The organism is Flavobacterium sp. HJSW_4 (assembly GCF_042436695.1).
In the GTDB taxonomy this organism is placed as follows: domain Bacteria; phylum Bacteroidota; class Bacteroidia; order Flavobacteriales; family Flavobacteriaceae; genus Flavobacterium.
In genome coordinates this window covers 1-115,343 of the sequence record NZ_JBHNPP010000004.1, presented here as the reverse complement: position 1 = coordinate 115,343, position 115,343 = coordinate 1, and the positions used below count along the sequence as shown (strand labels likewise).

The 115,343-nt window shown below is 34.7% G+C and carries 82 protein-coding genes, 1 pseudogene and 1 riboswitch (1 of these 84 running past the window's edge); of the genes and pseudogenes, 41 read left to right on the top strand and 42 right to left on the bottom strand.

The features are described 5' to 3' along the window. Positions 1 to 746 carry the 5' portion of a hypothetical protein gene (locus ACE01P_RS05170; protein ID WP_379694997.1) on the bottom strand. Its footprint begins 373 nt before the window's first position, so 746 of the gene's 1,119 nt are visible here — the first part of the coding sequence; it begins with the start codon at positions 744 to 746; the stop codon falls past the left edge of the window. Positions 747 to 1,050: 304 nt separating this feature from the next. Between ACE01P_RS05170 and ACE01P_RS05165 the strand changes: the two genes are divergently transcribed. From ACE01P_RS05165 to ACE01P_RS05145, 5 genes are all read left to right on the top strand, one after another. Then, positions 1,051 to 1,374, top strand: coding sequence for a DUF6660 family protein (locus tag ACE01P_RS05165; protein WP_379694995.1), 324 nt, complete (start codon positions 1,051 to 1,053; stop codon positions 1,372 to 1,374). A 108-nt stretch (positions 1,375 to 1,482) separates the two neighbouring features. Further along, complete coding sequence (locus ACE01P_RS05160; protein ID WP_379694993.1) at positions 1,483 to 4,608, top strand: efflux RND transporter permease subunit; 3,126 nt, start codon at positions 1,483 to 1,485, stop codon at positions 4,606 to 4,608. Positions 4,609 to 4,847: 239 nt separating this feature from the next. Continuing rightward, complete coding sequence (locus ACE01P_RS05155) at positions 4,848 to 6,008, top strand: TolC family protein (RefSeq protein ID WP_379694991.1); 1,161 nt, start codon at positions 4,848 to 4,850, stop codon at positions 6,006 to 6,008. 2 nt (positions 6,009 to 6,010) lie between these two features. After that, positions 6,011 to 7,282, top strand: a complete 1,272-nt coding sequence (locus ACE01P_RS05150; RefSeq protein WP_379694989.1) for an efflux RND transporter periplasmic adaptor subunit — start codon at positions 6,011 to 6,013, stop codon at positions 7,280 to 7,282. 324 nt (positions 7,283 to 7,606) lie between these two features. Then, entirely contained in the window at positions 7,607 to 9,607 is a 2,001-nt protein-coding gene (locus ACE01P_RS05145; protein WP_379694987.1) for a heavy metal translocating P-type ATPase, read from the top strand. A gap of 62 nt (positions 9,608 to 9,669) precedes the next feature. Here ACE01P_RS05145 and ACE01P_RS05140 read toward each other — a convergent pair whose 3' ends face one another. The 16 genes from ACE01P_RS05140 to ACE01P_RS05065 all read right to left on the bottom strand — a co-directional run bounded on the left by ACE01P_RS05140 (position 9,670) and on the right by ACE01P_RS05065 (position 29,893). Continuing rightward, positions 9,670 to 10,074, bottom strand: a complete 405-nt coding sequence (locus ACE01P_RS05140; RefSeq protein ID WP_379694985.1) for a tautomerase family protein — start codon at positions 10,072 to 10,074, stop codon at positions 9,670 to 9,672. A gap of 37 nt (positions 10,075 to 10,111) precedes the next feature. After that, positions 10,112 to 11,398: a DUF6624 domain-containing protein gene (locus tag ACE01P_RS05135; protein ID WP_379694983.1), complete on the bottom strand. Its 1,287-nt coding sequence runs from the start codon at positions 11,396 to 11,398 to the stop codon at positions 10,112 to 10,114. A 65-nt stretch (positions 11,399 to 11,463) separates the two neighbouring features. After that, a complete protein-coding gene (locus ACE01P_RS05130) occupies positions 11,464 to 12,114 on the bottom strand; it encodes a VOC family protein (RefSeq protein ID WP_379694981.1) in 651 nt (216 codons plus the stop codon). 195 nt (positions 12,115 to 12,309) lie between these two features. Next, positions 12,310 to 12,726 carry a hypothetical protein gene (locus ACE01P_RS05125; protein ID WP_379694979.1) on the bottom strand — a complete coding sequence of 139 codons (417 nt, stop codon included), beginning with the start codon at positions 12,724 to 12,726 and terminating at the stop codon, positions 12,310 to 12,312. A gap of 237 nt (positions 12,727 to 12,963) precedes the next feature. Next, positions 12,964 to 14,106, bottom strand: coding sequence for a cytochrome-c peroxidase (locus tag ACE01P_RS05120; RefSeq protein ID WP_379694977.1), 1,143 nt, complete (start codon positions 14,104 to 14,106; stop codon positions 12,964 to 12,966). 179 nt (positions 14,107 to 14,285) lie between these two features. Next, positions 14,286 to 15,764 carry a hypothetical protein gene (locus tag ACE01P_RS05115; protein ID WP_379694975.1) on the bottom strand — a complete coding sequence of 493 codons (1,479 nt, stop codon included), beginning with the start codon at positions 15,762 to 15,764 and terminating at the stop codon, positions 14,286 to 14,288. Continuing rightward, complete coding sequence (locus ACE01P_RS05110) at positions 15,751 to 17,211, bottom strand: RagB/SusD family nutrient uptake outer membrane protein (RefSeq protein ID WP_379694973.1); 1,461 nt, start codon at positions 17,209 to 17,211, stop codon at positions 15,751 to 15,753. Before ACE01P_RS05110 ends, ACE01P_RS05115 begins: the two co-directional genes overlap by 14 nt. 4 nt (positions 17,212 to 17,215) lie before the next feature. After that, positions 17,216 to 20,575, bottom strand: coding sequence for a SusC/RagA family TonB-linked outer membrane protein (locus ACE01P_RS05105; protein ID WP_379694971.1), 3,360 nt, complete (start codon positions 20,573 to 20,575; stop codon positions 17,216 to 17,218). Between the two features lie 10 nt (positions 20,576 to 20,585). Next, a complete protein-coding gene (locus ACE01P_RS05100; protein WP_379694969.1) occupies positions 20,586 to 21,689 on the bottom strand; it encodes a FecR family protein in 1,104 nt (367 codons plus the stop codon). A gap of 67 nt (positions 21,690 to 21,756) precedes the next feature. Further along, on the bottom strand, positions 21,757 to 22,356 hold the full coding sequence (locus tag ACE01P_RS05095) for an RNA polymerase sigma-70 factor (protein ID WP_379694967.1): 600 nt from the start codon (positions 22,354 to 22,356) through the stop codon (positions 21,757 to 21,759). Between the two features lie 415 nt (positions 22,357 to 22,771). Then, the gene (locus ACE01P_RS05090) at positions 22,772 to 24,121 is read right to left on the bottom strand and encodes a DUF3526 domain-containing protein (RefSeq protein ID WP_379694965.1); all 1,350 of its coding nucleotides are present in this window, start codon (positions 24,119 to 24,121) and stop codon (positions 22,772 to 22,774) included. 1 nt (position 24,122) lies between these two features. Beyond that, positions 24,123 to 25,574 carry an ABC transporter permease gene (locus ACE01P_RS05085; RefSeq protein ID WP_379694963.1) on the bottom strand — a complete coding sequence of 484 codons (1,452 nt, stop codon included), beginning with the start codon at positions 25,572 to 25,574 and terminating at the stop codon, positions 24,123 to 24,125. A gap of 5 nt (positions 25,575 to 25,579) precedes the next feature. Continuing rightward, a complete protein-coding gene (locus ACE01P_RS05080; RefSeq protein WP_379694961.1) occupies positions 25,580 to 28,033 on the bottom strand; it encodes a TonB-dependent siderophore receptor in 2,454 nt (817 codons plus the stop codon). Position 28,034: 1 nt separating this feature from the next. Continuing rightward, positions 28,035 to 28,730 (bottom strand): ABC transporter ATP-binding protein, encoded by a 696-nt coding sequence (locus ACE01P_RS05075; RefSeq protein ID WP_379694959.1) that lies wholly within the window; start codon positions 28,728 to 28,730, stop codon positions 28,035 to 28,037. Positions 28,731 to 28,960: 230 nt separating this feature from the next. Further along, positions 28,961 to 29,311, bottom strand: coding sequence for a hypothetical protein (locus ACE01P_RS05070; protein ID WP_379694957.1), 351 nt, complete (start codon positions 29,309 to 29,311; stop codon positions 28,961 to 28,963). 150 nt (positions 29,312 to 29,461) lie between these two features. Further along, on the bottom strand, positions 29,462 to 29,893 hold the full coding sequence (locus ACE01P_RS05065; RefSeq protein WP_379694955.1) for a DUF1810 domain-containing protein: 432 nt from the start codon (positions 29,891 to 29,893) through the stop codon (positions 29,462 to 29,464). Positions 29,894 to 30,255: 362 nt separating this feature from the next. On the opposite strand from ACE01P_RS05065, the gene ACE01P_RS05060 reads away from it, so the two are divergent. Continuing rightward, positions 30,256 to 31,005 carry a 4-hydroxy-tetrahydrodipicolinate reductase gene (locus ACE01P_RS05060; protein ID WP_379694953.1) on the top strand — a complete coding sequence of 250 codons (750 nt, stop codon included), beginning with the start codon at positions 30,256 to 30,258 and terminating at the stop codon, positions 31,003 to 31,005. Between the two features lie 188 nt (positions 31,006 to 31,193). Here ACE01P_RS05060 and ACE01P_RS05055 read toward each other — a convergent pair whose 3' ends face one another. The 3 genes from ACE01P_RS05055 to ACE01P_RS05045 all read right to left on the bottom strand — a co-directional run bounded on the left by ACE01P_RS05055 (position 31,194) and on the right by ACE01P_RS05045 (position 34,491). Next, on the bottom strand, positions 31,194 to 31,940 hold the full coding sequence (locus tag ACE01P_RS05055) for a succinate dehydrogenase/fumarate reductase iron-sulfur subunit (protein ID WP_379694951.1): 747 nt from the start codon (positions 31,938 to 31,940) through the stop codon (positions 31,194 to 31,196). Positions 31,941 to 32,052: 112 nt separating this feature from the next. Continuing rightward, positions 32,053 to 33,960: a fumarate reductase/succinate dehydrogenase flavoprotein subunit gene (locus tag ACE01P_RS05050; protein ID WP_379694949.1), complete on the bottom strand. Its 1,908-nt coding sequence runs from the start codon at positions 33,958 to 33,960 to the stop codon at positions 32,053 to 32,055. 141 nt (positions 33,961 to 34,101) lie between these two features. After that, complete coding sequence (locus tag ACE01P_RS05045; protein ID WP_379694947.1) at positions 34,102 to 34,491, bottom strand: winged helix-turn-helix transcriptional regulator; 390 nt, start codon at positions 34,489 to 34,491, stop codon at positions 34,102 to 34,104. A 108-nt stretch (positions 34,492 to 34,599) separates the two neighbouring features. Here ACE01P_RS05045 and ACE01P_RS05040 point away from each other — a divergent pair, with 108 nt between their 5' ends. Continuing rightward, positions 34,600 to 35,211, top strand: a complete 612-nt coding sequence (locus ACE01P_RS05040) for an FMN-dependent NADH-azoreductase (RefSeq protein ID WP_379694945.1) — start codon at positions 34,600 to 34,602, stop codon at positions 35,209 to 35,211. A gap of 58 nt (positions 35,212 to 35,269) precedes the next feature. On the opposite strand, the gene ACE01P_RS05035 is transcribed toward ACE01P_RS05040, so the two are convergent. Further along, positions 35,270 to 36,547: an acetyl-CoA C-acetyltransferase gene (locus tag ACE01P_RS05035; protein ID WP_379694943.1), complete on the bottom strand. Its 1,278-nt coding sequence runs from the start codon at positions 36,545 to 36,547 to the stop codon at positions 35,270 to 35,272. Between the two features lie 236 nt (positions 36,548 to 36,783). Here ACE01P_RS05035 and ACE01P_RS05030 point away from each other — a divergent pair, with 236 nt between their 5' ends. Beyond that, positions 36,784 to 39,231, top strand: coding sequence for a TonB-dependent siderophore receptor (locus ACE01P_RS05030; protein WP_379694941.1), 2,448 nt, complete (start codon positions 36,784 to 36,786; stop codon positions 39,229 to 39,231). Positions 39,232 to 39,488: 257 nt separating this feature from the next. Here the strand turns inward: ACE01P_RS05030 and ACE01P_RS05025 are convergent, their stop codons facing one another. From ACE01P_RS05025 to ACE01P_RS05010, 4 genes are all read right to left on the bottom strand, one after another. After that, positions 39,489 to 40,511, bottom strand: a complete 1,023-nt coding sequence (locus tag ACE01P_RS05025) for an LLM class flavin-dependent oxidoreductase (protein ID WP_379694939.1) — start codon at positions 40,509 to 40,511, stop codon at positions 39,489 to 39,491. Positions 40,512 to 40,541: 30 nt separating this feature from the next. Continuing rightward, a complete protein-coding gene (locus ACE01P_RS05020; RefSeq protein WP_379694937.1) occupies positions 40,542 to 40,934 on the bottom strand; it encodes a DUF1634 domain-containing protein in 393 nt (130 codons plus the stop codon). A 1-nt stretch (position 40,935) separates the two neighbouring features. After that, on the bottom strand, positions 40,936 to 41,772 hold the full coding sequence (locus ACE01P_RS05015) for a sulfite exporter TauE/SafE family protein (RefSeq protein WP_306160104.1): 837 nt from the start codon (positions 41,770 to 41,772) through the stop codon (positions 40,936 to 40,938). Between the two features lie 219 nt (positions 41,773 to 41,991). Further along, positions 41,992 to 42,984, bottom strand: coding sequence for a helix-turn-helix domain-containing protein (locus ACE01P_RS05010; protein ID WP_379694935.1), 993 nt, complete (start codon positions 42,982 to 42,984; stop codon positions 41,992 to 41,994). Between the two features lie 136 nt (positions 42,985 to 43,120). Between ACE01P_RS05010 and ACE01P_RS05005 the strand changes: the two genes are divergently transcribed. From ACE01P_RS05005 to ACE01P_RS04990, 4 genes are all read left to right on the top strand, one after another. After that, positions 43,121 to 45,481 carry a TonB-dependent receptor plug domain-containing protein gene (locus ACE01P_RS05005; protein ID WP_379694933.1) on the top strand — a complete coding sequence of 787 codons (2,361 nt, stop codon included), beginning with the start codon at positions 43,121 to 43,123 and terminating at the stop codon, positions 45,479 to 45,481. 25 nt (positions 45,482 to 45,506) lie between these two features. After that, the gene (locus ACE01P_RS05000) at positions 45,507 to 46,772 is read left to right on the top strand and encodes a hypothetical protein (protein WP_379694931.1); all 1,266 of its coding nucleotides are present in this window, start codon (positions 45,507 to 45,509) and stop codon (positions 46,770 to 46,772) included. 133 nt (positions 46,773 to 46,905) lie between these two features. Beyond that, positions 46,906 to 47,772 carry a helix-turn-helix domain-containing protein gene (locus ACE01P_RS04995; protein ID WP_379694929.1) on the top strand — a complete coding sequence of 289 codons (867 nt, stop codon included), beginning with the start codon at positions 46,906 to 46,908 and terminating at the stop codon, positions 47,770 to 47,772. A gap of 99 nt (positions 47,773 to 47,871) precedes the next feature. Then, positions 47,872 to 48,378 carry a hypothetical protein gene (locus tag ACE01P_RS04990; protein ID WP_379694927.1) on the top strand — a complete coding sequence of 169 codons (507 nt, stop codon included), beginning with the start codon at positions 47,872 to 47,874 and terminating at the stop codon, positions 48,376 to 48,378. 133 nt (positions 48,379 to 48,511) lie between these two features. On the opposite strand, the gene ACE01P_RS04985 is transcribed toward ACE01P_RS04990, so the two are convergent. Together ACE01P_RS04985 and ACE01P_RS04980 are read right to left on the bottom strand one after the other, a co-directional pair. Then, entirely contained in the window at positions 48,512 to 48,946 is a 435-nt protein-coding gene (locus tag ACE01P_RS04985) for a DoxX family membrane protein (RefSeq protein WP_379694925.1), read from the bottom strand. A gap of 7 nt (positions 48,947 to 48,953) precedes the next feature. Continuing rightward, entirely contained in the window at positions 48,954 to 49,511 is a 558-nt protein-coding gene (locus ACE01P_RS04980; RefSeq protein ID WP_379694923.1) for a GNAT family N-acetyltransferase, read from the bottom strand. Positions 49,512 to 50,078: 567 nt separating this feature from the next. Between ACE01P_RS04980 and ACE01P_RS04975 the strand changes: the two genes are divergently transcribed. The 6 genes from ACE01P_RS04975 to ACE01P_RS04950 all read left to right on the top strand — a co-directional run bounded on the left by ACE01P_RS04975 (position 50,079) and on the right by ACE01P_RS04950 (position 55,469). Continuing rightward, positions 50,079 to 51,092, top strand: a complete 1,014-nt coding sequence (locus tag ACE01P_RS04975; protein WP_379694921.1) for a zinc-binding alcohol dehydrogenase family protein — start codon at positions 50,079 to 50,081, stop codon at positions 51,090 to 51,092. A gap of 144 nt (positions 51,093 to 51,236) precedes the next feature. After that, positions 51,237 to 51,623, top strand: coding sequence for a DoxX family protein (locus tag ACE01P_RS04970; RefSeq protein WP_379694919.1), 387 nt, complete (start codon positions 51,237 to 51,239; stop codon positions 51,621 to 51,623). 405 nt (positions 51,624 to 52,028) lie between these two features. After that, on the top strand, positions 52,029 to 52,634 hold the full coding sequence (locus ACE01P_RS04965; RefSeq protein ID WP_379694917.1) for a GNAT family N-acetyltransferase: 606 nt from the start codon (positions 52,029 to 52,031) through the stop codon (positions 52,632 to 52,634). Between the two features lie 189 nt (positions 52,635 to 52,823). Beyond that, positions 52,824 to 53,552 (top strand): CPBP family intramembrane glutamic endopeptidase, encoded by a 729-nt coding sequence (locus tag ACE01P_RS04960; protein ID WP_379694915.1) that lies wholly within the window; start codon positions 52,824 to 52,826, stop codon positions 53,550 to 53,552. A 49-nt stretch (positions 53,553 to 53,601) separates the two neighbouring features. Beyond that, positions 53,602 to 54,762 (top strand): sensor histidine kinase, encoded by a 1,161-nt coding sequence (locus ACE01P_RS04955; protein ID WP_379694913.1) that lies wholly within the window; start codon positions 53,602 to 53,604, stop codon positions 54,760 to 54,762. After that, entirely contained in the window at positions 54,762 to 55,469 is a 708-nt protein-coding gene (locus tag ACE01P_RS04950; RefSeq protein WP_379694911.1) for a LytR/AlgR family response regulator transcription factor, read from the top strand. The genes ACE01P_RS04955 and ACE01P_RS04950 overlap by 1 nt, the downstream gene beginning before the upstream one ends. Positions 55,470 to 55,539: 70 nt before the next feature. Here the strand turns inward: ACE01P_RS04950 and ACE01P_RS04945 are convergent, their stop codons facing one another. Next, positions 55,540 to 59,472: a two-component regulator propeller domain-containing protein gene (locus tag ACE01P_RS04945; protein WP_379694909.1), complete on the bottom strand. Its 3,933-nt coding sequence runs from the start codon at positions 59,470 to 59,472 to the stop codon at positions 55,540 to 55,542. Positions 59,473 to 59,866: 394 nt separating this feature from the next. Between ACE01P_RS04945 and ACE01P_RS04940 the strand changes: the two genes are divergently transcribed. From ACE01P_RS04940 to ACE01P_RS04900, 9 genes are all read left to right on the top strand, one after another. Further along, on the top strand, positions 59,867 to 62,881 hold the full coding sequence (locus ACE01P_RS04940) for a SusC/RagA family TonB-linked outer membrane protein (RefSeq protein WP_379694907.1): 3,015 nt from the start codon (positions 59,867 to 59,869) through the stop codon (positions 62,879 to 62,881). 16 nt (positions 62,882 to 62,897) lie between these two features. Next, positions 62,898 to 64,421, top strand: a complete 1,524-nt coding sequence (locus ACE01P_RS04935) for a RagB/SusD family nutrient uptake outer membrane protein (RefSeq protein WP_379694905.1) — start codon at positions 62,898 to 62,900, stop codon at positions 64,419 to 64,421. An 81-nt stretch (positions 64,422 to 64,502) separates the two neighbouring features. Further along, on the top strand, positions 64,503 to 65,675 hold the full coding sequence (locus ACE01P_RS04930; protein ID WP_379694903.1) for a cellulase family glycosylhydrolase: 1,173 nt from the start codon (positions 64,503 to 64,505) through the stop codon (positions 65,673 to 65,675). Between the two features lie 271 nt (positions 65,676 to 65,946). After that, positions 65,947 to 66,987 carry a glycoside hydrolase family 43 protein gene (locus tag ACE01P_RS04925; RefSeq protein ID WP_379694901.1) on the top strand — a complete coding sequence of 347 codons (1,041 nt, stop codon included), beginning with the start codon at positions 65,947 to 65,949 and terminating at the stop codon, positions 66,985 to 66,987. A 373-nt stretch (positions 66,988 to 67,360) separates the two neighbouring features. Beyond that, complete coding sequence (locus ACE01P_RS04920; protein WP_379694899.1) at positions 67,361 to 69,175, top strand: glycoside hydrolase family 2 protein; 1,815 nt, start codon at positions 67,361 to 67,363, stop codon at positions 69,173 to 69,175. Between the two features lie 102 nt (positions 69,176 to 69,277). After that, positions 69,278 to 70,300: a family 43 glycosylhydrolase gene (locus ACE01P_RS04915; protein ID WP_379694897.1), complete on the top strand. Its 1,023-nt coding sequence runs from the start codon at positions 69,278 to 69,280 to the stop codon at positions 70,298 to 70,300. 215 nt (positions 70,301 to 70,515) lie between these two features. Further along, positions 70,516 to 71,694 carry an aldose epimerase family protein gene (locus ACE01P_RS04910; protein WP_379694895.1) on the top strand — a complete coding sequence of 393 codons (1,179 nt, stop codon included), beginning with the start codon at positions 70,516 to 70,518 and terminating at the stop codon, positions 71,692 to 71,694. Positions 71,695 to 71,888: 194 nt separating this feature from the next. After that, the gene (locus tag ACE01P_RS04905; protein ID WP_379694893.1) at positions 71,889 to 72,872 is read left to right on the top strand and encodes a glycoside hydrolase family 43 protein; all 984 of its coding nucleotides are present in this window, start codon (positions 71,889 to 71,891) and stop codon (positions 72,870 to 72,872) included. 160 nt (positions 72,873 to 73,032) lie between these two features. Then, positions 73,033 to 73,446: a 3-hydroxyacyl-ACP dehydratase FabZ family protein gene (locus ACE01P_RS04900; protein ID WP_379694891.1), complete on the top strand. Its 414-nt coding sequence runs from the start codon at positions 73,033 to 73,035 to the stop codon at positions 73,444 to 73,446. Positions 73,447 to 73,541: 95 nt separating this feature from the next. Here the strand turns inward: ACE01P_RS04900 and ACE01P_RS04895 are convergent, their stop codons facing one another. The 6 genes from ACE01P_RS04895 to ACE01P_RS04870 all read right to left on the bottom strand — a co-directional run bounded on the left by ACE01P_RS04895 (position 73,542) and on the right by ACE01P_RS04870 (position 89,516). Continuing rightward, a complete protein-coding gene (locus ACE01P_RS04895) occupies positions 73,542 to 75,470 on the bottom strand; it encodes an OmpA family protein (RefSeq protein ID WP_379694888.1) in 1,929 nt (642 codons plus the stop codon). Between the two features lie 11 nt (positions 75,471 to 75,481). Further along, entirely contained in the window at positions 75,482 to 76,405 is a 924-nt protein-coding gene (locus ACE01P_RS04890; RefSeq protein ID WP_379694886.1) for a type IX secretion system membrane protein PorP/SprF, read from the bottom strand. A gap of 50 nt (positions 76,406 to 76,455) precedes the next feature. After that, entirely contained in the window at positions 76,456 to 86,100 is a 9,645-nt protein-coding gene (locus ACE01P_RS04885) for a gliding motility-associated C-terminal domain-containing protein (RefSeq protein ID WP_379694884.1), read from the bottom strand. A 246-nt stretch (positions 86,101 to 86,346) separates the two neighbouring features. Beyond that, entirely contained in the window at positions 86,347 to 87,414 is a 1,068-nt protein-coding gene (locus ACE01P_RS04880; RefSeq protein WP_379694881.1) for a BamA/TamA family outer membrane protein, read from the bottom strand. A 116-nt stretch (positions 87,415 to 87,530) separates the two neighbouring features. Further along, positions 87,531 to 88,727 carry an FAD-dependent oxidoreductase gene (locus ACE01P_RS04875; protein ID WP_379694879.1) on the bottom strand — a complete coding sequence of 399 codons (1,197 nt, stop codon included), beginning with the start codon at positions 88,725 to 88,727 and terminating at the stop codon, positions 87,531 to 87,533. A gap of 30 nt (positions 88,728 to 88,757) precedes the next feature. Continuing rightward, positions 88,758 to 89,516, bottom strand: a complete 759-nt coding sequence (locus tag ACE01P_RS04870) for an AraC family transcriptional regulator (RefSeq protein WP_379694877.1) — start codon at positions 89,514 to 89,516, stop codon at positions 88,758 to 88,760. 310 nt (positions 89,517 to 89,826) lie between these two features. Between ACE01P_RS04870 and ACE01P_RS04865 the strand changes: the two genes are divergently transcribed. Continuing rightward, on the top strand, positions 89,827 to 90,342 hold the full coding sequence (locus tag ACE01P_RS04865; protein WP_379694874.1) for a hypothetical protein: 516 nt from the start codon (positions 89,827 to 89,829) through the stop codon (positions 90,340 to 90,342). A 266-nt stretch (positions 90,343 to 90,608) separates the two neighbouring features. Here ACE01P_RS04865 and ACE01P_RS04860 read toward each other — a convergent pair. From ACE01P_RS04860 to ACE01P_RS04850, 3 genes and pseudogenes are all read right to left on the bottom strand, one after another. Further along, a pseudogene (locus tag ACE01P_RS04860) lies at positions 90,609 to 91,064 on the bottom strand (transposase); the annotation flags it as partial. A 129-nt stretch (positions 91,065 to 91,193) separates the two neighbouring features. Next, on the bottom strand, positions 91,194 to 91,571 hold the full coding sequence (locus ACE01P_RS04855) for a hypothetical protein (protein WP_379694872.1): 378 nt from the start codon (positions 91,569 to 91,571) through the stop codon (positions 91,194 to 91,196). A gap of 257 nt (positions 91,572 to 91,828) precedes the next feature. Next, positions 91,829 to 92,461, bottom strand: a complete 633-nt coding sequence (locus tag ACE01P_RS04850) for a nitroreductase family protein (protein ID WP_379694869.1) — start codon at positions 92,459 to 92,461, stop codon at positions 91,829 to 91,831. 110 nt (positions 92,462 to 92,571) lie between these two features. Between ACE01P_RS04850 and ACE01P_RS04845 the strand changes: the two genes are divergently transcribed. Then, a complete protein-coding gene (locus tag ACE01P_RS04845; RefSeq protein WP_379694867.1) occupies positions 92,572 to 92,928 on the top strand; it encodes a winged helix-turn-helix transcriptional regulator in 357 nt (118 codons plus the stop codon). Between the two features lie 3 nt (positions 92,929 to 92,931). Here ACE01P_RS04845 and ACE01P_RS04840 read toward each other — a convergent pair whose 3' ends face one another. The 3 genes from ACE01P_RS04840 to ACE01P_RS04830 form a co-directional block, all read right to left on the bottom strand. Continuing rightward, the gene (locus ACE01P_RS04840; RefSeq protein ID WP_379694865.1) at positions 92,932 to 93,423 is read right to left on the bottom strand and encodes a MarR family winged helix-turn-helix transcriptional regulator; all 492 of its coding nucleotides are present in this window, start codon (positions 93,421 to 93,423) and stop codon (positions 92,932 to 92,934) included. Positions 93,424 to 93,426: 3 nt separating this feature from the next. After that, on the bottom strand, positions 93,427 to 93,912 hold the full coding sequence (locus ACE01P_RS04835) for a GNAT family N-acetyltransferase (protein ID WP_379694862.1): 486 nt from the start codon (positions 93,910 to 93,912) through the stop codon (positions 93,427 to 93,429). Between the two features lie 125 nt (positions 93,913 to 94,037). Continuing rightward, entirely contained in the window at positions 94,038 to 94,631 is a 594-nt protein-coding gene (locus ACE01P_RS04830; RefSeq protein ID WP_379694860.1) for a hypothetical protein, read from the bottom strand. Between the two features lie 249 nt (positions 94,632 to 94,880). Between ACE01P_RS04830 and ACE01P_RS04825 the strand changes: the two genes are divergently transcribed. The 6 genes from ACE01P_RS04825 (at position 94,881) to ACE01P_RS04800 (ending at position 103,890) form a co-directional block, all read left to right on the top strand. Then, positions 94,881 to 95,786: a YybH family protein gene (locus ACE01P_RS04825; protein ID WP_379694857.1), complete on the top strand. Its 906-nt coding sequence runs from the start codon at positions 94,881 to 94,883 to the stop codon at positions 95,784 to 95,786. Positions 95,787 to 95,833: 47 nt separating this feature from the next. After that, positions 95,834 to 96,037, top strand: a riboswitch (cobalamin riboswitch). Positions 96,038 to 96,149: 112 nt separating this feature from the next. Further along, positions 96,150 to 98,198 carry a TonB-dependent receptor gene (locus ACE01P_RS04820; RefSeq protein ID WP_379694854.1) on the top strand — a complete coding sequence of 683 codons (2,049 nt, stop codon included), beginning with the start codon at positions 96,150 to 96,152 and terminating at the stop codon, positions 98,196 to 98,198. Beyond that, positions 98,195 to 99,340 (top strand): YncE family protein, encoded by a 1,146-nt coding sequence (locus tag ACE01P_RS04815; protein ID WP_379694852.1) that lies wholly within the window; start codon positions 98,195 to 98,197, stop codon positions 99,338 to 99,340. Before ACE01P_RS04820 ends, ACE01P_RS04815 begins: the two co-directional genes overlap by 4 nt. A 12-nt stretch (positions 99,341 to 99,352) precedes the next feature. Continuing rightward, the gene (locus ACE01P_RS04810) at positions 99,353 to 100,552 is read left to right on the top strand and encodes a cell surface protein (protein WP_379695323.1); all 1,200 of its coding nucleotides are present in this window, start codon (positions 99,353 to 99,355) and stop codon (positions 100,550 to 100,552) included. Between the two features lie 150 nt (positions 100,553 to 100,702). Further along, the gene (locus tag ACE01P_RS04805) at positions 100,703 to 102,982 is read left to right on the top strand and encodes a DUF5074 domain-containing protein (protein WP_379694849.1); all 2,280 of its coding nucleotides are present in this window, start codon (positions 100,703 to 100,705) and stop codon (positions 102,980 to 102,982) included. Positions 102,983 to 103,251: 269 nt separating this feature from the next. Beyond that, entirely contained in the window at positions 103,252 to 103,890 is a 639-nt protein-coding gene (locus ACE01P_RS04800; RefSeq protein ID WP_379694846.1) for an NAD(P)H-binding protein, read from the top strand. A 150-nt stretch (positions 103,891 to 104,040) separates the two neighbouring features. Here the strand turns inward: ACE01P_RS04800 and ACE01P_RS04795 are convergent, their stop codons facing one another. Further along, positions 104,041 to 106,323 (bottom strand): cation:proton antiporter, encoded by a 2,283-nt coding sequence (locus ACE01P_RS04795; RefSeq protein ID WP_379694843.1) that lies wholly within the window; start codon positions 106,321 to 106,323, stop codon positions 104,041 to 104,043. Positions 106,324 to 106,622: 299 nt separating this feature from the next. Here ACE01P_RS04795 and ACE01P_RS04790 point away from each other — a divergent pair, with 299 nt between their 5' ends. From ACE01P_RS04790 to ACE01P_RS04765, 6 genes are all read left to right on the top strand, one after another. Further along, positions 106,623 to 108,608, top strand: coding sequence for an ATP-binding protein (locus ACE01P_RS04790; RefSeq protein WP_379694841.1), 1,986 nt, complete (start codon positions 106,623 to 106,625; stop codon positions 108,606 to 108,608). A 78-nt stretch (positions 108,609 to 108,686) separates the two neighbouring features. Beyond that, positions 108,687 to 109,052 (top strand): response regulator transcription factor, encoded by a 366-nt coding sequence (locus tag ACE01P_RS04785; protein ID WP_379694838.1) that lies wholly within the window; start codon positions 108,687 to 108,689, stop codon positions 109,050 to 109,052. Beyond that, positions 109,052 to 110,266, top strand: coding sequence for a tetratricopeptide repeat protein (locus ACE01P_RS04780; protein WP_379694835.1), 1,215 nt, complete (start codon positions 109,052 to 109,054; stop codon positions 110,264 to 110,266). The genes ACE01P_RS04785 and ACE01P_RS04780 overlap by 1 nt, the downstream gene beginning before the upstream one ends. Before the next feature lies 1 nt (position 110,267). After that, entirely contained in the window at positions 110,268 to 111,089 is an 822-nt protein-coding gene (locus tag ACE01P_RS04775; protein WP_379694833.1) for a hypothetical protein, read from the top strand. A 10-nt stretch (positions 111,090 to 111,099) separates the two neighbouring features. After that, positions 111,100 to 112,530, top strand: a complete 1,431-nt coding sequence (locus ACE01P_RS04770) for a glycosyltransferase (RefSeq protein WP_379694830.1) — start codon at positions 111,100 to 111,102, stop codon at positions 112,528 to 112,530. A 6-nt stretch (positions 112,531 to 112,536) separates the two neighbouring features. Continuing rightward, positions 112,537 to 113,166: a response regulator gene (locus ACE01P_RS04765; RefSeq protein ID WP_379694827.1), complete on the top strand. Its 630-nt coding sequence runs from the start codon at positions 112,537 to 112,539 to the stop codon at positions 113,164 to 113,166. Here ACE01P_RS04765 and ACE01P_RS04760 read toward each other — a convergent pair. Next, positions 113,163 to 115,343 (bottom strand): ATP-binding protein (locus tag ACE01P_RS04760; protein WP_379694823.1); only part of this gene is annotated, 2,181 nt, incomplete at its 5' end. The genes ACE01P_RS04765 and ACE01P_RS04760 overlap by 4 nt on opposite strands.

Below are 115,343 nucleotides of genomic sequence, written 5' to 3'. Positions count from 1 at the left end.
TTGATGAAATCAGCAAGAGGTAAATTTCCATTTGTGTCACCATTAATATGAACTCTAAAGGCACCGACCCATCCTGTAATTGTTCTTTCTTTTTGAAGTTTAAAAGTCTTACCTAATCTTGGTCCAAAGACATAAGAAAATGCAGGTTTGTCAAGTGAGCTAATATCAGTCCATGCCATATTCATGTCAAGTGCCAACCAGCCTCCGCCAATACCAATTGTAGGAGTCATACCAATACCAAAAGTCGTAGCGTCAAAATTGGCTTGAGTATTGAATTTTGCAACTTCCGACCAATTATTGTCGGCATCAGGAATCCAGATTCCAGCATTGATTTTGGTAGCGGTATTTGCTTTTCCAAAGATTCCGTAAATATTTAAGAAAGGAAGAAGCCAAATGTCAGGTCGAATAGTTAATGCACCAGCTTCTACATGCGATTTATCAAATCGTACAATTTCATCCAGATTGTACATAGGGCCGTTATTGAAACCAACTTGAAGATTGTTGATCACAATTTCTGAATCCTGCCAAAAATAATTGACAGATATTCCGGCTGAATAAGGAAGTTTATAACCTTTTTTGGCTACTTTTTCTCCCCAGATAGGAAGAGCGTATGGGTATTCTTCTGTTTTAAGACTGTCTTTTAACTGTTGATTTTTTTCTCCTACAATTTTATCGGTATAAACCTGTCCGAAAATCTGTATGCTGAAAAATAATAAAGAGGCTGATATTAGTGTCTTACATTTCATTGATTAGAGTATTTAAAATTAATTAATAAACTGCGAAAAATAAATTGTACTAATGTGCTTAAAGAAATCTCTGCTTATTTTTTTGGCGTATAGAAAAAAGTGTTTTTTAGGGTTAAAATTATGGACTTAAAGAATTGTTAATTATTGTTAAAGTTAACGAAATTTTCTTACGTCCGACAAAATTTTTAAAGAAAATAAAAAAACTATTAAAATAATATTCAGATAGTTACGGCATCTTTTATTTTTAAGATTATCAATATCAGTTGAGGTAGAAAAATTAAAAATAAATTGTACTTTTACAGCTGTGAAATGGATAACAATCATATTGTCGATTTACCTGATGGCGCTTTCCAATATGCCGTGTGCAGATATGGAAGTAAACAGCGCTATGCACAAAACAGCTCAGTTTGCATCAGAAGACAATCATTCGCACGATAAAGACAATGATTTATGTTCTCCATTCTGTGCCTGCAATTGCTGCGGTGCACAAGTTTTAAGTTACCATTCTGCTGTAAGTTTCGAATTTCCTAAAGCTTACACTCAAATCTCAATTTCTTTACCCAATTATAATTCCGTTTTTATTTCCGATTTCTTTGGAAGTATTTGGCAACCTCCTCAGATAGCATAATGATTAAGCCTGTTCGATAAAAGTCGAAAACGGGCGAGAGAGTTGTGGACTTTCCACATGTTTACAGGCAATTTAATTGTCTAATTTCTCACGTCATTATAAATTCAAATGTTAGATAAAATCATACAGTTTAGTATACGAAACAAATTCGTTATACTATTATTTACCCTTGTGCTTATTGCTTTGGGGAGTTATTCGCTTAAGAAATTACCTCTTGATGCACTGCCTGATATTACCAATAATCAGGTTCAAATTATAACGACTGCGCCAACTTTGGCAAGTCAGGAAGTGGAGCAATTAATTACTTATCCGCTAGAAAGAGCTGTAAAAACAGTTCCTAATATTATCGAGTTACGCAGTATTTCCCGTTTCGGATTATCAGTTGTAACCGTTGTTTTTGAAGACGAAGTAGATATTTACTGGGCTCGCGAACAGATATTTCAACGCTTAAAAGAAGCCGAAGAAAACATTCCAGATTATGTAAATTCTCCCGAATTAGCGCCAATTTCTACAGGATTGGGAGAAATTTACCAATATGATGTTTACGCCAAAAAAGGTTACGAAAACAAATACAGCGCAGTGGAACTGCGAACCATTCAAGATTGGATTATAATTCCGCAATTGCAAGGTATTAAAGGTGTTGCGGAAGTAAGCACTTGGGGTGGAAAATTGAAGCAATTCGAAATCGCGGTAAATCCAAATATGCTTAATAGTTTGGGCGTTACGATTACCGAAATTTTTGATGCTTTAGAAAAAAACAATCAAAATACGGGTGGCGCTTATATAGAAAAAGATCAATACACCTATTTCATTCGCGGTGTCGGAATGGCAAAAGGTGTAAAAGACCTTGAAAATGTCGTTGTAAAAAACAGAAATGGTTCGCCAGTTTTGGTTCGAAATGTAGCGCAAGTTCGTGAAGGCATTGCGTTGCGTTACGGAGCATCTACAAAAGATGGAAAAGGGGAAATCGTTTCAGGAATGGTTTTGATGCTGAAAGGAGAAAACTCAAGCGCTGTTGTAAATCGTGTTCACGAAAAAATGGCTCAAATCAATAAAAGCCTTCCAGAAGGAGTTGTTGCCGAAGCCTTTATTGATAGAGGGAAATTGGTAGAAAATTCTATTAAAACTGTTGCTAAGAACTTATTAGAAGGCGCTTTAATTGTGATTTTCGTTTTGATTTTGTTCTTAGGGAATCTTCGTGCGGGATTAATCGTTGCTTCAGTTATTCCGCTGGCGATGTTATTTGCTGTTATTCTGATGAATGCCTTTGGCGTAAGCGGAAACTTGATGAGCCTAGGCGCCATAGATTTCGGAATTATAGTCGACGGAGCCGTCATTATTGTTGAAGCCACAATGCATCATCTGCAGAAATTCAAAAACAAAAAAGAATTGACGCAGGAAGAAATGGATGAGGAAGTCTATAATTCGGCTTCAAAAATCAGAAATAGTGCTGCTTTTGGTGAAATTATCATCTTAATCGTTTATTTGCCAATTCTAGCTTTAATTGGAACAGAAGGAAAAATGTTCAAACCAATGGCCATGACAGTTGGTTTTGCCATTATCGGAGCCTTTATTCTTTCGCTGACTTATATTCCGATGATGAGCGCTTTGTTTCTTTCGAAGAAAACAGAACACAAAGAAAACTTCAGCGACCGTATGATCGCGTGGCTGGAAAAGCGTTATACGCCTTTATTGAAAAAAGCTTTAGAGTTTAAAAAAGTAGTGCTTTCTATCGCCGTTGGATTATTTGCTTTAGCGTTTATTATTTTCCAAAATATGGGAGGTGAATTTATCCCAACAATTGAAGAAGGCGATTTGGCAATCAACGCGACAATTATGACTGGAAGTTCGCTTACGCAGATGGTTGAAACCACGACTAAATACGAACAGATTTTGAAGGCCAAATTCCCAGAAATTAAAACTATCGTTACCAAAATAGGAAGCGGTGAAATTCCGACCGATCCAATGCCCATTGAAAGCGGGGATTTGATTATTGTTCTAAAAGACAAAAAAGAATGGAAAGGCAAATACCATAATTGGGAAGAGTTGGCGAATGCCATGAAAGAAGAAATGGAAATTATTCCAGGAGCGAATATCGAAATCTCTCAGCCAATCCAGATGCGTTTTAACGAATTAATGACAGGAAGCCGATCTGATATTGCAATCAAGATTTTCGGTGATGATTTGGAAATTTTAGATGCAAAAGCAACAGAATTGATTTCGAAAATAAAAGGAATCGAAGGAATCGGAGATTTAAAAGCCGATAAAGTAACGGGATTACCGCAAATCACAATCAAATACGATTACGATAAAATCGCCCTTTACGGATTGAATATTTCAGATATCAATCAAATCATTCGTTCGTCTTTTGCGGGAGAAGTTGCGGGTAAAATTTACGACGAAAGCAAACGATTTGATGTTGTCGTTAGAATGGACGAAAACAATCGTGGCGATATTACGGATGTCAGCAATTTGTTTATTCCGCTTCCGAGTGGTCAGCAAGTGCCACTTTCGCAAGTCGCTTCTGTTGAATACGAACAAGGTCCTGTACAAGTCATCCGCGAAGACGGAAAACGAAGAATTACAGTTGGATTAAACGTTCGCGGAAGAGATATTAAAAGTGTTGTTGAAGAAATTCAGGCAAAACTGGATAAAAGTTTCAAACTTCCTGCGGGTTATTATGTAACGTACGGCGGACAATTCGAAAACTTGATAGAAGCTTCAAAAAGGCTTTCAGTTGCTTTGCCAATTGCTTTGGGACTGATTTTAGTTTTGCTGTATTTCACTTTCAAAAGTGTCAAACAGGCGTTATTAATTTTTACAGCAATTCCCTTATCAGCAATCGGAGGTGTTTTTGCGCTTTCGCTGAGAGGAATGCCGTTTAGTATTTCGGCTGGAATTGGTTTTATAGCCTTATTCGGAATCGCGGTTTTAAACGGAATTGTTCTGATTTCGTATTTCAACCAATTAAAATCAGAAGGAATTTCAGATGCGTTTCAACGAATTATTATCGGAACTAAAACACGTTTACGTCCTGTTTTAATGACGGCTGCCGTAGCTTCATTAGGATTTATGCCAATGGCGTTGTCAACAAGCGGCGGAGCAGAAGTACAAAAACCTTTAGCAACCGTAGTAATCGGCGGATTAATCTCAGCAACGTTATTGACCTTAATCGTTTTACCGATTTTGTATTTACTGTTGGAGAAGTTTAAACGTGGTAGAATTAGTCAATGAGAAAATTTGATAATTAGATAATTTATTAAGTGATGTAAAAAATATTTTTCACGCAGATCTAAACAGATTAAAGCAGATTTAATATTGATTTTATAAATAATAATCTGCGTTTATCAGCTTAAATCTTTTTAAAATCTGCGTGAAATAAAATTATAAAAATGAAAAATTCAATATATATAAATCAATTGAAAAAGCTTTGCTCCCGATGGCTATCGGGATTGCGGTTAAGTACGTTTCTATTGTTCACAATCTTATCGCAATCGCAAACTAAGATTTCTTTAGAAAAAGCAATAGAACTTGCCAAATCAAACAACATCGACTTAAAAATTGCAGATAAAGAAATTGAAAAACAAACCGTTCTTAAAAAAGCAGCTTTTCAGCCAGATCCGCTTCAGGTACAATATCAAGGAGGTCAGTTCAATAGTATCGATTACGATCATAATGTTTCAGTGCAGCAGTTTTTTCCACTAGGAAACATTACAAAAGCCAACCGACAATTGCAGGAAGAATTGGCAAAACTAGCCGAAAAACGAAAAGCATTGTCTTCGTATGAAATCGAAAAAGCGGTGACATTGGTGTATTATCAATATTTGTATGGCGTTTCAATTCAGAAACTCAATTCAGAACTGAATGATATTTATACGAAATTTCTAAAGAATGCCGAACTGCGTTTTAAAACTGGAGAAAGTGGCAACATTGAAGTTATCAGTGCTAAAGCGAAAGTAAAAGAAATCGAAACGCAGAAAGCGCAATTAGAATACGATTTGGCAATTTATCAAAAGCAATTGCAATTTTTCATTCAGACTGATGAAAATATTGTTCCTGATGCGAATACTTCTTTGCAATACACTTTTATAGAAAATCAGCAAAACACAAAAGTTGAGACTTTAATAACCGATTTATATCAACAGCAGATTTCGGTTTATCAAAAAGAAGCCGGAACTTTTAAAGCTTTGCGTACGACAAAAGTTGGTTTAGGATATTTTGCTCAGACAATAAATACAGAATCTTTGTTTCAAGGATTTACGGCTGGATTACAAATTCCTTTATTTGGAGGAGTAAATACAACAAAAGCAAAAGCAGCAGAAATCAGTATTTCGCAATCGCAATTGGCTTTAGATAAAAATAAAATGATACTGAATTTGCAAAGAGAAGAATTGCAGAATAATTTCGAAAAACAGCAGCAAAATTTGGCTTATTTCCAAAATGAAGGATTGCTATATGCCAATCAGATTATTGAAACTGCCCAGAAAAGTTATGCCAATGGCGATATGAGTTATTGGTCCTATATCAGTTTTTTAAATCAAGCAATTGACATTAAAAAGCAATTTGCAGAGGCAACGCACAGCTACAATCAAAGTGCGATCGAACTTCAATTTCCAACTATCAAAAACAATTAAAAATGAAAAATATATCTTATTTAACCGTAGATTTAACCGCAAAATTCGCAAAGGAAAAGCGAAAAGAACGCAAGGAAATTAAACTTGGCGTGCTTTGCGTAATCTTAGCGCTCTTTGCGGTTAGCTTTCAAAGCTGTAACGAAAAGAAAACCGAGGAACCACAGGAAGAAGAAAAATCATTGACAGAAGTTGCTTTAAAGACTTCTCAATACAAAACAGTCGGAATTGAAACGGGAATTGTTGAAGACCGAAATCTCAATAAAATCATCAAAGCAAACGGTTACACTACAGTTCCTCCACAAAATTCAGCTGAGGTTTCGACTTTGATTGGCGGAACGGTAAAAGACATTTTTGTTTTGGAAGGAACATTCGTAAACAAAGGAAAAGTTTTGGCAACCATTCAAAATCTGGAAGTTATCGGAATGCAGGAAGATTATCAGTCGGCTGTGGCGAATGTGGAATATCTGCAATTGGAATACAACCGCCAGAAAACGTTGAGTGATGAAAATGTGAATCCGAGAAAGACGTTTCAGGAAGTTAAAGCCAAATTAGCAGCAGAAAGAGCCCGTGCGCAAGCAGCAAAAAACAAATTAGATGCTTTGCATGTCAATACAAAAGGAACGACATCGGTGGTGCCAATTGTTTCACCAATAAATGGTTATGTTGGAAAAATTAATATTGCGAAAGGCGCTTTTGCCAATACAGGAGTTTCTCTTTTTGAAGTGGTTGACAACAGTCAGATGCATTTGGATTTGAATGTGTACGAGAAAGATTTAGGATCGATTTCGATTGGTCAGATAATTGATTTCGTATTAACGAATCAATCCAATAAATCAATTAAAGGAAAAATTTTCGGAATCAATAAATCTTTTTCTAACGAAAGTAAAACCGTTGCCGTTCACGCCAAAATTGATCCCGCAGATGCAAAAGGATTGATTCCAGGAATGTACGTTTCGGCAAATATCAATATTGTAAATGCAACAGTTCCAGCTTTGCCAAAAGATGCCGTAGTTCGAAATGCAGATAAATATTTTGTTTTCATTCAGGAAGAAGGACACAATGAAGAAAAACACGATCACGCAGCAGGAGAAAAAGAAGAAGCTCACGAAGAAGAAATTCATTTTAAAGCTGTAGAAGTAATTCCAGGAACAACCGATTTAGGTTTTACAGAAGTGAAATTTGTAAATGATGTTTCTGCTAATGCTAAAATTGTAACGAAAGGTGCGTTTTATCTGCTTTCAGCAATGAAGGGGGGAGGAGAGCATACGCATTGATTTTTTTAAGACGCTAAGATTCTAAGGTGCTAAGATGCTGAGTTTTTTTCTCATTTTATGTCATTTCGACGAAGGAGAAATCTCCACAAGTAGCTCCTTACAGAATATCACTAATCTTTGTCGAGTTTCTAGCGGAGATTTCTCCTTAGTCGAAATGACAAATATTTCGGTTAATAATAATTAACAAAAAAAACTTAGTGTCTTCGCGTCTTTGTGGCAAAAAAACGATACAAATTGCTTAAATTTAGGACATATTTTAAACAAAGTTTTAGAAGACTTTAAACCTGTCCCGATAGCTATCGGGATTAAACTTGAAACTCTACAATGATACATCAAGATAAAGAAGTAAAAAGTACAAAAAATAAAGCCAAACCTTCCTGCTGTTGCTCACATGACGAGCCTGCACATTCTGATAATGACGGGCATGATCACGGAGGGCACGACCACGAACACAATGTAGAAGGAGGGCTTTTTAAACTATTTCTACCATCAATAATATCGTTTGTTTTACTGCTTATCGGAATTGGTTTTGATAACTATTTTCTGCAAGAATGGTTTACAGGATATATTAGAATTATTTGGTACGCAATTGCATATCTTCCCGTTGGAATTCCGGTTTTGCGAGAAGCTTACGAAAGTATTGTAAAAGGAGATGTTTTTTCAGAGTTTTTCCTAATGTGCATAGCGACAATTGGTGCGTTTGCTATTGGTGAATATCCTGAAGGTGTTGCTGTTATGCTATTTTATACAATTGGAGAAACTTTCCAAGGAATGGCAGTTAACAGAGCCAAAACGAGTATTAAAAAACTTTTGGATCAACGTCCCGATGAGGTTCATATTTTAGAAAACAATGTTGCCGTAAAAGTCAAAGCTAAAGACGTTCAAATTGGAGCCATAATTCAGCTAAAAGCAGGAGAGAAATTAGGTTTGGATGGAGAATTATTATCAGATTCTGCATTTGTAAATACCGCTGCTTTAACAGGCGAAAGTAAACCAGCGACTAAAAAGAAAGGCGACCCTGTTTTAGCCGGAATGATAAACGGAAATGCTATTATTGAAGTAAAAGTTACAACAGCTTACAGCGACAGTAAATTGTCTAAAATTCTGGAATTGGTTCAAAATGCCACTGCCAAAAAAGCGCCTGCTGAATTGTTTATCAGAAAGTTTGCTAAAATCTATACGCCAATTGTGGTGTATTTGGCAATTGCAATCTGTTTGATTCCGATGCTTTTTGTAGACAATTATGTTTTTACTGATTGGCTTTATCGAGCTTTAGTTTTTCTAGTTATTTCTTGTCCTTGTGCGTTGGTTATCAGTATTCCGTTGGGTTATTTTGGCGGAATTGGCGCAGCGAGTAAAAACGGAATCCTGTTTAAAGGAAGTAATTTCTTAGACAGTATTTCGACGATTCAAAATGTTGTAGTTGATAAAACAGGAACGATGACAGAAGGTGTTTTTAAAGTTCAGGAAGTCATTATAAAACCTGAATTTGATAAAGACGAAATTTTAAAACTGGTCAATGTTTTAGAAAACAAAAGTTCGCATCCTGTGGCAACGGCAATCCATAATCATGTTGGAACAATTGATTCTTCGGTAGAATTGAAAGACATTGAAGAAATTTCGGGACATGGATTAAAAGCTACTCACAATGAAAAAGAACTGTATGTAGGTAATTTTAAATTGTTGGATAAATTCAATATTTCGTATGATATAGATCCGTCTACAATAGTTTACACCACAATTGCAATCGCTTACGGAGGTAAGTTTGCAGGTTATTTGACAATTGCTGATGAAATTAAGGAAGATGCGAAAGAAACCGTTTCTAAACTAAAATCTTTAGGTGTAAAACTGACTATGCTAAGCGGTGATAAATCGAATGTTGTTCAGTTTGTTGCTGATAAACTCGGAATCACAAAATCTTTTGGCGATTTGCTTCCAGAAGATAAGGTCAATAAAGTCAACGAAATAAAAGCCAAAAACGAAACGATTGCCTTTGTTGGCGATGGTGTAAATGATGCGCCTGTAATTGCTTTAAGTACAGTCGGAATTGCAATGGGAGGTTTAGGCAGTGATGCTACAATTGAAACAGCCGATATTGTAATTCAGGACGATAAACCAAGTAAAATTGCAATGGCAATTAACATCGGAAAACAAACTAAAAAGATTGTTTGGCAGAATATTATATTGGCTTTCGTTGTAAAAGCTTTTGTTTTAATTCTTGGCGCAGGCGGACTCGCGACAATGTGGGAAGCCGTTTTTGCTGATGTTGGCGTGGCACTTTTGGCAATTTTGAACGCTGTGAGGATTCAGAGAATGAAGTTTTAAATTAGTATTTTAAAATATATAAAAAAGCCCAATTCATTTATTGTGAATTGGGCTTTTCTTATTTAGAGTAATTTCTTCAAATGTTCTGGTTCCTGAATTTCGCCGTTGCCAAAAGACCAGTTTTCCAGACCATTATTTTCAAGTAAAACGATGATGACGTTATTGATTGTAATTTCTGTTGAGGTGCTAATTTTTGATGCTATTTGCTGATACAATTTTTTCTTTTGCTCTAATTTTCTTCCTTGTCCTGCAGTTATTTGCACATAAATTATTTCTTCAGAATGCGAAATTCCCAAATAACTTTTAGGATATTTTATCTGATGCGATTCTAATTCTTCAATAACATGAAAATAGTCATCTGAAGGAATATGAAATTCTTCAATTAAAGATTGATGGACAGCTTCTGAAATATTATTTTTAGTTTCTAGCGAAAGTTTTTTAGGCAAACTGATTCTTACGAAAGGCATTTTTATTCAATTTTAAATCTCAGCTAAAAGTACAATTTTATTGAACTTCACTCACCATATCTTTCCATCTATTTTCAGAATAGAAGTTTTGAAATTCTGTATTGGATAAAAGTTTTTTAAAGTTTAAATCGCCTCTAAGATGGTTTAAACTTAAAAAATCTAAAGAAATGCTTCGATATTGCTCTTCATTTGTTTGATTATAAATTTTAGCGAAAAGTTCTGCCGCTTCAAAGTTTTGTGCGCTTGTCATTCCTCCCAAAATCATAGAAGCATTATTATAATTTTCGTAGACATTCTGAAATTCTTTTGTTTTATAATATTTCTTAGCGTTAGCGATAAGATTTAAGGTGTCTTCTGTGTCTTTTTTATCCTTTTTTGAAGCATCTGTCGCAGTTGGAAGCGTATATTTAAAACCATAATTTAGCGCATAAATATTTAAAGGAAGAAGTCCTAAAGCGGTTCGTCTTTTATCGGTTTCATTCTCTTTTATAATTCCTCTAAAACCTGAAGCTTCACCATTTTGTGTCCAATTTACTTGCGTTCCGTAAAGTTGTTTGTAATTCAAATTGCATTGAACTCGATCATACAAAAATGCATAATTTTCCAGATCAAGTTCTTTTGTGCCTTTTAATTTTTCCATTTCATGCAAAGCTTTTTTCTGAAACAGAATATCTTGATCAGAATGCTGTACAATGAGCCAGAAATTATGTGCGCCATCTTTTCCTACTTGAGAAATTTTCGGCCAGCCGTGATTTTTCAAAATTACTTTTGCTGTCGAAAGATTTTTAAAATCCAATTCGTTAATCTTCTGCTGTAATTCGTTTAATTGAGCTGGAGCTGAAGTCTGAATTTTAGAATATCTAATTTTCTGATCTTCAATTCCCATTACAATAATTTGCTTTCTAAGTTCAGGAAGTTGCAATGTCTTTTCGTATTCTTTTTCCTTTAAACTTGCTTTTTGTGCTACTAATTTCCATTCTTCGGAATAATTATTTCGAACAAAATCAAAATAAGGATCTATGAATAATTGGTCTGCTTCAGTCCATCCTTTCTCTAGCGACAAATTTAAATACAGAAATGCTTTTGTTTTATTTTCGTCAAGCGAATACATTCCGGCCATTTTATAAGCATTTAAAGCATCAGGTTGTTGTATTGAAAACGCCTTTTCTAATTTTGGAATCGCATTTTTGAACTCTTTTTGAAGATGTAATAACGAAGCTTCAGCAATTAAAGCTTCGTAAGCAAGATTGTTTTGTCCTTTAGAAGTATAAAAAACAAATAAAAAGAAGACAAACGCATATCGTTTTAAGCATTTTAAAATCATTTTCAGAACTTTTTTGACAGAATGAAAATACAAATTATATTTTTATCTGTCTGATATAAAATGATTTAAAAATCCAGTTCAATCAGATTTTCATTGTTTTCCAACGATATTTTTACCGGATTACTTTCAGAAGGAATCTGAGTTGGATACCAATTTCTAGTCGGCTGAACCAGAATTAATAAGCCTTCATGATCGCCAATGGCAGAGAATTTATCTGTATTTGTGTTTTGAGAAAAGAAATGAAGTCCGTGTTCTTCAATTAATTGATTTCCTAATTGTAACGGATTTTCAGTAACAATTCCGATTTCGCTTATGCTTAAAATAGAAGCAGAGTTGAATTCGCCAACTTGCTCATTATTAAGATCATGTCGGGCAATGAATTCGAGTAAATTTCCGTTGTGATCAAAGAAATAAATAGAATGCGCATTCCAATTTTCGAAATTAGTAACGACGCTTTTGTCTTCTAAAACAATTAATTCCACTTTGCCTTTGCACCATTCAATAGCTTCTTCAAGCTGATTTTCAGGAATATTAAAAGCAAAATGATATATAGAATTAAAGTTAGAGTCTTCGACAAATTTTAAAATGGAAGTTCCTGCCTGAAATGTTATCGATTTCGAATCATTTTCCAGAATGAAAAGTCCGAAAATGTTCTGATAAAATGCTTTTGTTTTTTGAATATCGTTTGTTTTGATTTCTATTTGATCTATTCTCATAACTGTAGTTTTTTATAAAAGAAAAGCTTCTTTTGAGTGATAAACAAATTTAAAAAATGCTAGTGTTATTGGGAACATAGCGTTATTTTATGCATCGATGGAATTATAGTAATTTACGATTTTAATTTTACATAGGAATAAAAAAAATCCGTATCAAATACATGATACGGATTTTATATTGCTAATAAACAGACATTAAGCCATGTCTATTAATCCTCTTTTTACAACATAATGATCATCATTTTTTACCAGATAAAATTGTGCAGCAAATCCAGAAGGTTCTTCCATATAAGTTACGCTCACATCAAAATATCTTGAATTGCCTTTTTCTTCGTACCAAATAAAATCATCTAGAATGCCTAAATTCTGTGTCCATTCTAAATTGTTGATCCATTCTCTTCCTTCAAAAGATTCATCTTCGGCAATTTCATGAATCAAGTAATGATCGCGCCAAATGACATGGATAGATTCTTCCCAATCATCATAAACGTGATCTACTATATTTTTTGCATTATCCAATTCGCCTTTCTTTAAATAAGCGAAAAATTCTTCTACTAAATTCTGAACTTCTTGTTCTGTCGGTTTTTCTTTCCAAGTTTTAAGAGAGGCCATAACGTTGTTTTGATTAAGTTTTTAAATGGGGCTATTTTAAAATTTTTCTCGTTAAATATAAGGAAATTTAGGATGCTAAGGTTCTGGGATTCTAAGTTTTTCCGTACAGATGGATGTATTGCATAAAAAAGCTTTGAATCTAGCCTTAGTTTCTTTTAACAAAAAAGCCCATTTCAAAAAAAGAAATGGGCTTAACAAATTTGCAGATTTTGGGGCAAAAGCAAATAATTAACTAATTTATTTCGGCATTTCCGGTGTCATAATTCTTCTTGTTGGCGTGCTTAAAGTTTCGATAAAAGCTAGCAAATCAGCAATTTCTTCTTTGCTTAAATCTAATTTTCTAAGCATTGGGTCAACTTTTGGAATCAAAGAATCTCTTGCTGTTCCCAGATATTTCTTTTGAACTGGAGACGGATTTCCTAAATTATACAATTCTACAACATCCAATAAAGTTGGGAAATGTCCGTGATGCATCCACGGTTTTGTGTTTACGACTTCGCGAAGTGTTGGCGTTCTAAATTTACCGATATCTTTTACATCTTTCGTCACATTATAACGTCCGAAATCTTCATTTTTTGTTCCGAATAAAGTTTGTCCGTCATTATGAAATTGATTGTCGCTGAAGTAAGGAGTATTATGGCAATTGATGCATTGCGCTTTCGTTCTAAACAAATGCATTCCTTTAACTTGCTGATCGGTATAAATATCTGATTTTCCGCTTACAAACTGATCAAATTTACTTTTCGGACTATTAATTGATCTTTCGAAAGTGGCAATCGCGTACTGAATTCGCTCTAAAGTCACTTTTTTATCTCCAAAAGCTTCTGTAAATAACGAATTGTATCCTTTGATTTTCGCAATTTTATCAACGGCAATCGTCAGTTTTTCATTCATTTCTAAAGGATCTTGAACAGGAAATTGCGCCTGATCTTCTAAGCTTGAAGCACGGCCATCCCAAAATAGGGAAGTGGCATACGCCGAATTTAGAATTGTCATTGAATTTCGTTTTCCCGTCTGGCGATCGTGGCCAAAAGAACGCGTTAGATTATCTGTCCATCCCAATTCAGGATTGTGGCAAGAAGCGCAGGCAATTTGTCCGCTGCGAGATAATCTCGGATCAAAAAACAAAACCTTTCCCAAACTTTCTTTTTCTTTCGAATACGGATTATAAGCAGGATAAGGAACCGCAGGAAGCACACCAATATCTTGAAATTTAGTTTTATCGACGTTTTCGTTTAATTCCGCAGCAGGCCATTTTGAGGTATCTCCGCTGGAATAGAGTTTTCTTAATTCCTGAATATCGATGTAGTCAGGACCTTCCATACTTTTGTAAGCCGTTAAGCTCAGCAGGAATAAGATTGGGATGATTAGTTTTTTCAATTCTTTTTGTTTTTGTTTTTTTTCTTGATTTTGTTTTGAAGTTTCAGGTTTCAGGTTTCAAGTTATCCGAGAACGTGAAACCTGAAACTTGAAACCTTTTTAGCCTCCAAAAGCTTTGTCAAAGTTTTAAACTTTGACAAAGCTAGTTGTGACTGTCAACCGCGACTGCGACTGAATACTTAAAGCGTAACCTCCTTCGGACACGGAATACTTAAAGCCGCCGGTTTTGGATACGTTCTGTTGTTGTACATTCTATATTGTGTCGAAACTGTTCCTCCAAACAGTGCGTCATTTGTTAGTTTTAATTCAAATGAAATTTCATATAAACCATTGCTGATTTCTTTGTAGGTTCCTTCACCTGAAATAGCAATAACATGTGATCTTGATGGTACAGCTGCAGTTCCGGTAGTTCCAATAGTTATGTCCTGCGGAATTACTAAAACGGTTCCTTCAGTTTTGCTGTTTCCGTTTGCAGGGAAAAATTCTAAAGCAGACGTAATATTAAATCCAGGTGATATTGAAGCAGAATTATTTTCGTTAGAAAACCATCTTTTTAAACCAAAAGAGTTTACCGTATTGGTACCGCTTGCTACGTTAAATCCAATTTTGAAAGCATCGTGATAAATATCGTCGTTAGGATTTGTAGTTCCTCTATCGCTGTATAATATGGCATTAGGATCATCTTTAGTAACGATAACTGGGAAAGTTAAAGCGTTGAAAGTCTGCCAAGAACACGTGCCATTATTATTAAACCAATGTTCTCCGTATGTCAGATAAAATGCATTTGTCGGATCAGAGAATTTTGAAGCTGGATATGCCTGAACATCTCTTGGCGTTTTTATTGGTTTTGTGATAGTTAAGTTAATATTTCCTGTGGCAGTATAATTTGGAATGTTGATTAACGTTAATTTAGATTCGAATTGAGCATCGTCATTTTGTAGATCTTCCAAAAGAGTTAAATGATAATTTACAGAAGTTCTGTTATCACCATAATCATCATGAGTTAAGGAATATTCGAATCCGTTTTGGAATTTAAAAATAGTAGCATTTTCGATTTCTTCAGGGAAAAATCCATTTGGGTAATATACCTTAAAATCAATTGTTTCGCCTATTTCACCTTTTACATTGTATTTTGTTACGGGAAAGGTATAATTGGTTGCAATTGTTCCTAAATCAATCTTGAATGTATCATTAGGGTATGCCGAATTTAGGTTTCCAATATGAATGTCAGGATTAGAAACGGTTTCTAATTTTAGTGTAATATTTTGGCTTGCAGTCCATCTTTTGTCGAATGACACAAAAATAGTATCCGTCAATTTACTGCCTTGGAATGAAAGCTGATTAATAGGTTTTACACTAAAACTATCGCTTGCACCATTTGTTTCAGCACTAAAATTGGCCGTAACCGTTCCTTTTAAATTGCGTGTTGTTAAAGCTACAGGAACTTTTAATGTTCTTACTGCTTTGTTTTCATAAGTAGATTGTGGAACTAAATTTCCATTTATAGCTGGATATTCTAAAGGTGCATTGTCGGCTTTTACTAAAAAATTAAATCGCAAATGCGGCTCTATTTCAGAACCTAATTTATAATCATCTTTTGAACAAGAAATATATAATAATGCTATAAATAATATGCTGAATATCTTAATACGAGTCATTTTGCTGCAATTTTGGGTTAAGATTAATGTTGTCTTTTGGTATTGGCAGTACGTATTTTAACGAAGGATAAGTAAGACTGCAAACTGTAGCGATACAGCCATCATTTCTAGAAACATCTTTATGGTTTCTGGCAATATCAAAGAATAAAAAGCCTTCGAAGCATAATTCTTTTCTTCTTTCTAAAAAGATATTTTCTTTAAGATTGGTTGTGTTGGTTAATAAAGAAGCGTTGGCACGAGCACGAATGGTATTAATATCTGCCATTGCTAAATCTGCTCTGTTGGTTTCTAAGGCTGCTTCCGCACGAATTAAGTACATTTCGCTAAGTCTAAAAGCTACATAACCTGCATTGTCTTGAAATTTTTTGGTAAAGTTGTAATCAAGATTCATCTGTACGCCACCCACTAAGGTGTAAAGTGATTTTGTTAAGAACAATTGTTTTCTTAAATCGGCGCTTTCATATAGATTTATTAAATCATTTGAAGCCACATATTTTTGAAAGTTGGTTTCGTTAGTATAACCAAAAGTCTGTGCCATAGATGACGAAACATTTCCTTCTGTGTCTTTTGGATTAGCAAATTCAAGCAAAATTTCTGAAACAGGAAGATCTGCTTTTTCCCATTCTGAAACTAAAGTTTCTTTGCTAGTTAGCGTAACTCCAGAAGTGGTAATCACATCATTTGCTGTTTCGTAAGCATTTGCCCAATCTCCTTTTTGAAGATAAACTCTTGCCAGTAGCGCTTGGGCACTTTTTCTGCTAAAATAAGTATAAGCCGCTCCAGGTAGCAATGAGGTATCTGAATAACTATCTATAGCGTTTTTTAAGTCTGCAATAATTAAAGAATACGTTTCTGCAGCAGTTTTTCTTATCGGATATTTTACGCCAGATTTTATAGATTCTGTGCTGTACACAATTCCTAAATGCGATGCATCTGGAGTGTAACTATAATTCTGACTGTAAACAAGAGACAAGAGAAAATGTGTATATGCTCTTATAGATAATGCTTCTGCTTTTATTTGGTTTTTCTCTGCATCTGTAGCATCGGTTAGGGCAGGAGTATATTCTAGAATTAGATTTGCCTGATTTATGATATCATAACTGCTGTCATAAAACATATCGAAATCACTATCTGCAGCCGAATCATCAAAAGAATAAACCATTGTAAGATTTGATGATGGCGAAATTTGCCCTTTATTACCTCCTGTTGCAGTAGGACCATATTTTAAATTGCCACCCTGTAAATCAGCATAAACGGCATAGTATTCTGGTCTTACATTAGCGTCAACTTCTGTGTAAAGTCCCGTAAGTGCTTGCAAGACGCCTTTTTTGTTTTGCAAAAGCTCATCGATAGAAGTCTTTGTTCCTGGTTCTTGTTCTAAAAAGTCACTACAGCTCTGTAATGAAAATAGTAGAAAAAATATAAATAGGTATTTTGAATATTTCATGTTCTTAAAATTTAGCATTAACTCCTAACGAAATTGTTCTTGCCTGTGGATAGATATAACTATACTCTCGTATTCCGTTCATTCCTTTCGGACTTTTCTCTTTGTACCAATACGCCACATTTGTAGCATCTGCAAATACAGAAAGTGAGTCTAAGAAAGTATTCTTCAGTGGTACGTTGTAACTCAAATTAATATTACTGATTCTGATATAAGTCGCATCATAAACATATTTGCTTAAGTTAGGTAAAATTGGAGAAAGTGTTACAGCAGATTGTGTAACGTTATCTCCTGGATTTCTCCAATAATCGTATGCATTTACAGATAAATTTCGATTTGAGGTATTGTTATATTGGTCAATAAGAAGATTTGATGCTAAGAATTCACCTCCAATTTGATAATCTCCTCTAATAGATAAAGTAAGATTATTGTAAAAAGTAAAGGTGTTATAAAAACCTCCATAAGCATCTGCTTGTTTATCTCCAATTGGTTCCCAGTCTGCAATGGTGAATAGATCGTTGTACGTTTTAGCATCATAAACCTGACCATTTTTTTGAATCAGATCTCTTCCTGTTGCAGGATCTACACCAACCCATTTTACTCCCCATAAAGTTGAAGTACTGTAGCCAATTTTTTGTGCCAATGCAAGATTTGCCTGAGAATAATCGCTTCCTAAACCTTTTAATTCAGTCACTTTATTGTCTACTGTAGCGATATTAAATGCAGTAGTCCATTTAAAAGCATTGCTTTTTACCCATTTAATTCTTGTAGTAAGTTCAAAACCTTTATTGTACATACTTGCAGCATTTAATTGTACAGAATTATACCCATTTTCTGTAGGAATATCTCTGGTAGCAATTAAATTGCTTTTATCATCATAATAATATTCTAATGTTAGTTCGATTCTTTTGAAAACATTAAAATCGAATCCAGCATTGAATTTTGTATTTTTTTCCCAGCTTAATCGACCATTAGGTGTTTCACCAGTTGTTGCGCCAATAGAGCCATTGTAACCGTTTTGGCTGATATTGTAAATACCTTTCGATCTGTATGAACCAATTTTAGAGTTTCCTGTAGAACCGTAACTTGCTTTTAACTTTAAGAAGTCGATCCAAGAATTAGAACTTAAAAAGTTTTCATTACTAATAATCCATCCAGCACCTAAACCACCATTGTGAGCCACATCAGTATCATCTCCAAAAACAGAACTTTGATCACGACGGTAATTTGCCAATAAAAAGTAACGTTTTTTGTAGTTGTAATTTATTTGCGAGAATAAAGAAACTCTCGAATTGTAGCTGATTTCACTTCTGTAACTCTGTCCGTTTTTAGATTCGTCTACAACCGTATCAGGATTATCGTCTCTTATCGCATCAGTAACATTATTAATATGTTCAGGCTCTAAGAAACCTACACCAGATTTAAAATTAAAATCTGTTTTATCCTCAGCCAATTCAAAACCAACGATACCGTCAATTTCATTGCTTTCATTAAGTTTTTTGTTAAATAAAGCTTGACCTTGCCAATTCCATTTAGTAGAATTTCGCTGATTTATAACACGACGCCCCCAAGCCGGATAGGTAATATTATCCAACACAAAAGTTCCGCCATATTGACCACTTTCATTTGCCGCAGAAAAATAGCGATCTTGCTCTTTATCGGTATAATCCATACCAAAAAGAGTAGAGAATTTAATATTATCATTTAGTTTATAAGATAAATTTAAACTTCCCAAAAGACCAAAAGTCTGTGTTTCGTTTTTGTTCTGTTCAATCGCTGCCAAAGGATTTCCTCTGGTTGTACCCGTTACACCCAAATCGGCATACGAACCATCTGCATTATAAACTGCTAGTGTCGGAACATAAGCGAAGCCATAAAAAATATTAGGGGCATCTTTTTGTACAAAACTTGGGTTAAGCATTAAGTTAATGTCCAATTTTCCAGAGCTGTAGCCTAAATTAATTCCAGCGTTCAATTGCTTAGTTTCATTACCAACCTGAGGCTCATCAATTTTAGTATAACTAACATTGGTGCGGTAAGAGAATTTAGAAGTAGAACCCGAAACATTAAAATTGTATTTATTATAAATTCCCGCTCTGTTCAATATATCAAACCAGTCTGTGTTTATTCCGTTATAAGAAATAGGGACATAAGTTGCGGTAGTGTTTTTCATGTATTCATTTCTCAATTCGGTATATTGCTCTCCATTCAAATATTTAATTTGATTAATGGCAGAAGAAACCCCTAATTGATTAGAAAAACCAAATTGTGTCTTTCCTTTTTTTCCTTTTTTAGTAGTAATCAAAATTACTCCATTTGCTCCGTCAGCACCATAAATACCTACGGCTGCTGCATCTTTTAAAACAGAAATAGTTTCGATATTTTCAGGCGCAATTTTCATTAACGGATTGGCTAAATTTTCAGCATAAACTCCAGCTCCGTCAAAATCACCACCATCTATAGCAAATTCTTCACTCATTACAACACCATCAACAATAATAAGCGGTTGAGACGAAGTTCCTGTAATAGCACCACTCAAAGAAGATAAAGTACCCTGACCACGAATATTGATTTTTACTGGACCTCCAACGCCAGAAGTATTTTCAACCATAACTCCAGCAATTTGTCCTGTAATCATTTTATCAAAACTTTCAGAAGCCTGTTCTACAGCAATATCTTTAGCTTGTAAAGTCGAAATACTTCCAACAATTTCTTCTTTTAGTTTTGTAGTTCCATATGAAGATGTAATTACAACCTGATCCAATTCGTCTGTAACTTCTTGAAGATAAAAGACAAAATCTTTTTTGTAGCCAGCGGTTTGCGATTGCGATTCCATTCCTAAATAGGCAACTTCAAGAATTTGGTCTTTAATATTATCGCCTTTTAGTTCATAAGCAAATTTTCCGTTTGCATCCGTTATCGCGCCCATTCCAGTTCCGTTTACACGAATAGTTGCACCAGGTAGTGGCTGTCTATCTTTTGCGCTGTAAACCGTTCCTTTAATAACGCGTTCCGTTTCGGGAACAGCAGATTTAGATCTGTCAACAGGAGCAGCATTGGTCAATAAAACTTGCTTTTTCTGAATGTAGTAGGAGATCTCTGTGCCTTTTAATAGCTTCTTCAAAGCAACTTCTAAAGTGGCATCATTAACATCTAAATCGGCCAACTGATCCGTATCTATTTTTTTTGCATTATAAATGATTCTAAAATCACTTTGCTCTTCAATAGATTTGATAATTAGGCTTATAGGTTTGTTTTTTACGTGAATTGTAATAAGTTTATTCTGAGAAAATCCTTTAAATCCAGATATGAGTAGGGCTAAGAAAAACAGAATTTTTCTTAAAACGGGTTGTATCGTAAATGTCATGTTTATTTATTTATCGCGGATTGGTGATTGTAATGGTTTTTTGTTGAATAGAATAATTAAAAGGCGTGTCACGTTTTAGCAGGTCTAAAATGTTCTCGACACTAGATTCGCTGATTTTAATTGTACCTGTAAAATTCTGTCTGGCCAAATCAGAATTTTCGTTGATAATTTCAACATCATAAGTACGCTGAATAATTTTAGCGATTGTAGAAAATGGGGTGTCTTTAAAAGCAAGTTCGCCTTTTGTCCAGGCAGCATAAAAGGTTGGATCGACTTCTTTTAAGACCAGTTTTTTTGAATTATTCTGCCATGTCGCCATTTGGTTTGGCTCAAGCAAAATGGAGTTAGTAGGATTAACAGCTTCAGACATTTTAATACTTCCTTCAATTAATGTACTATTAACTGTAGGGTTTTCGGGATAAGCGCTCACATTAAATGTTGTCCCGAGAACTTCAATATCTGCCTGATTAGCATGAACTATAAACGGATGCGATTTGTCTTTGGCAACTTCAAAAAATGCTTCACCAGTTAAGTAAACATTTCTGTTTCCGTTTAAGCCAAATTGCTCCGGATAGCGCAAAGTTGTTCCAGAATTTAAACTCACAACAGTACCATCTGAAAGTTTAAGTTTGAAACGTTTTCCGTAGGGAATAGAAAGCGTATTATAAATCACTTTGTGATCCTGAACTTTGCCGAAGTAAATAATTTCAGTCGGAAATTTTTTGGCAACCAAATCGCCTTTGTCATTTAACAACGTGGTCTGAGTTTTTCCTGAGAAATATTCCAGACGGCCGTCGCCTAATTCTAGAACAATTTCTTTTGGAGTTTCAGATTTACTGTTAAATAAGTAAATAGTAGTTCCTAAACCCAAAAACAATAAAAAAACAGCAGCATATTGTAAATACTGTCTGATTTTGTTTTTTGATTTCATTTGGATTACCGGAACAGTTTCAATAGATAAATCACAAGAAAGAGTGGTTAATGCCCAAATCTTCTTAGTTTTTATAAATTGTTTTTTATTTTCTTCCGATGCTTCGATCCAATCAAAAAGTGCCTGAACTTCTTGTTCTGAAGCTTCGTTAGAAAGGTATTTATTTATTATTTCCGATGTCATATATGCTTTTTAAAACTTCTCGCCATTATAAGTACACCTCAGAATTAAAATACCCTACCCTTTATTCTTAATTATTATAAATAAGGATAAAAATTAAGAACAAATAATCAGATAATTTAGTCTTTAAAATCTTCAAAGCCTTTGTCATATGGGCTTCTACAGCTTTTAAAGTAACTCCCATCTCTTCTGCGATTTCTGCATTTTTTTTATTTTCAAAGCGTTTTTTTATAAAAACTTCTCTGGTTTTTGGTGGCAGATCGCTGATAGATTCCTGAATTATACGTTCTAATTCGGTTAATTCTAAAGTGTCAAACTGAATCGAATTTAAAACTTCGATATCCAATTCTCTTTCTTTGTGGTTTAATAGGTCATTTTTGAATTTATCCTTCACTTTATTATGACGGATTAAATTCAAGCATTTTGATTTGGAGTAAGTAAACAAGAAAGCTTGAATTCCGTTGATAGATTCTATTTCTTCTCTACTTTGCCATAGGTGTAGTAAGGCTTCCTGAGCAAGATTTTCAGCTTCGTCCTGATCGTAAATAAATTGGACGCTGAAAGACTGGATTCTCCTAAAGTATTTATCGTAAAAAAACTTGAATGCAGTTTCGTCTCCTTCCTTAAAGGAATGGAAAAGATCTAATTCGAAACTGGCATTGTTATTCATTAAAACAAATTTACTTTGAAGAAAGCAATATTAAAGTAAATTTTAAAAACTACTCAATTTTGCTCAGAAAGCGGCAAATATAAAAGTTTATTTATATTAATTCTAAATAAAATAAAATTATTGAGTGTTTCCGTAAAATTTATTCAGAAAAGGTTTCGTTTGGTTGTATTTTAACCGCAATTTTTTTACCGCAAAGGGGCAAAGGACACGCAAAGCACGCTAAGTTTTTTAAACGTAAATTGCGAAATTTATATAAAATCTCAAAATAACTCTTAGCGTTCTCTGCGTATCCCATTGCGCCCTTTGCGTAACTCTTAGCAGTGTAAAAACAAAAAACGCAAAGTCCGCAAAGCTTTGTCTAAAAAACTTTGCGAACTTTGCGTAATTCTTTGTGCCTTTGCGGTTAAAAAAAAACTTAAATAATAACTTTTCTATTAAAATTTCGCCATCCAAAACCAATCAATAAAAGACTAAAAAGCAGTAATGGTAAAAAGGCTTTCATAAAACTCGTTTCAGAGTTGTCTTTGAAAGTTTCAACTTTAAAATCTTCCCATTTTTGTTGATCTACAGGCGCATTGTCGAATATTTTCGGGTAAAAATGAAGACGCAGTTTTTCGTGAAATTTTGTCGTTTCCTTTAAAAATAAAAGCTGATTTCGTAAATCAGATTTTGCAATTTCGTTTAACTGAATTTGGGTATGAAGCGTTGGAATAAACTGCGCGATTAATTCACCTGCACGGTTTCGCTGTTCTAATTTCGATTCTAATTCTTTTGACTGAACCGCCGATTCGTCGTCGCCCATTTGCTGCATCGCGTAGTACCAAAGCCAACTGAATTCTTCATCAGGAAGCACATAATTTTTAAACTGCGGATAGTGTTTGTAGAATTTATCTACCGTTTCTTGTTTATCCATATCCCATTTTTCATGGTAGGCATTTCGCTGCGTAAGTGTCAATTCTAACGCCTCAGGAACTTTATATTTATTAATGATATACGTATTGATTCCGGCAGGAAGAATGATAATAAGAAACAACCAGATTGTCAATAAAATAACAGCATTGAAGTTTGAGTTTTTCTGAAGTGAAACAATGAAAAAACAAACCGTAAACCAAAACAAAATGTACAAAACAGATAATCCGTAAAATACGAAAAACGATTTATCAAGCGGAATTTGTAAAAACAAAACAGCAACCAAAAGAATTAAAGTCAAAAGTGCGATCAAACTTAAAATTCTAACATAGAATAGTTTTAAGATGTATAAAAAAGTATTCGGACTTTGTACTGCGACGATTTTCCAAGTTCCAGATTCCTTTTCTTCAGAAATAATATTATACGAAAAAGCAATAATCAAAAGCGGAAACAAATACAAAAGCACAAAACTAAAATCGATATTTCCTGATAAAAGATTACTCGGATTATTGAGTTCAGAATCGTATTTCTGACCTTCTAAACCACGGATCGTAACGTTTTGAATAGAAGGATTTACATCGCGCTGTCCGATTGCTAAACTATTAATAGGCAACGTATTGTTGACCAATGAAAACTTAATGTAGTAGAGTAGGAGCCCAATTTCATCTTTATGAAAAGCGGCATTTCTGGCAATATGTTCTTTTTGATAAACAGTTGCTTCGGTAATATTATTTTGTTGTTTTTCCTGAAATTGATGACCAATTAAAAGGCTTATAAAACCAATAATCAATAAAAAAAGTAATCCAATTTTGGTACCTTTTGAGCGTATAAAATTTTTAAATAAGAGTACTAACATATTAGATGGCTTTTAGGTTTTTAGCGGCAATTCTGATCAAAACAAACAACAGAATTACCCATAAAAGAATAGATATAATGGAAATGATTTCAGTTTTTAAAACTTCGCTGATGTTTTTTGGTTCATAATGAAATTCTTCAAGATCTGCCCAATGTTCTTTTCCAATTTTTAAAGGTTTTTCGTTTGGTCCAGGCTTTTTATTACTAATGTATTTGACCTGCAAAGCATTCATTTTCTGCGCCATATCGTAACGGTAAACTTCAGCTTGTTTTTGAAAATCGATGTACGAATCATAATCCGTATTAGATAATCCCATCGATAAGTTTTTCATTGCGATATAAGGATTCAGAAGCGAAACAGCTTTAGAAAAACTATTTTGTTTGGCATAAATTTTCAGCAAATCTTCCAAATGTCTATTATAAATATTCGAGCTAATTCTTTCACCTTCAGTCATAATAAATCCAGAATAATTAAAAGGAAGTTTTTGTACAGAATCGACTTTGTAAACTCTTAATAAAGAGTCTTTTATTGCTTTATAATGTAAGTCATTTGGATTGTGGCTGTCACCTTGCTTTAAAATGTCATTTTCAATATTGCTGGTAAACTGAATTTTAGACGGTGCTTCGTACAAATAAGCTCCAATTGCCTGCGTTGTTCTTGGCAGAATAATTGTCAAAATCAACCAGATTCCAATTAAAGAAACCAAAGCTTTTTTTGAAGTTTTGCTTGACGCCGAAACTAAAACGGAAACCACGCAAAAGAACATTAAATAAACAAAGTGAAATGTTATAAATAAAAGCATTTTGATTATTTCATCTGTCGAAATTGAAAAGTTCTGAAGCGTTAACCAGATTAAAACCAACACAATAATAGTCGGAATAAAAAGAAGCATAACCACGCTAGCAACGCCCAGAATTTTGCCCCATAAAAGCTGTTTCCAATTAATTCCTTGACTTAAAAGAATTTTTAAAGTTCCGTTTTCTCTTTCGTAAGCAACAGAATTAAATCCAACAAAAAAGATTAATAAAGGCAGTAAAATCTGCAAAACCATTGCAATGCTGATTTCTCCAAAACGTAGCATGCTGTTTGAAAAACCAGCTTCAGAAAAATTGGCTGTGTTTTGTTTGTGCGCTTCTAGGAAAATTGCATTTCCAAAAAATGGTTCCATTCCAAATTCAAAAACGCTTAAAGAGGTACTTTTTCTAAAAGCAAAATTGCCGTAATGCGCCATTCTATGCGGATTCTTATCTGGATTTTTCAACCAGTCTTCACGAGATTCATGTTGGTATTTTTCGCTAGTTTCGTTTTGGCTTTTGTAATTGTCCCAGCCCGAAAAAGCAGCAAATAAAAGCAATACGCCAATAAAAAAGGTAATAATATAAAGTGCCGGATTTTTAAAAACAGAGTTTCTAAAATGTTTGGCTATAAGGAGTTCTATATGTAATAATTTCATATAAATTAAAATTTATAAGTTACTGTAAGGTTTGCATTTCTAGGACTTCCAGGAAATAAACGCAGATAATTCTGTGCGCCAAGCCAATAGGTTTTGTTTAATAAATTGCCTGCATTTAGAGCAATTTGCACATTGCTTTTGTTGGGTTTGTAAAACAAAGCCGCATCAAAAATGGTAAAATCAGGTAGTGTAAAATCTCTTGTGAACCAAGGCACTTTACTGCTTTGGTACTGAACTCCAAATCCAATTCCAAGATCTTTTAAAGCAGAATCAGCAGCAAAGTTGTAGCGTGTCCATAAATTGGCGCTATTTTTCGGCGTATTTTGTTTTCTTGCACCAATTAAAGCAGGATTACTGTCTTTTGTAATTTCAGCATCGATATAACTGTATGAAGCGTTAATTTGCCAATCTGGTGTTATATAACCAGCTAAATCGCATTCAAAACCACGGCTTCTTTCAGCACCTCGCGTCACCAATAAATCTGGATTTGCCGGATCATTTGCATTCATCAAAATATTACGCTGATTGATTTCGTAAATGGCAGCATTAAAAGTCATGGTGTTGTTTAAAAAAGTGGTTTTTACCCCGACTTCTTTCAAATCGCTTTCTAAAGGATCAAACAAACTTCCGCCTGGCAAAGAACCCGTTTGAGGCATTAGAGTCACAGTATTAGATTGAGGCTGATAGCCTTCTAGATAAGTTGTATAAACATTTATCGCACTATTTACAGCATAAGTGATCCCGATTCTTGGCAATAAAGCCGATTTTTTAACGGTCAGTTCGTTGCTAGTTTGATAGTTTGTAATGTCCTCAAACCATTCGTTTCGTAAACCCAATAAAAAAGTAAACTTTTCCCATTGAATCTGATCTTGAATGTAAATAGCATTTGTAGTCGTTAATGCTGATGGCAGTGCCGTTCTTACATTCAAAGTATAATCTTCTGGACTTGTAATTTTATAGACAGGATTATTCAAATTAAAATAATCAACATTCGGTTTTGGCAAAACAACGCCATCAATCGTAACTGTTTGATAGTTTGAGGCATTCGCCAAAACAAAAGTGCTGGCAACCGTTCCGTCATTCAATAAATAACCTCTTCCTGCATTTTGTCCGCCGCCTTTATTTTTATTCCAACTGCTTAAATCGTAACCTGTCAATAATTTGTGGTTAAGTTTTCCTGTTTTTAAATCAAAATTCAAATAAGCGCTTAAGTTGTCAATATCCCAATTTTGCTGACGTTGTACAAACTGCATCATGGCAAGACTTGTAACAGGCTGATTGTTCATATCTACCGCAAAACCATTTGTGGTTCTGTGTTCCTGAAGATCTTCTGTCCAAGTTTGCTTCATATACGATGCATTAAAACCAATTTTAGAATTGAATTTATGTGCAAAATTGGTCATCAAAATCATTTCTTTCGACTTGAAAAAATCACCAGGCGCGCCAAGATTTAAACTTATTGGAGTTTTATTCAGACTTGTTTTTCCTGCAACGGCTCCAAAAATAGGCTGTCCGCGATCTAAAACTCCTGTCATGTCGCTTAGAATCAATTCCGTATTGATAGCCGTTTTTTCATTTGGAATATAACTGAAAGAAGGCGAGATCAAAAACGATTTATTATTGACTAAGTCGCGAAATGATTTTGCCTGCTGATACGCACCGTTTACACGATACAAAAGCGTTTTAGATTCATTTAAAGGACCTGTAAAATCAAGAGTTCCGCGCAAAGTACTGAAACTGCCTACACTCATGCTGACTTCCTTTCTGTCAATTGCCAAAGGTTTTTTGGTAACCATATTAATGCTTCCGCCTGGATCAACAGAAGAAAATGTAGCGCTTGACGGACCTTTTATAACTTCAATGCGTTCAATATTACTCGTTAGAGGCTGAAGAAAATAATACTGGCGTGTTCGCATTCCGTTAATAATCTGTCCTTCTTCATTTTGGCTGATACCTCGAATTGTATATTGATTGTAATAACTTGCCGGAATTACACCGCTAGACATTTTAACAGCATCTGCAAGATAAAAAGCGCCTTTGTCTGCAATTAATTCTTTGGTTATCGTTGAAATGGATTGCGGAATATCTTTGTTCAAAGCCGCAGTTTTTGTTGCAGCAAATGAATAATCGCTGTTGTATTTTTTGGTTGAACGTCCCACGATTTCAACAGTTTGCAATTCATTTCGGTCAATTTCAAGCCGAATGGTCATAAAATCAGAACTTGATTTCAACTGCATGGTTTTGTACCCGACAGCCGAAATTTCAATTGTTCCCTGACCTTCAAGATTAAAATTTCCGTTTGTATCTGTACTGGTTTCTTTATCAGAATTTAATAATTGTACAGATGCCCCAATAATAGTTTCTTTTGAATTATTATCGATAACTTTTCCTTTTATTTCCTGTGATTGCACTTGATTGGCTAGTCCGATAAAAAATAGTATTGAAAATATATTTTTCATCTTAAACAGTCTGTAAATACAAATCTTCTAGTTCGTTAGCCGAAATTTTATCAGCTTCGATAACGGTTACTAAATTTCCCTGTTTCATTATCCCAATGTGCGAAGCCACTTCTCTGGCTCTGAAAATATCGTGAGTTGCCATTAAAATTGCAGTTCCGTCTGCAGAAAGCTCTTTTAAAATCTGAGAAAATTCATTAGAAGCTTTTGGATCTAAACCGCTAGTAGGCTCATCCAGAAGAAGCACTTTTGCTTTTTTAGCAATCGCAATCGCAATTCCCACTTTTTGGCGCATTCCTTTAGAATATCCTCCTAAATTTTGATTATGTGCTGCGGCTTGCAATCCCGCTTTGTTTAAGAAATAAGTCAATTCTCCATCAGAATATTTGAATCCTGCTAACGACGAAAAGAATTTAAGATTCTCTAAACCAGTAAGATTTGGGTATAACATTACCGTTTCAGGAATATAGGCAATATGTTTTTTGGTTTCCTGATTGTTTTCGATTACGGAAATATTATTGATTTCTAATTCGCCTGAGGTTGGTTCAATAAAGCCTAAGAAAAGGTTAATTGTTGTAGTTTTTCCGGCGCCATTTTGCCCTAATAGAGCAAAGATTTCGCCTTCTTTTACTGTTAAGTTTAAGCCATTTAGGGCAGTATGATCGCCATATTTTTTAGTAAGATTTGTTGCTGTAAGCATAAAATTATTTGTTGAAAATTTGATTTTTATAAAATAGATATAGAAAATTTCAGGCTTTTAATGAGTTTTAAAAGCTTGATTATTAGTTTTTTGTTGAAATTACTGCAATGAATAAACATGTTTTTGATTTAGAATTTAAGAATCCGAATCAAAAAGCTGTAATGTGAATTTTCTTTTATTCGATTAGAATAAATGAGTAAAGACTTTTAATTTTAAATAAAGTGCAGCAATTAAAAGAATGCAGGAGGTGCGCGCAGTGCAAAAAGACTGCCTTTGAAAAATGTTGAAATTCCCTCAAAATATAAGAATGTATAAGAGGTTTCAGCAATTGTTTGGTAAAATGTAAAAGTTTGGAATGCGTTTGGAATAAACGTACTAAAAGCAAAGTGACAAATATGGCAATTTGCATCGACCGAGTGGCTGTGCGTTATTTCTTTTTGACCAGGAGTATATTTATGTTCGCAGTGTTTTTCTGCTGATTGCTTTAAAATATGCTCATAGGAGTGAACCGTCTGAAACAGCATGGCAAACAATACTGCAAAAGACATCAGGAAATTTACTGCTGTAATCTTCTTTTTCATTCCGTGGTATTTCTGCTGGATATTTAAAGCTTTAATTATCAAATAAATAAACGCAACAGCGTTGCAAATATAAATATCTTATTTAGAAATGCAGTTATATCTCCCTAATTTTTAGAATAAACTGCAAGTTTGCAAAACGATTCTTACCTCTTATAAATTGCTGTACAATAATTGCAACGTATGAAAATCAGAAGAGCCATCAAAATATTTATGAAGAACTTCCTGAAAAACTGGTTCAGAATTTTGAACACTGGCGAACAATGTCATACACGATTGAAGTTTCTCTACGTCAAGACCTTCAAAAATATCAGAAACATTTTCTTCTTTTTTAACTAGTTCCGAAGTTATTTCTAAAAGATGTTTTCCTAAAATGGGATGTTCAAGAAAAGCAATTGCTTCATCGGCATTTTTAATTTCGTAAAATTTGGAATTATCACTAGAACCCATTCCTTTTATTTGAGGAAATATAAACCACATCCAAGGAGATTCTTTTTTGCCATTTTTAATTTCGTCTAGAGCTGTTAAATACAATTTGTTTTGCGCATCTAGAAAACGAAGTAATCCATTGTTATTGTAAGCCATTATTTACGATATTTATTTGGGGGATATCAGGCCATAAAACTAGTCAAAATAAGTTTACTTGTATGTCATCAAATCTTTTTTTTAAAGTCAATTTTTAACATTTAAAATGGAATAATTTAAATAAGCACTTAGTTGTCAAATCGAACCTATAAATTTCATATTAATAGATAAAATCGTACTAATTGACTCTTTTATTGTTATAAAATGAAGTTTTTGTTAGTAATTCTGTTATGATTTTTCTATTTTTATGAAAAGACGGTTTTACGGCAGTCTAAAAAAATAAAATTAGGATTGATATTGAGTACTTTGCAATATCAATATTTTCAACCGGGCACGCTTCGCCCACAAAAAAATAAATGCTTATGAAAATAGGATTAATCGGATTCGGAAAAACTGGAAAATCAGTAGCTTCAATACTATTAGAAAATAAAAAATTCAGCCTTGAATGGGTTTTAAGACAAAGTAATGTTTTGGAACACAGATCAGTTCCTGAGTTTTTTGGAATCCAGTCAGATGAACCCGGCTTAATCTATTCTAGTTCTCATACCTCTGTTGAAGAATTATTAGAAAAACATCCGGTAGATGTCATAATCGATTTTTCTTCAAGTGAAGGAATTTACACGTATGGAGAAACAGCAGCAAAATATAAAGTGAAAATCATTTCAGCAATTTCACATTACAAAGAAAAAGAATTAAAATTACTGAAGAAATTGGCAGATAAAACCACCGTATTTTGGTCGCCAAATATTACATTAGGAGTTAACTATTTATTGTTTGCCGCCAAATTTTTAAAGAAAATCGCTCCTTGGGTTGATATTGAAGTAAACGAAGAACACTTTAAAGCCAAAGAAGGAACATCTGGAACAGCAGTAAAAATTGCCGAAGCGCTAGATGTTGACAAAGAAAATATTAATGTTGTGAGGGCAGGAGGAATCGTTGGAAAACATGAAGTTATTTTTGGTTTTCCTTTTCAAACTGTACGTTTAATACACGAATCTATTTCGAGAGAAGCTTTCGGAAACGGAGTTGTTTTTGTTGCCGAAAATATAAAAGAGAAAGAAAAAGGACTTTATAATTTTGAAGATATACTTACTCCGTATTTTACGGTTTAATTCTAAGGTTCTAGTTCCTTTTCCGCCACGAATTCACGGATTTTTACCAAAAAATTAGTGTAATTCAGCGCACATTATTAAGCACAGATTATAAAAATAATTCGTGAATTCGTGGCGAAAAAAAAGTTTGAAATATTTTCAGAAAATTACAGTATTCAGATTAAATTAAATCTGCGATAAACAAAATTTTATTTTCTAAGCAAAACGGCCTTACTATATTCATAATTCATTTTGGCAATCGAAAGCACAGAAATACCTTGCGGACATTCTATTTCGCATGCACGAGTGTCAGAACAATTTCCAAACCCTTCTTCATCCATTTGTTTTACCATTGAAATGGCGCGTTTAGAAGCTTCCACTTTTCCTTGAGGCAATAAAGCGAGATGCGTTATTTTGGCACCGACAAACAAAGCTGCACTAGCATTTTTACATGAAGCCACACAAGCCCCGCATCCAATGCAAGCTGCGGCATCAAAAGCAGCTTCGGCAGTTTCATACGAAATGGGAATACTATTTGCTTCTGGCGCTTGACCAGTTGAAGCTCCTATAAATCCACCAGATGCGATAATAGAATCAAAAGCTTTACGATCAATTTTTAAATCTCTTAAAACAGGAAAAGCTTTCGCGCGAAAAGGTTCAATATAAATGGTATCTCCATCTTTAAAACTTCTCATATGAAGCTGACAAGTTGTAGTATTTTTGAGAGGACCATGCGCTCGTCCGTTTATCATCACGCCACATTGCCCACAGATTCCCTCACGACAATCATGATCGAACTCAATAACTCTTTCTCCTTGCTGAATAAGCGATTCATTCAAAAGATCCAACATCTCTAGAAACGACATATGCTCTGAAACACCATCAATTTCATAATCTGTCATTTCTCCTTTGGTTGAAGAATTAAATTGCCGCCAAATTTTAAGATAAAGTTTCATGGTTTTATTTTTTTTGGGTTTCAGGTTTCAAGTTCAGATGTTACTTGTCAGGCTGAGCGAAGTCGAAGCCATCTTTTAAAAACTCACAATTCATAACTTATAATTCATAATTCTATTTGTAGCTTCTCACAGCAAGTTCAACCGCATCAAAAGTCAAAGGTTCTTTATGAAGTTCGGGTTCGTTATTTAGACCTTTCCATTCCCAAGCTGAGACATAACAAAACTCTTTGTCATTTCGAACAGCTTCGCCATCAGCAGTTTGATATTCTTCTCTAAAATGAGCACCGCAAGATTCTTCGCGTTGAAGCGCATCATAACACATTAATTCGGCTAATTCGATATAATCGGCAATTCGACCTGCTTTTTCGAGTTCACTGTTTAGAGTATTATCACCAGTAATTCTGAGATCTTTTTCAAAAGAAGCTTTTAGCTCTCGAATTTCGACCAAGGCTTCTTCCAGCTTTTCTTTGCTTCGCGAAAGACCACATTTTTCGTAGAGAAGGCGTCCGATTTTTTTATGGAAATAATCTGCTGAAAGTGTTCCATTAGTATGGAGAAAACGATCCAACTGTCTTCTCACAGTTTTTTCGGCTTCTTCGAAAGCAGGATGTGAAATATCAGGTTTTGGCAAATTTAATTCGCCCGCCAAATAGTTTGGAATAGTATAAGGAGCAATAAAATAGCCATCTACGCAAGCCTGAAGTAGCGAATTTGCTCCGAGTCGGTTTGCGCCATGATCGGCAAAATTAGCTTCGCCTAAAGCAAATAAACCAGGAATCGTAGTCATCAATTCATAATCAACCCAAAGTCCGCCCATAGTGAAATGCGCTGAAGGAGAAATTAACATTGGTTCTTTATATGCATTTATGCCTGTAATCTTTTCATACATCGCAAAAAGATTACTGTATTTGGCTTCGATTTTATCTTTTCCTTGTGCTTTAATAGCATCCGAGAAATCGAGATAAATAGCATTTTTCATTGGTCCAACTCCATGACCAGCGTCAATTCTTTCTTTTGCAGCCCGTGACGAAATATCTCTTGGAGCCAAATTTCCAAAAGATGGATATCGACGTTCTAAATAATAATCACGTTCTTCTTCGGGAATCGCATTTGCATTTCGATCATCTGTCGCTTTTTTAGGAACCCAAATTCGGCCGTCATTTCGCAGCGATTCCGACATTAAAGTAAGTTTCGATTGATTTTCTCCATGTTGCGGAAGAGAAGTCGGGTGAAACTGAATCCAGCTCACGCCAGCCATAAAAGCACCTTTTTTATGCGCGCGCCAAATTGCCGAACTATTGCAACCCATTGCCAAAGTAGACAAATAATATACTTTTCCGTAACCGCCAGAAGCCAAAACAACAGCATCAGCAGCGTGGCGTTCTAAAATTCCTGTTTCAAGATTTCGTGCAATTATTCCTTTGGCTTTGCCATCAATCACGACAAGTTCGAGCATTTCGTGACGCGTATATAAAGCAACTTTTCCTAAAGATGCTTGACGTTCTAAGGCCTGATATGCGCCCAATAAAAGCTGTTGTCCCGTTTGACCTCTAGCATAAAAAGTTCTAGAAACTTGAACGCCACCAAAAGATCTATTGTTTAAATAACCCGCATATTCTCTAGCAAAAGGAACACCTTGTGCCACAGCATGATCGATAAGATGAGCAGAGCATTCAGCTAAACGATAAACATTAGCTTCCCGAGATCTAAAATCACCACCTTTTATGGTGTCATAAAACATTCTGAAAGTGCTGTCGCCATCATTTTTGTAGTTTTTAGCAGCGTTTACTCCGCCTTGAGCGGCAACAGAATGCGCACGTCTTGGAGAATCTTGAAAGCAGAAAGATTTGATATTATAACCTTGTTCAGCAAGAGAAGCCGCACACGAAGCGCCCGCAAGACCTGTTCCGACTACTATAATATTGAGCTTTTTTCGGTTTGCAGGATTGACCAACTTGGCTTTGGACTTGTAAAGACTCCATTTATCGGCGAGAGGACCTTCGGGTATTTTTGACTCCATAATTTTAGTGTTTAAAATAAAGCGTAACAAAATTTTAAAAAGAAACTAAATGGTAAGGAAGCCCTAATTTACTATAAATTATTGATTTACAGTTTTAAAAAGTAAGTATTTTATATTGTTTTTTATGATTTGAAATTTCGATTATTCATTTCGATTTCCAATAATTTCATTTCGATGTAATGTTCCCCAATCTTTCAAGGCTATAATCACATTGGTAAGTGATTTGCTGTGTTCTGTTCTCGAATATTCTACCGTTGGCGGAAAAGTATCGTAAACCGTTCTTGTTACCAATTTATTGATTTCAAGATCTTTCAGTTCTTTAGAAAGCATTTTGTCTGTAATTCCATCAATGATTTTAGAAATTTCTTTGAATCTTTTAGGACTTCCGTCTAATGCAATTAAAATAGGAAGTTTCCATCTGCCGCTTAAGATTTCTAAGGCATCTCTAACAGGCAAAAGCGCTGCCATGCATTCTTGAGGTTTACAATCTTTTTCTGCTATTTCACTTATGATATCTGCTGTTGTTTCCATGTTTTTCTTGTTACTATCTTAGAGGATAGCGCTATCCTCAAGGATAGTACTATAAAAGAGATAGTAAATGTAAATAAGTTTGTATTGTAAAACAAATGATATATAATTATGAGCCAAAAGATTCTACAAATACTAACAAGTACTAATGGAGAAAATTCATTTAGTAACCAATTATCTAATGCTGTTATCGAGAAACTGAAAGCATTAAATCCAAGCAGTACTGTGCAAACTCTTGATCTTTCTAAAACACCTTTGCCATATTTAACGGGTTCACATATTAGTGCCGTTTATGCGCCTGCAGAAACACATTCTGAAGAACAAAAATCAGCGCTTAAATATTCAGATGAAGCGATTCAGAATTTACTAGATTCTGATATTATTGTGATTGGAGTTCCTTTGTACAACTTCGGAATTCCAGCAGTTTTAAAAGGTTGGATCGATCAGATTGCAAGAGCAGGGAAGACTTTCAGTTATGCTGACGGATCGCCAAAAGGACTGGTAAACGATAAAAAAGTATACTTGTCAATTGCTTCGGGTGCAATATTTTCCGAAGGTCCGTATAAAAGCTACGATTTTTCAGAATCGTATTTGCGTACTGTTTTAGGTTTTATGGGAATGACGGATGTAACGACATTTAGAGTAGAAGGAACAGCAATTCCTGATTTTGGTGCAAATGCGTTGCCAAAAGCGTTGTCTTCAGTTGAAGAGTTTGCTTTTTAATTTAAAAAATATCGTTGTCAAAGCTTTAAACTTTGACAACGATATATAAGTTTATTATTTATTTTTCGATTATCATGGTTACACCCTGACCGCCAGCAGCACAAATCGAAATTAATCCTTTTCCAGAACCTTTTTCGTTCAATAATTTAGCCATTACGCCAATAAGTCTTCCGCCAGTTGCCGCAAATGGATGCGCGGCGGCTAAACTGCTTCCTTTTACATTCAGTTTATTTCGATCAATTGCTCCTAGAGGTTTCTTTAAGCCAATTTCTTTACTCAATTCAGGACTTTCCCAGATTTTTAAAGTGGCTAAAGTTTGAGCTGCAAAAGCTTCGTGAATTTCGTAATAATCAAAATCTTGCAGGTTTAATTCTGCTTTTTCCAACATTCTTGAAGCAGCAAATAAAGGAGCCAATAAAAGATTTTGTTGATTTTTAACGTATTCAATCGCAGCAATTTCAGCAAAAGTGATGTAAGCCAAAATAGGAAGCCCTTGCTCTTTTGCCCATTCTTCGCTAGCCAAAAGAACACAAGATGCGCCGTCAGTTAATGGAGTTGAATTTCCTGCCGTTAATGTTCCGTTTACTTTATCGAAAGCTGGTTTTAATTTCGCTAATTTCTCAATTGTACTGTCTCTTCTCAGATTATTGTCTGTTTTTAATCCGTTGAAAGGTGTAATCATATCATCAAAAAAGCCTTCATCATACGCTTTTGCCATATTCAAATGACTTCTTAAAGCAAATTCATCTTGTTCTTCACGACCTATTTTGTAATATTTTGCAGTGATTTCAGTATGTCCGCCCATAGAAAGTCCCGTTTGAGATTCTTCATTTCTAGGAACTAAAGGCGATAAATCTTTCGGACGAAGCTTTAAAAATGTTTTAATTTTTCCGCCTAATGATTTTGCTTGTCTCGCTTCTAAAAGAATTTTTCGAAGTTTTTCGCTAACTGCAATCGGCATATCGCTGATAGAATCTACACCGCCAGCAATTCCAGAATCGATTTGTCCGAGAGCGATTTTATTTGCAATGTAAATAGCGCTTTCAATTCCAGTATCGCAAGCCTGTTGTAAATCGCATGCAGGAGTTGCAGGATCTAGGCTGGTTTGCATGACACATTCGCGAATTAAATTATTGTCGTAAGTGTGTTTAATTACAGCACCTCCAGCAACTTCTCCTAATAATTTTCCTTTCAAATCGTATTTATCAATAAGACCATCAAGTGCTGCGATCATCATTTCTTTGTTTCCCACATTAGAATAGGCCGTATTGGCTCTCGCGAAAGGAATTCTGTTATAGCCTACAATGGCAACTTTTCTTATTGTATTTGATTTCATGTCAGGAAGTTATTTGTTTTTGGTTTTTGAATTTTCGAAGTATAAAGATAGAAATAGATTTCGGTTTCAAACTTAATGCAGATTAATATTATCACGAAATAACTTAGAATAGTGGTTTTGAAATTATTTCTACTGATTGACTATAAATTTGTTGTATTTATTTAGAATGGATAAAAATAATTTGGAAAAGTTGAGATTACCACATACTTTTGTCGCTCAATTTAAAATCAAAACCAATGAAAATAATTATTAATGCCAAAGTTTATTTTTTTGTGCTGTTTTTGAGCTCATTAAATATGATGGCGCAACAGCTTGGAACTGTAAACGGAAAAGTTTCTCTGAGTGGCAATAAACCAGCAGAAAATATTGCTGTAGCTTTAAAAGGAACAAAATATTCAGACATTACAACTGTTTCCGGACATTACGAAATTAAAAATGTAAAACCAGGAACGTATACGATCGTATTAAATGGAGTTGGAATTCAGGCTGTTGAAGATAAAATTGTTGTGAATTCAAAACAAGTAACAACTAAGAATTTTTCTCTTTCTGAAAGTCAGGAAGATCTTGATGAAGTGGTTATTACAAAAAATAAATACAAGCAAGATAAGCCTTCATTATCATTGCGTCTTCAAACTCCTGTTTTAGAAATTCCACAAAACATACAAATCGTAAGCGGACAAACTTTAAAAGATCAGCAAATTACGAGTATGAGCGACGGAGTAATTCGTAACGTGAGTGGGGCTGTTCGTTTAGAGCACTGGGGAGATTTATATACTAATATTACAATGAGAGGTTCTCAAATTCAGGCTTTTAGAAATGGTTTCAACGTTGTTTCTTCTTTCTGGGGACCATTAACAGAAGATATGAGTTTTGTAGATCATATTGAATTTGTAAAAGGACCAGCAGGATTCATGCTTTCAAGCGGAGATCCAAGCGGATTGTACAATGTGGTGACTAAAAAGCCAACTGGAGTTACAAAAGGTGAGGTGAGTGTTCTTGGCGGAAGCTATGATTTTTACAGAGTAAGCGTTGATCTTGACGGAAAATTAGATAAAAAAGGAAAATTACTTTATAGATTTAACGGAGCTGCACAAAACAAAGGATCGCACCGTCCGTTTGAGCACAATAACCGTTATGTAATTGCTCCTGTACTTTCGTATCAAATTGATGATAAAACAAAAATCACGGCTGAATATAATTTCCAATATGCAAATATGACTGAAGTAGGTTCGTACTATGTTTTTGGACCAGCGGCGGGAGGTTACGCAACTTTGCCTGTAGGTTTTACGATGACGCAACCAGGATTGCCTGATACTAATATTCAGGATCATAGCGGATATCTTCAGTTCGAACACAAGTTTGATGAAAACTGGAAACTTACTGCACAGACTTCTTATTTTAAATATATTCAGCAAGGATATAGTTCATGGCCTGGTGTTGTAGGGCCTGGGCCAGCTGATAGAGATTTTGACGGTGTTCCCGAAGGTAATCTTGCTTATGGAGAAATCATCAGAAATGTTGGTATTTGGGATGCTGAAAGCAATATGTATTTAGGACAAGTATTTGTGAACGGAAAATTCAATACAGGAAATGTTTCGCACAAAATATTAGGAGGAGTAGATTTAGGAAGTAAAGATTATATGGCAGATTGGGGACAATCACATGATTTAGATACAGTTGATAATCCGTTTAATGTTTACAATCCAAATTATGGAGCGCCTTCAAATGGTTTCCCGCAATTTGATCACAAAACACCTCTTAGCCAAAGAGCTGCTGCTGCTGGCGGATTGATGAGTTCAGAATATGCTGCCGGTTATGCTCAAGATGAGTTAGGTTTTATGGAAAACAGATTGAGACTTACTCTTGCTGCGAGATATACTTGGATTAGTCAGGCAAGTTGGGGAGGAGATCCAATTTCTGATAGCCATATTACGCCTCGTGCTGGTTTAAGTTATTCTATTACGGATAGTTTTGCAGTTTATGGATTGTACGATCAGGCTTTTACGCCACAATCTGGTATTATTAAAAACGGTGATAAAGTAAAACCGCTTACAGGTAATAATATGGAAATTGGTATTAAAAAAGATTGGTTTGACGGATCTTGGAGTACTACTTTGGCAGCTTATAGCATTTTAAAGAAAAACGAATTGACATCTGATCCTGCGAATACTCCTGGACAGCAGTTTAGTGTAGTTTTAGGAGAAAAAAGAGCGCAAGGTTTTGAATTTGATTTGAGAGGAAAAATCTTTGACGGACTGAACCTGATTGCAAATTATGCTTTCACAGAATCTATTGTAAACAAAGTTGATCCTGCCGTTTCTGCGGCAACAGGAATTAAGGTAGGAGATATTGTTCCAGGTTATGCAAAACACACAGCAAATGCTTGGTTAAATTATACGCTTCAACATGGAAAATTAAAAGGTTTTGGAGCTTCAATCGGTGGAACTTTCCTTGACGGACGCCAAACGGATACTTGGAGTGCTGGTTTAGAAAGATTGCCTTCATACTTTAAATTAGACGGAGGTTTATCTTATGAAACAGGTAAATTTAAAGTTACTGCAAACGTATTCAATATCTTAGATAAATATCTATATAGCGGTTCATACTACAGCTGGTTAAATGCTTACTACTGGCAAACTGAAGCGCCAAGAAACTTTAGAGTTGGTTTTACCTATAAATTCTAAACTGGTTTGTTTTCGTTGAAAAATTGCAAATCAACAAAAGGCATCGTCTATGACGATGCTTTTCTTTTGAGGTTCAAAGGTGTAGAGGTACATAGGTTCAAAGGTTTTATGAATTGTCTTCAGTTTTAAATGGAGGAACTGATTGAGATTAAAAAAGGCTTTAGCCAAACTTTGCGAGTTTGGGCTAAAGCCTTTTTTATTTAGACTATAATCATCCAGCTAAAGCTGGACGCAATTCAATTATTTTAAATTAAAAATTATCCTTTCTTAATCAACGGAATCAGTTTTGTTCCAATTAATTCTATGGCGTTCATTAATTGTTTGTGCGTCAAACCAGCATTATCCATTTGGAAAGTAAATCGGTCAACTCCACCAAGTGCTTCGCTGTGACGAAGGATTTTCTCAGCAGCTCTTTCCGGACTACCCACAATTAAAACGCCTAAATCATCAATTAAACCGTCAAATTTGCCTTTGGTTACAGGAGGCCAACCTCTTTCGTATCCTAATTTGGTCCATAATTCGGCATAACCTGGATAGTAATCTGCAATTGCACTTTCTGTTGTAGTGCCAACATAACCAGGTGAATGCAAACCAACTTTGAGCTCTTCTGGTTTGTAACCCGCTGCTGCTCCAGCTTCACGATATAAATCGACTAAAGGTTTAAAGCGATGCGTTTGTCCGCCAATAACAGCAACCATTAACGGAAGCCCCAATGAACCTGCTCTAATAAAAGATTCAGGTGTTCCGCCAACGCCAAGCCAAATCGGTAGTTTTTCTTGTAAAGCTCTCGGATAAACAGGAAGATTGTTTAGTGCAGGACGAAATTTTCCTTCCCAAGTCACAAATTCGTTGTCACGAATCTGTAAAAGCAAATTTAGTTTTTCGCTGAAAAGCTTATCATAATCATTCAAATTATATCCGAAAAGGGGATAAGCTTCAATAGCAGAACCGCGACCAGCGACGATTTCTGCTCTTCCTTTCGAAATTAAATCTAAAGTCGCAAAACTCTGATACACTCGTACAGGATCAGCCGCACTCAAAACCGAAACGGCACTTGCTAAACGTATATTTTTGGTTCTTGCCGCAGCCGCACTTAAAATAACAGCTGTAGCAGAATCTAAAAATTCTTTTTTATGATGTTCTCCAATTCCGAAAACATCAAGACCAACTTGATCTGCAAATTCAATTCTCTGCAAAAGTTGCTCCATAGCATCAACACTGCTCAAAGTGTTGTTATCGCCATACATTGCCGAAGCAAAACTGTCTATTCCTATTTCCATAAAATTTCAAAATCTAAAATCTACAATTGCCTAGTGTGAAAATCCAAACGAAATACTGATAATGATAATCATTATTACAATTAAAGTAATGCCGACATATAAATAATCTTTCTCTAATAAAAACGAGAATAACGAAAGCAAAACACGCAAAACAGGTGTTAAAAACAGCAGCACAATACCTGTAAAGATTAATGATTCTCCGTTTCCTTGAATTGCTCCGTTGTAGACAGCGGCGATAACTTCAAATATATTTCGGTCGTTTTCTTTAAAAACAGAATAATCTTCGATCTGATTTCCGTTGTGAATTAGATATACGATTCCGCCAATAAAAGCGACTGATAACGAGATCCAAACTCCGTAACGAAGCAAGTTTCCTATAATAGTTTGAAAATCTTTTTCTCCAAATTTTTCTTCTTGTATCATATTAGATTTTTCCATTTAGTCCGTTATAAATCATATTGATTGCCAAAACAAAGATCAAGCAGGCAAAAAATATTCTCAATTTCTTCGGATTTGTTCTTACTAAGATTTTTGCTCCAGCCATTGCTCCAAACAAAACTCCAATTACAACCGGCATACAAATTCCAGGTTCGATATATCCTTTTTGAATATAAATTACAGAACTTGCCATTGCGGTAACTCCCATCATGAAATTACTGGTTGTAGTAGAAACTTTAAACGGAACACGCATAATATTATCCATAGCAATAACTTTAAAAGCACCAGAACCAATTCCGAGAAGACCAGACATCATTCCGGCAACTCCCATCATACTGAAACCGCCAATAACATTTTTGGTTCCGTATTTTACGACTTCGCCATCGTGTGTTGGATAAGTTCCCTCTAATTTTAGTTTTTTAGCCAACGGACTAGATTCTAAAACGATATGTTCTTCTTTCTTTCGAAGCGAATTAATAGCCGAAAAAATCAAAGTTAAACCGAATAAAACCGCAATAAAAGAAGTAGGAGCGATAGTAGAAAGTAAAGCACCACAAACTGCTCCGATAGTGGTAGCAATTTCAAGGAAAATTCCCATTCTCATATTCGTAATTCCTTCTTTTACATAAGCAGCGGCAGAGCCTGAAGAGGTGGCGATCACGGAAACTAAAGCAGCTCCAATAGCATAATGAATATCGACACCGAGAAGAATAGTAAGAAGCGGAATAATAATGATACCGCCTCCTAAGCCTGATAATGAACCAATAAAGCCTGCTAAAAAGGCACCGAGAATCATGATCAGCGTAAAGGTAAGTATTGTCATTTAAGATATGTTTTTGTAATTGCTAATTTACGAATACAAATTTGTTCACGGAAAAATTAGGGGCTTAATAATACCTTAAAAATTTTTTGGAGTTAGTTTTTAGTCGAGGTTTTCAGTCTCAGTCTCAGTCTCAGTTTGCTTTAGAAGTCTAGAAGCTTTGTCAAAGTTTTAAACTTTGACAAAGCTTACTCGCCACAGACTGAATACTGCGACTGAAAACTAAATTTTAACCCTCAGTTTAGTAGGCGGGTAGCCAAATATTCGTTTAAAAGCGATACTGAAATTAGAAACATTTTGATAGCCAGAAAGTAGGCTGATTTCTTGTATAGAAAGGGAAGTGTCGGTTAAATAATGTCTTGCATTGTTCATTCTGATTTCTTGGAGATATCCAAAAACCGTTTCACCAAAAACCGTTTTAAAACCTTCTTTTAACTTGGTTTGATTTACGCCAATTTTACGGGCAAGTTCTACAATAGTATAAGGATTGTCAATGTTTTCACGAATTAATTGTGCTGCAAATTTTATCTTTTCTATATCGCTTCCATTTAAATTTGTAGCTTCTTTTTCCTGATCTAAATCATGATGACTTAAAGCAATAAGCTCATAAATTTTAGATTCCATATAGATTTTTCGAGTAAGACCTTTATAAAAACAGTTTTTAATATCCTGAATTACACCATAAATCTTGGCGCCAATTTTAATCTCATTTTTAGATAGAGCATTACTATTATTTTTTTGGATATTATTTAAAAAGCTATCCATTACCCTAGATTCTCCCTCATATTTACTCAACACATTTACAGGAAGATGAATATCGAAAGTATTGTAAATAATATCTTTTTTGAAATCAATTTTCGCATGATTATCTTCTGCAGAAAGAAAAGTAATATTGCCTGACATTGGAGCAGTAAACTCTTTTACAGAACCTGGATTAATATAACCGATTTTCTGATTTGAAAGATTGAAATGCATTTCTAAAAGAGATGAATCTCCTCTGCCTGACATCGATACATCGTCGTTGAGCTGATAATTTCCTTGAACAATAGATAATTCTTCGGTAATAGAATGTTCATGAAATAAAATATCGCCTTTTGGAGTGATAAACTTGATATCTTTTTCTCCTTCCAATTCTATTTCAGAAAGGCCGGTGTTTGGTTTTGGAACACTTTCCAAAAAATCAACAAAATCATTCGTGTCAATTTTAAATGCCATCTCTTATACTTCTAATTTCATAATTAAAACTTCCACTTTCATAAATGCATCCGTCTGTTATAAAATACTTTTGCACGTGCAAATATAATTTATAATAAGTTTAAATAAAAACAGCTTGATACTCAAATTAAACCTTATGTTTTTATTCCTGATGGGACTTTTCTCTGCAAATGCTTGTCCGGTTTACATTCATATTGAAGATAACCTCGGAAATCCTTTATCCAAAATTACTGTTCTGGTCGATAATAGACCAATGGGAAGCACGAATAACTCTGGTATTTTAGAACTTTCACTTTCTACAGGAACTTACCAGATCGAAGTGGTAAAAAACAACGGATTAAAAGTAAAACAAACTATTTCTGTAAACTGTGAGCAAGATAATCATTTCAAATTTACATTGAATGCTGATGATGCTGATTTGGCAAAGTTAAGTGAAGTTGTAGTACAGAATAAAAGTGTAAAAAAACAGATTGAAGAATCTCCGTTTTCTGTTCAAGTTATCGATTTTAAAAAACAATACGATAAAGCTGGTGATGTGGGCGATTTTTTAAATCGTGCTTCGGGAGTAAAATTAAGAACTAATGGAAATATAGGTTCGCAAGTTCAGATTAATTTGGGCGGACTTCAAGGAAAAGCTGTTCGTATTTTTAAAGATGGAGTTCCAATTGAACTATTCGGTCACGGTTTTAGTTTAGGGACAATTCCTGTAAACATGCTGGACAGAGTTGAAATTTATAAAGGTGTAATGCCTGTTTATTTGGCTTCTGATGCTTTAGGTGGCGGGGTAAATCTTGTAAGTCGAACTTCAAATAAAAATTTTGCTGAAGTGTCTTATGAAGCTGCTTCTTTCAATACGCATAGAGCTACGGCGAATCTTTATCTTCAAAATAAAAACAATTTCTACGGCGGATTTAATGGTTCTTTTAATTATTCTGATAATAATTATAAAGTAAATGTTCCAATTCAAAATGCTACTAACGAGGAATTTAAGAATGTGAAACGTTTTCATGATATGACAAGATCCAACTACGGAGAAGCTTTCGTAGGATTAAAAGAAAAATCTTGGGCAGATGATGTTCGTTTGACTTTAATTTATTCTGATTTCTATAAACAGATTCAGAATGATGCTGGAATGGTTAGTGTTTATGGCCAGGCTTTTTCTAAAGAACAGAATTACACGGGAATGATCAATTATCGTAAAAAGTTTTTTGATGATAAATTGAAAGTGAGTTTCTTGACCAATTATAGCCATTTCAATACCAAATTTATTGATACAGCAACCGTTCGTTACAATTGGAACGGTGAGATTATTGCCGAAAACATGCAGCCTGGTGAAATTAGATCAGGAAACAATCAGCGAATGAAATACAATTTTGTTTCGTCAAGATTAAATATGGAATATCAATTGTCTGATCGTAACTTTTTAGAATTTAGTGAATTGTATTATTCTCAACGAAGAAAAGGAAGCGATCCATTAGGAGCTATTTCGGTAATTGAAGGCGTTGATGTTTTAACAGTTCCAGCAACTTATAGAAAAGACAATATGGCTTTGGCTTGGCGTTCTTTATTTTTTGAAAATAAATTAGAAAGTATTGTTGCGGCAAAATACTATCATTATAATACAGAAGGTTATACGACAGATAATTATGGTTTTGCTTGGAAAGCTTCAAAAGATGACAGTCAATTTGGTTATTTGGGAGGTCTAAAATGGGAAAAAGATAACTATTTAGTCAAAGCTTCTTATGAATATGCAACGCGTCTTCCTGATGAATTTGAGATTTTTGGAGACGCAAGACTTGTAAAAGAAAATCTAGATCTTGATCCAGAAAAAAGCCATAATTTAAACTTAAACGGACAATATACAATTGCTAAAGAAAACAGCAGTTTAACTTTCTCAGCCAATTTATTTTATAGAAAAGTAAAAGATATTATTTTCCTTCAGCTTGATATACCTTTTAATCGTTACATCAATTATGAGAATTCAGAAATAAAAGGTTTTGAATTTGAAACTAATTATTCTCCTTCAAAATGGCTTAATACAGGTTTCAATGTAACGTATCAAGATATTAGGAGAGTTGGCATTAAAGAATCTGCTTTTAAATATTTAAATGATTCGCGAGTGCCAAATATTCCGTTTTTGTTCGGAAACTTTTGGGCAAATACTTTTTTCGGGAATTTATTTGAAAAAGGCGACAGCTTAAATTTCACTTGGAATGCAAATTACACACACCGATTTTTTTTGGTTGACATTCCAAAAAATCAAGAACCACCATTGTTTGGACCGGTAAAAGATTTTCAAACCTCATTAATTATTCCAAGAGACGGTAGATTAGGACAGTTTTCTAATGATGTAGGTGTTTATTATCATTTTTCAGATAAAAAAACAACAGTTTCAGCCGAATGTAGAAATATTGGAGACGTACGCTTGTACGACAATTTTAATGTTCAGCGACCAGGAAGATCTTTCCACCTAAAAGTAGTTTATAATTTTTTTTAAATAAAACCGATAAATCAGATCAACTATGAAAAGAAGCAACTCACTTCGTTCAGTACTGGCAGGAATCGCTGCTTGTATGCTTTTATTTTCTTGCAGCAGCAATGACGATAATTCAACTCCAGACACCGGAAACACAGACGATACTTTACCAAAAAATGAAACTTGGATTATTTATAATGGTGCAGCTAACTGGAGCGGTGGTATTTATGCTCTAAAAGATAATAAATCTAGAGAAATCAATCTTTCAACATTACCATTTCTTCAAGTAACATCTTCTTTAGGAGGAAGTGTATTAGACAAAACACTTTTTAAAGTGAATGATGTTTCAAATGCAAAACAAGGAATCAATAAAATGGGACTTGATGCAACTGGAAAAGTTGTAGATCAAGGATTTTTACCATCTCAATCTAATGCTTACGAAACCAATTATTTAGTAGCAAGCGCAACAGAAGGTTACTACTGGGATAAAGTAAGAGGCGGATTAAAACTTCAAAAATTCAATCCAACTACAATGGAAAGAACAGGAGAAATTGATTTTTCTTCACTTTCAGAAGGACAGCCTTTAGAATCAATCGGACAATTGATTATTGCAAAAAGAGAGAACAAATTATATCTTGACTTATTATTAGGAGACAAAGCAGCAGGAAACTGGCAAGTATCTCCAGTAGTAAAAGAAGTTGCTATTGCAGTTTATGATTTAACTACAAACAAAATCGAAAACGTAACTAAAATGGGTGGTACAACTAATTTAGGTGTATTTATCGATCACGTTTTATGGAGTTTAGATGCAGTAACTGGAGATTTATATTTTGCTTCAGTAGGTGATATGAAAACACAGCCATCTGATTATTCTTCTAAAATTCTTAGAATTAAAAAAGGAGAAGTTAATTTTGATACAACATTCGCATTGGATATGAAATCATACCAATTCCCAGCAGAATTCAACAGACTTTTTGCTCACAACGGAAAAATTTATACTACAATTCCATCAAGAGCGGTTTCTTACTACAATGGAGGTCAGCACGGAGTTAGATACAGAGACGATGTTTGGTATTGGAATGAAATTGACGCAGTTACTAAAAAAGCAACTCGTTTAAACATGCCGCCAGATAACTTCTATACTACACAAAATCCATTTTTCCATAATGGAGAAATCTATTTCTTATCAAACAGTACATCAGATGGTTTCTCTGGAGTTAATCAATACAATCCAGCAACAGGAGTTGTAAAAGAAACTTTCCGTCTAAAAGAAAGCGGTAGAATCCAAGGATTTAATATCATCAAAGACTAATTTTAGTTGGTTTAATATCTTAAAAATGGCGCTTTTTGCGCCATTTTTTATTTACGATATTCAAGAATTTTAAAAATTTGGACTTTTTTTTGACATTTTTTATATTTGAAAGACAATAGTTTATTAAAGAAAAGTGTCGAAAAATAATATACAAACATATTCCTTAACGCATCACAAGAGTTTGTTTTCTCATGCAGATCAGAAAGAGTATTTTTATATTCAGACTAGCGAGCATCCTTATATTAATGAGCCCTATCGTGCAGAAAGTTATGCAATTGAGTTTCTAAGAAAAGGAAGTATCATAATGCATACGGGACTCGAAACAAAAGTAGTTCATGCTCCAGCGATTATTACTTTAGGCCCTTCTGTAATTAGAAGTTTTTCTAAAAATGAAGACGAAATCTTAATCGATATTATATTTTTTAAACCACAGTTTTTCTTAGAAAATCAGGCAAATGTATTTTTCTTAACGCAATATGATTTTTTTGAAAAAAGCGAAAGCAATAATTCTCCGCTCACAAAAACAGATGAAAGTAAGTTTGAGCGTATTTTCAGTTTAATAAAAGAAGTTTCTGAGGATCAATCTAAGTATCAAGCTTCTATTTTGAGAAGTTATCTCTATATTTTAATTTATGAAATTGATGCTCTTCAGAAAGAAAAAATTGTTGCGGAAGTACAAAATCCTTTATTTGAAAAGTTTAAAGAATTGCTTTTTAAAGAATTCTTGAATTTCAGAACTGTACAGCATTATGCGGATGAACTAAATGTAAGCAGAAAATATTTATCTGAAGTCATTAAAAAGAACAGCGGAAAAACGGCAAGCGAATGGATTAACGAAATAATCATTTTGGAAGCTAAAGTCTTATTGCAGAATAAAAAAATGTCAATCAATCAGATAAGCGATTTACTTCATTTTTCTGATCAATCTGTTTTTGGAAGATTTTTTAAAAACTCTGAAGGAATTTCGCCTTTAGAATATCGAAAAAAACAAATCGATTAAAATCATTCCGCCGACTTTTTGCACAAAACAGAAGCCGTATTGCTCTTTTTTTAGACAAGCTTTCGGTGCAATTTTGTTTTTTATTTTTAAAGAAAAGAAATGAGTAAAGTTGCAAAATTTGTTGTCATCATTAACGATAATGTCTTTTGGATGGAAGACAAAGCCGTTCAGTTTTATACCAATTTATTTAAGGAAAAAGAAATAGGAGAGAAATACGCCGAAGAGCATCTTTCGCAAAAAGAGTTGTTCCGAATTCAGAATGATTTTTCAATTGAAATCTTGATGGCTTATCTTGATGAAACTCCGCAATCGTATTTAAAATTAGATTCATCTAGAATACTAAACGAAAACTTAGGTGCATCAAAAGCAATTAACCTGAGTGAGATTATTTATTTTGACGAAGAAGATTTAAAAGCACTTATCAAACGTGCCGAAGAAATTGCTTCTCAGCGCAAACACGATCTAATTTGGGTGAAAGCTTTTGCCGTAGATACTGCTTTGATCGCTATTTTACGATCATTAAATTATGAAGAATTTGATCTGGAAGAAACGGTTGAAGATCAATTTCCAAAACGAATTTATTTCCGAAAAAAAATGGGAGCTTAGTTTTTTTTATTTTTCAGTCGCAGTCTCAGTTTGCTTAAGACTCTAGAAGCTTTGTCAAAGTTTCAAACTTTGACAAAGCTGTTAATTCTCAAAGAAAAGACTGAAAACCGTGACTGAGACTGAAAACTAAAAATTATATTCTATTATCCACAGCATAAGATGTTTTTCCAATATTAGCAAGCAGTAAAGCCGCTGCACAACTTGTCCAAACCGAATAATCTAGTGGTGCTTTTACAGAAATAGAAACCGACATTGCAAAAGCAAAAAAGAACATTAAAAAAGCGGTTCCTAACGCGGCAAGTCTGGTTTTAAAACCGAATAATAATAGTAGGCTTAGTAAAACTTCAAAGAAAGTGGCAATTCCAGCAAGAACTTCTGCTGTGGCTTGGTTGGCAAATGAATTTAAAGATTGGGTGTAGATTACAAAATTTTCCCAATTTCCCCAGGCAACCGCGTTAGATCCCGGTGCGCCCCAAACTCCGAATCGGTCTGCTACGGCCGAAAGCATTGTGATTCCTAAAACTATTCTTAAAATTAAACCTGCTTCTAGTATTGTGATGTTTTTCATTCTATAATTAATTTTTTATTTGGAGGTGTTCTAAGTTCTTTTTGACCAAAGTTTTGTTTCCAACTACTTTAAAACCAAGCTTTAAATACAGTTTTTTAGCACTCGGATTGTCTTCTTCAACCAGCAGACCTAAAACTTCTTTATTTTTATGAACGTATTTATCTATCAAAAATTGCAATAATTTAGAACCAATTCCTTTTCCTTGATATTTCGGATTCACACCCAACGAATCGATATAATATTCGCCCTCACGAGTTTCAAACTCAGGATCAAATTCAGGATTATGATGTTTTCGAACATATTCCACAATCGGATTTCGTAATTCCTCGATGTCTGCTCCATTGTAAATGTTTACTGCTCCAATGATTTCGTTATTTTCTTCAGCCACAAAACAGTTTTGATACGAATACTGATTATTTTCTCTTTCAATGAAGTACAGCAGAAAGTCTTTCGCGGAAGCGTAATCTTCTTTAGCAATAAATTTATAGATGATATCTTCCATTGCTAATAATAATATAGGAGCGATTTTTTCTGCGTCTGTTTTTTCTGCTTTTCTGATATTCATTTTGAAGTGTTTTTAAGCAAATTTAGTTTTTCTAACACATAGTAACATAGTTTTTCTTTGTGTTGAAAGGCGTTTCACTTGTTTCAATGCACATAGCGTGTTTTAATAGCTAATCTTTGTTCTCAAAGTTGAAACTTTGAGCTATGTTTTAAAACGCAAAGTTTCACCACAATCTTGTCATTCCGACGAAGGAGGAATCTTCGTGAGTAGCTCCATATAGAGAATCGCCAATCTTTGTAGAGTTTCTTGCGAAGATTCCTCCTTCGTCGGAATGACAAAGTTGGCGAGAAAATAACTTTGATAAAGTTGCTAATGCCGCACCAACTATGTGTAGAAACTAGTTTCTTTTGTATTCTTTTCGAGGTAAAAAAACCTATGTTTCTATGTGTTTAAAATTTTAAGCCACTAAAAAAAATCTGCTAGATCTGCTTAGATCTTTTTAAATCTGCGTGAAACAAAAAAATAACCTGCTGAATATCTACCAATATACGCTCAATATATACCAATCAAGAGATTTCAACTAACCTTATATTTGTAATATAGTTTTAATTTAAACATTAAAAAGAAATGAAAGCAATAGGATTTAAAACATCACTACCCATAGAAAATCCAGAAAGTTTTATCGAATTTGAAACGGTAAAACCAATTCCTGGACCACACGATTTATTAGTTAAAATTGATGCGATTTCGGTAAATCCAGTCGATTTTAAAATTCGTCAGAACAGTGCACAAGATACTGTTTTAGAAACGCCAAAAATCATCGGTTGGGATGCCGTTGGTATTGTACAGGCTGTCGGACAAGACGTTACTTTGTTTGAAGTTGGAGATCCCGTTTATTACGCAGGAGATATTACCAAACAGGGAAGCAATGCTGAATATCAGATTATTGACGAAAGAATTGTTGGCAAAAAACCAAAATCATTGAGCATTGAAGAATCAGCTGTAATTCCGTTAACCGCTTTAACCGCTTGGGAAATTCTGTTTGACAGAATCAGAATTAGTGCTGACAAAGACAAAGGAAAATCCATTTTAATCATTGGTGGAGCAGGAGGAGTGGGTTCGATTGCGATTCAATTGGCTAAGAAAATTGCTGGTTTGACGGTTATTGCAACGGCATCGCGTCCAGAAACAATCGATTGGTGCAAACAGCAAGGAGCCGATTTTGTAGTAGATCATAAAGATTTGATTTCTTCAGTTCGAGAGGCTGGTTTTGAATATGTTGATTTTATTTTAGATTTTGTAGATACCAATGCTTATTGGGATATTATGGTTGAATTGATTAAACCTCAAGGACATATTGCCTCAATTACAGGAAGTAACGATCCTGTTGCATTAACCAAACTGAAAAGCAAAAGTGTTTCTTTTTCTTGGGAATTAATGTACACGCGTTCTATGTATCAGACAGAAGACATGATCGAACAACATAATATTCTAAACATTGTAGCCGATTTATTGGACGATGGTATTTTGAAAACAACTTTAAACACAACCCTAAACGGATTGACAGCCGAAAATCTGAAAAAAGCACACGAACTTTTGGAATCAGGTAAAACAATTGGAAAAATTGCAATAAAATTTTAAAGTAAAATCACGTTTGTGATAGTCTAAAAAAGTTTATTTAGAATTATTTTAAATAATATTGTTTCGGAATAATAAAATTTATGTATTTTAGTCGCCTTACAAGCCCAATTTGTATTTTAAATTTTAACCTAAACAAAATTATTTATGATTTCAAAAAACACAGACCTTGGATTATTGCTTTTGCGTATCAGTACTGGTGGTTTAATGCTTTTTCATGGCGTTTCTAAACTGATTCACGGAATTTCATTCTTAGTAGAAAACATGGGCGCATTTGGATATGCGGTTTACATCGGTGAAGTTTTAGCTCCAATCGCTATTTTAATAGGATTCAGAACTAGAATTGCAGCAGTTCTTTTGGCGATTACTTGCGTAGTTGCGATTGCAACGGCTCATGCTCAAGATATTTTCTCTATCAGCGATCATGGAGGTTATGCTTTAGAATTATTAATGCTTTACCTTTTTGGTGCAATTGCTTTGTTTTTTACTGGAGCTGGTAAATTTGCCGTTTCTAAAAACAATCAATGGGACTAATTTACAGGTCTCCTATAAATATGAAAAGCTCTAAATTTCGATTTAGGGCTTTTTTGTTTTTTATCCCTTTCATTTTGAAAATCATCATATCATTTTGATAAGCTTTTATAAATGCAATAAAGTAGGTTTTTTATTATTTGTTTTATAATGAGGTGTTTATGTGTATGTAGGCTTGCTATGGCACGCCTTTTGTTTTTTGTTTGTTGATGATGCAGATTATTTTAATCGAAACCAACTCTTAATATTTAAAAACATGAAAACAAATCAAAGCAGAAGCAAGCAAATCACAAAGAACTATTCTTCAAGTAAATCTAGACGAAATAAAGATCGATTCGTCAACTTAATGGTATTTACAGTAGTGCTTTTTATTACTGTTATGATGATTGCTAAAATAGTTTAGGTTTTATGAAAACCATTCATTATGAAAGAAATAAAGCTGTTTTTCCTTTGAATGAAAAAGCTGTTGAATCTTTTGATTTCATTATAGAAAAAACAAGTGTTGAACATATTTTTTATTTAAATGAAATCTGCGAAGAAACCCTATTATCCGCCAAAGCCCGCGGAACTGGAATTTCAGGAAGACCACCAGAATTGCTTGCAAAAAAGATAAAAGATGGTGAAGCCATTATCGCATTTACACCAGACGGAAAATGGGCAGGTTTTGCTTTTATTTCTTCATGGGAAAGCGGAAAATATGTTTCTAACTCAGGATTAATTGTCGCGCCTGAGTTTAGACACACAGGACTGGCCAAAAAGATTAAAAAGAAGATCTTTGAACTCAGCCGTAAAAAATATCCAAAAGCCATTATTTTCAGTCTAACAACTGGTCTTGCCGTTATGAAAATGAATCACGAACTCGGTTTTGAACCCGTTACTTATTCTGAATTGCCAAAGGATGGCGAGTTTTGGGAAAATTGCAAAAGTTGTATCAATTGCCCAATCTTATTAAGCAAAGAAAAGAAAAACTGCTTATGCACTGCAATGCTGTACGATCCGAAGAAAATTAGTTAATTAGATAATGTGCCAATTAGATAATGAGAGGAATTGACTAATTATCTAATTGGCACATTATCTAATTAAACTCTAATCGGATAAAAACACATTTTCACGGAGAGAACACTGTATTCTGCCGAATCGAATTGAAAAATTGAAGTGACGCCAATACTTTTGATTAAAATTAAAACCTTAAAAATCAAAATTATGTCACTGTTTACGCCACTTCTTTGGATCTTATTAATTTCTCCGTTTATTGTTATCGCTCATTTCAAAACTGATAAATCTAACTTGAAATACTTAGGATTTTTCATTTTGTACTTTCTTACCGATGTGTTTTTACAAGCCTCAGGAAAACAATTGATCGATTTAGATTTAAAATTCAATTGGGCGGGGAAAATCTTGAGTTTAATTTTAGCTTTAATTATCATTTTCTCTGTTTCAAAAGAAGAAAGAATCAAAATCGGATTTACTTCTAAAACCAATTCCAAAAGCAATCTAAAATTCGGATTATTGATTTTCTTCGGATTTACTTTTTGCGATATTATCTTCAAACTGATTTTATTTCCAAAAGGAGGAAACTTCGATTTAGAAACCTTCCTTTTTCAAGCCACAATGCCCGGATTAACTGAAGAAATTCTTTTTAGAGGAATCTCTTTATGGCTTTTAGAAAAAGCTTTTGCACCAACATGGAATTATCGCGGAGTGAAATTTGGTTGGGCGTTTGTAATTGTAACTGTTTTATTTGGAGTTTCTCACGGCGCTGTTTTAGATCAAGATTTGCATCTGAAATTTGATATCGCTACAATGGTTTACCTAACCGTAATATCTTCATTTAGTGTTGGCCTTTTGAGAAGTTTTTCTGGAAATCTAATTTATTCTATTCTCGGTCACAACACGATTAATTTGATCAATGCGGTTATTAGAATTTTATAAAACCTGCCAAATTAAAGTTATATTTGAAACTGCTTTACAACTCTATTACATGCCAAATACTACGTCAACTTCAGGATATTTTTTAGATAAAATCGCTTCGCTAAATTTTAATCAATTCTTTACCAAGAGAAATCGAATTTTAATGCACATTTTTATGTGGCTAAGTTTTTCTATTTTACTGTTTTTGAGTTATGTAATTGGCTATAAATTAGTCTATTTTGATGCCGTTTTGCTAACCATAAGAATGGCATTAGTCAACATCATGGTGTTTTATATGTTGTTTTATCTTTTGTTGCCAAAGATATTTTCAGGAAGCAAAACCAGAATCATAATCTTGTTGTTACTGCTTTTTCCCATTTCTATTTTCGTTTGGATGGCCGTAACGTATTTTATTTCATTGATTTATTACGCTTTAGGACTCGAAGTTACTTACGGAGAGTTAAAAGGTGTAATTAAAATGAGTGCACAGCAGACGTTTTTAGAAGCCGTTTCTCCAAAAAGAATGCTTTCGCAGACTATAATAATTATTTCGTTGCTTTCGCCTTTTTGTTTTGCTAAAATCTTGGTTGAAATCACGAAATTGTACAACAATAAATTTCAGATTGAAAGAGAAAAAACAGCTTTAGAAATTCAAAATATTCAAATAGAAAAAGACTTTTTGAAAGCACAGTTGAATCCGCATTTTTTGTTTAATACATTGAATAATCTCTACGGATTAACGGTTCGAAAAGACAATCTCGCTCCAGAATTAATTCTCAATCTTTCGGATATTATGAGTTATACGTTGTATGAATCGAATACTGAAATTGTTCGTTTGGAGAAAGAATTGGATTTCATTAAAAATTATATCGCTTTAGAAAAAATGCGTTACGCAGATGAAACCAATATTCAAGTTACGATTGAAGGACAAACCGCAGGACTTTTTGTTGCGCCACTTTTGACTTTTACTTTCATAGAAAATGCTTTTAAATACGGTTTAAAAAGTAAAAACGCCTTTATAAAATTAGACATTAAGATGGAAAACAATACTTTTTGGTTTAGTTTAGAAAACGATTCGGAAGAAACAGAAAACGATTCTAATTTTAGCGGAATAGGAGTAGAGAACGCCCGTAAACGCTTACAATTGCTGTATCCTGATCAATATGAATTAGAAATTAAAAGATTAGAAAATTCGTTTAAAGTCGATTTAAAAATAGTTTTAAGAAAATAATGGAAAAGCTAAAATGCATTATCGTTGACGACGAACCAATTGCAAGAGATATAATCGAATCTTTTATTGCTGAAATTCCGTTTTTGGAGTTGCAATCTTCGTTTGGAGAAGCGTCTAAAGCATTATTATTTCTGCAAGAAAATGAAGTTGATATTGTTTTCAGCGACATCGAAATGCCTAAATTTAATGGTTTAGAATTGGCGCAATCGCTTACGAATGCTCCAGTTATTATTTTCATCACCGCGCATCGTAATTTTGCTTTGGAAGGATTTGATACCGGCGCAGCAGATTATCTTTTAAAACCCGTTCGTTTTGATCGTTTCTTAAAAGCGGTAAATCGCGCCAAAGAATATCTTTCGTTAAAGAAAACAACCTCAGTTCATCAAATCAATTCCGATCGTATTTTTATAAAATCAGAAGGAAAATTGATTAAAATTCTGCTGAATGAAATTCTATATGTAGAAGCGCAAGGCGATTATCTGAAATTTGTAATTAATGGTGCTTCCTATACAACTCTCGGAACTTTAAAATCGATGGAAGAAGTGCTAAAACTCCCAATGTTCTTCCGCGTTCAGCGTTCTTTTATTTTAAATTTAGAAGCAGTCAGAAGTTTGAACGGAAATGTAGTTGAATTGATTGATGGAAAAACTATTTCTGCAGCTTTGAATAAAAAAGAAGAACTCTATCAATTGCTTGGAATTAAATAATTAGAAAATGTGCCAATTAGATAATTAGTCAATTACTCGCATTATCTAATTATCTAATTGGCACATTCTCTCATTTTCTATTTACGTTGATATAATCAGTAGGAGACATGTTAAAATGTTTTTGGAAATTTCGCCCGAAACTCGTTTGCGATTTGTAACCGACCATTTCAGCGATTTCGTACATTTTATAATTTTCATTTAATAATAATTCGGCAGCTCTTTTGAGACGCACGATATTGATTAACTCGTTCGGACTTAAATTGGTAATGTCTTTAATTTTTCTGTATAAAGTCGAACGGCTCATGTTCATGATTTCTGCAAGAGATTCTACACTTAAATCTTGATCGGTAATATTTTTAAGGATTTCGTCGTCGAGTTTTTTTAGGAATTTCTCGTCTGTTTTATTGTGCGCAATACTTTTAATGTGTGAAAGCGGAGAACTTGCATAATAATTCATGATTTGTCTACGGTTTTCGATCAAATTATTGGCTTGAACTTTTAAATAATCCATTGAGAAAGGTTTTGCTACATAAGCATCTGCACCAACTTCAAGTCCGTCGATTTGTGATTTTAGAGAGTTTTTTGCTGTTAATAAAATTACCGGAATATGACTTGTTTCAAGATTCGTTTTAATCTTTTTGCACATCGTAATTCCGTCCATAATTGGCATTGTGACATCAGAAATTACCAATTGAATGTTTTCGTTATGAATAATTTTCAGCGCTTCTTCGCCATTTTCTGCTTTTAAAATAGCATAAGTTGAAGCTAATTCCGTTGTAATAAAACTCAACAAATCTTCATTGTCTTCGACGACTAAAATCTGCGCTTTTTCGTTTTTAATTTCAACTGGTTCTTTCGGCGTTTCGTTTTCTGTCTGTTCTTTTTCAGAATCGGCGTAAAGCATAAATTCTTCTTCTTGATGCAATGGAACAATCAATTCGAAAATATTATAATTCGGATCAGCAACTAAATCTAAACTTCCGTTATGCAATTGCGCTAACGAATGTGCCAGCGAAAGTCCAATTCCAGTTCCTGAAGCTGTACTGCTATCATCAACTCTAAAAAATGGTTCAAAAATTTTGTCTTTTAAATGAATCGGAATCACATTTCCGTCATTTTTTACAATTAAAGTTAGTTTCTTTTCATCTCTAAAAAGAGAAATTGAAACTTTTTTGTTCGAATATTTAATCGCATTATTGATCAAATTGCTGAGAATCTTTTTGAAAGCTTCTTTATCTACAAAAGCATGAATGTCTTTTTCGCCTAATTCTAATTCAAATTCCAATCCGCGTTCTTCAATTAATTGGCTGAATCTCAAATGGAAATTTCGAACCATTGAAGAAATATTCGCTTCGACGAAAGTCAATTTCAAACCTCCAATTTCCGATTTTCTAAAATCAAGCAATTCGTTTACCAATTTCAATAAACGAGAAGTGTTTTTCTTCATAATCGAAAGATGCTGTGGTACTTCTTCATGTTCGTATTTCATTCCCAAAAGCTTTTCCAGCGGACCTTTAATCAAAGTCAAAGGCGTTCTGATTTCGTGCGCTACATTCGTAAAAAAGTCAATTTTAGCCTGATAGATTTCTTTCTCTTTTTCGTCATTTAAATGCTTGATTTTGCGGTTATTCTTGATCTGCGTCAGATTTTGAGAATAACGAATGATGTAATAAAAACCAGCGCAAATCAAGGCAAAATATAGCAAATAGGCATAAATGCTCGCATACCACGGCGGAAGAATCCTAATTTTCAGTTTTACTTCTTTGCTCCAAACACCAAAGCTATTTAGCGATTTTACTTTAAAAACATAATCGCCAGGCGCCAATTCGGTAAAGAAAACTTTGTTGTTTCTTCCCAAATAAACCCAATCGTTGTTTACATTTTCCAATTGAAACCAATATTCGGTCAATTCTGGAGCAGTGTAATTCAGAGAAGCAAATTCGAGATTGAAAGACGATTGACTGTTGTTTAATTCCAATTCGTCCAAAAAAGAAATAGACTGCGAAATAGGCGAGTCGGGGCTATTTACCTCGATGTCCTTATTATTAATCTGAAGATTGGTAATGTAAATAAAAGGCGTGTATTTGTTTTTACTGAAATGCTTCGGATTAAAACTGATCATTCCGTTCAAATTTCCAAAATACATATCACCGTTTGCATCTTTAAAAGCTGAATTGTAATTGAATTGATCGCTCAACAATCCGTTTGCGGTGGTAAAAATCTTGATAGTTTTATGATCTGGACCAAATTTCACCAAACCTTTAGAAGTCGTCAGCCAAAGATTTTTTGAATCGTCTTCTAAAATAGAATAGAAAACATTGCTTGGCATTCCGTTTTTGGTCGTGAATTTGGTAAAAGTGTGATTTTGTCTGTTTACCAGATTCAAACCGTTTTCTGTTGCAATCCATAAGTTTTTAGAAGAATCTTCAAAAATAGCATTGATAGTATTGTTGCTAATGCCTTTCGGATTTTTATAATCATACGTAAAAACCTCTTTTTTCTTTGTTTTCGGATTATAAAATAGTAATCCGTCGCGATAACTTCCTGCCCAAAGATTCCCGTCTGAGTCTTCTTTCATATTCGTATAATGATACGTTTCTGGGAAGAATTTCAGAATTTCGAAATTATCTGCTTGTTCGTTATAGCGATAAAGTCCTGATGTCGTCACAACAATCAAGTCGCCATTTTTCATTTCATAAAAAGAAAAAATGAAGTTGCTATGCAATCCGCTTCTGCCGTCATTAGCACTGTAATGTTTTAAAATAGCGCCAGAATTTCGATCTAAAACATCCAAACCATGCTCAAAAGTTCCAACCCAGATTTTGTCTTTTCTCGGCATTAAAGCGTGAATGTTGTAATAAGAAACATTATAAGAAGTAAATTGCTGCGTTTTCGGATTGAAACGATTTACGCCCGCATCTTCCGTTCCAATCCATAAATCGCCGTGATCGTCTTTATGAATTTCTCTAACTGCGCTTCCGCTAATGGAGTTTTGATTGTTCTGCGGAAAATACTTCTTGAACTGTGTATATTGTTTTTGATGGTAATTGACACCACCAAAATAAGTTCCAATCCAGATTCCGTTTTCTTTATCAATTGTGATCGAGTAGGCCGCATTGTCTGAAATAGCGTAGGGATCGTTGTAATTCTTTCTAAGATTTACAGCAGTTTTGGTTTTTAGATTATAAACATAAACTCCAGATTCGCTGGCAATCCAAAGTTCATCGTTTCCTTTTTTTCTAAACTGACGTACAAAAACAGGCTCTTTAATGCCAAATTGCAGTTCGCTTGTCGTTTTATCTTTTCTATTATATAGGAGTACGCCGTCGTCTTGTGTTCCAATTACAATATTTTCTTGATCTACTGCGTAAATCACCGTAATTCTAAAATTAGCTTTATTCGCTGGTGGATTTAGTGGAATATTTTCAAAAGAAAGGTTTTCTTCAGAATAATGATAGATTTTATTTAGTGAAGAAGCCCAAATTTCTCCTCTATAATCTTTCGTTATCGAAGTGGTAACGAAATATTTGTTCGGATTAAAAGTGGTCGTTTGCTGCTTTTTTGGTGCATACTTATACAAAATGTTGCCAGAAACAAACCAAATGTTGTCTTTTTGGTCGTGATTGATGTCGTTGATACGATCATTTATCGCTTCGTTCAAAATGCTAAAACGATCTAGTTTTTTATCATAATGGTACAAGCCTTTATCGGTTCCGACCCAAATGGTGCCGTTATGTTCGTGCAATGACTGGATATAATTGCTTCCTAAACTATGAATCGGATCTCCTTTGCTTCTATATGTTTTAAAACGATAACCATCAAAACGGTTCAAACCATCTTTAGTTCCAAACCACATAAAGCCGTCATTATCTTGTATTGAGGTTAAAACGGTATTGTTTGAAAGTCCTTCTTCAACCTGAAAATGTTTAAAATAATAGTCTTGCGCATTCGAAAAATGTATCGAAAAAATGCTGAAGAATAAAAAAAGAAAGAATTTACGCATAGTTGTGTTTTTTAGGCTAAAATCTTGATTTCTGCAAATCGTCTCAATATTCTACAAAATGTTGCAGCTGAATGAAAATGGGCTGTTTTTAATACAATTTGAATCATTTGAGAGAGATATTGACACAAATGAAGCATTTTATTTTGAATAAAAAGCGTCTACTTTGAATTTTCAAATAAATCATATTGATAAAATTTTAAGGTTAAAAATATACTATCAATAAAATAAAGTTTGAAAAAGCCAACCATTAATAATTTTGAAACAAAATGAACACTTTATTACAACAAAGGAATATTAGTTCTTCTTTTGTCCGCATTCCGGACGATTAAAAAATTCAATATTTCATTAAACCAAACCACAAAAAGAAATAAAACTATCTAAAATGCAAAAATCAATGAAAACAAAGTTCACTCACTTTTTAACGAAGAGATATTACCTTTTGGTTTTCTTTAGTTTATTACTGCAGTCCGCTTTTGCCCAACAGATTACTGTTACAGGAAAAGTGACTACCGCAGACGGACAAGCTGTTCCTTTTGCGAATGTCTTGATAAAAGGAACTCAAAATGGTGCCGTGACCGATTTTGACGGAAGCTACAAAATTGCAGCCGGAGGAAGCCAGACATTAGTTTTTAGTTCGCAAGGCTATAAAACAACAGAAATTGCCATCAACAACAAAACTTCTATCAATGTTACCATGACAGAAGACGCCATGAAACTAGAAGAGATCGTTGTTGTAGGTTATGGATCGCAACAGAAAAAAGATCTTACGGGAGCTGTTGCTTTAGTTAAACCTGACGAAATTCAGAAAAGACAGGTTACAACAGTGGCAGACGGACTTCAAGGTTTAGTTACGGGAGTTAAAGTTCGCGGAGGCGGGCGTCCTGGACAAGAGGCGAATGTGGAGATTCGTGGTCTTAAAAATCTTCAAAATACTAACCCTTTATATGTAATTGACGGATTAGTGACTTCTGCAAACAGAGATTTTAACCCGAATGATATCGAATCGATTCAGGTTTTAAAAGATGCTTCTGCAGCAGCAATCTACGGTTCTAGAGCAGCAAATGGTGTCATCATCATTACAACTAAAAAAGGTAAAAAAGGACCACTTCAAGTTGAAGTTTCAGCAAAAAGCAGTTTTACGGTTATGCCTCGCTACGATTTAATGGGAACTGAAGAGTTTGCCAAATACAACAATATGGCGTATGATAACGCTGGACTTCCGAGACAAAACTTAAACATGGCTGTCAATACAGACTGGCAAGATGCGGTTTTTAGAACAGGAATGATTCAGGATTATAATGCTAGTTTTTCTGGAGGAAGTGAAAATTCATCATTTTTTATGTCTGGAAATTATTTTGGAAATGAAGGAACGGTTATCGGAACTGATTTTGACAGAATCTCATTCCGTGTGAATTCTAGCGGAACAAAAGGAATTTTCAGTATTGGAGAAAACTTAGCAATTAGTAATGCTAAAACAGATGAAATGTCTGGAAATCCAATTATTGATGTTTATAGAATGACGCCAACAATTCCGCTTTACGATCCTTCTAATCCAGGTGGATACGGTTACGGAAAACAAGGAGTTGCAGATACTTTCGGAACAAATCCTTTGGCTTTGGCTGATTTTTCTAACGTAACAAACGAAAACTTTAGAATTAGAGGAAACATTTGGTCAGAATTAAAATTTGTTCCTTGGTTGAAATACCGTTTCAATTTCGGGTATGAAACAAGTTTTGATTCTTATAAATTCATGAGAAAAAAAGGAAGTTGGACATTAAACCAACCGGAAGATCCTTCTCAAACCGATCAAAATAAAGGAAGATCAGAAACTTTATTGTTTGAAAATACGCTGACTTTCAAAAAAGAATTTGGAAAACATGATATTACGCTTTTAGTTGGTCAAACTTACCAAGAAGACAATTACAACCAAATTTATGGAACAAAGAGAAATCTTCCGATGAATTCTGGAACAGGGCAATATTATGAAGTTTTAAATCAAGGAGATTCTCCAGTTGTTGGAGGTTTCATCAACGAAGCGGCTTTAACTTCTTATTTAGGAAGGTTAGAGTACAATTATGACAATCGCTATTTATTTAATGCTGTAATCAGACGCGATGGTTCGTCAAGATTCAGCGATGGCAATAAATGGGGAAATTTCCCTTCACTTTCAGCTGGATGGAGAATTAGCAACGAATCTTTCTTTAAATCAGAATTCATTAAAGATTTAAAATTAAGAGCGAGTTACGGAGAATTAGGTTCTGGAAATATTAAAGAATACGAATCTAAAAGCTTCATTAACAATTTCGGACAAGTTGTTTTAGGTAAAGATCAAACTTTATATCCTTCAGCAACACAAGTGAAATTATCAAATTCACAATTGCGTTGGGAAAAATTAAAACAAACCAACATCGGATTGGATTTAGGAGTTTTAAACAACAGTTTACGTTTAACAGCTGATTATTTTATTGCTCGTACAGAAGATGTATTATTTGGTTTCCCAATTTTATTGACTACAGGAAATGACGGAGGAAACCCAATTTCTAACGCTGCAACAGTAGAAAATAAAGGTTTTGAATTTGAATTGGCGTACAGCAAAAAAATCAACGAATTCTCTTTTAATGCTTCTGTAAACTTCACTAAAGTAAACAACAAATTGGTTTCTTTAGGAAATGGTCAAAACGAAAACATTATAGGAAACACGATGACTCGCAGCGGAAGCCCAGTAGGAATGTGGTATGTTTTGCAAACTAATGGATTATTTCAAAATCAGCAAGAAATCGACAACTACAAAAATGCTGATGGAAAAGTAATTATGCCAAATGCGGTTCCTGGAGATATTCGTTTTAAAGATAATAACGGAGACGGACAAATTACAAACGAAGACAAAGCAATTGTTGGAAGTCCGTGGCCAGAATTTGAAATGGGTTTAAATGCTGGAGCTGAATATAAAAACTTTGATTTTTCTATGAACTGGATCGCTTCAAACGGTGCTACAGTTTACAATGGATTTAGAAGTGTTGTTGATCGTTTTGATGACAATAGTAACTACAGAACTGGTATTCAGCCTTGGACACCAGAAAATCCAAATACTGATTTTCCTAGAGTTACAAAAGGTTCGACTTTAAATTCAAGAGGAGATAGCGATCGTTTCTTAGAAAGCGGCAATTTCATTAGACTAAAATACATTGGTTTTGGATATAATCTGCCAAGCAGTGTTTTAGAGAAATCAGGAATTACAAGAGCAAGATTAACCTTATCAGCACAAAACATTCTTACGATTACTAAATACAAAGGTTTAGATCCTGAGTTTAGCAATACTGGCGATAACAGAATTTTTGAAAGAGGTGTAGATAACGGTTCTTTCCCGAATCTTAAGACATATTCTTTTGGTGTAGAATTTAGCTTTTAATTAAAAAAACAGCGTAATGAAAAAAATAATAATTATAACAGCAGCTTTTCTAGGTCTTGTTTTTACAGCTTGTGAAAACGAATTGGATCTAAACAGCCCAAATGATATAACAGTAGACCAATACTGGAAAACGGAGAGTGATGCACAAGCTGGTGTAAACTCGATTTATGCCATGTTTTACAAAGACGGATTATGGGCAAGATGGATGTATTTTCGTTTAGACTTAACTTCTGACGAAGGTTATAGCGTAAGTCCGTGGACAGAATTGGCCGATTGGACAAGATTCAACTACATCAATTATAATTTTTGGGAAGGAAATGCCGTAACGTGGAGAGATACATACAAAGCTATTTTTAGATGTAATCAGGTTTTGGCTAATGTTCCGAATATTGCTTTTCAAAATGAAGATGCTAAAAAGCAAATTATAGCTCAAGCTAAATTTTTCAGAGCATTACATTATTATTATGCAGCTGTAATTTGGGAAGATGTTCCGTTGGTTTTAGATCCGTCTACACCAACAGATTTGCCACAACAGAAAAAAGTAGCTGAAATCTGGGCTCAAGTTGAAAAAGATTTGAATGAAGCTTACGAAGATTTACCAAGAGATTGGGCCGCTGATCAGTTAGGAAGACCAGACAAAGGCGCTGCAAAAGCTTTTCTTGCAAAAGTCTACATGCAACAGCACAAATGGCCAGAAGCAAAAACGGCATTAGAGTTTTTAATTTCTGGAGCAGGAGCGAAGTATAGTCTTGTTTCTAATTACAGAGACAATTTTACGGATACAAACGAAAATAATAGTGAATCTGTTTTTGAAATTCAGTTTGGAGATCAAAGAAAAGGAGGGACAGATGAGTTGCAAAATGCTGCAGTTTCTAGTAACCGTTCTCAATTTTTTGCACCAAGAGGAATCGGCTGGTCTGATGGACAAGCTCGTATCTGGTTAGTAGATGCATTTAAACAAGAAAACAATAAAGACGGAAAACTAGACGAAAGATTAAGATGGACTTTATTCTATCCTCAATTGTTAGCTGATTTTGGAGATAAAACCTACGGCAGAAACTGGGAATGGAATAATGATGAAGCTTGGTTTAGAAAAGGAAGCCGTGATTATTACAGAAATAATGAAGATTACTACAATCAGGTAAACTACAGATTGGTTCGTTATGCTGATATTTTATTGCGCTACGCGGAAGTTCTAAACGAATTGGGAAGTACGGCAGAAGCGTATCAATATGTAGATATGGTTAGAACTCGTGCCAACATGAACGCATTAGCCGTTGCGCATCCTGAAATTGGAAACGATCATGACAAATTCTTAGAGCGTTTGAAAATGGAAAGAGTTTTAGAATTATGTGGCGAAAGTGTTCGTTGGGAAGATTTGAAACGTTGGGGAGACTTAAACTCTCAGGCTTCTGTTGACAAGATTGCGCTTCGTGATCCTGATTTTAAAAACTTCACAGTTGGTAAAAATCATAGAATGCCAATTCCGCAAAGTGATGTAGATAATAACCCAAATCTAGAGCAGAACTCTGGATATTAAAACTGATTTTTTGAGGGGATCAGAGGTAAAAGTCTGGTTCCCTTATTATTAAAGAACAATCGTTCAAAAAATAAAATTCAAATGAAGAAAGTAAAATTGTGTCTGACATTTATGTTAGCAGGACTCGTATTGCTTAGTTGCAACAATAAAAAAAGTAATCCTGAAGAAAATAAAAGCGAAACCGCTTCTATAGAAAAAAGAGAAATTTGGACAAAAGATCAGGCTAATAAATGGTACGCAGAACAACCTTGGTTAGTTGGAGCAAATTATTCTCCTAGCACAGCTATAAATCAGTTAGAGATGTGGCAGGAAGATACTTTTGATCCAAAAAGAATTGACCAAGAATTGGGTTGGGCAGAAGATTTAGGCATGAATGTTATGCGTGTGTATTTGCATGATTTATTGCATGAACAAGATCCAGAAGGTCTTTACAAAAGAATGGACACTTTTTTAGGAATTGCCGATAAACACCACATAAAAACGCTTTTTGTTTTGTTTGATTCTTGTTGGGATCCGTTTCCTGCTTTAGGAAAACAGCGTGCTCCAAAACCTCATACGCATAATTCGGGATGGGTTCAAAGTCCGGGACAAAAGGCATTGCAGGATAAAACGCAATATCCTCGTTTGGAGAAATACGTAAAAGAAACGGTAGCAAAATTCAAAGATGATAAACGTATTTTGGGTTGGGATCTTTGGAATGAACCAGATAATATGACTGGACCATCTTACGAAAAAGTAGAAATCAAAAACAAAGTAGATTTGATTTTACCGCTTTTAAAAGATGTTTTCGCTTGGGCAAGAGAAAGCAATCCGTCACAGCCATTGACTTCTGGAGTTTGGGTTGGCGATTGGAGCGATGAAGCTAAAATGAAACCAATGCACAAAATGCAAATCGAACAATCGGATATCGTTTCTTTCCACAATTACAACACACCACAGGATTTCGAGAAAGTAATCAAACAATTACAGCGTTACGGAAAACCATTAATCTGTACAGAATATATGGCAAGACCAAACGGAAGCACTTTCGAAGGATTTCTTCCAATTGCCAGAAAATATAATGTAGGTATGATCAACTGGGGATTTGTTGATGGAAAAACTCAAACGAAATATGCTTGGGACAGTTGGACTAAAACGTACACAGCAGAACCAAAACTATGGTTTCATGATGTTTTACACACAGATGGAACTCCTTACATTAAAGCTGAAACAGATTTTATTAAAAAGATGACTTCTGAGGCGAATAAAAGCTAATTAAATAATGTGTCAATTTGATAATTAGATAATTGTTTTTGCCACAGATTTCACAGATTAAAATGATTTTTTTTCAAACATAGCCCAAGGTTTCAACCTTGGGAACACGGCGTGCGGAAATTCATTGCGTACCCAAGGTTGAAACCTTGGGCTATGTTTTATGTAGCTACAGAAAAAAATCCTTTTTAATCCTTTTAATCTGTGGCAAATAAAATAATTAGTGAAAATTAGTGGAATTCGTGGCGAAAAAACTTTTAAACCTTTTAGCAACATGAAAAAAAACACAATAAAAAAACTCCTTTTAATAACAGCAATCGCAGTCGGATTTTCTGCCAAAGCACAACAACCAGATCCTCCTGGACAAGTAAAAGGAAACGAAAAACCTAAAAACGAAGCTTATCTTTTTGCGCACATGACGCACAACGATTACGGCAGATTGTATTATTCTGTTAGTTTAGACGGACTTCATTGGGAAAACCTGAATGACGGAAAAAGAGTTTTTGAAGAATATAAAGGACACCCAGATATCTGCAAAGGTCCAGATGGAAAATATTACATCGCAGGAAACACAGGAGACGATGCTAAAAGCATTAATATTTGGGTTTCAGATGATTTGATAACTTGGAAAAAACATTCCGATTACACGCCAGATTTAAAAAGCACGCCAGACTATTCAAACGCTTTACAGCGAATAGGAGCTCCAAAATTGTATTATGACGAACCTTCTCAAAAATTCATCATGACTTGGCACACGCCACATTTGGAAGGAACAAAAGAAGATGGCGAACGTTATTGGGCTAGTCAGCGAACGTTGTATGTTTTGTCTAAAGATTTAAAAACTTTCGAAGGAACGCCAAAACGTTTATTCGATTGGGATATGGGAACCATTGATGTTTTCATTCGTAAAGTTGGCGATTCCTACTACGCCGTAATAAAAGACGAAACGTACCCAACTTTGTATTGGACAACAGGAAAAACCATTCGAATTGCCAAATCAAAGTCGCTTTTAGGACCTTATTCTTTGCCCCAGCAATCTATCAGTCCAAACTTCAGAGAAGCTCCAATGCTGATTCCTTCTCCAGATGACAAAATATGGTACATGTATTACGAACAATATCCAGGCGTTTCATACGGATTATCAATCGCAGATAACCTAAACGGACCTTGGTTTCAAGCCTCAGGCTACACTTTCTTCTCTGATTGGGACAAATATAGTCTGCCAGAAAAAGTACGCCACGGCTGTATGATTACAATCTCTAAAAAAGAATACGACAGTTTGGTTAAGAAATTTGGCCTTATGAAGAAATTATAAGTTATGAATTATGAGTTATGAGTGTTTTGTTGTAATCGTTTTATTGAGGAATAAATAGCAATCAGCAATTAATTTAAAATTTATAACTCATAATTCATAACTCAAAAAAATGGTTAGTTAAGTTAGTTTAGTTCAGTAATTATCGGGCTTATGTGGAGATGAGCTCGGTAATTCATTTTGATTTAGAAGAAACATCACGGTAAATATTCAAACCATATAAGTCATGTAAGTTCATATTAAAATTTGTTTTAGCTTAAAAATTAAAACTTATATGCTCTTGAAAATGTCTAAAAGAAGTTGATCAAGCTAAAATGAACTTCGATGACTTATATGATTAAAAAAAATAGGAGTGTAAAATCTCAAAATATATAGCATGAAAAGAAAAAGCATCCTTTTTTTAGCCTTGTTTTCAGTCTTTGCAGCAAATGCACAATGGAAACCGCAAGGCGATAAAATCAAAACAAAATGGGCAGAGCAGGTTGATTCTAAGAAACCGCTGCCTGAATATCCTCGTCCGATTATGGAACGTGGACAATGGAAAAACCTGAATGGTTTGTGGAATTACAGTATTCAAGAATTCGGAAAAGCAACGCCTTCAAAATACGATGGGCAAATTTTGGTTCCGTTTGCTGCAGAATCTAGTTTGTCTGGAGTAATGAAAGAAGTAGGTTCTAAAAATGAACTTTGGTACGAAACCAATTTTTCAATCGAATCGGGTTGGAATGGAAAAAATATTCTGTTGCATTTTGGCGCTGTCGATTGGAAAACAGAAGTTTTTATTAATGATGTAAAAGTAGGATCGCATACTGGCGGATATACGCCTTTTTCGTTTGATATTACACCATTTGTCAAAAAAGGCGGAAATCAGAAATTGGTTGTAAAAGTTTGGGATCCTTCAAACGATGGGCCTCAACCAAGAGGGAAACAAGTCAAAAATCCAGAAGGAATTTGGTATACTCCCGTTACAGGAATCTGGCAAACGGTTTGGATTGAGCCTGTAAATGCTAAAAATATTGCTTCATTGCACACAACGCCAGACATCGATCATAATACGATCAGTGTAAAAGCAGAAGTGAATGGAGCAGAAACAGGAGATTTAGTAGAAATTTCAGTTTTAGATAATGGAAAAGAAATTGCAAAACAAAAAGCAGTTGTGGGCGAAAGCAATGATATTGTCTTGAATGCACCAAAATTATGGTCGCCTGAAAATCCATTTTTGTATCAGACGAAAATTCGTTTAATCAGCAAAAATAAAGTCGTTGATGAGGTGAAGAGTTATTTCGCTATGCGTAAAATTTCATCCAAAAGAGATGAAAACGGCATTATAAGAATGCAATTGAATAACAAAGATTATTTCCAATTTGGGCCTTTAGATCAAGGCTGGTGGCCAGACGGATTGTACACAGCGCCAACAGATGAAGCTTTGAAATATGATATCGTTAAAACGAAAGAATTAGGTTTTAATATGATTCGTAAACACGTAAAAGTAGAACCAGAGCGCTGGTACACGTATTACAATCAAATGGGAATTCTAGTTTGGCAAGATATGCCAAGCGGAGACGATCAGCCGATTTGGCAAAATAGAAAGTATTTTGATGGAACAGAATTACAGCGTTCGCCAAAATCAGAAGAGATCTACAGAAAAGAATGGAAGGAAATTATGGATCATTTGTATTCATACCCAAGTATTGTGGTTTGGGTTCCGTTCAACGAAGCTTGGGGACAATTCAAAACCGTAGAAATCACTGAATGGACGAAAAACCATGATCCAAGTCGTTTAACGAATTCTGCAAGCGGTGGAAATCACTTTCAAACAGGAGATATTTTAGATTTACATAATTATCCAGGACCAGAAATGTATTTGTATGATGCGAGACGAGTAACCGTTTTGGGAGAATATGGTGGAATCGGTCTTCCGTTGGAAGGACATTCGTGGAAAGCAAATGACAACTGGGGTTACATCAAATTTAAAAATGAGGCAGAAGTTACCGCCGAATACAAAAAGTACGCGGAAATGCTTCGAAAATACGTTAAAACGGGATTCTCCGCTGCGGTCTACACTCAAACAACAGATGTCGAAGGCGAAGTAAACGGTTTTATGACTTACGACAGAAAAGTGGATAAAATGGATTTTAAAGCTGTAAACCAAGTAAACACTGGGGTTATTAATGCTTTAAATCAGAAATAATGTTTTTTCTCTCGCAGATCTGGCAGATTTAGCTGATCAAAAAAATCTGCATGATTTGCTAAATCTGCGGGAGGTAAATTAAAAGCTTGAAAAAACAATAAAATGAAAAAACACCTAATCCTTCTACTGCTCACGACCATAAGTTTTGCACAACAGAAAACCTTCACCAATCCGATTTTGCCATCGGGAGCAGATCCGTACAGCACGTACTACAAAGGCTATTATTACTACACCAATACGCTTGGAAATAAATTGATTTTATGGAAAACGAAAGACCTATCCGATATTAAAAACGCAGAAAGCAAAGTCATTTGGACTCCGCCAAAGAATACTAACTATTCCGCTGAAATCTGGGCGCCTGAGTTTCATATCATCAACGGAAAATGGTATTGCTATTTCGCGGCAGACAATGGCGATAACAATAATCACCGCATGTATGTTTTAGAAAATAAATCGTCAGATCCGTTTAAGGGAAATTTTGAGTTTAAAGGCAAGATCGCGGCTAAAACAGATAAATGGGCCATTGATGGAAATATTTTCGAATACAACAAGCAATTGTACATGATTTGGGCTGGTTGGGAAGGAGATACCAACGGACAGCAGAACATTTACATAGCTAAAATGAAAAATCCTCTTGAAATTGATGGAGATCGTGTTATGATTTCTGCGCCAACACACGCTTGGGAAACACACGGAGCATTGCATGATGAGGTGAATCCGCCACAAGTAAATGTGAACGAAGGACCTCAATTTTTGGAAAGAAATGGTAAAATCTTTATTGTTTTTTCTGCCAGCGGTTGTTGGACTGATTTCTACGCTTTAGGATTATTGAAGTTTAAAGGCGGAGATAATCTGCTAGACGCTTCTGCTTGGGAGAAAGCTCCAGAGCCAATTTTCAAGCAATCGGAGAAAAATAAAGTGTACGCTCCAGGTCATAATTCGTTTTTTAAATCTCCTGACGGAAAAGAAGATTGGATTTTATATCACGCCAATTCAAATCCGGGTGAGGGTTGTGGCAATAAAAGATCTCCAAGAATGCAGAAAATTAATTGGGATGCTAATGGATTTCCAGTTTTAGGTGAGCCAGTAAGCGAAGGAACCAAATTGGCAATTCCTTCAAAATAACTTTTAAGAAGTTGGGAGAAATTATTTTTAACACATAGAAACATAGTTTTGGGGTGTATTAAAGGCGTTTCACTAAGAATAAAACACATAGCTATGTGTTAAAGCTTGCTTTTTCTGTAATCTCATACAGAAGAAATAAAAACCTATGTTTCTATGTGTTTAAATTAAATTTTATTCAATTGACCTAACTAGGTAAACTTTTAATATTCAAGAAAATGAAAAATATTCAAATTACTGCAGTTTTGTTGCTTTCGCTTTTTCAATTCAATTGTAAAGACGGTAAAAAAGACGATGCAGTTTCAAAAGATAGTACTGAAATTCAATCAGATTCGCTGAAAACGAATTTAGAAGCTAAAAACTTTGATACTATAATCGATGGTAAAAAAGTCAGTTTGTATTGGATCGAAAACAAAGGCATAAAAGCTGCTTTCACCAATTATGGCGGGCGGTTAGTAGGTTTATGGGTAGCGGATAAAAACGGAAAACAGACCGATGTTGTGGTTGGAATGAACAGTGTAAAAGGCTTTAAAAACTCAACAGAACCCTATTTTGGAGCTACAATCGGAAGAGTTGGCAACAGAGTTGCATTAGGTAAGTTTGTGCTTGAGGGACAGCAATATACGATTCCGTTGAACAATGGAAAAAATGCTTTGCATGGTGGTGTAAAAGGTTTTCAAGACGTAATTTGGAATGCTGAAAAAACAGATTCTAAGACTTTGGTTTTTACTTATGTTTCTCCAGATGGCGAGCAAGGTTTTCCTGGAAATCTGAATGTAAAAGTGACTTATACGCTTACAGACGATCAAACTGTGAAAATGGAATACGAAGCTACAACCGATAAAACCACAATTGTAAATCTAACGAATCATGCTTTTTTCAATTTGAATGGAGAGGGAAGCGGAACGATTTTGAACCATGAATTGCAGATTTTTGGAGACAAATTTACGCCAGTTAATGAAGGTTTGATTCCAACTGGAGAATTAAAATCGGTTAAAAATACACCTTTCGATTTCACTTCAAAACACACAATTGGCGAAAGAATCGAAACGAAAGACGAACAGCTGAAATTTGGGAGAGGTTACGATCACAATTATGTGCTGAATGCTGATAAAAAAGAGGGTTTTGTTCATGCGGCAACAATTATAGGCGATATTTCAGGTGTTACTTTAAATATTTATACAGAAGAACCTGGGCTACAGTTTTATAGCGGAAATTTTATGCAGAGCAAAAATACCTTTAAATCAGGCGCTAAGGATGATTTTAGGACCGCTTTTGCATTAGAAACACAGCACTTTCCAGATGCTCCAAATCAGCCAAAATTCCCTCAAATCACATTAAAAGCAGGAGAGAAGTATCATACGGTTTCTTTGTACAAATTTTCGATCTCAAAATGATGCAAAACAAGATGAAATTTGGCGATAAAAAAGAGCTTTAAAATTTGGAATTGAAAGACACTTTTTGAAGGGTGAAATTTATTTTTTTAACTTAAAAAAATCTAAATTTTAGCTATAGAGTTTATCTATAATGTGTTTTTAAATGATTGATTTTTAGTGAATAAATAATATTTAGCTAAATAAAAAGTTTAATTATGAAAATTAAGAAATATTTTAGTCTTTTGAGTTTATTTTTTGTTGCATTCTGCTGTGCTCAGCCTCAAAAAACAGCTAAAAAAACGACCTCAAAAGACCAGCCAATTTTGCTTGCTGATCCGACAATTTTTTCCGAAAATGGAGTTTATTATTTGTACGGAACAACAACAGGAAAAACGTCTTTAAACGGAGAAGGATTTATGGTTTATACTTCGACCGATTTGAAAAAATGGAAAGGTCCAGTTGGTGCTCAAAATGGTTTGGCTTTAAAAAAAGGAGATGCTTTTGGAACGAAAGGTTTTTGGGCTCCGCAGATTTTTAAATTTAACGGAAAGTATCAAATTATTTACACTGCCGATGAGAATATTGCCATTGCAACAAGTGATAATCCGTTAGGGCCATTTAAAAGCGATTCTAAGGCTCCAATGTTTAATTTGGGTAAACAGATCGATCCGTTCGTTTTCGTTGATCAGGACGGCAAAAAATACCTTTATCACGTGCGTTTGACTAACGGGAACAGAATTTTTGTTGCAGAGTTGAAAGATGACTTGTCAGGAATTAAAGAAGAAACGCTTACAGAATGCATTTCTGGCGTTCTTCCATGGGAAAATACCCAAAATGTGCCTTGGCCAGTTACAGAAGGCCCAACGGTTTTAAAACACAATGGTTTGTATTACATGATTTATTCTGCAAACGATTTTAGAAATCCTGATTATGCAGTGGGTTATGCAACAGCAAAAAGTCCGTTTGGGCCTTGGGAAAAAGCTGCTGAAAGTCCGATAATCAGCCGAAAAGATGTTGGAATAAATGGAATTGGCCATGGCGATGTTTTTTATGACAAGAAAGGAAAAATGAAATATGTTTTACATACACACTACGACAATAGCACTGATTCACCGCGAAAAGCTGGGATTATTGATATTGATTTTGAAGGAAATAAAATCAAAGCAAATGCTAAAAGTTTTGTCTTGCTAAAAGAATAAAACATATTGATTTTAGGGTTGATAACGGGAAAAGAGATGTTTAGGCATCTCTTTTTTTTTGTTGTATGAATGTGAAACATACAAAAGGATTAACAGAGATATAATTTAAAACATTGCTTATTTCATATCAGATTCGTACATTGGTAAAAATTACAATAACATGACTAAAAAAATAGAAGACTTAATTCCGCACAGGGCTCCGTTTCTTTTTGTTGACGAAATTATCTCTTACACAACAGAGACAATCATTGGTTTAAAGACATTTACAGACAAAGATGCTTGGCTTCAGGGAAGTTTTCCCGATTTTAATTTCGTTCCAGGAACTATTTTAATCGAAGCAATGGCACAATGTGGAGGCGCAGGAATAAAGCTTTTAGGGATCGCAGATGGCGTTTTTGGATTAGTTAGTATGGATAATGTGGAGTTTTTTGGAGGTGTAGAGTTTAATAAACTGGTTAAATTTGTGGTAAAAAACATTCGCACAAGCGAAAAAATTATAAAACAATCTGGTGAAGCTTTTGATGAAGATAAGTTGATTATGAAAGGCGAGTGGATGTGTGTGAAGTTGCAATAAGAAGAAAAAGACTTTATTTAAGAGAAAAGAAGCAAGAGGAAAGACTCGTGCTAGAATTATAAAAGAAAAGCGTCCTAGATATCTAGGACGCTTTTTTACATTTTAGTGATAATGAATTCGCTTCGGCGATTGATTTGATGTTGGGCTTCTGTGCAGGGAACTCTGTTGGAGCAATTATTGATTAATTGGGTTTCGCCATAACCAATTGCACTTTCAATTCTTTCGGGTGCAATACCTTGAGAAATGAGATAATCTCTAGTGGCTTTTGCTCTTCGATCGGATAGTTCTAAGTTGTACTGATCATCTGCTCTTGAGTCGGTATGCGATTCGATTTTAATTACGACTGTATTGTACTGATGCATTAAGAGAACTACTTTATTTAATTCTATTGCAGCATCATAGCGAATGTCGGACTTATCTAAATCAAAGAATATGATGCCGATTTTTATTTTTAAAACGCCATTTTCACGAACAATCAATGCCGGATCTAGACCAACTGGAACTTCTGTTTTTCCAGAATTATTTGGAGTTTTGACTGTCTTAGTATTACTGTTGAAGCTGTCTTTAGAAGCTTCAATGCTATAAGAAGTATTGCAATTTAAAGCTTTGCCAAATTCATATTTTCCATCAATTTGAGAAACGGTTTCTGCTATTTTTTCGCCATTCTGATTTTTTAAAATTACTATAGCGCCCGCAATTTTATTGTTCGAAATAGCATCAAAAACAGATCCATTTATCGACTGATTGCAGAAGCGTTCAAACGAATAAATATCATCATCGCCTTTTCCTGTTTTTCTGTTTGAGGAGACAAAACCTTTGTTAGTTTCTTCGTTTACGATATAGGCAAAATCATCCATATTGCTGTTTAAAGGTGCGCCAAGATTGGCAGGTTCGCTAAAAGCGCCATCATTTATTCGACTTTCAAAAACATCGAGTCCACCTAAACCTAAAAATCCGTCAGAAGCAAAATAAAGTGCTTGATCGGTTATAAACGGAAACATCTCGCGTCCCGTTGTATTTATCTTTTCGCCTAAATTTTTTGGATTTGAATATTGGTTTTCGCCTAAAATATCCACAACAAAAATGTCGCTAGAACCAATTGTTCCTGGCATATCCGAGACAAAATAGAGCTTTTTACCGTCTTTACTGATTGAAGGATGTCCAACTGAGTAGCTGTCGCTGTTAAACGGAACTTCTTTAACATCCTTCCATTGTACGGTTTCATTTGCAGTTTCTACAGCTGTTGCAGTGTAAATTTTTAGATTATTAATGCCTTTGCTGTCTCGTTTCAGTTTTCCGTTATAATTGTTTCGGGTAAAATAAATAGTTCTTTCGTCAGGCGAAAAAGCCACACAAGCTTCATGAAAATTCGTTGAAATTTCTTTTCCGAATCGCTGTTTAGAAGAAACATTGGATTGTGTTTGGTTTATTTTTCCCAATTGCATACTTAAATAAGGCTGATCGTTCCAACCGTATTTGTCTGTTTTAAAATAGGAAGAATCAGAAGTGGTAGAAAACACCAAATCGCCTTTGTAAAACATCGGACCGAAATCGGAATAAGCCGTATTAATTTCTAAATTTTCTAGTGTAAAAGAAGGTTTTATGTTTTCAATATCTTCTAAAGTGGTGTTTTTAAGCGAAAAATTCTGAGCTCTTACATCGGTTGTCTTTTGTTTTGAAGCAAAGGTTTTCATCCATTTTTTAGCCAATTCATAATTCTGTATTCCCTGTAAAGATTGTGCGTAGCGGAAGAAATATTCTGGCGAAATTTCGGTAGGGTAATCAGCTACAAGCTTTTTGTACCATTTGCTGGCATTTTCCATTTGGGTATTGAAGTAATAAGAATCGCCAAGACGCTGCAGCATTTCTCTGGATGGATCACCGTTTTTTATAGAAACCTCATACGATTTTGCTGCTTCTACATAATACATTTTGTCGAAAAGCGCATCGGCTGCTTTGTTCTTGGTTTGCGAATAAATCGTTTGTATAACCAATATAACGAGTATAGTAATTGTTCTTTTCATAGACTATTGTATTAAAAGAATCTAGGTGATTTAAGTCCTTTTTTGCGGGAAACGAGTTCAAAACGAAGCATGATTTCATGTGTACCGCTATTATAGTTCTGCAGTTCGGTTGTAGTATAATCGTAAGCATAACCTACCATTAACATTGGTGAAATTTGTATTCCTGCAAGGGCACTCACAGAATCAGATGTACGATACGATACACCAAGCGTTAGCGCATTATTGAACATGAAATTGGCTGATATATCTCCAATTATTGGTGCTCCAGCGACATATTTGACTAAAACGGCGGGTTTAAATTTGGTATGAGCCGAAAGATCAAAAACGATTCCTCCGATAAGATATAAGTGAATTCTTTGATTGACAAGGTTTTCGCTAATGTCGTCATAAGTGTAGCGTTCTTTTGTCATAAAATTTGGCACGGCAATACCAACATAATCTCTTTCTCCATGCCAGTAAAGACCAGCTCCAACAACGGGAAGAAATTTATTATTGATGTTGTCACGAAATTGAACATCGGGATCTCTATAACTTCCTTTAGACCAGTCAATGTTGATAACGCGTCCGCCTCCTTTTATTCCGAAAGAAAGTTTGTGTGTCTGGCCAGATTGAATGGTATATGAGAAATTGGCATCTAAATATTGTTCTTCTGAAGGCCCGATTTCGTCATTGATGATAGAGATTCCTAAACCTAGATTTTTGGCAATCGGAGTGTCTAATGAAAAGCTTTGTGTATCTGGCGCGCCTTCAAGACCAACCCATTGCGTACGATATATTCCGGTTATGGCCAAATGTCCTAAAGATCCTGCGTAAGCTGAATTGACGGTCATTGTATTGTACATATATTGAGTATACTGCGGATCTTGCTGTGCAGTGGCGGCGTATACAGAAAGTATGCTTATTATTGTGAAAACCTTTTTTATATTTTTAATCATAGCCAATATATTTTGGTTAATCCTATTCTTTTCGAAACTCGTTTATGGTTTTATTTTAGATAAAGCCATCCAGAGGTTTTTTTAGATCCATCTCCCAAATCAAGAATATAGAAATAGGTGCCTTCAGGGAGCGTTTTGGAAGAATTCTCTTCTTTACCGTCCCACGTATTGTTGTAACCTTTTTTGAAATAAACCAAATTACCCCAGCGATTGAATATTTCGAGCTGGTTGTCAGGATATTGGTCGATGCAGTCTATGTAGAAGTAATCGTTTTGTCCGTCATCATTTGGTGAGAATTCATTATAAATCTTCAAACAATTTGGCGCAACTGTCGCGCTAGCTTGATTGTTGCTAGTGTTTGTATCGATTTGATCCAGTTTCGACAAATGTGCCGTATTTAGATAATCTTTAAAATCAACTACTTTAACAATAATAGCAAGTGTTTGTATGGCGCCTTTTGCAATCGATGGAACTACCCAAATTCCTGTTCCATCGTTGTAAGTTCCAGAAGATGCTGTATAACTCACAAATGAATATCCTTTTGGAAGCAAATCCTGAATTTCGACATTCGTAGCGGTTAGATTGCCAAGATTTTCTGCTGTAACCGTAAAAGTAACTTGAGAATACATCGGAACTTCGGTTTTATCTACTTCTTTACGAATGGCAATATCGGTAGTAGGAATAGCGATAGATTCGGAATCTTCGTCGTCTTCGCTTTGATCTCCGTTATCATTGTTAGGCGTACTGTCAGGATCAAACTGATCGCTTGCCGTGACCTGTGCAATATTAACGTAATCAACCTCTTCGAGTCCAAGCGGATTGGCTACTGTGGCATTATAAGTTAGGGTAAGACCTCCAATAGGAACAGTCAAATCGATCCATTTGATGGCATTAAGACTAAAAATACCTCCGTTGGTAATGTTTGAGATGTTTTTGTATCCGAGTGGAATAATATCTTCTACAGCAACACCAGTAGCTTGGGCAGGGCCTTCATTTCCAATTTGAAGGGTAAAAGTCACTATTTCATTTACATTCGGATTCTTATTGCTCACTGTTTTTTCAAGACTTAAATCGGCAATATTCAAGCTTATGGTAATGCTGTCCTGATCGTCTTCGGTCGGATCATTATTGTTTGGAGTTGAATCAGGATCGGGAAGATTGCTAGCAATTATTTCGGCGCTATTAGTATATTCTCCTGACTGTCCAGATGGTTTTTTCACTACTGCATATATTTGAAGTGTTTGTGTAGCTCCGCTATTTACTGCGCCAACATTCCAAATTCCGGTAAGATTATTATAAATTCCGTTAGTTGCTGTATAAGTAGAATAGGCGAATCCGGTAGGAAGAGTATCTCTTACAAGAACTCCTGAAGTGTTTCCAGGGCCATCATTGGTAACCGTAATTTCGAATATGACCGTAGCGCCAATATTATGATTAAGATTGCCAGACAGCGTTTCTTTCTTTAGAGATAAATCGGCTTGCGATACAACTGGCATTACTTCGATGCTGTCATAATCATCTTCTGTTGTAATCGAGTTTCCAGGAGTACTATCAGGATCTGATTGATCTGCGGTCATGACTTCTGCAATATTTAGATATTCATTGGCATTTCCTGTAGGTGCTTTTACCAAAACATTTATAAGTAGGGTATGGCTGTTTCCTGGTAGAATAATCCCTGGAAGCCATTCTCCCGTATTAGGATTATAACTTCCTGATGAGGCATTATAGAAAATATAATTAAAACCAGAAGGAAGAAGGTCTTTTACCATAACGCCGCTGGCAATATTTGGGCCAGCATTTCGGACTGTCACAGCAAACGTTATTTCAGATCCGATTGCAGGTGTTGTATTGTCATTAACTACTCTTTTTTCTAAAGATAAATCGGCAACGGTATTGATAGGAGTTACAGCTACAGAGCTCATATCATCTTCGCCAACTACACCATTATTAGGAGTTGAATCTGGGTCAAATTCGTTTGAATGATAGACTTCAGCTATATTGTTGTAAACGCCATTATTCCTTACTGTAGCTCCAATTAGCAGCGATTCAGAATCTCCGCTTGCAATAGTTCCTACTGTCCAGATTCCTGTTAATTCATCATAAATACCTGCGGTTGAGCTGTAAACTGTGAAATTGTAACCGCTAGGAAGCAAATCTTTTACTTCAACGCCTGTAGCAGTTTGTGGTCCAGAATTATCGACTTTAATTAAGAATGTTATGGTTGCACCAAATACAGGACTTAAATTACTTCCAACAACGGTTTTAGATAAAGATAAATCTGCAATAGCAGAAACTGGAATAGTTGTGGCGGTTGCATAATCGTCTTCGGTCGTTACTCCGTTATTTGGAGTTGAATTGGGATCTGGCAAACTGCTGGCGGTAACCTCGGCAACGTTTGTGTAATTTCCAGAAGTATTTACAATAGCCGTAAGTTGCAGTGTTTGAGAATCTCCATTTACCAGTGAACCAATTGTCCATCTACCATTTACACTGCTGTAAGTTCCTTTTGTTGCTGTAAAACTGCTATAAGTGTAACCTGAAGGAAGCAAATCAGTAACTTGAACTCCAGTCACATTTTGAGGACCATTGTTAGTAATAATGATTTCAAAAGTTACTGGCGTACCAATTAAAGGATTGGATTTATTTACTGTTTTAGTTAATGAAAGATCCGAATATTGTGGATTTGGAATTGTTGAAACAGAAGCATAATCGTTCTCAGTTGTTACTCCATTGTTTGGTGTTGAGTCGGGGTCAGGAAGATCTGCGGCAGTTACTTCTGCTACATTTAGATAATTTCCTGTTGCATTAACCGTGGCAACAATTTCAAGAGTTTCTAAGTTTCCGCTTATTAAATTCCCTACATTCCAGAGTCCAGTCAAAGGATTGTAAGTACCTTTTGAATTGGTAAATCCTACGAAGGTATATCCAGACGGAAGTAAATCGGTTATTTCAATTCCGGTATTATCGTTTGGACCATTGTTGGACAATATAATTTCAAAAATAACCTGAGACCCTACAATTGGTGTGGGATTGTTTACTGTTTTGGTTATCGATAAATCAGAAGATTGCACAATCGGAGTTGTTCCTGCCGAAGCATAGTCATTTTCTGTTGGAACTCCATTATTCGGAGTAGAATTAGGGTCGGGAAGATCTGCGGATATTACTTCTGCAACATTTAGATAATTGCCAGTATCATTAACTGTTGCTACAATCTGCAACGTTTCAGAGTTCCCATTTAGCAAACTTCCTATTACCCATAATCCAGTCGTTGGATTGTAAGTTCCTGTGGTAACTGTGGCTCCAGCGTATGTATAACCAGAAGGTAATAAATCTGTAACTCGAATTCCTGTGTTATCTTGAGGGCCATTATTTGTAATAATGATTTCAAAAGTTACAAGAGAACCTACTACTGGTGTTGCATTGCTTACCGTTTTGGTCATCGCTAAATCTGAAGATCGCGGTATGGGAGTTGTAGTTGCTGTTCCATAATCATCTTCTGTAGGAACACCATTATTTGGCGTTGAATCTGGATCAGGAACACTGCTGCTGGTTACTTCGGCAATATTGGTGTAATCTCCAGAAGGATTTACAGTTGCGTTTATCTGTAATGTTTCAGATTCACTGTTTTCTAAAATATCTAAAGACCATATACCTGTTATTGGGTCATAAGTTCCACTTGTCGAATTGAAATTCAAAAAAGTATAACCAGATGGCAAGAGGTCTTTTACGGTAACTTGTGAAGCATTTTGGGGACCGCTATTGGTAGTTATAATTTGAAAAGTAACTAATGAGCCTACTAATGGTGTCGGATTATTGACGGTTTTTGTTAATGATAAATCTGCAGAAGGCTGGATAGGAGTAATGATAGCATTGTCTTCGTCATCTTCGCTTTGATCTCCGTCGTCATTATTGGGCGTACTGTCAGGATCAGGCAAACTGCTTGCCGTAACTTCTGTAACATTCAAATAATTTCCTGTCGGAAGAACTTTCGCATCAATAATAAGAGATTCTGAAGCTCCAGCATTTATAGTGGCTACGTTCCAGATACCTGTAGTATAATCATAGAGTCCGTCGCTAACGCTGTAATTTACAAATTCATAACCGCTTGGGAGAAGATCTTTTACTAAAACCCCATTAGTGTCATTTGGTCCTTTGTTTGTGATAATAAGTTGAAATGAAACTTGAGTTCCTATTACAGGGCTTGTGTTTCCGCCAACTATTTCTTTGGTCAATTCAAGATCTGCTGTTGGAGGTATAAAGGTAAAAGGAGCATTGGCTTCATCATCTTCACTTTGGTCACCATCGTCATTATTAGGAGTTGAATCTGGATCAGGAAGATCACTGGCTGTTACTTGAGCAATGTTTAAATATGGACCTGATGGATTAACAGTTGCTCTAAATGTTAAGTCAAATGATGAATTAGTTGCGAGAGTTATATTCTGCCATGTGAGATCACCGTTTGCAACATTATAAAAACCATTATTGGATACAGAACCCGGAATTATTGTAAAACCTTCAGGGATAACGTCTTTTACAGCAATTCCAGTAGCATTTCCGGGACCATTATTGAGAAGATGGAGTGTAAATAATACTTGATCTCCAGCTGCAGCAGAATTTGGAGAAACTGTTTTCGTCAATTCCAAGTCGGCTTGTTTCAAAGTAACGGTTGCACTGCTCATATCATCTTCTGGCAATCCATTTCCAGGGGTACTGTCTGGATCAAACTGTTTCGCTGTCTGTATTTCGGCTACATTTATATAATTGGCAGATGTCGCTACATTTACTTTTGCTGTAATTTGAAGAGTAATTGTATTTCCATTATTTAAATTTCCAACATTCCAAATTCCTGTGGTTCTGTCGTATTTTCCGCCGCCATTATCACTTACATAAGTATAGCCAGATGGCAAATGCTCAGAAACAGTAATACCGGTAGCATTATTTGGACCGCTGTTGGTTACAGAAATAGTAAAAATAACATTATCATTGATGCTTACAGTAGCAGGCGAAACCGATTTATGAAGTGATAAATCGGCTATATCGAGAACTATTGTAGCACTGCTTTGGTCATCTTCAGCAGGATTTTTATTGTCTGGTGTGCTGTCTGGATCGAATTGATCAGAATGAATAACTTCTGCAGTATTAGTATAAGAAGGCGTTGATAGAATAGTAGCTTTAAACTGTAAAGGGATAATATTACCACTCGGAATTGTTAAACCACTCCATGTAATAGTATTGTCGCCAACATTATAGATTCCTGAATAAGTAACTGATCCAGGAACAATAGCATAACCTAGCGGAATATAATCGCGTATTGAAACATTGGTAGCGGTAACAGATCCGCCTAGAGCATTGTTATTAAAAACATTTATATTGAAAGTAACTACATCACCAACGCTTCCTGTTGTGGGAGTTACTGTTTTAGTTAATTCTAAATCTGCGATAGCAAGTATAGTAAGTATCATGTTATCTGATGAAACAGTACAATTTCCATTGGTTACACTCCATTGTAGTGTATAAATGCCAGAAACAGTTCCAGTAACAGATGTTGTTGGACTAGAGGGATCAGTAAAACCAATTGTACTTGGGCCAGAAATTTGTGTCCAGCTTCCCGTACCGATTGTTGGAGCCACGGCATTCATATTGATAGAAGAAAACTGAGGTACGATTTGATCTGGTCCTGCATTGGCAGTTGAAGGTTCTGCGTATATCGTGACAAGAACAGTATCCTCAGAAATACAGCTAGTTGAAGCAGTTGTAGTGACAGTCCATTTAAATTCATAAACGCCAGGTATTAGTCCAAGCATTAAAGAGTTTTCAAGATTTGGAGAGGCAATATTGGCTGTGTTTGGGCCAGAAACCTGTGTCCATTCTCCAACGCCTGAGGTTACTGGTACGGCATTCATCGTAGCGGTGCTTACATTACAAATTTCCTGATCGGGACCTGCATTAGCAACAGATGGTGGTACATCATTAAAAGTAATAGAAACTTGGTCTGAAGTTGGTGCGCATAAAGACGAACCAGTAAACGGACCATTTGTAACAGTCCATGTTAAAGTATAAGTGCCTAAAACATTGATATTCGATAAAGTGGTAACAGGACTATTAGGATTGTCAATTACCGCATTTCCTCCGGGAGGCTGTGAAGCAAATGTCCATGTTCCGATACCAACTGCAGGAGGAACAGCAGCAGTTTTATATGTGGTCTGACAAGCTACAGTATCATCTGGTCCTGCATTTGCGGCACTTGGAGGTGCATTCATTTCTATTCGAACAATATCAGAAAGAGATCGGCAATTATTACTTTCAAATACCCATTCTAAAATATAAAGCCCTGGAACAGTTAAATTTGAGACGGTTGTTAAAGGCGCTGAAGGAGTATCAATAACCGCAACACTTCCTGCAGGCTGATAAACAAATCGCCATTCAAATACGCTAACATCTGAAGGAGGGACATTTCCGCTCATTATAGCAACACCGTTAACATCATTGATACATAAAGTCTGATCTGGCCCTGCATTCGGATCTATACTAGCGCCATTGTAGATGGTTACATTTACAGAATCTGAAGTTCCGACACAAGTATCGCCATTAGGAAATGTATTTGAAGTAGTGGTGTAAGTGAAAACATAACTATTTCCAGGAATTACAGTTGCATTAGCAATATAACTGGTTGATGGCGATTGAGTAATTACAACATCGGTAGTGTTTCCAGTTGTGCTTGTCAGTGTCCATGTTCCCGTTGAGTTTTCATTGGCAATAAGTTGTACACTAGTAACATCACAATGCGTTTGATCAGGACCGGCATTTGCTGCTGGATCAACCACAACTATCATATCATCAAAACTGCCAGGGCATAAAAAGATGCTTTTTGCAGTTATTGTCCATCTAAAAGTGTATGTTCCAGCAACTAAACCAGTAATTACAGAATTTGGATTAGAAGGATCAACTATCAATGGCTGATTAGGAGCACCAGTAAGTACAGACCATTGTCCTAATTCGAAGAAACTGTCGTAAGTGCTTCCGGCCATTGTCACACTAGTATTATTACAGACATTTTGATCAGGGCCTGCGGCGGCTGGATGAGGAGGAATTCCTATAGTTAGATTAATATCATCAAATGCCTGACCGCAAATATCCGCATCAACGGTCCATCTAAAAATGTAGTAACCGCTAAAAGTAAAAGTGAAAACTGCATTTGGATCATGAATGTCACTGATGGTGTAATTTCCAACCCCAGAAATTCTGCTCCATGTACCAATTGATCCGCCACTTTGTGTTGCAGCCATCGTTAGCGTATTACCACAAATTTCTTGATCAGGACCTGCATTAGCGGCAGGTGGAGTTTCTGCAACAGTAATAGATACGCTACTTTGACTAGGAAGACAAGCTCTCAATCTTGTAGTAATTGACCATGTGAAGGTATAAGTTCCATTTCCAGGAACGGTGACCATTGTATTAGGATCATTTTCATCGGCAAAAACAACTCCTGTTGAAGGTGTTACAGTCCAAATACCAAATTCGCCCAATGCTGGAGTGTTCCCGCTAAGGTTAAAAGTTGTGGTTCCTGACGTATAACAAGCATTTGGTCCAGCGTTAGATGTAGTTGGAGCGACAGTATTGTCTGTGAGAATAATTACTGTATCAGTAACAGAACTGCCACAAGAAGGGCCAGGGTGGGAGTAAGAAACTGTCCATTGCAATTCATAGGATGAACTTGCTGTCAAAAAACCACTTGCAATGGCATTCGGATTATTTATATCAGAGAATGTAATAGTATTAGGTCCCGAAAGCTGACTCCAAGTCCCCATTTCACCTGGCCCAGGCGGAGCTGCGCTAAGCGGTACAAGAGAATTGGCACAAACCACTTGATCGGTTCCTGCGTCTACATTATCTATTGTAGTGTCTGAAACATAAACTGTAACCGTTGCTACAGAAAATCCACAAGTAGCACCACCGCCTTTTGTAATATATTGAAAAACATATGTACCCGAAATAAGATTGCTTACAGGCGTATCAATGGCAAAATTATCTGCAATTACTGCGGTATTCGGACCACTGAGTTGGCTCCAAAAATGCAATCCGTCATCTGTGCTTACTCCAGAAAGAACAGTAGTAGTGTCACCGCAGGGCAAACTGACATCGGTTCCAGCATTGGATGGAGTAGGATCGCCCGAAACTAAAATATTTAAGGTGTCAAAACCATAATCACATTGCACCGTTAAAGCCCCAGTCTGTTTTCTGATAAATTCAACCGTATAGTCTCCAGGCGCAGTAAGGGTTAAGGTAAGTGAATTTCCAACATCTTGCAAAGCCGTTGGAAAAGGAGCTAAAGGCGAGAGCGCAGGGCCACTCACAATTCGATATTGATTGGAGCCTGTTCCAGTTACAGCTAGCGGAATTGTAAATACGGTTGCATTACAGCTTCCGACGATATCATTTCCATTATTGGCAACAATTGTTCTGGTTGGGCCATTATATTGTACGATATAATCTTTGGTGAAAATACATCCCGTATTATTGTTCGTTAAGGTATATCGAAATGTATAAGGAGCACCTGCAGATGAGATATTCGTTACTAATGTTGTCGGATTTGTTGGTGAAACAATTACGGCGCCAGCTCCTCCAGAAATTTGTGTCCATGCTACAGTTTCGCCTGTGTATAAAGGTGTTTGAGCAACAAGAGTGACCTGATTTACGGTATTATCACAAAAGAAAATATTTTCATCTCCTCCAGGAAGTTTGGTAACATCCTGTGTTGCAGCTGGTACATTAATTACTACTGTGTCATTTCCTGAAGCGCATGGGCCTGTTACAGTCCATCTGAAAGTATAAGTTCCTTGAACTAAATTGGATACGCTTGTGTTATTAGAATTTGGACTGCCGATTGTTGGAGTATTTGGTCCCGAAACAAATGTCCATTGACCGTTTTGACCATTAAGTCCGCAGCCGCCGTATGTGCCGCTTAAGTTAGTTGATTGTGTGGTTGTATAACAATTGCTTAAAGTTTGATCTGGACCAGCAGAGACAGGTTTTACACCGCCATAATTGGTTACAGTAATCTGCGATGTAGTTCTGCAGCGCTGTCCTGGTGCAAATTCTGGGCCTTCAATAACCCATTGAAGAGTTGTAACTCCACAACTTGTTGCTGGTAAAGTAATGGTTGAGGTAGCTAAATTTGGAAAATTAATGACAACTCCTGCATTATTTGTTCCTACGATTTCCCAAAATCCAGTTTCTCCAGTATTTTGTGGTGCATTTGCAATGATTGCCAACGTACCATTATTATTAGGACAGCTTGCAATATTTGCCCCCGCATTGGCTCGAGTTATGGGTTTTACATTAACTACTTTATCTTGGTAAGATACTATTCCGTCAGAACAAGTTGCGCTGTATCTAAAAATATAAGTATTGTCTCCAGTATAACCCGAGATTGTTGTGGTTGAACTTGTTGGAGAATTTATGGTTACTGCAGGTCCAGAAATTTGTGTCCATTTTACAGTTCCGATAATTGGAGTAGGATTATTTCCAGTTAATACTAATGCATCAGTTTCACAAATAGTTACGTTCAGTACTCCAGCATTTACACTACAGTTTTGCGCATTGGTTTGAAAAGTAGCTAGAAAAATTAAAATTGCTGCGAAAAATAGTTTTTTAGATAAAGTGTAAAATCTCCAAGAAAAGTAAAACTGTGCCATAAGCAATTGGGATAAAAGGCAGCACAAGAAATAGATAACCACCTTACATTAATAAATTGTTTTAAGCATTAATTTGGTATTGAGGTTAAAAAAATCTGAAGGGGTACTCAAATTTAAAGAAAGATAACTATGAAATATTTTTTTTGATGTTGCATATTATAAAATGAAACCAGAAAACTGATGATGAAACAATAAAAAAAAGCTCTAAACCAAAGATTTAGAGCTTCCTTAAATGTTTTTCTAAAATTAAAAAGCCTCGCCGATTCTAAAATAAATCCCCCAGTCGCCTTTACCAACTGCGCCGTCTAAACCGACATTAAATTTTGATTTTTTGAAAGGATTGTAGCGATAACCAACACCGCCTCCAGGATACATTTTCCAATCGAAACTTGGAGTGTCAGAGCCATAAATTGTTGCAATACCAAAGAATCCAACCAACCCCATTTTCTTGGCAAAGTTGTAACGGTATTCGCCTTGAACATCCATCAATCCGGAACCTCGGTATTTTCCTTCCGAATAACCACGAATATCAGTTCCGCCAATTGTGCTTTGCTGTTCAAATGCCACATTTCCAAGACCGAATTTGCCATAAAAACGAGCCGCAATTACATCTTTGCCTTCGCGATTTTGAAAATATTTATTGGCTTGAAATGAAATACGATTAGACGCTAGTTCGTTATCTAGAAATTTAGGATAAGTAGACCAATCCATTTTAATTTTATAACCTTGAGTAGGATAATAAACGGCATCTCTAGTGTCATAAAGCAAATTAAAAACCACTGCATTAGAATGAGAAATAGAAGAGGGAGAAATGTTATCTTCATAAACCGTATTATAATGAGCAAAAGTATAAGAAAGACCGCCGTAAAACTTTCCAATAATTTTACGTTGTCCGCCAACACTCAAAACAGTTGTTTTGGTTCCGTAATCATAAAAATCAGGCTGGTCAATATCATCAACATAAAACTGTGAATTCTGATTTCCAGTAAAAAAGAAAAGTTTCAAACGCCATTTGTCTTCATTCAAATACCATTTATTGAAAAATGCCAAAGCATACGATTTGTTTGTAGTATAAATGGCCGACATTCCAGATAATGATTTTGGCGAAATAGTATCGGCTTGATTAACTCGATACATCATCATCGGAATGGCACCAAACATAAACTCTAGATTTCTATTATAACTTATATAGGGCATCACTCTCAGCTCAATTCTCTTTTCTTTTGTTTTTTTCGGAACAGAATCAGTTGTTTTTTGTCCGAAAGAAGAATAAACAAAACCAGCGAAGAAAAGTAGGAATAGAAAATGCCTCATGATATAAATTTGTTTAGTGAAACTTATATGAAGTTTATAAATACTTCGACAACGTTTTTCAGATACTTGTAAATTTAAATAAAAATTGTAAGTAATTGAAATAAAAATAGTTGCCTCTAAAAGGTTTTGCTAAATATGGAAAGCAGTTTTTCTAAAGCATTTTCAGCATGAAGCTGTTCGCCGTTTTTTAAAGTATTTTCTAAAGCCTCAGCAGCCCTTTTCAACATTCGTTTTTCAAAATAAGAAATAGCAGTTTTTAAATCTGAAAATTGATTGTTTGTTAAACATTCAGAAAGTTCAAAAGCATCGAACATGGCCAAATTAGCGCCTTTTCCAGCAAAAGGAGGCATTCGATGCGCGGCATCTCCAATAATGGTTACACTTTCCTGAGTTTCCCAAGACTGATTTTGAGGAAAATGATATTGCGGACGAAGTATAAAATGCAATTCTTCACTTGTGAAAAACTCATGCCATTCAGAACTCCAATCGCTATAAACGTCTTTAAACCAATCAAAAATTTTTTGATTGTCTTTAAAATCGAGATCATTTTCTGCAATCCAACTTTCTGGAATTTTACTGCTGAGTAAAAACATCAAAGAACCGTCTCCTTTTGTTCCATACATAATGGTTTGTTCGTTTCCTAAAGCCAAGACTTTCCCGCCTTTAGAAAATTCAAAAAGATTTGGAGCGTTTTCTTTGGCATTATAAATTGTGCCTTCAATCATCGTAATGCCAGAATAAATAGGTTTTTGTGTGCTTATATAAGGACGAATTTTAGAATTTGCTCCATCTGCACCAATTACCAAATCGGCATAAGCACTTTTTCCGTTGTTAAAGAACAATCGCCAGCCATTATTTTCTTTTTCCATAGAAAGAAATTGACTGTCCCAAACCATAGTTTCTGGCAAAAGCGAGTGCAATAAAACAGCTCGAAGTTCTGAGCGATCTATTTCTGGACGGGGTTTCGAAATATCTTGAAGAGAATCTTGATTATGGTTTGAAATTTCTTTAGAAGAATTTTTAGTAATCGTATGTTCATCAAATTTCAATTCAAAATTCTGATTTACAATTCGGGCTTTGCTGGCATTTGGGCGAATATTTTTGTAGAATTCATTTAATAAATTCGCTTTTTCCATGGCTATTAAACCTGAATCTTCATGCAAATCTAATGGTGAACCCTGAACGCGAACTTCTGCGTTGAGGTCTCTTTCGTAAACTTTTACATTAATATTCTGAAGTTGCAAAAGGCGAGCTAAAATCAAACCGCCCATTCCGCCGCCAACAATGGCAACTTGTTTATTTTCTAGTAACATAGTTTTGTATTTAAAATCTATGTCGCAAAATTATTTAGACGAAAGAGCCGATAATAGTATAAATCGGTCGTTTTTATTTTGAAAAAGTTCCTTTGGCAACGAACCCGAAATTTTCTTGATTTCTTTAATGAAGTGCGTTTGGTCTGAAAAATTCTCCTCTGGAAAAAGTTTTCCTTTTGCAATATGCTCCAATGAAGCGCGAAAACGAAGAATAGAGCAATATGCTTTTAATGAAAGACCAAAATACTGATTGAAATAACGATTAATTTGACGGCTGCTCCAGTTAGATTGTTCTGATAATTCTTTTACCGTCAGATCTCCGTTGTTTTCATAAATAAGTCTGAATAGTTTTTGTTTGCGCTGATCGATTTCCTTTAATAATAAGGACTCAATTTTTACAGCTGCTTTTTCGTAAAACAATTCAAAATCATCTAAATCTTTTTCATTAAAATCCCAAAAGTGGTTTTCGAGTAATTTTCCTGAATTCAAAATTGCAGCAATGCTTTCGTGAAAAACATATTCAACAGCAGGAAGTTTAAAGCTGATTACAAAGGTTAGACTCTTCGCAGGAATTTTTCCTTTTTCATATTGCTGAGTTCCTAAACCCAAAATCCGAATTTGAAAAGGAGTTTCGGCAGTTTTTATTAAAGACAAATCTATTCGTCCGTCAGGAAGGCCGATGGTTTCTAGAGTTTGATCCGATTTATTTTCCATGCACCAAAAACTATCCACAAAATCTGAGAGTTTTTTGTTGGGTTTAATGGATTTGTATTCTAAATCGTTAATCATTTCGTCAAATTTAAAGCGAAATTATACAATTTGTTAATCATTTTTCAAAAAACAGAACAGCTTTAAAAAGGCTGTATTGAGGTTTCTAATTTCAAAAAAATGATGAGGAAAAACTTAACATTGGGTAAAATGTTGATTTTTAAATAAATACGAAGGTTTTTTCTTCCCAATGAAAAACTTAACATTGGCGAATAGGTTTTTCAATCTATCTTTGTTTATTATTTTTTGATGTTAATTTAATGATTTAATAACATTGAAAATTAGTTTAATCAAAAATAAATTTAATTAATTTCTTAAATTTAACAAAATAATGACAAAAGAAGTGCTTACTAATGAAATCGATCAGGAAGTAGAAGCTGCTCCAGTTATCTCAAACGAAGAAAGCGAACAGAAAGATGCTTCAGTTTCAGAAACAGAATCGGCTGCTGATACTCAAGAATCTAAGCCAAAACCAAAAAGAGCTCCTAAAAAAGTAGCAGAAAAAGAGGTTGTAATCGCAGAAGAAACTGTAGCAACATCTCCAGAAACTGAAGCAGGAGAAGAAATTGTATCTGAAGCTGCAGAAGAAACATCTGATGAAAACCAAGAGAAATCGAAATCTAAAAAGAATAAAAAGATGAAAGAAAAAGAGAAAGAGAAAAAGAAAAAAGTAGCTAAGAAAAAAGAAAAAGCAAAAGACAAAAAAGCTAAAGCGAAAAAAGCAAAACTAAAAGCTCAAGCAAAAAAGAAAGCTAAAGCGAAAAAAGCAAAGGATAAAGCAAAAGCTAAAAAGATTGCTAAAAACAAAGCAAAAAGATCTAAAGCAAAAAAGAATAAGAAGAAATAATTTTCTGACAGTGAGTTGTTAATTGTTAACGTAAATTACATTGTAACTAACATTAATAATTGATAATTCATTTTGTCGGGCCGAGCGTTGTGAGGCTTTTGGGGAAGCCTCGCGCGAAGTTCTTCTATATCGATAAAATTTTAAAAGCCATAGCTTACAGGATTATAATGATTTTAAAATCCTGTAAGCTGTGGCTTTTTTATTCGAAAGTTTTAAAATAAAATCTTCCCTCTAGCTTATTTCATCTTCATCATCTCTCAAATTTCCTCACTTTTTACTTTTTTCTGCATAGCGAGTTTGTCAATTTTTTGAAGAAATTCGGGATCAAATTCTGAGTAGGCTCTCAATCGGTATTTTTCGTCTCTAATTTTCATTACAAGTCGAATTTTTTGCACCATCAGCCAAATGGGTTCATATCTTTTATGGCCAAGCAAATATTGAATTTTAAGGATTGATATTTTTCGGTGCGAAAGTGTCATTAATTCGATGCAAATCATCCAATAACGGATGGGTAGATTGGAATTTTCCATTACAGTTCCAGATCTAAGACTGATTCTGCTGCCGCACTTTCTACATTGAAATTTTAAATCATTCTGACGAAAAGAATGCTGGTCATGCCCACATTTTCGGCATATAAGTCCATTTTCTAAACGTTTGTTTTTAAGTTCTTCAATACAAGTTGCTTCATCAGAATATTTTTCAAAATAAGCGCGTAATTCCATTTATACAATTCCTCATTTAAGTTTTGAAATATAGAATATTTTGAAGAAATGAAGAACAAACTGATATAAAAAATAAAAAGGAATATCCGTTCTCGAATATTCCTTTTTATTTGGGGGCAAAATGGTGGTTTATAGTTTACCTGCGATTTCTTTTTTGTACTTATTAAGGATAGATTTTGTCATACCTAAGTTAGCTTTTGTAGAATCTACAGCAAGATAAATAAAGTAATCCTGACTGTCAGAAACGTCGATAATGTGAATTTGAGAACTTAATGTAATCATTACATTGTCAATTACCTGACCATTTAGATTCAACGCTTTAATAGCATTCATTTTTGCTTTAACTACTTCTAGGTTGTATGCAGATGCCAATTCTGGATCAAAATCTGCAAGTGCAGAATGTGAATAATATGACATGCCGCTTGCGATTTCAGCCACAGATACTGCGATGAAACCTGGGACGTTCTTTTTTAGGTCTTCCCCAAATTGCGTTAAGAAATCAGACATAAGTTTTTATAATTTAATTAGAATAAATTGTTTTAGATGAGGCAAAATTAGCTATACAATATCATTTAATTATCCGTAATTCGTACCTATTTTTTGCAAATAATAAAAAATAACATAAGAACTAAAAAAACATTTTTTTTGTTTTTAAAATGAATTTTGTTTCGAATTGAAAATGAAATATTTAAACGAAAAATGCTTCTGAAAAAGCACTGTTTGCGCCATTTCAAAAGCATTTTCATTAAGTAAAAATTAATTTTTTACTTGATTTCTGTTATAAAATCTTCTTGTGGAGTTCTTACTTTTTTCATGTTTACCAACCAATCGTTTGCATCATCTCTATATCCTAGAGGTAATACTAAAACGCTTTTTAGTCCAAGTTCGTTTAAACCTAAAAGTTTGTCTACTTCAGCAGGAATAAAACCTTCCATTGGAGTTGCATCTACTTGTTGTTCAGCAGCAGCAGCGATTGCTACACCAAACGAAATGTAAGCTTGTTTTGCAGCGTGCTGTGCGTGCCATTCTTGTCCAAGAGGTTCGTACATTCCCCAAAGTCTTTGTTTGTAGTCATCCATTGCGTCAGCAGGAATTCCTCTTTCTGCAATTGTTCTGTCAAATACAGCAGAGATTTTCTCTAAGCTATAACCGTCCCAAGCAGCCCAAACCAAAACGTGAGAAGCATCTGTAACTTGACTTTGATCAAAACTTACTGCTCTAATTTTGTCTTTTAAATCTTTGTTTGTGATAACAAAAATCTTGTAAGGCTGTAATCCGGAAGAAGATGGAGCCAATTTTGCAGCTTCAAGAATATAATCTACTTTTTCTTGTGGAACCGCTTGTCCGTTCATTTTTTTTGTAGCATAACGCCACTTTAGTGCATCTATTAAGGCCATTTTTTCTTTATTAATTAAAAATTGTATTCAAATGTAAACACTTTTAAGTGTATTTTTGTCATCCGATTACCAAAAGTAACTGTAACATCGAGGTAACTTAACAATACAACATGCTTAAAGAAGTAGAACACGATCCTAAAAAATGCACTCAACATATTATGGCAGTGCATGACGCAATGTATATTTTAAACGGAAGATGGAAAATTTCTATTATCGCATCGCTTTGTTTTAATACCTTAAGATTTACCGATTTATTACGTGAAGTCGAAGGCATTTCTGGGAAAATGTTAAGTAGGGAATTGAAAAACCTAGAAGAAAATCAGCTAGTTACCAGAACTGTTTTGAACACGCAACCGATAACTGTAGAATATCAATTAACAGAATACGGACACACGCTAAAAGAAGTAATTGATTCTTTGGCGAAGTGGGGACACAATCACAGAAAAAAGATTACAGGTAAAGAATAGGAATTAGTTTTCAGTCTCAGTCTCGGTTTTCAGTTCTAAAGCTCTTTGTAGGAATCCTTTACGAATTAAATTTTGTTCCGTTTCTTCAATCGCTTTCAGAAGATTGTTTTGATTATCTGTGATTTCTTTTAAAGCATTTTTCATTACCGCCCAAACCGGTTGCATTTTTACAACAAGCTCTTTTCCTTTTGTAGTAAGGACAATCAATCTCTTGCGTTCGTCTAATTTATCTTTTTTAGAACTGATGATTTTCAGTTTTTCCAATTCCTTCAATAAACTTATAGTTGACGGATGGCTATAGCCAATTTCACTCGCAATTTCTACCACACTCAGCATTTCTTTGATATGAAGCGTATAGATTACAGGAAACCATTTCGGTTCAAAATCAATGTCGAAAGATTTATAGACTAAAGCGCCGTCTTTGCGCAATTGCTCGCTCAGACGCTGCAGTCGCGTTGATATTGCTAAAATTCCAATTTCGTCAATTATATTCATTTTTTATGGATTTAGTTTTAAATGACAAAAAACGTTATCAGGTCTCATTAACGGAAAATCTATTGGAAGCGTTTCTTTTGGAATAGTTATAAAATCATTCTTTTCATAAAAACGCAAAGCCGCCTGCAACAAAGTAACCGTTCCTAAATATAAGTCTTTAATTCCTTTTTCTTTGCTGTAGGCAATTAATTGCTCTAATAATTGCTGTGCGATTTGAAATTCTTTTCCTCGATATTCTTTCTTTACGAACATTTTTCTAATCGCTCCAGCTTCAGAATTGAATTTAACTAAAGCAATTGTACCAACTAATTTGTCATCAATAAAAGCACCAAGAAAAATTCCGCCTGGTTTGTAATAAAAGTTTTCAATGTCCAGTAAATCAGGTTGATCTTCCAAAGTAACAGGAACATTAAATTCTTTTTGCTGGATGTTTAAAATCAAATCTACGATTTCATTTTCGTACTTATTTTGTATAGGCTGAATGTTCATTTATATGGTAAATTAAATATAGGTACAAAACTACGTAGTTAACTACATATATCCAACAAAAAAACTGCCGAGACCAGCAGTTTTAAGTGTTTTTTATGATTTCAAACGATTTCTGTTAGAAAATTTTATTCTTTAACTAATACAATAACAGCTTTGTAGCCCGTTCCAACATTCCATTCGCTTGACGAAATAACCTGACCTTTATCGTCATAAACTTTAAATTCGGCTGTATTTGGAGACGCAAAACCTTCGTTTAATGCTTCAATATCAATTTTATTGATTCCTTTTACCAAGTTTATTTTCACACTTTTAAAGTCACCATTTAATAAAACTTCAGGTTCAATTACTTTATCGTTTAAATATACTTTTACTTTATCGCCATCAACAAAAGCGGCATCACGATACATAATAGTAGAAGTTACTGAAGTAGTGTTGATGTTTCCTAAAAACTGGTTTCTTCTATAAAATATGCCTTCAACATTAGCTTCTGGTTTATAAAGGTTTGTGTCTTTAAATAATTCGTCTGGATTAACCTGTAGCGGTGCAGGTTTCTCGATAGGCGCAGGTGGATTTTCTTTAGGCGCTTCTTCTTTTGGCGGAACAACTTCTTTTTTTGCAGCATTTTTTGCCGGAATAGGTTTGAATTTTTTATCAAGTTCCTGAGCAAAACTCTGCAGTGAAAAAGAAACAAAGGCAATTATTAAAAATATTTTTTTCATTTTTTTATAAATATTAATCTTGAAGGTTGATGTCAAAGATTAGATGCATCATAATCTTTTATATATAAACATTTTATCAAAGTAATTATTGTCTTAAAAGACGTTATTTTTCTAAAAATTAACTTTCTTTTTTGATCTTTTAGGATAAAAATAAGTTTTTGATGAAGTTGTTTTTGAATCTATTTATTTGTTTTTAAAATACTGAAAATCAATATTGTATATTTGTTTCTCAATCAAAATAATAAGGCTATGATCAAATTGAATTTAATCTTTCTTTTTTTGACAATTGGAGTTTTTGCGCAAGAAAATAAAATAGACTCAAGCATTCGAAAGCAAATTGAAGATTACAACACTGATTTTGCAGTTGCTTTGGTTGAAAATAATAAGAATACAGTTTTGAAATCTTATACAGAACAATCTGTGCTGATGCCTGAACATAGCAAACAAAGAGTAGGAAAGAAGCCAATTGCAGCATTTTATGAGCAATGGTTAAGCCAGGCAAAAGTCAATTCTTTTCAGAAGAGCATTGTTGATTTGCAGGACTTTGGAGATTATATTTTAGAAATCGGAAATTTTACGGAAAACCTGCATCTAAAAGACTTAAAACCTTATACTTATGCTGGAAAATATATGGTTTTATGGAAAAAAGTTTCGAAAAACAAAATGACAATTGCAGCAGAAATTTGGGGCGCTAGTAGTTATTTTGATGATCGATTTATTCCTGAAATCGATGATTCCGAAGTTCCTCCAACAAAAGAATCTACTTCTTCAGACAAATTAATTTCTGAAGTAATCGAAAGAAATGGTTCTATTAAAAATTTGGTTCAGAATAGATTAGGAGCAGAGCATGCCAAAATGTTTATGTCCGATGCAATGTATTTAACGTATTACACGCCAATTCTTTCGGGAGAAAAAGACATTACTGCTTATTTTACGGAACATGAAAAACCTGGAACGTTGAAGATTGAACAGATTTCAATTCAGACTTCGGGCGTTATTGTGGCTAAAAAAGCGATTATAGAATTTGGTTTTTATAATGTCGATTGGCGAGACGGAACCAACCACGGAAACGTGAAAGGAAAAAGTATAAACATCTGGAAAAGAAATGATAAAGGCGAATTAATGCTCTTTCGCCAAATGGTAAATCATGATTGAAAATTAAAAAAGCGACCTCTAATTTGCAGACGCCATACCTGCGTCATATATTTGTGCCTGATTTTGGTCTGTTTTTTCAATTCAGAGAAAATAGTTAAAAGGGAATCAGGTGTAAATCCTGAACAGACCCGCTACTGTAAGTTCTATATAAGTCTTTAAACATTACTAATGCCATTGTTCGTTGTTTCGGATGAGAAGGCCGTTTAAAGATGGAATAAGTCAGGAGACCTGCCACGATCACATAGTTTAAAACTTTCGTGGTATGAAGTTGATGACAAGATAATGACCTACTATTTAGGATAGTTGGCCTTTCTATGTTTTTGCAATTACGGCATCACGCAAAGTTTATTTAATAAAATCGTGATGTATAATTTGAAGAAAACTTTATTTTCTGTTTTTTTAGCGCTCGTTCCTTTTTTGCTTCATTCTCAAGCGGTGACTGATAGTTCGCGGGTTTTAAAAGAAGTTATTTTAAAAGGAAAACCGTATCAGGAAGTGATTCCTGTGCAAAGTCTTTCGGGCGTTTTGCTCGACAATTTATCAGCTCATAATGTTGCGGATGCACTTCGTTATTTTGCTGGAACTCAAATTAAAGATTATGGCGGAGTGGGCGGACTTAAAACCGTTGATGTGCGTAACATGGGAACGCATCATGTTGGTGTTTTCTACGACGGAATTCAGCTTGGAAATGCGCAAAACGGCGTAACCGATTTAGGAAAGTATTCGCTTGACGACATGGAATCTTTGACGATGTACAACGGTCAGAAAAGTGAAATTTTTCAATCTGCTAAAGATTTTGCTTCTGCTTCTACGATTTATCTACGAACCAAACGTCCTGTTTTTTCAGGCAATAAGAAAACAAATCTTCTGGTTCGCTACAAAACAATGTCTATCGATTATCATGATCCTTCTTTTAGATGGGAACAAAAACTGAGCGACAAAGTCAGTATGAGTGTAAGTTCAGAATACATCAAATCGAACGGACAATATAAATTTCGATATAAAAGAAAAAATCAAGACGGAAGCATTGCTTACGACACCACAGCCACACGATGGAACAGCGATATTGAAGCTTTTCGATTTGAATCGGGTGTTTTCGGAAAAGTAAATAAAGGGACTTGGGATGCCAAAGTCTATTATTACGATTCTGAAAGAGGCGCTCCAGGAGCAATTGTAGAAAATAAGTTTCGAGATGGTTTCCGTCAATTCGACAAGAATTTTTTCTCTCAGGCTTCTTTAGTAAAAGACGTTTCCGAAAAGTATAAATTTCAATTAAAAGGAAAATACGCTTACGATTATACACATTATATTGCTCGAGATACGACTAATGTTTTAGGCGAAACCGTAACTGAAGGCGCACAATCTGACGATAGTTATTATCAGCAAGAAGCCTATTTTTCGGCAGTCAATATGTACAGCATTTTACCCACTTGGGATGTTTCGCTGTCAACCGATTTTCAATACAATAAATTAAATGCGACTAGAAGAGGAATCCAGACGCAATTTTCTTTCCCACAGCGTTATACCGCATTGGTTTCTCTTGCCACTTCTTACCGATATGAAGGATTTAAAGTTTTAGGAAATGTACTCGCAACCCGCGTTATCGAAGAAGTAAAGTACAATGCCAAAGCGCCCAACAAAACCGAATTTACTCCCGCTATATTTTTGGGTTATACGCCATTTAAGCAATACGATTTCAATTTAAGAGCTTTCGCTAAACGAATTTTCAGAATGCCAACTTTCAACGACTTGTATTATACAATGGTTGGCTCGAGCACTTTGAGGCCAGAATATATGAATCAGTACGATGTTGGTTTTACGTATAATTTTTCAATGAAAAACAGTTTTCTAGATCGACTTTCTTTTCAAGCAGATGCTTATTACACCAATACAAAAGATAAAATTATTGCCGCGCCGACAGGAAATTTATTCCGTTGGATGATGACCAATATTGGGCAAGTAAAAGGAAAAGGAATCGAAACGGTTCTGAATATGGCTTCTCATATTGATAAAGTCAATTTTACCGCAAACTTGACTTATACCTATTCTCAAAGCCAAGATTTTACCAAGTTTTCAGGTTTAGAAATGTCGTCTTACGGAGATCAGATTCCGTACACGCCTTGGCATAGCGGATCTGGAATTTTGAACGCTGGTTATGAATCTTGGAACTTCAACTACAGCTTCATTTATGTCGGAAAACGCTATAACGGAAATGTCAATAATATTAAAGTGAATGAAGTTCAGCCTTGGTACACGCACGATTTTTCAGTTCAGAAATCTTTCGCATTCAAAAATTACAAATTGAACGGAGCGGTTGAAGTCAATAATGCTTTTAATCAGCAATATGAAGTGATTTACAATTATCCGATGCCAGGAAGAACATTCAAATTTATAATCGGTTTTGAGTTATGAAAAAGAGCTTTTTAAAAATAGTATTCAGTTTAAGCATTGCCGTTTCTTTGGTTTCTTGCCGTGAAGACGAAACGATTTTTCTTTCTTCGGATGTAAGTGTTGCGGCGCCAAGAAGCGATGGTAATATTGAAGGTTTTTATCTTTTGAATGAAGGTAATATGGGAATGAACCGAGCGAGTTTGGATGTCTTTAATTACAGAACAGGAAATTATACTACTGATGTTTATTCAGAAAGAAATCCTTCGGTTGTAAAAGAATTGGGAGATGTTGGAAACGATATCCAGATTTATGGAAATAAGGTTTATGCAGTAATAAATGTTTCCAATAAAGTGGAAGTTTTAGAAAAATGGACTGCAAAACGCATCAAAAAAATAGACATTCCAAACTGCCGTTATGTGACATTTTACAAAGACAAAGCTTATGTGAGTTCGTATTCTGGTCCTGTTGCGATAAATCCGAATGCTGAAATTGGTTTTGTTGCTGAAATTGATACGACTTCTTTAGAAATAAAAAGAAAAGTAACCGTTGGCTATCAGCCCGAACAAATGGTGATTCATAACGGAAAATTATATGTAGCTAATTCTGGCGGTTACAGAGTTCCGAATTATGACAGAACAGTTTCTGTAATTGATTTGGAAACATTTACAGAAATTAAAAAAATTGATGTCGGAATTAATTTGTACAGCATGCAGATTGACAGCCGTGGGGATATTTATGTGAGTTCACGAGGCGATTACTACAACACGCCTTCCAATCTTTTTGTTATTGATACGCAGACTGATGAAAAGAAAATGCAACTCGATATTCCGGTTTCTGGCACTTGTCTGGTTAACGATTTATTGTATTACTACAGCGTTTCTTGGAGTTATTTAACGGGAAGCAATAAAGTGAGTTACGGAATTTTAGACACCAAAACTAAAAAAGTAATTTCAGACCAAATCATTACGGATGGAACTGATAAACAAATCATGATTCCGTACGGACTTAAAGTTAATCCCGAAACCAAAGAAATCTACATTACCGACGCTCAAAACTACGTTGTAACGGGTTATATATACTGTTTTACGCCCGAAGGAAAATTAAAATGGAAAACAACCGCTGGGAATATTCCTGCTCATATTGCTTTTATAACTAAAAAATAAACCTTAAAAATGATGAATAAAAACCTTTTGAAAATCACTTTATTTTCGATTCTCTTTTTGGGATTCATTGCTTGTGAAAAAGACAATGAAGAAGAAAAAGAACTGCTTCCGACAGAAGTTCTGAAAGATTCATATACCATTGATCGTTTTAAAGTACTGAATATTACAACAGAACTTCCAAGCACAGCAAAACTGACTTGGAGCGTGAAAGATTCAATTATTTCAGAGAATGCAGATTTGGATTTCATTAGCCCATTTCAGAAAAATTATCCTCTGACTTTAAAAGTGGAATTGAATGGAGAGATAAAAGTTTATTCTTCCTCAATAAATGTACTAAAAGAGACAAAAGCGTACAGTAAATATATTTCTAATGTACTTGATTTTCGTCCAGCAGTTGGTCAGTTTACCAATGAAATTCCGCAATATGTAACAGGAAATACGGAAGCTAACATTATTGCAGCAGCAAAAAAAGCAATTGTGGGGTCAAATACTTCAATGATTTCGCTTGGCGGTTTTGGCGGTTACGTGGTTCTTGGTTTTGATCATACAATTCCGAATATGGACGGTCGAGATTTTAAGATTTTAGGAAATGCTTTTTGGGGAAGTGAAGCCAACGAAGCGCGTTCAGGATCTTGCGAACCCGGAATTATTATGGTGGCTTACGATAAAAACAAAAATGGAAAACCAGATGATGACGAATGGTATGAAATTGCTGGAAGCGAATACTTTAAAAGCTCTACAATAAAGAACTACGAGATAACTTATTTTAAACCAGATGCGAGCAAAACGCCAGTAGTTGGAGCCGAATTTTGGCAAGTTAATACCGAATATATCAAATGGCAGGATAATGCGGGACAATCGGGTTATAAAGTTCAAAATGTATTTCATGACCAAAATTATTATCCGCTTTGGATTGCTGATGCTTCTTATACTTTGAAAGGAACTAGAGTTGCCGATAATTTCTACGATCAAAGCGGCGAAGGTTCGTATTGGGTAGGCAAATCGTTTGAATTTGGTTATGCCGATAACGCTCCAAATAACGACGAAGCTTCGAATATTGATATTTCTTGGGCAGTAGATAAAAACGGAAAATACGTCAAACTACCAGGAGTTGACTTCGTAAAAGTTTACACAGCAATTAATCAGGAAGCGGGCTGGCTTGGAGAAGTTTCTACGGAAGTTTCAGGCGCTTACGATTTGCATCTTAATTAATTTTTTTAAAACACATAGAAACATAGATTTTAGAAGCGTGAAAAGGCGTTTCACTTTGTTTCAAAACACATAGCTAAAAAAGGAAATCTATGTTTCTATGTGTTGAATATAAAAACAACAGATTAACACAACATTTAAAACCAATAAATTATGAGGAAAAATTACTTTATAGTAATCATGTTATTTTTCGCATTTTTAACCAATGCGCAAATAACTATTCAAGGCGTTCCTAGAAATGATGTTAAATTAAAAACAGCAACGCAAAAACAAGTAACGGCAAAAAGTGCCAGTACAACCACTTTTGCAGATATTCAATTTTGGGTAGGGACAGGTTCAAATCAGGCTGCATTTGTCGTGCAATGGAATGATGGTAAAACTTCTGACGCTTTGGTTTGGGGGTTTAAATGGGATGGAACTGCAACAGGAGAAGATATGATTAAAGCCATTGCAAAAGCTGATCCGCGTTTCTTCACGCTGCTTTATCAAGGAACGCAATTCGGATCTGCGATTGGCGGATTTGGTTTCGATTTGAACGGAACTGGCACAAACGGACTTTATAAAGATGGAAATACTACCTATCCATATTATCCTTTTGATGGTATCGTGAATACTTCAGCATATGATTTTGATTCGTATACAGGCATTGATACCAATGATCACTGGTCATCGGCTTGGTATACTGGATATTGGTCGTATTGGGTTAAAGATCCGACAGATAGCGATTATAATTATTCTGGAGTTGGAGCTTCTACTCGTGAATTGCAAAATGGCTCTTGGGATGTTTGGAATTTTAATCCAAATATGGAAATGTTTGATATTGCAACAACTTTTAATCCGGTTGCTCCTTATTCTAAAACTATAGATTATACCAAAGGTTATTTTATGGTAAACGAAGATTGGTTTGGACACGTTAACGGATCTGTAAATTTTGTAGAAAGTAACGGAAATATTAATTATCGCGTTTACAGTGAAGCTAACAATAACAATAGTTTCGGAGCGACTACGCAATACGGAACTATTTATGGAGATAAGTTCTATTTTGTTTCAAAACAGGCAAAAGATGGTGGAGACACGCAATACACGCCAGGCGGAAGATTGGTTGTTGCCGATGCTTTAACCATGAAAAAAATTGCAGCATTTGATAATATTGGAGGAGGAGATGGCCGTTCTTTTGTTGGTGTTGATGAAAAAACTGGTTATATAGGCGCTTCAAATGGTATTTTTCTTTTTGATATTGCCAATATGCAAGTTGGAAGTTTGATTGCAGGAACGGGCGGAGGAAGCCAGTACGTGGGACAAATAGGAAATATGATTCGTACTTCGCAATATGTTTTTGCTGTAAAACAAAGTGCGGGAATTTTGGTAATTGATCCTAAAACAAATACAGTGGTTAAAACTATTGCTGGAGCATTCCATTCGGTTACACAAGCGAAAGACGGAAGCGTTTGGGGAATTCAGAATCAGAAATTGATAAACATTGATGCGTTGACTTTTGCAACAACAGAATATGCGATTCCGACAACTAAATATTTAGGTTCTTGGGGAGCTTGGAATGCAGGAAGTTTTACGTACAGTAATAAAGAAAATGCTTTGTATTGGAACAATAATGTGAGCAGTTTTGTTGGCGGAATTCAAATTGTAAAGTTTGACATTGCTACAAAAACGTTTAATGAAAATTTCGCTACGCTGCCTGGACAAACAGGAACATATAAACAGATTATATATGGCGCAGGATTGCGTATTGATCCAGTTTCAGACAATTTAATTGTAAACACAACAGAAAGCGGATTCGGAGCGCATTACCAAAAAAACTGGATTCATACTTACGACAATACAGGGAAACTGATTGATACAAAAGTATTGAACGATTATTACTGGTTTCCTGCCATGGCAGTATTTCCAGATAATGCGGCACCAACTGTAAACTCGATTTTGCCATCGCAAGTTTCAACAGGAAGTCCAACAATTATTGATTTGAAAACTGTCGTTTCAGATGAAGATAATATTTCGGCAGTAATTGTAAAAACGATCAAATCAAATAGTGATGAAAACATTGTTTCGGCAGAAATTAATGCTAATGAAGAATTAATTTTAACCCCAAAAATTGGCGGAACAGCAACCGTTGTAATTAGTTTTAATTCTAATGGAAAAGTGGTTGAGAAGTCAATTTTGGTTGACACATCGACTTTAGGAAGAGATGAATTCACGAAAGTGCAATTGTCTATTTATCCAAATCCAGTTGCAGATTATCTAAATATCAGCACAGAAGATGAAATTGTAGATGTTGTTGTTTATGATGTCACAGGAAGAACAATCAATACTAGATTAAATAACAATCAAATTGATGTAAGTAATTTTGCTAAAGGTTTTTACATTATCAATATTGTAACTGATAAAGCGAATTACACTCAGAAATTCATCAAAAAATAAGATTTATTGAGCTGTCAGGCTGAGCGAAGTCGAAGCGACATATTTTATTTTAAACATTTAAATAAAAACCTCTTTGCTTAGTTGTAAAGAGGTTTTGCTTTTTCCAATATTTATTAGATCAAAAAGAATAATCCGCTAAATCTGCTAAATCTGCGGGAGAAAAAATTACTCTCGCAGATTTAACAGATTTTGGAGATTAAAGCTATCATGCGCCTCTATTGGGAATTATTTTAAACAAAGAGTTATATTTACTTTTAAAATCTTTTATTATGAAAGCATTAGTAATTGGAGCGACAGGCGCAACAGGAAAAGAATTGGTAAATCTGCTTTTAGAAAGCGCTGATTATTCGGAAGTTTCAATCTTTGTGCGACGATCAACAGGAAAATCACATTCTAAATTAACAGAACATGTTGTTGATTTTTCGGATGTAAATTCGTTTAAAGAATTAATAACTGGAGATGTTCTTTTTTCATGTTTGGGAACAACTTTAAAAGATGCAGGCTCAAAAGAAAAACAATGGAAAATCGATTATGATATTCCAGCCGATTTTGCCGCTGCTGCGAAAGAAAACAAGGTAAATTCTTTGGTTTTGGTTTCTTCTTATGGCGCTTCCGCGAAAAGCAATGTATTTTATTCGATGATGAAAGGAAAGTTAGAAGAACATCTTCAGGAACTGAATTTTCCACAATATATCATTTTCAGACCGGGACCGCTTATTCGCGAAAATACAGATCGTTTTGGAGAAAAAATTTCAATAAAAATGATTAAATTCTTCAACGCGATCGGACTTTTCAAAAATCTAAAACCAATCACAACAGCATTTTTAGCCGAAAAATTAATAAAAGCTCCAAAAGCGCTTCCGTCAGGAAATACGACATTGGAGCTTAAAAGAATTCTTGAATTATAAGTTATGAATTATAAGTTATGAATTATAAGTTATGAATTATAAGTTATGAATTATAAGTTATGAATTATGAGTTATGAGTTATGAGTTATGGAGTTACCAACCCATTTGCAACTTATAATTTATAACTCATAACTCATAATTTAAAAAAAGCTATTTTTTATCCTCAGAAAGAATTAAAGTAGATGGTATATTAGCCAGCCAAGGGCTTTTATTCTCTACTAAATGTTTCCATCCATCAATAGAAATCAGCATAAGATCTTGTTGCTCTAGAAAATCTTTTTCAATAGATTGTTCTTTTCTCAGCGTCAATTGGTTTGGAGCTGCTTGTTCCATTAACCTGATTTTTTCTTTCGTGTCCAGATCGGCCATAATTTTGCCTTCAACATCTAGAATTTCAATTCTAGCGTTGATATTCTGAATAAATTTCTGAACATAGTTCTGAATAAAATCCCAATCTTTTAAATTAAAAAGCGGAATAAATATCGTATTGATGTCAGTTAAATCCTTGTCAATCAAAACTCCAACAGGAATATGCGATTTTGCAATAATTTGTCTTGTTCCGTCATCAAAAGAAGCAGATTCTAAAATGTTTTCTTTTCCAGTTACAGTATTTAATATTTTTTCAGGATTGATAATTCGAGTTGTAAATCCAAGAACTCTACCTAATAAACTTCCTTGGTAGATAGATTGTCCAATTCCAACCAATAATAAATCATGTTTGCTTTTGTTGGCAACATTTACAATTTCGTTGTCAATATCGGCAGAAGCCTTAAACATTGTGGTAATATTACGGTTTAAAGCAACAGATTCTTCTACAACATCTTTAAACTTTTCGTTTTCGTAAACATCTGTATTATAATGATGTAATTCTTCAGAAGGAAGAAAGTGCATGGCTGTAATTTCAGAACTTTCAGCTCTTTTATTTGTTAATCCATCAGCCACTTTAAGCAATGCTCTTCCAGATTCAGGTCGGTCAAAAGACAAAAGAATTCTGTATTTGTTTTTTAACGCAACATCTTCTTCTGTTTCATCTTTGCTAGATCTAAAAAGCCAGTTGATAAAATCTAATGTTGGCCCTGTCATAAATGTAGTAGCAAGTGCCATAATTACAAACATAGAGAACAATTCTGGACTCAAAACTCCAAGATCGTAACCAATATTTAAGGCAACCAATTCGGTTAAACCTCTAGTATTCATCAAAGCTCCGATAGATAAACTGTCTTTCCAGCTTTGTCCCACAAATTTCGCGGCAAGAGCACTGCTGACAAATTTACCAATAACGGCTACTGCAAAAATTAATCCTGCAATTTTCCATAAATAAGGCTCATTTAACAAACCGATTTGTGTTCTTAAACCTGTAAATACGAAGAATAATGGCAATAAAAGTACAAGCGCAACGTCTTCTACTTTTTCAATAAATAGATTTCTAAATCTAATGTTTTCAGGCATAATAGCTCCTGCAATGAAAGCACCAAATAAAGCATGGATTCCGATAATTTCTGTTAAATAAGAAGAAACTACAAGCGTTAAAAAGAAAATAGCAACAATTGGTTTGCTTAATTTATCGCTTGTTGCGTATAAATCTCCAATTCTTTTAAGGAACGGGCGAACCACTTTTATCATTAAGAAAACATATCCTAAAGCTAAAACAACGGTGTACAAAGCACTTCCGAAAGAACCCGCTTTTACAATAGCAATTACAACTGCTAGAATACACCATGCTGTAATATCATCGGCTGCAGCACAAGTAATTACGATTGTTCCTAATCTTGTTTTGTGAATGCCGCGTTCTTGCACAATTCTGGCAAGTACCGGAAATGCGGTGATACTCATTGCAATTCCGGCAAACAAGCCAAACGATGTAAATTGTACATCTGCGGGGGCAAATTCGTCATATATAAAATACGCAAGACCCATTCCTAAAACAAACGGAATGATAATACTCGCGTGGCTTATAACTACAGCGTCGTGAGCTTTGTTTCTTAGAATCTTCATATCGATTTCCATTCCCACGATATACATGAAAAGAATCAAACCGATCTGGCTTAAGAATTGTAAGTTTCCAAGTGATTCAGCAGGAAATAAAGCAGCAGAAAATTCAGGAAGGTACATTCCGATTAAGGAAGGTCCCATCACAATTCCGGCAATCATTTCTCCAATAACGGCAGGCTGTTTTATTTTAATGCAAATCCATCCGAAAATGCGGGCAACAAAGATAATCGTAACAATTTGTGCCAATAAAAGGGCTAATGGATGATGAAGGTTTTTGATAAGAGAATCAAGAAATTCGCTCCATTCGCTTTTATCTGAGGTTGGAATTTTTAGATTTCGGCCAGTTTCTAGTTTTACTCCTAATAAAATAATCCAATACATTAAAAGGGAAAATCCTCCGATAACTCCAACGTAAAAAATACTGTTTCTTAAGTTTTTCATTTACTTTAATTTTTTACTCTTCAAAACCTATTATTTTCTTGTAGAAAAGATAGAAAAATGTCTTTTTTGAAGAGATTAGTTCATAAAATCGGGGCAATTTTATAACAAAATGAGCAGTTACCCAATAGCAGCAATTCAATTTTGTAATGACCTAGAAAAAATTTGTAATGAAATAAAAAATAGTAGAATTTAAGATGTAAAAAATATCAGACAAGGGACAGTTTTTTCAATAAAGTCACGATAATGCAAGGGTTTTAGTGTAAAATATTTTATCTTTATACCTTTACCACTTTAATAAAATGAATAGAAATTATCCAATTCCAGATAACGAATTACAGCGTTTAGCAGCCCTAAAACGTTATAATATACTTGACACGCTTCCAGATGATGCTTTTGACGATGCCACAAAGCTTGTTGCTTATATCTGTGGTGTACCAATTGCCCATATTTCTTTTATTGATGAAGATAGGCAATGGTTTAAATCTGAAATTGGAATAGGAGTTTCTGAAGTTCCTCGCGAAATCACTTTTTGCAACTACACCATTTTAGATACAAAGATTCTAGAAATCAGTGATACTCATGTTAACGAAACATTCAAAGATGATCCCAATGTAACAGGCGGATTTAATGTGCGTTTTTATGCAGGTGTGCCGCTTACAACGCCAGACGGCTATAACATCGGAACTTTGTGTGCAGTGGATCATGTTGTAAAAGAACTGAATGAAAATCAGCGTAATGCACTTTCTATTGTTGCCAAACACGTTATTGCACAATTAGAATTAAGTACAAAAAACAAGCAATTGTATACCCAAAGAAAAATTGCTGAACGTGCTGTACTGGCAAGAGATACTTTTTTGGCCAACATGAGCCATGAAATAAGAACGCCATTAAACTCTATTATTGGTTTTACCGATCTTCTTGCGCAAACTGAATTAGACTCTGTTCAGCGAGATTACATAGAAAGCGTGCAAATTGCGGGAGAAAATTTACTTCTGATTGTAAATGATGTACTTGATATTTCTAAAATTGAATCAGGGAATTTAGTAATTGAATCTGAACCATTCAATTTAAAGAAAACGCTTAAGCATGTCTATAATTTATTGAAAGTAAAAGTTCATAAAGATGTAGAATTTGATCTTTTTTTGGATGCTGAAATGCCAGATATGGTTATTGGTGACCAGGGAAGACTTAATCAGATCTTGGTAAACCTTGTTGGGAATTCGTTAAAATTTACAAGCGAAGGAGAAGTAACAGTTTCTGTAAAGAAAATAGAAGAAACGCAGGAAAATTATACACTTAAATTTTCGGTAAAAGATACAGGAATCGGAATTCCAAAAGATAAACTTGAAACTATTTTTGAAAGATTTACGCAAGGTGAAGAAAGTACAACGAGAACCTTTGGCGGTACTGGACTTGGACTGAATATTGTAAAACAATTAGTTGAATTGCAAAAAGGAGAAGTTCATGTAAAAAGTATTTTAAACCGCGGTTCTGAATTTTACTTTATTCTTTCGTATAAAAAGACAAATTCTGAAGAATCTTCAGTAAAAATAGTTTCTAAAAACGATTTAGGGAATCTTAAAATTTTGCTTTGCGAAGACAACCTTTTAAACCAAAAGCTTGCAAAAAGCGTAATTAATAATTTTGGTTTTGATTTGGATATTGCGCACAACGGCGAAGAAGGTATAGAGCTTTTATCTCAAAATAAATATGATCTGGTTTTAATGGACTTGCAAATGCCTGTTAAAGACGGTTACCAAACGACAGAATATATTCGAAATGAGATGAGATCTGCTATTCCGATTATTGCTATGACAGCACATTCTTTAGTAGGAGAGCAGGAGCTTTGTTACAAAGTCGGAATGAATGCTTATGTGCCAAAACCTTTTAAACAAGCCGTTCTTTTGAAAGCTATAAAAACGGTAATGACACCAGGAAGCGATGCAATGAACAGGAGAATTATAGATATGTCTTTTTTGGATGAAATGGCTTGCGGTGATCTTGAGTTTAAAAAAGATATGATAGATCTTTTTGTTGATAAAATTCCAGATCAGACAGAACAATTAGAAGAAGCATTTAAGAATACCGATCATGAAAATGTGAAGAAACTGGCGCATAATATGAAGTCAAGTATGGATATTTTTATGCTTCAGGATTTAAGCAATTGTCTTTCGATAATTGAAGAAGAAGCTTCAAAAGGCGAGTTTACGGCTGAAACTTTAGATAAAATAAATATTTTCAGCTGTGGAATTGAAGAAGTCGTTAAAATTTTAAAAGAGCTATGATATAAAGGAAATATGCAATAGCTTTACAGTATAAGACGTTATAAATTAAGTTATCCCCCAGATTAAAAAAATTAAAAAATGAGAATTATTGTAGCCGAAGATAATGATATCCTACGCAAATCGTTATCTTTTTTCTTAGAGTCGAAAGGATTTAATGTTGACCAGTTTTCTGATGGAAAAGATGCTCTGGAAGCAATCGAAAAAGAAAACTATGATTTAATATTAACCGACATTAATATGCCAGGTGTCAGCGGGATGGAAATCACGCAACACGTTAGAGAAAACCTTAAATCTGACGTTCCTGTCATTATACTAACTTCTTCGGGAGTTGAGCAAACTGAGCTCGATTCTTTCGACATTGGAGCAAACGAATTTATTGCCAAACCAGTAAGTCCAGCTGTACTTTTAGTGAGGATTAATAAATTACTAAAAACCCGAATCTAATGAAGTTTATCTATTATTCTATTTTTCTGCTTTTTATTTCTTCTGTTGCATTTGCACAAGAAATCAATATAGACGAGACTTTGGCAAATGTGAAACGCGAAGTCGAAAAAGAAAATTACGACAAAGCTTTATCGCTTATCGAACCTTTGCGCGCCAAATATCCAGAAAATGAGGATATACAAACTTATGCAGGACGTATTTACAGCTGGAAAAAAGACTATAAAACAGCAGTAAAAATTTTGTCTCCAATGGCAGACAGAAACAATCCGAATCCAGAAGCTTTGCAGGCGATTGTGAATATTTATTTCTGGCAAGAAGATTATGAAAAATGTATTTCATATTGCGATAAATATCTAGCAATTGATCCAAAATCTGTTGATGTATTGAGGATTAAAGCAACTTGTCTGGAAAAACTAAATCGAGATCAAGAAGCACTAGATTTGATCGAAAAATCGGCTTATATTGATAATAGTACTCAGGCTTTTAGAGGAATTCGTACGCTTATTGGGAGAAAAGCTAAAAATGCAGTTTCGGCTTCTTATTTGAATATTTCAACTTCAGATCCTGGACAATCTCCATTTCATTACGGATATGTTGAGTATTCGCATAAATTCAGCAAATCGGCAATTGTTGGAAGAGCCAACATCGGAAACATAAGTGGTGACACGCAAATGTTATTTGAAACCGATTTTTATCAGACCTTTTCAAACAAAAGCTATTTGTATGCAAATGCTGGAGTTTCTACAGGAGAAACTATATTTCCTGTAGCCAAAGGAGGTTTAGAATACTATTTTGCTCCTCAGAAAAAATTTGATTTTTCGCTTGGCGCAAGATTTATGCATTTTGAGTCAGACGATATTACATTGCTTACAGGTCAAGTAGCTTACAATGCTGGAATTTACACTTTTGCTTACAGACCTTATTACGATCTTTCTAACGAATTGTTTTCTCACGTTTTAAGTGTTCAGCGTGTAAACGAAGAAAAAGAACGTCTTGTAAGACTGGAATTGCAATATGGAAACGTGCCATATTTGTATCTCTACAATAATTTTACACAGCCTTTAAAAGCTTATAGAGTTGGAGTTCAGTATCAGCACCGTTTTGGCGATTCGTTTTTCGTGCGTCCCATTTTTCTTTACGAATATGAAGAATATATACCTGGAGAATACAGAAATAGGTTTAATGTACAATTAATTGTAACGAAACGTTTTTAAAATGACAGAAATCTGGGATTTATATAAAGAAGGTCGTTGGGAAGTGCCTTTTCTCACTTTCTGCGTTTATTTGTTCGTGGCTGCATCTTTCATTCTGTATCTTATAATTGTAGCAAGCAGAAACAGTAAAATCAAAAAAGAACGCCTTACAAAAGAATACAGCGTTACGATAGACAAAATACTGTCGGATGTTATTTTTGACAATGTTCCTTATTCAAAAATTAAAGAAGACAAGAATTTTCTAGTGCTTTTTGATACGCCTTTTTTTAGAGAAGTTTTGACAGAATCTCTTATCAATCTCCATAAAAATTACGAAGGCGTTTACGCAGAGAAATTGGAGCAGTTTTATAAAGATTCTCATTTGATAAAAATTTCCTTTAGAAAACTTAAAAGTTTGAAATGGGAAGTAAAATGTAAAGGAATCACTGAACTAGCAGAATTTAATATTAAAGAAGCGTTTGTTCCAATTATAGCTTGTTCTAAAGCAAGAAATAAAACATTGAAAATTGTTGCTCTAAATGCCGCTATTAAACTTGAAGGGACTCGAAGTGTAAGATATTTAGTCGAGCATTCTGATCCGATTGACGATTGGATGCAACTGAATATTATTGGCGCTTTCAAAAAGCACGATGTTGGCGATACTGAAGGAATAGAGCAATTGCTTCAATCGCATAATACAACAGTAATTACGCTTGGTTTAAAGCTTATAAAAGAACTTAAATTATCGCAGAAAGTTCCTCATGTAGCACAATTGGCAACTCAGACAACAAATGCGATTATAAAATACGAAGCGCAGAGTATTTTGCAGACATTAACAGCATAATAGTACAGAAATGACTTTTTTTAATCCTGAAATAACATGGTTTTTGGATGTATATATACTCCTAATATTGGGTTACGCCATACTAATCATGTCGTCTTATTTAGCGTTAGCCTATATTTCTACAAAAGAGCTTAGAAGATATCTTAAAAGAAACAGTTTTGTAGATTATGATGTTTTGTTAACCAGTGAGTTTGCACCAAAACTTTCGCTTATTGCGCCTGCTTATAACGAAGGTTTAACTATCGAAGAAAATGTAAAGTCACTGCTTTCAATGAATTACAATAATTATCAGGTTATTGTGGTAAACGATGGAAGTAAAGACAATTCGATGGAAATACTGACGAAAACCTACGATTTGGTTTTGACGGATTTAGATTTTCATCCAAAAATTGAAACTAAAAAAATTAAAGGAGTTTATACTTCTAAAAATGCCGCTTTCAAAAAACTAATTGTCGTTGATAAAGAAAATGGTGGTAAAGCCGATGCATTAAACGTTGGACTTAATATTGCTCAAAATCCGTACGTGGTTTGTATTGATGTCGATTGTATTTTGGATAAAGATTCGCTTCTTAAACTTGCAAAACCATTTTTGGAAGCATACGGAAAACGCATCATTGCAACTGGTGGAGTAGTTCGAATTGCCAATCAGTGCGTGATAAAAAATGGACGTTTGGTAGAAGTGAATATTCCGGATGTCATGTTGCCAAGAATTCAGGTTTTAGAATATTTAAGAGCATTTCTTTTAGGAAGAATGGCTTGGGGAAAACTAGACGGATTATTGCTTATTAGCGGTGCTTTTGGCGCTTTTGATAAAGAAATTGCCATACTTTCTGGAGGTTACAGCACCAAAACGGTTGGAGAAGACATGGAACTAATTGTGAGAATGCGCCGTTATATGTTGGATAATAAATTGCCGTATTCAGTAAGTTACATTCCAGATCCGCTTTGTTGGACAGAGGCGCCAGAAGAATTCAGCATATTTAAAAAACAACGTTCGCGATGGATGCGAGGAACCATAGAAACTTTAAGCATTCACAAAAAAATGTTCCTAAATCCGAAATACAGATTATTAGGAATGTTAAGTGTGCCTTATTGGACATTGTTTGAATTTTTAGCGCCTGCAATCGAGTTTATCGGACTCGTAATAACCGTTGTATTCATTGTATTAGGATTATTAAACTGGCATTTTTTCTTCTTATTGCTGCTTTTCGTATATTCGTTTGCGGTTTTCTTTTCGGTTATTGCTTTATATAGCGAAGAAAAAACGTATCATAAGTATCCAAAACAAGCTGACTTTTTTAAGCTTTTGATGGCCGCTTTTATAGAACCATTTTATTTTCATCCGCTTACCGTTTATGCGGCTTTGGTGGGTTACAAAGAAAAAATTATGGGAACTAAAGGCTGGGGCGAAATGACGAGAAAGGGATTTACTAAGAAATAGTGAAATATGACAAAGAAAATTTTAATAGTCGATGACCATTTGGTAGTGCGAAATGGAGTGGCAATGATTCTTGAAAGACAATTTGAGGACGTTGCAATTTCGAATGCTGAAAATTTCTTTGAAGCGATTACACTTTTAAAAAACCTTCCTTTTGACTTGGTTATTTTGGATATCAATATTCTCGGCGGAAAAAATACCGATATGATTACCGATATCAGAGCCATTCAGCCAGACGTTAAAATATTGGTTTTTTCGGCTCACGAAGAAGAACAATATGCGTTAAAATATCTTTCTTCTGGAGCAAATGGTTATGTAGACAAACTCTGCAGCGAAGAAAAAATTATGTTTGCCATTACTTCAATTTTTGAAACAGGAACGTATATTTCGCCTGAATTGGTTAGTAAATTAGTAGATAATCAATCTAATAAAAGAAAACTGAATCCGTTTGAAGGATTATCAAAAAGAGAACTTCAGATAACCGATTTGCTAGTTCAAGGAAATGGAAATTTAGAAATATCAAACATTCTCAATATTCACATGTCTACTGTGAGCACTTACAAAGCAAGAGTTTTTGAAAAACTAAAAGTTAATAATCTGGTAGAGCTCATTAACTTATATAAAACTTTTCAGAGTTAATTATATTCTACCATTATTTCAATTGTAGTTCCTTTGTCAATATCGCTTACAATGTTGATGTTTCCTTCAATAAGAATAAGAAGTTCGATAATCATATGAAGTCCGAGATGATAATTTTTTAAAATCGGAGTTTTGTAAAAATTGTGGTAATAATCGATAAGTTCTTTGCTCATTCCTTTACCGTTATCTACAATTTTAAAATTTAAGATGTTATTTTGAGTGGTGCATAACAGTGAAATTCTTCCGTTTTTGGTGTTTTTTATCGCATTATCAATCAAATTATGAATGATGATTGAAAGTGCTTTTTTGTTTGTTTTCACAAATAAAGCTTTCGGAACATTATTGATGATGATATTGTTTTCAGCTTCGGCAATCTTTTTAAAAATCTGAATGCTTTCTTCAATTAATTCATATAAAGAATAACATTCATCTTCCAGTTTTTTTCCTTCAATAAAAATAGAAGAGTATTTGATAAGATTTTCAACATATTCATACAATTGGGATGTTGATGTCTGTAAAGTTCCTAATTGCTGTTTAAGTTTTGGATCTTCTTGTATAGTGTCGTTTTCAGAAAGATGTTTTATAGAAGAAGACAAGAATTTCAACGGACTTTTGATGTCGTGGCTCATGCTTTTTACCAACATTTCGTGCTGTTTAATTTCTTGTTTTAAGTTGTTTTCCGTGATTTCAAGTTTTTTGACTGTAGCCGCCAATTTTTTTGTCTTTTTCGCAATTACGATTTGAAGCTGCAAGCTTTTTATTTTCTGATAATATAATCTGATGTACCACAGTGAAATAACAAAACCAACGAAAAGAATACAGCAGAGAATTGTAAACCAGATGGTTTGATGAAATTTTGCAGGAACAACAAGAATTACTTTTTTATAAGCATAATTGGTATCAAAACCAGATAAACTTCTAAAGGTTAGGGTATAAGTTCCAGGCGGTAGCGTCGTAAAAGAAATTGATTTATCAGCTTTCAGTCTTTCCCAATGGTCATTGCCCATTTTATCCATTTTAGCTTCAATATTCAAATTTTTTGGATTGCCATAATATGGATAAGAAACTAAAAAACTAACCCTTTGAAAATTATTGTTTAAGACGATAGTATCTTTTGGAGTAATTGTTTTTTGGTCTAAAATCACTCGGTCAATAAAAAGATTTTTGCCAGGAAGTAGAGTAGAAACTTTGTTTGGATTAAAAAACACAAGTCCATTCATTGAAGGAAAAATGATATCGCCATTTTTGAGAATATTTCCGCATGGCTGACACCCGCCATTGAATTCGTTAATCAGAAATCCGTCTGATTTAGTGTATTGATGGTAATAGATAACCGTATTTTTATTCTTGCAATATTCTATTAATGCTTCTCTAGAAACCTGAAAAAGTCCTTTGTTTGTAGATATCCAGAAAAAATTGTTTTTATCTTCAATTATACAGTGCGCAGAATTAAGATAACGTTCTTCGTCTTTCGGGAAAGAATGCAAAACATGGTCAGAATAAAGAAAAAAGCCTTTCTCATAAGTAGTAAGCCAGATTTTCTGTTTGCTATCAATAAAAATGCTTCTGATGCTTATTTTATCTGTACTTTTTACAAAATGTAATTTTTTTGTCTTTAAATTATACTCGTACAAGCCATTACTGCTTGCCAAATAAAGTATGTTGTTTAGTTGGGCAATATAATTAATGTTGTTTTTAAAAATGCCCTCCAGTTTTGCAGTTCCGTTTTTTATAGAATACAATTTTGGCTTATGAAATACATCTTCGCCCATACTAACCCAAATTGTATTGCTATTATCTTTAAAAAAAGTTTTCGGATTTTGATCAAATTGATAAGAAAGATGTTTTTTATATCCCGATTCTTTCAGAAAACAAAGCACTTTCAGTCCTCGACTGATCCATATATTTTTTTCATTGTCGAGTGCAATGCTTATCCTTTCATCCAAATAAATACTTTTGGGGAAATGAATGCTGTCAACAACTCTTTGATTGTTTAAAATCAGACCTTCAGAAGTTATAATTGTGCTATCGCTAAAAGCTTGTGCAGCGTAGTACACTTCGGCTTTTCCTGTTTTCTTTGTTATGGATTTAAAGGTTGGAAAAGAAATAACGCACAAGCCATTTGTGCCACTTCCTAAATAGAGTTTATTATTATTTTGATCATAATAGATCGCGAT

Bases quoted from the DNA above. Each gene is read 5' to 3' on its own strand.
- ACE01P_RS05160 (WP_379694993.1), top strand. From the start codon at position 1,483: ATGTTAGATAAAATCATACAGTTTAGTATACGAAACAAATTCGTTATA.
- ACE01P_RS05150 (WP_379694989.1), top strand. From the start codon at position 6,011: ATGAAAAATATATCTTATTTAACCGTAGATTTAACCGCAAAATTCGCA.
- ACE01P_RS05145 (WP_379694987.1), top strand. From the start codon at position 7,607: ATGATACATCAAGATAAAGAAGTAAAAAGTACAAAAAATAAAGCCAAA.
- ACE01P_RS05140 (WP_379694985.1), bottom strand. From the start codon at position 10,074: ATGCCTTTCGTAAGAATCAGTTTGCCTAAAAAACTTTCGCTAGAAACT.
- ACE01P_RS05135 (WP_379694983.1), bottom strand. From the start codon at position 11,398: ATGATTTTAAAATGCTTAAAACGATATGCGTTTGTCTTCTTTTTATTT.
- ACE01P_RS05130 (WP_379694981.1), bottom strand. From the start codon at position 12,114: ATGAGAATAGATCAAATAGAAATCAAAACAAACGATATTCAAAAAACA.
- ACE01P_RS05125 (WP_379694979.1), bottom strand. From the start codon at position 12,726: ATGGCCTCTCTTAAAACTTGGAAAGAAAAACCGACAGAACAAGAAGTT.
- ACE01P_RS05115 (WP_379694975.1), bottom strand. From the start codon at position 15,764: ATGACTCGTATTAAGATATTCAGCATATTATTTATAGCATTATTATAT.
- ACE01P_RS05110 (WP_379694973.1), bottom strand. From the start codon at position 17,211: ATGAAATATTCAAAATACCTATTTATATTTTTTCTACTATTTTCATTA.
- ACE01P_RS05105 (WP_379694971.1), bottom strand. From the start codon at position 20,575: ATGACATTTACGATACAACCCGTTTTAAGAAAAATTCTGTTTTTCTTA.
- ACE01P_RS05100 (WP_379694969.1), bottom strand. From the start codon at position 21,689: ATGACATCGGAAATAATAAATAAATACCTTTCTAACGAAGCTTCAGAA.
- ACE01P_RS05095 (WP_379694967.1), bottom strand. From the start codon at position 22,356: ATGAATAACAATGCCAGTTTCGAATTAGATCTTTTCCATTCCTTTAAG.
- ACE01P_RS05090 (WP_379694965.1), bottom strand. From the start codon at position 24,121: ATGTTAGTACTCTTATTTAAAAATTTTATACGCTCAAAAGGTACCAAA.
- ACE01P_RS05085 (WP_379694963.1), bottom strand. From the start codon at position 25,574: ATGAAATTATTACATATAGAACTCCTTATAGCCAAACATTTTAGAAAC.
- ACE01P_RS05080 (WP_379694961.1), bottom strand. From the start codon at position 28,033: ATGAAAAATATATTTTCAATACTATTTTTTATCGGACTAGCCAATCAA.
- ACE01P_RS05075 (WP_379694959.1), bottom strand. From the start codon at position 28,730: ATGCTTACAGCAACAAATCTTACTAAAAAATATGGCGATCATACTGCC.
- ACE01P_RS05070 (WP_379694957.1), bottom strand. From the start codon at position 29,311: ATGAAAAAGAAGATTACAGCAGTAAATTTCCTGATGTCTTTTGCAGTA.
- ACE01P_RS05065 (WP_379694955.1), bottom strand. From the start codon at position 29,893: ATGGCTTACAATAACAATGGATTACTTCGTTTTCTAGATGCGCAAAAC.
- ACE01P_RS05060 (WP_379694953.1), top strand. From the start codon at position 30,256: ATGAAAATAGGATTAATCGGATTCGGAAAAACTGGAAAATCAGTAGCT.
- ACE01P_RS05055 (WP_379694951.1), bottom strand. From the start codon at position 31,940: ATGAAACTTTATCTTAAAATTTGGCGGCAATTTAATTCTTCAACCAAA.
- ACE01P_RS05050 (WP_379694949.1), bottom strand. From the start codon at position 33,960: ATGGAGTCAAAAATACCCGAAGGTCCTCTCGCCGATAAATGGAGTCTT.
- ACE01P_RS05045 (WP_379694947.1), bottom strand. From the start codon at position 34,491: ATGGAAACAACAGCAGATATCATAAGTGAAATAGCAGAAAAAGATTGT.
- ACE01P_RS05040 (WP_379694945.1), top strand. From the start codon at position 34,600: ATGAGCCAAAAGATTCTACAAATACTAACAAGTACTAATGGAGAAAAT.
- ACE01P_RS05035 (WP_379694943.1), bottom strand. From the start codon at position 36,547: ATGAAATCAAATACAATAAGAAAAGTTGCCATTGTAGGCTATAACAGA.
- ACE01P_RS05030 (WP_379694941.1), top strand. From the start codon at position 36,784: ATGAAAATAATTATTAATGCCAAAGTTTATTTTTTTGTGCTGTTTTTG.
- ACE01P_RS05025 (WP_379694939.1), bottom strand. From the start codon at position 40,511: ATGGAAATAGGAATAGACAGTTTTGCTTCGGCAATGTATGGCGATAAC.
- ACE01P_RS05020 (WP_379694937.1), bottom strand. From the start codon at position 40,934: ATGATACAAGAAGAAAAATTTGGAGAAAAAGATTTTCAAACTATTATA.
- ACE01P_RS05015 (WP_306160104.1), bottom strand. From the start codon at position 41,772: ATGACAATACTTACCTTTACGCTGATCATGATTCTCGGTGCCTTTTTA.
- ACE01P_RS05010 (WP_379694935.1), bottom strand. From the start codon at position 42,984: ATGGCATTTAAAATTGACACGAATGATTTTGTTGATTTTTTGGAAAGT.
- ACE01P_RS05005 (WP_379694933.1), top strand. From the start codon at position 43,121: ATGTTTTTATTCCTGATGGGACTTTTCTCTGCAAATGCTTGTCCGGTT.
- ACE01P_RS05000 (WP_379694931.1), top strand. From the start codon at position 45,507: ATGAAAAGAAGCAACTCACTTCGTTCAGTACTGGCAGGAATCGCTGCT.
- ACE01P_RS04990 (WP_379694927.1), top strand. From the start codon at position 47,872: ATGAGTAAAGTTGCAAAATTTGTTGTCATCATTAACGATAATGTCTTT.
- ACE01P_RS04985 (WP_379694925.1), bottom strand. From the start codon at position 48,946: ATGAAAAACATCACAATACTAGAAGCAGGTTTAATTTTAAGAATAGTT.
- ACE01P_RS04980 (WP_379694923.1), bottom strand. From the start codon at position 49,511: ATGAATATCAGAAAAGCAGAAAAAACAGACGCAGAAAAAATCGCTCCT.
- ACE01P_RS04975 (WP_379694921.1), top strand. From the start codon at position 50,079: ATGAAAGCAATAGGATTTAAAACATCACTACCCATAGAAAATCCAGAA.
- ACE01P_RS04970 (WP_379694919.1), top strand. From the start codon at position 51,237: ATGATTTCAAAAAACACAGACCTTGGATTATTGCTTTTGCGTATCAGT.
- ACE01P_RS04965 (WP_379694917.1), top strand. From the start codon at position 52,029: ATGAAAACCATTCATTATGAAAGAAATAAAGCTGTTTTTCCTTTGAAT.
- ACE01P_RS04960 (WP_379694915.1), top strand. From the start codon at position 52,824: ATGTCACTGTTTACGCCACTTCTTTGGATCTTATTAATTTCTCCGTTT.
- ACE01P_RS04955 (WP_379694913.1), top strand. From the start codon at position 53,602: ATGCCAAATACTACGTCAACTTCAGGATATTTTTTAGATAAAATCGCT.
- ACE01P_RS04950 (WP_379694911.1), top strand. From the start codon at position 54,762: ATGGAAAAGCTAAAATGCATTATCGTTGACGACGAACCAATTGCAAGA.
- ACE01P_RS04945 (WP_379694909.1), bottom strand. From the start codon at position 59,472: ATGCGTAAATTCTTTCTTTTTTTATTCTTCAGCATTTTTTCGATACAT.
- ACE01P_RS04940 (WP_379694907.1), top strand. From the start codon at position 59,867: ATGAAAACAAAGTTCACTCACTTTTTAACGAAGAGATATTACCTTTTG.
- ACE01P_RS04935 (WP_379694905.1), top strand. From the start codon at position 62,898: ATGAAAAAAATAATAATTATAACAGCAGCTTTTCTAGGTCTTGTTTTT.
- ACE01P_RS04930 (WP_379694903.1), top strand. From the start codon at position 64,503: ATGAAGAAAGTAAAATTGTGTCTGACATTTATGTTAGCAGGACTCGTA.
- ACE01P_RS04925 (WP_379694901.1), top strand. From the start codon at position 65,947: ATGAAAAAAAACACAATAAAAAAACTCCTTTTAATAACAGCAATCGCA.
- ACE01P_RS04920 (WP_379694899.1), top strand. From the start codon at position 67,361: ATGAAAAGAAAAAGCATCCTTTTTTTAGCCTTGTTTTCAGTCTTTGCA.
- ACE01P_RS04915 (WP_379694897.1), top strand. From the start codon at position 69,278: ATGAAAAAACACCTAATCCTTCTACTGCTCACGACCATAAGTTTTGCA.
- ACE01P_RS04910 (WP_379694895.1), top strand. From the start codon at position 70,516: ATGAAAAATATTCAAATTACTGCAGTTTTGTTGCTTTCGCTTTTTCAA.
- ACE01P_RS04905 (WP_379694893.1), top strand. From the start codon at position 71,889: ATGAAAATTAAGAAATATTTTAGTCTTTTGAGTTTATTTTTTGTTGCA.
- ACE01P_RS04900 (WP_379694891.1), top strand. From the start codon at position 73,033: ATGACTAAAAAAATAGAAGACTTAATTCCGCACAGGGCTCCGTTTCTT.
- ACE01P_RS04895 (WP_379694888.1), bottom strand. From the start codon at position 75,470: ATGAAAAGAACAATTACTATACTCGTTATATTGGTTATACAAACGATT.
- ACE01P_RS04890 (WP_379694886.1), bottom strand. From the start codon at position 76,405: ATGATTAAAAATATAAAAAAGGTTTTCACAATAATAAGCATACTTTCT.
- ACE01P_RS04885 (WP_379694884.1), bottom strand. From the start codon at position 86,100: ATGGCACAGTTTTACTTTTCTTGGAGATTTTACACTTTATCTAAAAAA.
- ACE01P_RS04880 (WP_379694881.1), bottom strand. From the start codon at position 87,414: ATGAGGCATTTTCTATTCCTACTTTTCTTCGCTGGTTTTGTTTATTCT.
- ACE01P_RS04875 (WP_379694879.1), bottom strand. From the start codon at position 88,727: ATGTTACTAGAAAATAAACAAGTTGCCATTGTTGGCGGCGGAATGGGC.
- ACE01P_RS04870 (WP_379694877.1), bottom strand. From the start codon at position 89,516: ATGATTAACGATTTAGAATACAAATCCATTAAACCCAACAAAAAACTC.
- ACE01P_RS04865 (WP_379694874.1), top strand. From the start codon at position 89,827: ATGACAAAAGAAGTGCTTACTAATGAAATCGATCAGGAAGTAGAAGCT.
- ACE01P_RS04855 (WP_379694872.1), bottom strand. From the start codon at position 91,571: ATGTCTGATTTCTTAACGCAATTTGGGGAAGACCTAAAAAAGAACGTC.
- ACE01P_RS04850 (WP_379694869.1), bottom strand. From the start codon at position 92,461: ATGGCCTTAATAGATGCACTAAAGTGGCGTTATGCTACAAAAAAAATG.
- ACE01P_RS04845 (WP_379694867.1), top strand. From the start codon at position 92,572: ATGCTTAAAGAAGTAGAACACGATCCTAAAAAATGCACTCAACATATT.
- ACE01P_RS04840 (WP_379694865.1), bottom strand. From the start codon at position 93,423: ATGAATATAATTGACGAAATTGGAATTTTAGCAATATCAACGCGACTG.
- ACE01P_RS04835 (WP_379694862.1), bottom strand. From the start codon at position 93,912: ATGAACATTCAGCCTATACAAAATAAGTACGAAAATGAAATCGTAGAT.
- ACE01P_RS04830 (WP_379694860.1), bottom strand. From the start codon at position 94,631: ATGAAAAAAATATTTTTAATAATTGCCTTTGTTTCTTTTTCACTGCAG.
- ACE01P_RS04825 (WP_379694857.1), top strand. From the start codon at position 94,881: ATGATCAAATTGAATTTAATCTTTCTTTTTTTGACAATTGGAGTTTTT.
- ACE01P_RS04820 (WP_379694854.1), top strand. From the start codon at position 96,150: ATGTATAATTTGAAGAAAACTTTATTTTCTGTTTTTTTAGCGCTCGTT.
- ACE01P_RS04815 (WP_379694852.1), top strand. From the start codon at position 98,195: ATGAAAAAGAGCTTTTTAAAAATAGTATTCAGTTTAAGCATTGCCGTT.
- ACE01P_RS04810 (WP_379695323.1), top strand. From the start codon at position 99,353: ATGAATAAAAACCTTTTGAAAATCACTTTATTTTCGATTCTCTTTTTG.
- ACE01P_RS04805 (WP_379694849.1), top strand. From the start codon at position 100,703: ATGAGGAAAAATTACTTTATAGTAATCATGTTATTTTTCGCATTTTTA.
- ACE01P_RS04800 (WP_379694846.1), top strand. From the start codon at position 103,252: ATGAAAGCATTAGTAATTGGAGCGACAGGCGCAACAGGAAAAGAATTG.
- ACE01P_RS04795 (WP_379694843.1), bottom strand. From the start codon at position 106,323: ATGAAAAACTTAAGAAACAGTATTTTTTACGTTGGAGTTATCGGAGGA.
- ACE01P_RS04790 (WP_379694841.1), top strand. From the start codon at position 106,623: ATGAATAGAAATTATCCAATTCCAGATAACGAATTACAGCGTTTAGCA.
- ACE01P_RS04785 (WP_379694838.1), top strand. From the start codon at position 108,687: ATGAGAATTATTGTAGCCGAAGATAATGATATCCTACGCAAATCGTTA.
- ACE01P_RS04780 (WP_379694835.1), top strand. From the start codon at position 109,052: ATGAAGTTTATCTATTATTCTATTTTTCTGCTTTTTATTTCTTCTGTT.
- ACE01P_RS04775 (WP_379694833.1), top strand. From the start codon at position 110,268: ATGACAGAAATCTGGGATTTATATAAAGAAGGTCGTTGGGAAGTGCCT.
- ACE01P_RS04770 (WP_379694830.1), top strand. From the start codon at position 111,100: ATGACTTTTTTTAATCCTGAAATAACATGGTTTTTGGATGTATATATA.
- ACE01P_RS04765 (WP_379694827.1), top strand. From the start codon at position 112,537: ATGACAAAGAAAATTTTAATAGTCGATGACCATTTGGTAGTGCGAAAT.